Genomic DNA, 110,732 nt, shown 5'->3' on the forward strand with positions numbered 1-110,732 from the left:
GCGAACCGGTCACCTACGCCAACATCGCCGCCGCCGCCGGCGTCAGCCGCTCCTGGCTCTACACCCAGGCCGAGATCCGCGCGGCCATCGAAAGCCTCCGAGACCACAACAGCCGGTCGGCCGGCGTCTCGGTGCCAACCCGGCAGCGGACCTCTGCCGCGTCCCTGGTTCGCCGGCTGGAAGCTGCGCACCGGCGCAATCAAGACCTCAGCCGTGAAGTCGCCGAGCTGCGCGACCAGCTGGCCGCCGCTCACGCCGAACTGAGGGCAGCCCGGCGTCGACCGATCGACTCATCCGTGGTGGACCTATCTCAGCGCCGACGACAAGACGGCTAATCCCACCGTGAGCGTTCGACTTGCGGTCAATGACCACCCAGCCGCCGCACAATGCGGCCCGTCAGGACAGCCGCCTCGCAGAGGAGGGCGGGGCGGGCGAGTATCCGTCTGGCTCTGACAGTGCTCTGTGACGTCAGATCTCCGTGAATTCCGACGGCACCGGCTGGTTGGGCCGGAAGTTGTCAGCGAATTTTGACGTCACTGACGGGGTTGTGGTGGGAGGATCGTTGTGCTCGGTGAGGGGGCGCAGTCGATGCCGCCACGTCAGTCGAAGGTGGAGCTGTATGCCGCTCTGCGCCGTGACTCGCGGGCGGGTCTGTCGAACAGGGCTTTGGAGCGCACAGTTGAGGTGAGCATATTGCGGACCTGGAGAATGCGGATATGTGTTGTCGTCGCGATCGGAGTACTCTGCTCGGCCTGCGGCAACCAGGTCCCAGTGAGTCATTCGGCCGCGAAGGCGCCGGACTGCGTGATACTGGAACGTTTGAACGCTCCGGCCTACTCCCTCGCCTTCGACAAGGTGAAGGACGCGTTATGGTTCCCGGTCATGGAAATCGGAGGCAAATCGAGCCTCCATCGCTATGATCTCGCGACCGGACAACAGTTTCAGTATCCGCTGCCGGACTCCGGCTACAACGGTCCTGTCACGACCACCGTTATCACCAGCGATGGCGCGGTATGGGTCAATCTGCCGTACGCTGTCGCGCGCTGGGATCCAATCCGAGAAACGATAACCACAACGTCGATCCCTGCGGACGCCGAAGGTCAGCTTCCCGGAGCAGTTGACACGACCCGGCCCCTGGCTGGGACATGGATTTCAACCCTCATTGCGGACGGCGACGGGGTGCTGATCGGCCGCCTCAACGTTCCCTATCTCCAACGGGTGTCCAGCGACGGCACAACGTCGAGAGCCTTTGACTTGCCCAACGGGTACGACGGCACCAAGAAAATCGCTCGAATGGGTAGTACGCTGATCGTGGCACCAGGTTGGTTATCTAACGAGTCGGTGACAGACGTCCTAGCAATTGCGTCGAGCACGGCAAAGCACACGGACATTATCCCATTGAACGGTCTCTTCGATCTTGGCGAGACCATCGCCGCGCTGACTCAGAACGGTTTGGTAAAGGCCGACACTGGCGAACCCCTGTCGACGGCGCTCGTACCGGATCCCTCCGCGGATGCCTTGTTGGCACAGAACGGTGAAGCCGAGGTCGCGTACAGCCCATCCAGGCACACTCTGGAACGTGCCGTAGGAACCGAGGTCGCGACCCTTCAGTTGAACAGTCGCGAGGCACCTGCCGCTGGAGGAACTGGGACTTCAGTGAAAGCTTGGGAAGGCGTTACGGCGTTGGCACAAGCTGCTGATGCGACCGTGTTCGCCCTTCGCGCCAATGGGACCGAGCTGTGCGAATGGGGATCCGGGTAACGGCATTCCCGGCCGGTCGACCGACCGGCGAGAGTCCGGCCGAGGAGCACCCGGCGGAACCCGCGCCACTAAACCTCGCTTTGCAGTAAACGATGTGATCGCGGTGGTCGACACGCGGCCTGGGTATGGCGCGAAAATCAGGTCCGCAGGCACCGGCGTCGGATCGGACTGCACTGCGCCTCGGGCGCTTCCGACCCGGCTGTGAGTAGTGGACCCGACCGCGTTGGCCGCTGAAGCGCAAACCAGACCAGCCACGCTGTCGTGGACATGTCCACGACGCTCACCACCAAGCAATGCAGCACGACCCAGCAGCCAACTCAAGATAAACGGCGAGCTGGTGCTGCTGGTCGACGGCAGATTGTCCTTCGAGGGGCTTCAGCAACGCCTCGTCACCAGCCCCGCGAAGGCCCGCACCCGGGCGGCCGAGCTGCCCGCCGCGTATGTGGCATTCGACCTCCTGGCGATCGCCGGCGTCGAACTGCGCACCCAGCCGTGGATCTTACGGCGCGCACGGCGCGAGGAACTCGCCAAGGGCTGACCGTGCCGCTGCAGCTCACCCCAGTCACCGCCGACATCGAAGAAGCGCGGGAGTGGTTCGACGTACTACCCGTCGCGATGGGCATCGAAGGGCTGGTGGTGAAGGGCGCGAGATCCCGCTACGCGGCCGGTCGCTGCGAATGGCAGAAGGTGGGTCGACGGTGCCTGGTTGGTTCGCCCTCATCGACTCTTGCGAGGTCAGGGCGCGGATCGTTGCTGGACAGCGACGTGCGACAGGTGCCGCGGACAAGCATCCCGCGCAGGTCATGGCAGCACGAGTGCTGCCTCGTATCAGGCTCGTCCATAGGCCTGGAGGGATCGGGGTGACCGCGCGCCGCATACGAGTTCCTGGCTCGCGCCGGATGGCTGAACACCGACACAAGCAGCGCGCTGCCGTACCCCCGTGACAAGTCCCACCTCGTCCGCATCACCGGCTCAATCCTCCTGACCGGCGGTCGGTTCGTCGCGTGTGCCCGGAGTTCCGGACGGATCGCGGGCAACGGCCACTTCCGGCCTACCGGATCGAGTTCAAGGGCACCATGTTCCGGCCGGGGCACGCGCCGGATCCGAAGTCCGAGGGTGCTGGATTCCCGCCGATGCACGCGTTGGACCCGGAGGTGGAGACAACTACGTGGTGGCGGCCCGGACTTGAATCGTCCTATCGCGGCGGCCTGCGCCACCTTCCCCCCGCTGTTCTGATCGATGGCGGACGAACGGTCAGGGTGACGGTGAACGGGTCGCCGCCGGCCTACACCGACGTCAGGGTGGCCGCCGTAGTCGAATCCCGGACCGCCGTACTGCTCGTGATCCAGGAAACGCCCAGCCCAGGGGTCGAGGTGATTCCCCTGGTCGCGGTCGGACGGCTTGTCGTCGCCAGGCTGACCAAGCCGCTGGGTGCGCGAGTCCTGCTTCAGGAGGACGGCATCCCAATCGAGGTCCTGCCCGGAAAGTGGCGGCCGGGCGGACTCGCCCAACGGAAGCACCTCCAACGCGCCAGACCGAGCACTCCACATACGTGTCGCTGACATCTCCCACACATCCTGGAGTGCAACCGTCCGCGACACACTCAGAGAACCAAAGGATAAGGTGAAGCACCGCGAGACCCGGGAGGTGATCGTCGGTGGCGTCCTGGACCGATCACCCGGTCCGGGGTGTGATCGCCGGCCTGCTGAACCGCGACGGCGAACTGGTCATGATCGGTCGGACGGTCCCGCTCACCTCGACCCAGTCCGCCGAGCTGGCCGCCGCTCTCCCCGGCCGGGCCGGGCCACCCCGGCCCGACGAGATCTCGCCTCAGCGCTGGGGTGGCCGCGACTCCTTGAAACCGCTCACGAAAGTCACGCCAACCGTGGTGCCTGAGCTCAGCGCCGTCCTGAGCACGTCGACGGCCTCGCCCCGTTCTCGAACTCGGCCCACTCCTTGGAACAACTCGCCCTAGCTATCCGTCTATCTCTGCGTTCAGAGCAACTAGCAACTGTTGCTCTGGGCACCGAAAGAGTCACCCGGTCTTAGCGTGGAGGCCCATGCTGGCCATAGCATCAAGTGCGTAGACCGCATAGCCTCGTGCCCAGCCGCAGACGAACCCCGGACGCTTGTTCGCGTCGCAGAATGTTGCGCGTAGCCCGTAGGAGGCCGACATGAACCCGAAGACCTCCTTCTTACCGGCGCTGGTATAACGGAAGACGGGGGAACCTGAGTCACCTTGGGTGAACACACCGCCACAGCCACCGGTGCCACAGCCCTCGATACCTTCCATGAAGATAAAAGCAGGGCCGACTCTGGGCTGGGCACTCCCGAGCGAATAGTACCGGCCGAGGAACCTGATGTAGCGCTTGAAGACTGGCACCCCGGATATTCCTCCGCTTAGCCAGACCCGCATGTTTAGCACCGGCGCCGCGGCACGGTACACCGCTGATGCGGTGCCGCTATTCCAGGCACCGTCCCAGATGAAGTAGTTGCTGGACGTTCGAATGACTTGGATATCGTGGGCTGCGTTGCGCGCAGTCACCGCGCCAACAGTTGCCCGCGGTGAGTCATAATTGTAGAACGTCCCAGAACCGCAGTGATACGCGGTTGTGACGTAACTGTATGGGCCTGCATAAGCAGCGACTCCAGTCGTGCAGGTCTGGGGTCCTGTGATCAGACTCCCGCCAAACCATGGAGCGTAGTCGTTGTTGCGAGCCGCTGGTTCAGGTTCGTCGGCTCCAAGAGATGTGATTGGAGTCGTCGTGGCCGAACTCAACAGCGTCATCGTGTTGGCAGGCGCACTCGACTTCAGGGTGACGACCACACCCGACCAGTCCTGGTTCGGCCCAGCGGACGTAACCATGCCTGGAAGGTAGTCGATAAGCATCTGCGATGTCGCCGACAGTTCATTGTTCGAGTACGCGGCTGATCGGAAGGACACCGGCGCCGGCTGGGTCGTTGCAAGGCTTTCTAGATCGGGCGGGGCTGTTCCCTTCCAATAAACGTTGACCTTCGTAAGGTCGTCAGAGATCGCGACCCCACCTTTGCCGGCGGCAGACGGATGTTCCTCCAGCCAATCCGACAACGCCATCGCAGCTGTCTCTGCCGCCGTAGGCAGGAACTCTGCGGGAATCGGCGATTGCTCTGGGCTCGGATCTCCCAGTCGGATCGGCCCGGACGCGTTGGCTGTGGACGCGCACAGGACCGCGGCAACAGTGACCCCAGCGAAAAACAGCATCCTCGTTGCTCGAGACATTCCCCCACCTCCACGCCGAGGGTAGATCAGCGTAAGCTGCGCAGATAGAGCGAAGCGTTGCAGCTTCATGCAACTTTCCGGAATGGATTTGACGTGGTCGGCGCACCCCCTCCTCCAAGACCGGCTCGGAAGGCATCATCCGACCGACAGACAGTCGCGGAGTGGATCCAACACAACCCGGGCGCCCACGCCAGGCTCAGCGCTGTCGAAGACCTGGAAACCGGCCAGGAGCTCCTTGTCGTGAACGTCCCGGACCGAGAAGAGATGCATCGAGCTAAACGGGAATTACAGCAGCTCGTCCGCGCTCCCGAACGCTTACGCATTCGTCGCTGGCGACCACCAGTTGAGGAGATCGAGCGAATCATGGCCTGGGCACTTGACACCCTGCTGCCAATCGACGGCTCCAGCACTCCCGTTACATCCGTCGGCCCGGATCCCGAATCGGGTCTCGTCATGATCACCCTCAGCCGAGCCGACTCTTCCTACGCAGCTGACCTGGAGGCCACAACCGATGGGCTAGCATTCGTGGCTCCCGAACCAAATATCCCCGAAGCCCCAATCGGGCCGCCCAAGCCTTCCGCTTAGGCTGATGAACGGTCCGAAGGCGCGTTACGCGGCTGAAGGTTCGCCACACCACTCCAAGGGACGTTAACCGCGCGCCTCGCACGACGGCCTTCGGTCGCTGCCGCGGAGAGGCAGCAGTTTGTCGGCCACGGAATATGGCTGGCGGCCCTGGCCGACGACCTGCAGCGGATAGACCACGCTGCCGCCGACCGCATGGTGATCCACGGCGACTTCACCGCGCACAGCGTCGTGGCCTCCGGACAACCAGCACGGCCAACCGGAGTCATTGACTTCGCCCTCGCCTACGTTGGGGCCGCCCCGCCGATGTGGGCTTCGGGCTTTGGCGCAGCGGCCGACCCACCAGGACGCGATCGGCCTAGACCCCCAGCGGGTCCATGACCTTGTCTCCGGATACATGCGGGTCCAGCTGCTCGGGCTACCGCGGCAGACGCAATCACGGTCTACATCCGCGCTCGCGGCATCCAGCGAGCCATCAAGTCTCACACACACGAGGCCAGCCACCCCCACGAGATGGACGCATAACGAATCCGCTGGCTTTCCAGCCATCGCAGCACACTCGGCGCCGCGATCGCCGATGCGATCCAGACCTGACGATCGCCAAGAGGATCAGCGCAGAAAGCTGCGGCGGCAACCAGAGAAGCCACCCCGTCGTGGACATGTCCACGACGCTCATGGCCAAGCAGCACAGCGCACTCCATCTGCAGGCTAGAGATAAACGGCGAGTTGGTGGTGTGGACGGGGGACCGGCTCGATTTCGACGCTTTGCAGCAGCGGATGGTCAACACCGCGGCCACCGTGCGGCGGCGCCTCGCGCCGGGCCAGCCGGCGTCGTTCGTCGCGTTCGACGTCCTAGCCGTTGGCAGCGTCGATGTCCGATCCCCGCGGACGCCGACGAGGCCCGCGAGTGGCTGGACGCCTTCAAGTCCAGCGGTGTGGAGGGTCTCGTGGTGAAGGGGCGCCTCGACCAGGTATCAACCCGGCCGCCGCGACTGGGTGAAGGTCAATTTTGTTGGGGTGGACAGTGTTCGCGCGGCTCCGCGAGGACACGTCGTCCGAGGTCAAGCGGCGGTCTGGGTGTTGCCAGCGGTGCGCGACAGGTGTCGTGGACGTGTGGTGGTGGCTGACAGCAGAGCTTGGTCTAGGGCTCGTGGGGCCTGGTGGAGTTGAAGCTCGCCTTCGAGCGGCGACCAGGATGCTCCCCCGCGACAGTCGCCCGGGCTGTTGGCTGGTCTCCTGAGTAAACGCGGTGGCAGTCCCGGGCGGTGCCGTAGGCGGCGGCGAAAAGCGGTGGCCGAGGAAGCCCACCACCACGCTCTCGATCGCCGTCGGCGGTCTCGACGCCGTCGAGGCCTTGGGCGCAATGGCGACCGGGGACGGAGCCGGGGAGGGGAGGCCGCGGCCGAGTTCGCCGCGCGACGCTCACGAGTTGGCGCGCCGGTGCGCCGCGCGCCTCACCGTCGCCCGGGCCGCTGAACGGCTCGGCACTACCCAGGCGTGGACGAGCCGATTGTCGAGCTGTATCGACGGGTCGTTGTGGGTGTCACGATGTGCAGGACCATGTCACGGGACGGGAATGGCCCTGTGCGTCTGCGCTGATGCCCGCGGCGGTGTTGTTGTTGGTGGCCACCGTCGCAGACGTGGAGAAGGGGTAGCCGGCGGCGAGCGCGGGGAGCGGTTGCTCGTGGTCACCGACCCAGATCACCGCACCGAGGTCGGCGTCGAACCCGACCACCGTTCCGTGGTCGTTCACCGCGTTGGGCTGGGTCCCCGGCAGGGCACGGAGCCCGGTCGGTGCCCACACGACCGGGCCCCCCAGGTCCTCGGATCCTCCGGTCAGTACGGCAGAACCGACGATGTAGGGGCCTGCGGCGGCGCGTGCGACCGAGTTGGTGCCGGGCACGGGGCCGGGCAGCGTCGTCAGCCCTTCGCGGACCGTGCCCACGATGGCCTGCTGCCTGAACTCTTCGCCGACCGTCTCGGTCCACCCCACGACGGCGCCCTGCTGCGTGACGTCGGTGAGGTAGGCCGAGCCTGCCATCACGCCGAGATCCTGGATCGACTGCGGGGAGTCCGCGGACCAGGCGACGGCGTGGTTGGTCTCCCCGCCTGCCGCGTAGCCGACGATCAGGCCGGCGTCGTTGATCGCCGTCGGCACGGCGAAGCCGCCGCCGGGCAGTAACGGGAGGTCGATGACCTGGCCACCGCGCCAGAGGACTCCGTGGTTCGGGGTGTCCACATCTTGGGTGGCGCCGACCACGTCGCCGTGGCTGTTCACGTCCTGCGCGACCGCGCCCACGCCGCCCGGAGTGTCGAGCACGGTCACATCGCCGTCGTGCCACACCAACGGGCGCGTCCTGCCGTCCACATCGACGCCGTAGCCTGCAAACGAGTCGTGGCGGTCGCTGTTGTACACGTACCCGGCGCTCCACCCGGCCGGTAGCGGGAGCTCGTTGATCATCCAGGTACAGCCGACCGTCACATCCAGGGTGCTTAGCTGCGCCGCCGCCGCCGGAGGCGGCATCAGCATCACCGTCGCCGCGATACCCGCAACGAGACCGGCAAGCTGCGGCAAGCATCGAAAGCGACGCACTGAACACACCATTTGTCCCCACCTTTTCAACGACGGATGCGCCACTATAGAGGCCGGAACGGCTCAGATGCGGAAATGCGTGACCTGCCCTGGTGGCCGCACCGGAGGCGGCGGGCGTTAACGGGGCCCGACTTGTGTGAGCGGCAACGAGAGTCGATACGACGTCTATCCAGGTGTGCTCACCAGCCGTGGTCCTGCGCCACGTGTACGGAGGGCGATAACGACCGTTCCCGCGCACCGTCGCCGCCCACCGGTTCGCACAGCTTATGTCCCGGCGCGTCCAACCTAAGCATCCCACCAGCGGCCAGGTCCGCATCTCCATGTGGGTGTCGCGCACAGACTGCCGACCAGCTGATGACGCTCATCTGAATCTCCCCAGACCTGCTCACTGAAATTCCCCACCCCGTGTGGCTCCACCGGATGTGGTGGGGCCCCTTCGAGACTGGCGGTCTCTGACCACACGCCGGCTACTCGAAGGGGCCTTGCTGTCCATGCTGACACGGGAGGAAGACATCGACGCGCACGCATTGCGTCGCCAGGACTGGACGATCTCTGCGATCGCCCGGCACCTGGGCAGAGACCGTAAGACGATCCGTGCCTATCTGGCCGGCGAGCGGGTCGCCGGTGAGCGCAGACCTGCTGGGCCGGACCCGTTCGAGCCGTACGTCGATTACGTTCGCGCTCGGCTGCGCGAGGACCCGCATCTGTGGGTGCAGACCCTGTTCGACGAGGTCGTTGCCCTCGGCTACGACAAGGCGTACTCGACGTTTACCCGGCAGATCCGCACCCGGGGCCTGCGGCCGCACTGCGAGCCGTGCTCAGCCACCCGCGGCCGCGCGAGTGCGGTGATCGAGCACCCGCCGGGGGAGGAGACCCAGTGGGACTGGCTCGAGCTCCCGGACCCGCCCGAGCACTGGGGGTGGGGCACGACCGCGCACCTGCTGGTCGGCGCGCTCGCGCACTCCGGGAAGTGGCGCGCCACCCTGGCTGCGTTCTAGGAGCAGGCTCACCAGGTCCAGGCCCTGGACGCGACGATCCGCAAGCTCGGCGGGCTCACCAAGACATGGCGGTTCGACCGGATGGCCACCGTCTGCCACTCGGCGTCGGGAAAGGTGACCGCGTCGTTCGCGGCCGTGGCCAAGCACTACGGGGTGTCGGTGGCGATCTGCCTGCCGCGGCGTGGCAACCGCAAGGGCGTGGTGGAAAAGATCAACCACACCGCGGCGCAACGCTGGTGGCGCACGCTGAGCGACGACGTCACAGTGGAAGTGGCCCAGGCGTCGCTGGACAAGTTCTGCTCGCTGCGCGGTGACACCCGGCTGCGCCCGGCCGGCCCCGGCGGGAAAGCCAGCGTCGCCACGATTGCGAAGGCCGAGCCGCTGCGCCCAGCGCCACTCGACCCGTGCCCGGCCGCCATCACCGAGAGCCGCGTCGTGTCCGCGCAGGCGCTGGTGGCGTGGCGAGGCAACTTCTACTCGGTGCCACCCGAGCTCGCCCGCGCGGCCGTCGCCGTGTCGCAGCGGCTCGGCAGCCAGCACATCGACATCGCCACCGTCAGCGGGATCGTGATCGCCCGGCACGAACTGGCTGCCGACGGCGTCGGGGTGATGGTCCGCGACCACGGCCACGTCATCGCCCTCGAGGCCACCGTGCTGGCCGGCCACGACACCAGCGCACCACACCGCCGCAAGGTCTCCACCATGCGCTGATGAGCTGGATATCGGCAACGCCGCCTGTGCCGTCGATGAGTGCCCCGGCGGGACTTTGGAGTTTCGGTGCGGTCGGCAACCATTCAGCGACGGAGCGAAACGGTGGCGTGGATGAAGTCGAACCCCAACAGCGATGAGGAGTGGGCCGGCATACGACTTTCCCGGCCCTGTACAAGGCATCGCCCGGCTGGGCCCAAGATTTGCGGCGACCGTGCAGAGGGCCCGGGCAGCCATCAGTTGGACGGTGTCGGACCGTTCGACCGCTAGCCGCGTGGGTACCGGCTGGTCATGGACGAACCGAAACGTGCCGAGGGCAAATGCGGGTACCACGACGGGCGCCCGCTGGTCCGTGGCAACCTGGGGTTGCCCGAGGCACGGATTGACCTGGCCAAGGCGAAGTCATGACCGGCCGGCGAATTGAAGGAGGCGCGCGGACGTGGGTCCGACTGCGCGCACTCCTGCTGGTGAACTTGGCCCTGTTCGCCCTCTTCCTCGTCGGGGTACTGCTCACCGGGCACGCCCACGAGAACGACGATCTGAGCGACCACGATCAGCCCACTCAGACCTTGCTCCAGTACGCCGGTTCGTCGTCGTTCGGCGAGACCGTGTTCGAGAACTGGGAGTCGGAGTTCTTGCAGATGGGTATGTATGTGCTGCTCACGACGTTCCTGGTTCAGAAGGGATCCGCGGAGTCCCGCCCGCTCGATGAGGCGGCGCCGCGAGACCGGGATCCCCGTGACGACCCCGAAGCTCCCTGGCCGGTACGCCGAGGGTCGGAGCTGGTGCTGAGGTTGTACGAGAACTCGCTGGCAATCGCGTTCGGGATCGTCTTCGCCTTGTCTATCTGGCTGCACGCTGTGACCGGCGCCGGTGCCTACAGCGAGGAGCAGCAACTCCATGGCGGCGAGGCGGTCACCGCCTGGCAGTACGTCCGCACGTCGCAGTTCTGGTTCGAGTCGTTCCAGAACTGGCAGAGCGAGTTCCTCGCGGTCGCGGCGATCATCGGAGGCTCGGTCTATCTGCGGCAGCGGTCGTCATCGCAGTCGAAGCCCGTCCACGCCCCGAACGCCCAAACCGGCGACTGAGCGGGGCACGAGGCGAAGCGTGCGGGGGAGAGCCTGCCGGGTAGATCCGCGGTGAACTTTTCGGGTGGTACTGCCTGAGTGGCGCGGTTCGGTTGCATATGGCGCCGTGAACTCTGTGGATAACAGTGCGCGGGGGACGGAGGCCAGGCTGGCAGCAGCTGAGGTCCTCGACCCCAATGGCCTGCCGTCGGCGAAGGCGTTCGCGCGCCTGGCCAGCGAACTCCATGGCGTCGATGGTGTCGAGGAGACCGTCGACGCGGTCGTCCAGTTTGCGCCGCAGGCGTGGCTTGCTCCTACGCCTCGGTGGTGCTGATCACCCGCGGTCACAGACCGAGATCATAGCGGCCACGGATCCGCTCCTGGCCGGGTCGATCTGGCTGTCGCCTACATTCTCGCTCGGCACGCGTCGGTCGCCATCGCCGCCGCGACGAGGCGACGGGGTCACAAGGCGTGACGCGATGTCGCAAGCAGCAAACAGACTGCGCGATGACGCCGAGTGCGATTCACGACGCGGAGAGCTCCAATCCTGTGCATCCGTCGACTTTCGCTCACACGGCTTCCGAGGCTCGAGGTCACACGATCGCAGGAGTTCTCGCCCGGGTACATCGCGGCTTGAGCACAAGAGGATCCGTAGCCGACGGGCTGCCGCGGCGGCTCAGGGCTTCGAGTCTGTGCGGCGCTCCAGGGCTTCGATGACGGTCGGGCAGACATCGATCTCGTAGAGCCTTTCGACGCTCTGCATCCCGCCAGGGCTCTCCGCGTTGATCTCCACCACCTTGTCGCCGATCACGTCGATGCCGACGAAGCACATGCCGTCGGCCACGAGTTTCTCGCCCATCGCTTCGACGATGCCGTGTTCCACGTCACCGATCTCGAGAGGGGCCGAGCGTGCGCCGGCGCTGATGTTGGCCCGCGGGTCGTTACCCGTGGGCACCCGCCGGAAGGCGGCCGGCTTCCCGTCGCGCTCGAGGATCTGTCCCTCGAGCAGGAAGATCCGGGCATCACCTTGCTCGCCGCCGTCGACGAACTCTTGAACGATCGCGTAGCCGTCCTGTAGCACTGCCTCCGTCATCTGCGCGAGGTTCGCTTCGCCCTCGTCCTCGATCATGAACACGTTCCGACCCCTGGCTCCGTACAGGGGCTTGACGACGCAGTGGCCGACCTTGCGAGCGAACTGTTCGATCGCTTCCGGGTCGCGCGTCACCAGCGATCGGGGTCGGATCTTCTCGGGGAACTCCTCCAGGTAGAGCTTGCTCGATGCGCGGGTAAGGGACATCGGGTCGTTCACCACCGTTACACCTCGAGCCTTGAGCATCTGGCCGAAAACCACACCCAGTGGACTTGCCCACGGCCGCTTCTGCTGATCGTCGATCGATTCGTTGCGCAGGAACAAGGCATCGAGGTCGTCCATGACGATCCGTTCGGCGTCGCGCTGCTTGATACGCTCCATGAAGGTCTCGAGGGTGTCGTCTTTGTCGAACTCTGCGGCATGAGCGCGGGCCACCATCTGCTCGTTGCTTTCCCCGAGTTCGACGTCTTCGACCCCGACGTACCAAACCTCATGCCCGCCCTGGGCCGCGGCCCGCGCCAGCCGCGTAGTCGTGTACTCGTCTATCTCGGTCGCGACGTCGTTGACGAAGAACGCAAGCCTCATGCCGACACATCTCCTTCGTACAGGTCCGTGATTGACGCGCCCGCGCGCAGTCTGTCGAGGCGCTCCTGAGCGCCGGGCACGTCCAGCCAGCGTGGACGGACCCATGGTGCTTCGAGCACGTTGCGGTCGAGCAGGTCCTGGATCAACGGGATGTGGTCCAACGCGAGCTTGCCGACGAAGAGGACGTCGAGGCTGCTGCCCTCTACGAGGGCTTCGAGGATGCGCGTGATCCCACGCAGGTAGATCGCGTCCTTCACAGAACCGCCCGCGACGACGACCCGGATGGCGATGGACCAGGCGGTCCTCGTCGGTATCCGATGTTCTGACCGTAGCGATTCGAAGATCTCGAGGAATCCGGCGCCGTCGAGCATCTTGCCGATGGCAACGACCCTGGCCGCGAGCACGCGGAGGCGCCGCGGGTCCAATCCGCCGGTCAGGTACTCGGCGAGCACGGCAAGGCCCTCTTGGGTCTCGTCGTAGCCGGGCAGTCCGATCGTCAGCAGCGTCAGGGGTTGCCTGGCGCCGTTGTGGTAGGTGACGACATGGGTGCCGACCTCGTGGTGCAGCAACGGCTCGACGCGGTCCGCCCTGATGGTGGCGGTTTCGGGGATGAGCAGCCGACCGAACGACACCATCAGTTCGGAGATGTCGTCGCGCACCTCGATGTGCGCCGGGAAGTCGGGATACACGGCGCGGTATCGATCGAACTCCGCACGAGCCGCCGCCGCGAACGCGCCGGCTGTGACGCTCCGGGTGTTGGGAGCTTGGGCTGGGATGGTCTCGAGCAGCTCCTTCGCGGCGGACGCGAGAGGCTGGGCGATCCCGCCGTACAGTTGCAGCGACCCGTACACGAAGCGTGAAGTGTCGCGATCCTCCAGGGCTGTGATCTGTCGTGCTATCTCGTCTCGCTTCGCCCGGAAGAGTGTGTGCAGCGCAGGGTCGGTTACGTTCTCGATCTCGAGGCTGTAGAGGTCACGGCGCACCATGTCCGGCTCGAATTCCAGCGGTCTGAGCCGGAGAGTGGGGGCCGTCCCGAAGTCGCCCCGTTCGAAGTCAGTCCATGCCTCTGCCGCATTGACCGGCGTGATGTTGAGCAGCAGGTTCAAGCTGCGCTCGATCTCGGTGAGGCGCGTGTCGATATCGAGAGCGGGCGCAAGCTGCTGGGTCGGGGTGGTCACCTCACCGCGGTACCCACCAATCACCACAAACAACCTAAGCGTGTCTGGTTCGTCCAGAGCTGTACGGGCTCATCCGGGCTGTCGTCGGCCGACGCCTTGGAGCTGGATCTGCTGGACTGTGAGGACGTTGGGTCAACTCCACCAGCTGTGTGTCCAGGTCACGTGCGCCAGAGCGGCCTGGCCGGACAGGCTCGGGTGGAAGTAGTCGAGCTTGCTGATCTGGCTGCGGCTGAACTGGTTGACGGTCACGTCGTCGTCGTATGGGCACAGCGGGTACGCCGCCCACTCCTCACGAAGCACCGTGTTGAAGGCGATAGTGCGTCCACGCGTCCTCACGGTGGACAGGAGCAGGCAGAACTCGCAAGCGCGGATGTCGGGCTGATATTGCCCGGTTGGCGCGTGAGGCGGCGGGTACAGGGCGCGCACCAACGCTCGAGACACCGAGTGCGGTTACGAGCCGGCACGGGTGTCGAGAGTCCCCTGCTGGGCCATGGCCCACCGTCCGAAAGGCACACCGCCATGTCAATGAGCGCATTCGACCCGTGGAACTACCGCGACAAGTCCGGCTTCACCGAGGGCAAGGACGTCACCGGTTACAAGATCGCCGCCGTCGACGGCGACATCGGCAAGGTCGACGAAGCCACCAACGAGTCCGGTGCTGCGGGCCTGGTCGTCGACACCGGGCCGTGGATCTTCGGCCGCAAGGTGCTGCTCCCGCCCGGCGTCGTCGAGAGGGTCGACCACGACGACCAGAAGGTCTATGTCGACCGGAGCAAGGAACAAATCAAGGACGCCCCCGAGTTCGACCCGGACGCGGGAGTCGATGACGACTACCGCACGCGGCTCGGCAGTTACTACGACGAGACCTACCGCACCGGCCTGTAGCCGGTCGCGCGCACCTCGAACCCTAAGCGCGGATCCACCGCTAGCTGGGGTCGGGTGAGCGTGCCGTAGCGCGGATGCCCTTGCGGGCTGGGAGATTGGGATTTGCGACGATCTCGATCGATACCCAACCCGCAAGGGCACCTCTGAGCTCCAACTGGTTGGCGTCCGCGACTGTTGTCATGCTCCTGGACTGGATGAGAAGGGGCCTAGGGCAAGTTGTTCGACATTCCCAGTTCGCGACACGTTTCAACCGTCAAGTCACACCAGCCTCCTCAACCTGGGTGTACCTCGACCCTAATCGGCCGGGCGGATCGGTCAGGGTCGACGTCGATCTGTCTGCATCGTGACCGGTTAGGTGTCGAGCCCCCAGTAGCCTGGGAAGCTGTGACGACGAGTGTCGAGTTCACCGAGCTTACCGGGACGTACCGCCGCGAGTTGCTCGCGCATTGCTACCGCATGCTCGGTTCGATCGACGAGGCCGAGGATGTGGTGCAGGAGACCTACCTGCGGGCGTGGCGGTCGTACGACGGCTTCGAGGGCCGGTCATCGGCGCGGACGTGGCTGTATCGCATCGCCACGAACGCCTGCCTGACCGCGATCGGGCGCCGTGGCCGTCGGCCGCTGCCATCGGGTCTCGGCGCACCGAGCACCGACCCGGACGTGCCATTGGTGGCCGGACCGGAGGTGGCGTGGCTTCAGCCGTACCCGGACGTTGTCCTCGGTGACCTCCCGGACGACCCCGCGGCGGTGGCGATGTCGCGAGCGGGGATCCGGCTCGCGTTCGTCGCCGCGTTGCAACATCTCTCGGCCCGGTCCCGCGCCGTACTGATCCTGCGCGATGTCCTGCAGTGGTCGGCTGCCGAGGTTGCCGAGTTGCTGGGGACGACCCCGGCCGCCGTGCACAGCGCGCTGCGGCGGGCTCGTGCCGACATGGCCCGCTCGACGCCGGCCGTCGACGACGTCGCGGAGCCGGGCGAGGCGGAGCGTGGACTCGTCGAGCGGTTCGCGGCAGCGATCGAGCGCGCGGACGCCTCCGCGGTGGCCGAGCTGCTGCGCGTGGACGCCGTCCTGGAGATGCCGCCGCTGCTCACCTGGTTCGCCGGCCGCGATCCGGTGGCCCGCTTCCTCGGCGCCAACCTGCTGCTCGAGCCCGGTGGTCTGCGCACCGTCCGAACCCGGGCCAACGATCAGGACGCGCTGGGCGTGTACTCACGCGGTCCCGATGGCGTCCATCGCGCGCACGCGGTGATCGTGCTGACCGTCTCTCCCGCCGGCATCACGCGCATGGTCGCGTTCCAGGATCCCGGCCTGTTTCCGGCGTTCGGACTGCCGTCCGAATAGAACTTTCGCTTCGCGCGACGAATCGGCGGACCGGCGCGGGTCTGTCTGTGTAGGCCGTCCGACGGACGGGCGGCCGCACAGCAGACGGAGGACGCAATGCGCAAGCTCATCGCCGCCATGAAGATGTCGCTCGACGCGAAGGTGGAAGGCCCGGACGGTACTGCCGACTGGGTCGAGGCCTGGTCGGAGGACTACGGCCTGACGCCGCAGATCGACGCTTGCCTGCTCGGCGGAGGCATGTACCCCGGCTACGAGGCGTACTGGACCGGGATCCAGACCAAGCCGGAGACGCCGGCGTGGCTCACCAGCGAGCCGCCGACGCCGGCCGAGCGGGAGTGGGCCGACTTCATCAAGCAGACGCCCCACTACGTGCTGTCCAGCACCCTGGAGACCACGTCGTGGCCGAACACGACCTTCCTGCGTTCGATCGACGACGTGGCCGCACTCAAGCAGCAGCCGGGCAAGGACATCTACCTTGTCGGTGGAGCGCGCATCACCGCGTCCCTGATCGACGCCGGCCTGGTCGACGAGCTGCGGTTGATCACGTACCCGCTCGTCGCCGGCACGGACAGCACCGCGCTGTTCGCGACCTCACCACGACGCAGTGCCGAGCTGCTCGAGGTGCGGAAGCTCGACCGTGGCAAGGTCGCGCTGACCTACGGATTCGCCTCATGACAGGTCCGGACAACAGCCAGGTGGTCGCCGAGTTCCGCGCGAACAACGGCCGGCTGGGCGGGCCCCTGGCCGGAACGCCCGTCCTGCTCCTGCACCACGTCGGGGCGCGAACCGGCACGGGGCGGGTCACGCCCTTGGTGTACTCCTGCCATGCTGGCGACCGCGTGGTCGTCGTCGCGTCCAACGGAGGCGAGCCGAGCGATCCCGCCTGGCTGCACAATCTCCGCACTCATCCGGACGCCGCAGTCGAGATCGGCACCGACGTCGTTGCGGTGCACGCGGCAGAAGCGGGCGGGGTCGAGCGCGACGAGCTCTGGCAGGAGGTGGTGGCCCGCTATCCTGATGTCGGACGGTTCGGCTCGCGGACAGACCGACCGATCCCGCTGGTCGTCTTGCGGCGAATCCCAGCACCCGCCGCGGCGGATCTCGCGTAGTGGTCGGCGGTTGCCTTTGACAACGGTTGCGGAAGTTTGGTGACCGGTCTGGCCGTGCTGTTCCTGATCAAGGACAGTCCGTACGACGAGCCGCTGCGACGGCCCAAGCAAGTCGCTCGGTGAGGTGCGCAACCTGCGCAGAGCCTGGAAGGAGCCGGGCACCCGGCTGCGGCTGTCGACGCACCTCACCACGAGCTTCTCCGGCAGCACCTTCGGACTGCTCCGGGGGTACCCGTTCCTCGTCCGGGGACAAGGGTTGGCGCCGACGACCGCCGCGGCGATGCTGATCCTCCCGGTGCTGGCAGGGCTCTGTTACGGCCCGCTGGTCGGGCGGTACGCGACTCGCTTCCCGTTCTACCGGTCCTGGATCGTGCTGGCGGTGGTCGCAGGTTCAGTACTGATGTGGACCGTCGTACTGCTCTGGCCGGGGGCAGGCGCCGGCGGTACCCGCCCCGACCGGGCTGAGCTCCGCCAGCTGATCGGCTCGTCGATCTAGGTGCTTCACGCCGTCCGCGCGTGGCGGCAGGACTCAACTCGTGGCCATTCAATGGCTGGCCAGTTGGATCACCGTAGCCACCACGCCTCCTCCGCCGCCCGCACTAAGCCTCGATCCCTGGGGCCGCCTGGTTCAGCGGTCTGAGTTTCGGTGATTTGGGTGTTTCGGTGGGCGGGCAGCGTGGGTCTGCTGGTCTGCTGGTCTGCCCAGCCTTTCCACGTTGGGTTTTCCGGTTGGTGCCGTGTCTGGCGGGTGGTCGGTGGTCAGGCCGCGGTTGGTGGTCCGGTCGCGGGTCCGAACACTGTCGTCCAGAGGGTGGTCCATTGCTAGGCCCAGGGCCAGTGCGCGGGTAGGTGCAGGACTCGGCGGCGCTGGGGTCGGGCCAGCCGGGCTGGGACGGTGACGATGTGCCGGCAAAGCGTCGCCCCGCGGGCGACGGCGTCGGTCTTGCTGGTCAGGGTGCCGGCGGCTGGATCAGGGGTGGTCGGAGGACTAGGACGACCACGAGGGTCACCATTACGGCGGTCAGGTGTGACGGGGATCGACATGACCGGGCTCAAGAAGGAGGAGAATCTCTGCGACACGGAGAGTACTTCGCCGACGGATTGCTGTGCTCCCACCCGAAGACCGAGCTCAACGTCTCGGGGCGCAGCGCTCACGTCTTAGCTCACATGATTCAGCGGCAAACAGTGCGTGGTGCCGCGCGTCGTTGAAATGCCTGCCGCGGCATAAGCCCAGGTCATGGCAACCTTTGGGCGATGGCGGCAAGCGGTGACATGTCTGGGCTCAGAAAGCGGTTGTTAGGGGTTGGGCAACCGTGGTCGGAGCATCATTCCAGGCGGACTCTCCCAGCTTGGGCGCTTGGCCGCGGCGAGAAGATGCGGACGCCTCAGGGCAGGTCAGGGTCTTCGAAGGCTTGTTGGAGGGCTTGGGTGGCGGCGGGGTTGGGGGCTTTGCGGTCGAAGTAGCTGTCTTGGGTCATGGAGACGCGGGCGTGGCCTAGTTGGTCGGCGGCTCCGCGGGCTGTTTGGCCGGCGTCGTCGAGGGCTGTGGCTACGGCTTTGCGGAAGGCGTGGGAGGTGATCCAGGTGAGGGTGTCTGTGGGGACTGGCTCGGCGGCTTGGTCTACCTGGGTGAGGAGGGCTTCGGTGGCTTCTGGGGTGGGGCTGTAGGTCCGGAGGAGGGTGGTGGCCATGGTGCGGTCGACCTTGGTTCGGCCGGTTTCGATGAGTTCGATTTTGGTCTTGGGCCAGTTGAGGGTCTTGGTGACCTGTTCGCGGGTTAGGCCGGCTTCTCTGCGGGCGGCGCGGAGAGCCAGGCCTAGGTCGCGACGGGCGGTGCTTCCGACTGGGGAGAGGGCTGTGCGGAGCGATCGGCGGACGTTGGTGGGGTCGCGGTAGCCACCGAGGGTGTCGGCGAAGATCGGGTCGTCGAGGCGGATGCCCGCGGCTGATCTGGTGCGGAGGGTGGCGACTAGCCAGTTGGGGAGCCCGAGGGTGCGGTTGCCTGCGGCGGATTTGGTGGGTTTGCGGAGGAGGCCCTCGGCCTTGATGCGCACGATGGTGTGGGTGATGTCGACGGTGCCGGCTTCGAGGTCGACTTCGGACCAGTGGACGGCGAGGGCTTCTCCGATTCTGACGCCTGTGCCGAGCATGAAGGTGACAAGGTCGGGGAGATCGGCTCTGATGGCTGCTTTGTCGGCTTTCAGGTGCTTGCGGAGGAGCTTGATCTCATCGGCGCGGATGGCCCTTGCGGGCTTCTTGGCGGGGTGTTCGATGCTTTCGACTTCGCGGACCGGGTTGACGCTGATGGCGCCGTAGCGGACGGCGAGTTGCATCATGCCGGAGATGATGGCGCGGCAGGTTTTGGCGGTCGGGGCGCCGGTGTTCCTCTTGATTGTGGCGATGACCTTGTCGATGCGAGGCGTGTTCGCTTCTCCGATGCGGATCTCGCCGAGGGCGGGTCGTACGTGGTTCTTGATGGCACGTCGGTAGGTATCCAGGGACGTGGGGGAGCGTCGGCCGTCGGCGATCTGCTCCTCGAACTTCTCTTCCCAGAGGTCGAGGAGGTGGGTGAGCTTATGCATCGCGGTCAGGTCGCCGGACTGGCCGGTCTTGGCGCGGTCCTGAAGCTTCTTGAGTAGCGCCTGCCCGGCGGCCGTCTTGGTCTTGGCGTAGGCGGAGACCAGGCGGACATGGCCGTCGTGATCGCGGAACCTGGCCTGCGATTTGTACTTGGTGGGGTTGCCCTCATCGTCGGTTCCGGCGATCCAGGTCGAGATCTCTCCCCAGGATCCGATCGGCACCGGCGGTCGCGCCATTTCAAGCCTCCAACCTGATCGACGGTTGGTTGCTCAACGGCTGGTCCGGCAGAGACTCCGCAGTTGCGGGACCGATGCCAAACGATGTGAGGTGACGCACAGTAACGATCAGATAGAGGATGGAGTAGGCGTCCGATCATCCCCAGGGCAGGTCACTGGAGGACCTGAGTGTGGTCGCCGGCGACTCGACGAGTAGCGAGGTCCGGCAAAGCGATGCGTAAGCGGTGCGTAGACAACACGAAGGCCCAGGAGCAGATTGCGATGTCTGCCTGGGCCTTGGTGTTTGTGCGCCGCCAGGGACTCGAACCCCGAACCCGCTGATTAAGAGTCAGCTGCTCTGCCAATTGAGCTAGCGGCGCGTTCTGTTCGCTTGGTGTTGCCTGCGAACGAAGAGGATCGTAGCAGGGCTTGTCGGCAGATACGAAATCGGTTGTTGGAGCGGGGAAGTGGACCTGGTCAGGGGCGGAGTTCGAGGACGGCCATGGCGGCGTTGTGGCCCGCTATGCCGCTGACGGCGCCTCCTCGGCGGGCGCCGGAGCCGCAGATCATGAGGTTCGCCACATCGGTCTCGACGCCCCAGCGGCCGACCTCGGCCTCGTTGTCGACCCACGGCCACTGGAGGTCGCCGTGGAAGATGTGGCCGCCGGGCATGCCGACGGATTCCTCGATGTCGAGCGGGGTCTTCGCCTCCAGGCAGAGGTTGCCCTCGGCGTCACGGGCGATGCACGGTTCGAGCGGCTCGTCGAGGTACGACTCCAGCCCGGCCAGGATCCGGCGTACCGACTCGTCCCGGGCGGCATCGTTGTCGGAGGCAAACAAACGGGTGGGGAAGTGGACGCCGAACACGGTCAGCGTCTGGTGGCCCGACGCAACCAGGGACGGGCTGAGGATGGACGGGTCGGTGAGCGAGTGGCAGTACACCTCCGACGGCGCGACCGACGGTACTTCGCCCGCGGCGGCCTGGCGGTAGGCGGTTTCCAGCTGGCTGTAGTCCTCGTCGATGTGGAAGGTGCCGGCGAACGCCCGCCGCGGGTCGTCGCCGGACCGCAGCCGGGGGAGCCGCGACAGCAGCAGGTTGATTTTCAGTTGCGAGCCCTCGGGCCGGACGCCCGCAGGTTGCCCGCGCAGGGCGGCGAGGGTCGTCGGCGCGACATTGGCGAGGACGTACGAGCAGTCGACGGAGCGCTCCCCGTCGCCACCCATCCAGGTGACCGACGCGCGCGTGCCATCGGCCTCAACAGAGGTCACCGATGCGTTGACGACCAGTGCCGTACCGGCCCGGCGAGCAGCCGCAGCCAGGGCATCCGTGACGGCGCCCATCCCGCCGACTGGCACGCGCCATTCGCCTGTCCCGTTGCCGATCAGGTGGTAGAGGAAGCACCGGTTCTGGATCAGCGACTCGTCGTGCAACCCCGCGAAGGTGCCGATGACGGAGTCCGTCGCGACCACGCCACGCACCGTGTCGTCCGCGAACCGCTGCTCGACGACCTCCCCGAACGGCCGCTCCACCAGCGCGGCCCAGAGCGCGGGATCGACCTGATTGCGCAGCGAAGCGCCCGATACGAGCGGCTCGAGCAGCGTCGGCGCGACCACGCCCGCCAGTGCGCTGACGGACCCGTAGAAGGCCGACCAGGCGTCGTACTCCGAGTCGCCGCCGGTCAGCGCCGCGAACGACTCCCGGGTTGCCGCACCCTCGGGCCGCTCCACCATCAGGCCGAGGTCACGGCCGCCCCGGCGTACTGGCGTGTACGACGCGACGGAGCGCGAGCGGAGTTCCAGGGACAGCCCGAGGTCGGCCACGATCTTGTCGGGCAGCAGGCTGACCAGGTACGAGTACCGCGACAGGCGGGCGTCCACGCCGGGGAACACCTGCTCGCTGACCGCGGCACCACCGGTGTGGCGCTGCTGCTCCAGCACGAGGGTGCTCAGCCCCGCGCCGGCCAGGTACGCCGCCGCGACCAGGCCGTTGTGGCCGCCGCCGACGATCACGACGTCGTAGAAGTTCTTGCTCTCAGCAACCATGTCAGACCGGCCAATCGAGTCGGTGGTACGCGGCGTCCCAGAACATCCACTCGTAGCGCGAGGTGGCGGCGAAGTGCCGGTGGCACCGGGCGCGTTCGCCCGGGCCGACCTCGTCGCCGAGCCGGTCCGTCACCGCCAGGACTGACTCTACGACCGCGTCGAACTCCTCGGACCCGTACGCCTCGATCCATTTCGCGTACACCGGGTCCGGCGAGGACCGCTTGAGCAGTTCCCGCCCGACCTCGCGGTAGATCCAGTAGCAGGGCAGCACCGCAGCCACGGCCTCGGCGTACGTGCCGGTGGAGCAGACGGCGGTCAGATAGGCCATGTACGCCGTGGTGGTCGGCCCCGAGCCGGTCGCGTCGACGTCGGCGGAGGTGAGCCCGAGGGAGCCGAGCAGGTCCGTGTGCAGCTCCCGCTCGACCGCGATCGCGTCCGCGGCGTGCCGGGCGAACATGCTGACGGCGTCCTCGTCGACGGCCCGGGCGGCGACCAGCGCCAGCGCCCGGGAGTACGCCCGCAGGTAGTGGCTGTCCTGCACGATGAAGTACTTGAACGCTTCATGGTCGAGCGTCCCGTCGGTCAGCCCGGTGATGAACGGGTGCTCGACGATCCGGTCGTACACCGCGGCGGCGCCGGAGTCCCACAGCTCGGCGGAAAACGTCATCCTCAGCTCCTCACCCTCGACTGCGACGACCCTAGCCAGCCGCAGCCCGAAGACTACGAGACGAAAGTCACGATCGGCCTTACTCTGAGCCATGACCATCCAGGGGGAACGCACCACGCGTGAAGAGGCGGCCCCGATGCCTCCGGACACGCCGCTGCTGCGCCGGATCCGCGCGTCGGTGATCGGGGACGACCAGGTGATGCCGGGGCCGTACGGGCCGCGCCGGGTCACGTACGCCGACTACACCGCGTCCGGTCGGGCTCTGACCTTCCTGGAGGACTTCATCCGCGAGGAGGTGCTGCCGCGGTACGCGAACACGCACACCGAGTCCAGCGGCACCGGTCTGCAGACCACCCGGCTCCGCGAGGACGCCCGCAAGATCATCCACGACAGCGTCGGCGGTGACGACGAGACCGCGGTGATCTTCTGCGGCTCCGGCGCGACCGGCGCGATCGACAAGCTGATCGGCGTGCTCGGCCTGCGGATCCCGGCCCAGCTCGACGACGAGTACCACCTGACCGACGAGATCCCGCCGGAGCAGCGCCCGGTCGTCTTCATCGGGCCGTACGAGCACCACTCGAACGAGCTGCCCTGGCGCGAGTCGATCGCCGACGTGGTGGTAATCGGCCAGGACGCGGACGGCCACATCGACATCCCCCGGCTGGAGGAGGAGCTCGCGAAGTACGCCGATCGTCCGGTGAAGATCGGCTCGTTCTCCGCGGCGAGCAACGTCACGGGGATCGTCAGCAACACCCATCGGGTCTCCGCGTTGCTGCACCGGTACGGCGCGCTCTCCTTCTGGGACTGCGCCGCCGCCGCGCCTTACGTCGAGATCGACATGTACGGCGGTCGCGACGCCGACCCGCTCGCCTACAAGGACGCGATCTTCCTCAGCCCGCACAAGTTCATCGGCGGCCCGGGCACCCCCGGAGTACTGGTGGCCCGCCGTGAGCTGCTGCACAACCGCGTGCCCGACGTACCGGGTGGTGGCACGGTCGCCTACGTGAACCCGACCGAGCACCGGTACCTCGACGACCCGGTGCACCGCGAGGAGGGCGGTACGCCGAACATCATCGGGTCGATCCGCGCGGGCCTGGTGTTCCAGCTCAAGGAGGCCGTCGGGATCGAGGTGATCCGGGCCCACGAGGACGCGTACCTGCGCCGGGCGGTCGAGGCGTGGCGGGACGAGCCAGGCCTCCAGATCCTCGGCAACCTGGACTCCGAACGGCTGTCGATCGTGTCGTTCGTGGTGAAGGCGCCGTCCGGGAGGTACCTGCACCACAACTTCGTGGTCGCGGTGCTGAACGACCTGTTCGGGATCCAGTCCCGCGGCGGCTGTTCCTGTGCGGGGCCGTACGGTCACGCCCTGCTCGGGATCGACCTGGTCAGGTCGCACGAGTTCGCCGACGAGGTCGAGCACGGCTGCGAGGGGATCAAGCCGGGCTGGGTCCGGGTGAACTTCAACTACTTCATCTCCGAGGCGGTCTTCTCGTACGTCGTGGAGGCGGTCCGGCTGGTCGCCCAGCAGGGCTGGCGGCTGCTCGGGGACTACCGCTTCAACCCCACGAACGGGCTCTGGCGGCACCACCGCGGCCCGGTGGAACCACCGATGCGGCTGTCCCAGGCCGGCTACGACGCGGACGGCAAGCTCCGCTACCCGCGCCACGACGACAAAGCGCCGGAATCCGCGCTCGAGGGCTACTTGGCCGAGGCGCGGGGGCTACTGTCCGCCTGCCACAACGCGGATACCGACAGTCAGGCCAGCGTGAACCAGGAGTTCGACCACCTCAGGTGGTTCGACCTACCGTCCAGCTGCCTGTCGCCGGTTGTCCCCTGAGTCGGGCGTTAGCGCCGGCAGATAGGTCCCGCCGGCCGCGCTGAGCGTCCACGGCGACCCGTTGACGATCAGGGTCCGGTCGGCAATGGGCGCCTTGGCCGTAGCCAGCACCGGCTGCTGCACCCACCGGCAACCCGTGCGGAAGGTCCGCTGCGTCACCCGTACTGCGACTGCGCCCGGCCCCTCCGCGTAAGCAGCCGCCTGAAGCTTCTGCGCACACCCCGCCGGCGTAGCAACAACCAGCACGATCTGCTCAGGACTGGCCGCCACCGCCCGCACCTCCAACACCTTCGCCACGGTCGTCCGAATCACCCGCGGCGGCACCGTATGCCGAGCCTCCACCACCGGCGCCGGCTTCGCCTCCTCAGGCGACGCGCCTCCAAAGACCTTCGCCAGCACAAAAACACTGAACGCAACCACCCCGACAACAAAGGTCACCACCACAGCAACCCCATACACAAACCACACACTGCCGGACGACTTCACCCCCCGATCCTCCCAGCCCAACCACCCCCACCCCCGCAGGAAAACGCGGTCACCCCCAAGAGACCCGGACGACTACCTGAGCCACAGCGATAGCCCAACGACGACCTCAGCCACAGCGAAAGCCAGACGACGACCTCAGCCACGGCGAAAGCCAGACGACGACCTCAGCCACGGCGAAGGCCAGACGACGACCTCAGCCACGGCGAAGGCCAGACGACGACCTCAGCCACGGCGAAGGCCAGAGGACTACCTGAGCCACAGCGACAGCCGGATGACTACGTCAGCCACAGCAAAGGGGGGTGTGGGGTGGCGAAGCCCCCCGCCTGCGGAGCGAAGCGACGCACAAATCGGCGAAGGCGGCCCGCTCCACGCTCTCCGTGGACACAGACCGCCTCCGACTTCGCGGGTGAGTAACGGGACTTGAACCCGCGGCCCCCTGGACCACAACCAGGTGCTCTACCAGCTGAGCTATACCCACCATGTTGCTTACCGCACCGCCTGAATCACTGCGGCTGGGTAATCATAGCGACGATGGTCAGTTACCTGAAATCGGGTCGCTGACCAGGCTCGCGGCCGCCTTCGCGGTGTCGGTGTCGGGTCCGGGCTGGGGCACGAAAACGGTCTGCCGGTAGTAGCGGAGCTCGGCGATGCTCTCGGTGATGTCGGCCAGCGCGCGGTGGTTCCCGTTCTTGGCCGGCGTCGCGTAGTACACCCTCGGGTACCAGCGGCGGACAAGTTCCTTGATCGAGCTGACGTCGACGTTGCGGTAGTGCAGGTGCGCCTCGACCTTCGGCATGTCCCGGACCAGGAAGGTGCGGTCGGTGCCGACCGAGTTGCCCGCCAGCGCGGCCTTGCGCGGCTCCTTCACGTACCCGGAGATGAAGTCGAGCACCTGCTGCTCGGCCTCGCCCAGCGGGATCCCGTTCGGCAGTTCGGCGAGCAGGCCGGACGCGGTGTGCATGTCGCGGACGAAGTCGCCCATCTGTTCCAGCGCGGCCGGTGGGGGCGCGATCACCAGGTCGATTCCCTCGCCGAGCACGTTCAACTCGTAGTCGGTGACGAGAACCGCGACCTCGATCAGGGCGTCGTTCACCAGATCAAGCCCGGTCATCTCACAGTCGATCCACACCAGCCGGTCGTTCATGAGCACCCACCTTACGGCGGCGGGGTGCGACCGGCGCGCCCGGCAGCCTCAACGCCGGGCGTGGCGATCGATTCCGTACTCCGATCCGCCGCCGCGCGCGGGTGGTCAGCCGGGGGCGTGGCCGACGTGGATGCTGCGCACCGACAGCGCGGCGAGGTCCGTCCGGTGGCCCAGGTACTCCGGGCTGTCGGGGTCGAGCAGCTCCTTCCAGACAGCCAGATCCGCCGCCGGCAAGGCCAGCTCGGCCGGCAGCTCGGATCCGTGCCCATGACCATGTCCGTGTCCATGCCCATGACCGTGGTCAGTCTCGTAATCCCCAGCTCCAGGAGTCAGCCGTTCGATCCGGACCTGGAACTGGGTGACCACTCGCTCGCGATCCTCGTCGGACAGCGGCACCGGTTTCTCGGAGAGCACACTCCGAGTGGTCACCCCCGTCAGTCCCGCCTTCTGCAGGGCGTCCGTCCATCCATAAGGCATCGGCACGGTCCCCGGCAGCGCGTCCCGCATCGCCGCGAACCACCGATCCTGCGCCAGATCCAGCCGCAGCTCCAGGCCGGGCTCACCGATCCCCAGATCCCACGGCAGACTCCGCGCCGGCAGCCCGCCCTCGGCCAGCGCCAGCCGGCCACCCGGTGCCAGCAGCGAGGCGAGCGCGTCGATCGCGGCCTGCTGATCGGCCGCGTGGTGGACCGAGGCAGATGCCCAGATCAGATCCGCCGGCGCGCCGATTGCCGCACGCAACGGTTCCGGTCCGTCGTCCATCGACACCAGCTCGCACCGCACGGCGCTGCCTGCTGTGTGGGCGCGTGCCTCCTGCAACACGTCCGGGTCGGCGTCGACCGCGACCACGCTGCCACCGGCCGGCACTGCTGCCGCGAGCGCCTTCGCCATACCGCCACCACCGCAGCCGACATCCACGGCCAGCCGGTCGGTGGACCGAACCAGGCCCTCGGCAACCATCTCGTTCCACCCGGCTTCGTCGGTGGCGGTGGTCCGCAACCGCTCGGCCTGCGCCGCCCAATCGATCTCGATCATGCCGCCCAGTCTGCCTCGCTACCCGTCCAACCCAACAGCTTCGAGGTGGGCGCCAGCTGAACGCTTCCGGCGGTGGTCGGGGTGGGTGGGGGAGCGGGCTCGCGGAAGGGTTGGCTTCCCGGCGGGGCGGGAGAAGCTTCCCGATCGGGGCGGGCGGACCTCCCGGGGAGTTCAGGGGTAACACTGTTGCGTGCCGCTACCCACGGTGCTGTCCTGTCTAGGGGACACGGGAGGTGGGGCATGCCGGTCGACGGGGATCCAGCGTTGTACGGCGCTGTCATGCGCCCGCGGCTTGTCGCACTGCTGGACGAGGGGTCCCGGCGACGCCTGCTGACGGTGGTCGCGGACGCAGGGTTCGGGAAGTCGACCCTGCTCGGCTCCTGGGCCGCCGAGCGTCCCTGCGCCTGGTACACCGTCCGTGCCGAGGACCGGTCCCTCGCAGCGATGGTCACCGGGCTGGTGGAGTCGCTGCGCCGCCAGGTCCCCGCGCTGTCGGAGGTTCTGGCGGCAGAACTCCAAGGACCGCGCGGCCCCGACGCTGACGCCGAGCAGGAAACCAGAGCACTCGCGTACGCCGCGTTGCTGGCGGACGCGCTCGAGCAGCACCTCACCGGCGACCTGGTCCTCATCCTGGACGACCTGCACGAGCTCAACCCCGGTGATCCGGCGACCCGGTTGATCGAGGGCCTGGTCCGGATCGCCCCGCCGTCACTGCACCTCGTAGTGGCGTCCCGCACACCCATGCCGTTCGGGATCGACCGCCTGCGCGGCCGGGGTCAGGTGCTGGAGATCGACGCGACCGCCCTCGCCTTCACAGTGGCGGAGACCCGGGCCGTGCTGCACGTAGTACTGGGTGATGGGTCGGAGGAGCTTGCCGAGCCGCTGCAGGCCGCAGTACAGGGGTGGCCGGCGGCTGCGCGGTTGGCGGTGGAGGCATTGCGGACCGTGCCGGGCTCGGAAAGGCAGAGCAGGTTGCGGCGCGCACTGCGTTCCGACGGGCCTCTGTACGACTACCTGGCCGAGGAGGTCTTCGCTGCCGAACCACCGTCTGTACGGCGGTTGGTCGCGGCGGTTGCGGTGCTCCCCAGGTTCGGAACCGAGTTGTGCCAGGCGATAGGTCTCACAGACAGCGCAGAGCTGTTGCAGCAACTCCGTACCAGAGGCCTGCTCGTCTCGGCGGGAGATGAAGACCGCTACGAGCTCAACCCGTTGGTCCGGGACTTCGCCAACGACAGGTTGTCAGCGGACGAGGTTGGCACGGACACGCTGGTCCTGCAGGCAGGCGAGTGGTTCGAGTCCGTCGGGGATCACCGGGACGCGCTGGCCTGCTACCAAGCGGTGGAGCCGGCCTACGTGGCGAGGATGCTCACCGAGCGCGGGCATGCGATGGTCAGCGGCGGTCTGGCGGAGACGGTGGTCGGCGCGGTCAGCGCACTGCCCGAGGAGCTCCGGGACGCCGCGATGGACCAACTGGAAGGGGAAGCCCGGCAGGTGCTGGGTGACTGGCAGGGTGCGGAGGACTGCTTCGGCCGGATCATCGCACCCGAAGGTGAGATCCCCGTCGGCATCGCCTGGCGGCTCGGGCTGATCCACCATCTGCGCGGCCGGACGGACATCGCGGTCGCGACGTACCAGCGGGGCAGGATCGACGGACAGCAACCGACCGACGAGGCGCTCCTGCAGGCCTGGTGGGCGGGCGCGCACTGGCTGCGCGGGGAGTTCGACGAGTGCCGTCGGCTCATCGCCGCCGCGGAGGTGTCGGCCAAGGTCTCCGGCGACGACCGCGCCCTCGCGATCGTTCACACGGTGCTGGCGATGCTCGCGGCGGTCGACAGCGATCCGCGGGGGAACGCGTCGCACTACGTGAGAGCCCTGGAGCATGCGGAGCGCGCAGGGGATCTGTTGCAGTCCATCCGGATCCGGGTGAACCGCGCATCGCACCACATCGCCGAGGGCGACTACATGCTCGGCCTCGACGAGCTGGAACGCGCACTGGAGCTCGCGGACCGCGCCGGCTTCGCAGTGTTCCGTGCACTGGCTTTGAACAACCGCGGCGAGGCTTTGCTGAGGCTCGGCCGGCTGGACGAGGCCATAGGTGAACTCGAAGCTTCCAGAGCGCTGTACCAGAAGCTGGAGTCGAAACGAGTCGCGCAACCTCTTGCTGTGCTGGGAGAGGTCTACCGCGAGCGAGGCGACCGGGCGATGGCCCGAGCCTGCTACGAGGAGGCCATCGCCATGGCTGAGGACACCAAGGACATGCAGGCGCTGGTACCGTCGCTGGCCGGCTTGGCTCGAGTGCTTGCCGTCGAGGAGCCGGAGCGGGCCGCGGAGCTCGCCGAGATCGCACGGCAGGCTGTTGCCTACGGACCGGTCCCCGGCTTGTCGGGCGCGCTCGTCGCTCTTGGCTGGGTGACACTGCACGCCGGTAACAAGACGGAGGCCGCAGCCGCAGCGGAGGAGTCGGCCGCACTGTGCCGCAAGCGACGTGACCGGGCCGGCCTGGCCGATGCACTCGAGCTGTACGCGGCGGCCGACGGCGGCGAGGTGCTGCACGAAGTACTGAACATCCGCAACGAGTTGGGCGACCCGCTGGGCCAAGCACGAGCTGAGCTGATGCTGGCGAGGCGTACTACGGGAGCCGAGGGCCGCGAGCTGGCGTTGAGGGCGCACCAGCAGTTCCTGGCCGCAGGAGCGACCCGCTATGCGGCAGCCGCTCTTGCGGCCAGCGAGGAGACCGGCCCGGCTCCGGTACGCATCGAGTGCCTCGGCGGCTTCCGCGTACTCCGGAACGGCAAGGCCATCCAGCTGGGCGAGTGGCCGTCCAAGAAGGCCCGCGACCTGCTGAAGATCCTGGTGGCTCGTCGTTGTCGCCCGGTCGCCCGCGTACAACTCCTGGATCTGCTGTGGCCGGACCAAGGTGAATCAGTCGCTTCGCCCAGGTTGTCGGTCGCTCTGTCGACAGTGCGGTCCGTGCTCGACCCCACGAAGCAGTACTCGCCCGACACGTTCGTCGGTGCCGATCGCGCGACCATCTGGCTCGACGGCGACGAGACCGCGGTGGACGTCGAGGTCTTCCTCCACGACGCCCGAGCCGGCCTGGACGGCAACAGCCTTCCCCTGCTGCGCGGAGCGGAGGCGGCGTACAGCGGTGACTTCCTGGAAGAAGACGTGTACGCCGACTGGGCCGGTGGGATGCGCGAGGAGGCCCGGGCGCTCTACGTACGGGTTGCCCGCGTACTGGCCGAGCGGAGCAAAGGCGATCCCGACGCGGCCGCCGGGTACCTGCTCCGCATCCTCCAGCGCGACCAGTACGACGAACGCGCCCACCTCGGCCTGGTTTCGGCGTTCCAGGCGAGTGGTGCCCATGGCGAGGCCAGGCGGGCCTATCGCACGTACGTCCAGCGCATGGCGGAGCTCGAGGTGGAGCCCGCGCCCTATCCCGCGGTCCAGGCTCGGCCGGTCCGGCTCCAAGGGTCCGGCTTTAAGACTGTCTGAAGCCGCGGGCTCACTCTTTGGACATGGCAGCACCCGTGTACAACGCGGTGGTCACCTGCGACTTCGGGGTCGCGGGTCACCCAGGCCGTGACTATCGAGCAGGTGCCGGTACGCCGGTCCGGGCCACGCTGGCCGGGGTCGTCGTCCGAGTGGCAGCGGACCAGGTCGTCGTCGAGTCGAACGCGATCTGGCACCTCTACGACCATCTGGCCGAGCCGGAGGTGCGGCAGGGGGACACGGTCGAGACAGGGGATCGACTCGGCCTGGCGACCGGGCCACACCTGCACTACGAGGAGCGGGTCACGCCGTACCGGGCTGAGGACCGACGCAGCCCGCGCTTCGACCTCCACCCGAACACGAGGCTGCCTTCCTAGCGGTACTGCCTGGGGAGCGGGGGATGAGGTGGCGTCGGGCCGGCCGTGGAAGGGAGCGGTCGAGCCGCTCGGCGCTACCGTTTCCTGATGATCGCGACCAGGTTCGACACGGAGCGACTCGCCATGCTCCCGTTGAAGGTGGAGTACGCCGAGGAGATGGCGAAGGTGCTCGCCGACCACGGGCTCTATACGTTCACCGGTGGTGAGCCGCCGTCGGCGGAGGTGCTCGAAGGCCGCTACACGCGCCAGGTGGCGGGCTCGGGCGATCCCGGGGAGTCCTGGCTCAACTGGGTGATCAGTTCACTGCAGGACGACGAACTCGTCGGCTACGTCCAGGCGACCGCGACGGCCGACGAGGCCGAGATCGCCTGGGTGCTCGGCACGGCCTGGCAGGGCCGGGGCTACGCGAAGGAGGCGGCCATCGGTCTGGTCGCGTGGCTCCAGGCACAGGGCGCCCGGCGGATCATCGCGCATGTCCACCCGGACCATGCGGCCTCAGCGGCGGTAGCGGCAGCGGCTGGCCTCAGCCGAACCGACCAGCTCGACGATGGCGAATTTCTCTGGCTGCTGACCACTTGAAAGATCACGCAAAGCAGGCCCGGCCGAGAACGGCCGGGCCTGCTTCGGGAGTCGTTCAGACCGGGCGGACGTTCTCCGCCTGCGGGCCCTTCGGGCCCTGGGTCAGGTCGAACTCGACCTTCTGGTTCTCGTCCAGCGAACGGAAACCGTCCGTCGCGATCGCCGAGTAGTGCACGAACACGTCGGCGCCGCCGCCGTCCTGGGAAATGAAGCCGAAGCCCTTTTCACCGTTGAACCACTTCACTGTTCCGCTGGCCATGATTTTGCTCCTTCTGTGGGGCGGGTAACAGGGCCCGGCGGTCGCCGGTCCCCGGGTTGCCGAACGAGCCCTCCCAGTCGGACCAAGGCCCGGAAATGAGAAAACGCCCTGCGGATCACAAACTCCGCGGGCGTTTCAAAACGAACGTGGAACTGCAAAACTGCAACCGCCGGAAACGGTAGCACATCCCGGCCGGTGACACAGGCGAACAGCCGGAGAACAACGTGTCGCCACTCCCCGCCCCGCCGCGCCCGGCTACCAGGAGCCGCGGTGGTCCGGGACCAGGAAGGTGAAGGGGACGATCAGCAGCAGCACCGCGGCGAAGATGACGAAGACGTTCGCCTGGGAGGTGCCCGGGGTCGCGCTGTGCGCCAGCACCGTGGTGGTGACGGAGACCGCGATGATGCCGCCCGACTGCCGGAACATCCCGCGCAGCCCGGCGATCGCGGAGATCTGGTCCGGCGCGAGTTGCAGGCTCGCGTTGTTGGAGGCGGGGATCGACAACCCCATCCCGATCCCGGTCACGCCGGCCGCCACCGCGAGCCAGGCGTACGGCGTCAACCCGTGCGGGGCGATCGACATCAGCGTCATCCCGCCCGCCACCAGCAGGAACCCGCCGATCATCGGCGCCCGGTAACCCGTCCGCCGCAGCGCGAACACCGCCAACCCGGCCACGCAGATCATCCCGACGGCTCTTGCCGTCAGCAGCGTTCCCGCCTGCAGCGGCTGGATCCCGTATCGCGACTCGGCGTACAGCGGGACGAGCGCGCCGAACCCGAGCACGGCGGCGCCGTACAGCAGGTTGATCGCGTTCATCACGGCGAAGCCGCGGCCGCGCAGCAGGGTGATCGGGATGAACGGGTCCCTGGCCCGGTTGGTGTGCCGGACGAACAGGAAGCCGAAGACCAGTGCGAGCACCTCGGCCCCGATGAACAGCGGGTCGGTCGGCTCGGACCCGCGGCCGCCGAGCGAACTGATGCCGTACATCCCGGACAGGATCGTCAGTGCCAGTAGCAGCGCTCCGACGCCGTCGATCCGCGCGGCCGCCTTCGGTGCGCTGTGCGGGATGAACCGCCACGCGAGCAGGATCAGCAGTAACCCGGCCGGCACGTTGACGATGAAGATCTCCCGCCAGGACCAGTAGGTGACGATGATGCCGCCGACGATCGGGCCGAGGATGCCGCCGATCGGGAAGATGCTGGTGAACATGCCCACCGCGCGGTCGCGGTCCCGGCCGAACTGCTCGGCCACGATGCCGGTCGCGGTCGGCATGAAGGCGCCGCCGCCGATCGCCTGGAACGCGCGGAACATCACCAGCAGGTAGATGTTGTCGGCCAGGCTGCAGGCCAGCGAGGCGACCGTGAAGAGCACCGCGGCGGCGAGGAAGACCCGCTTGCGGCCGAACTGGTCGCCGAGCCGGCCGGCCAGCGGCATCACCAGGATCTGGCCGAGCGCGTAGATGGTGATCGTCCAGCCGCTCCAGTTCAGCTCCGCGTTCAGGTCGCTGCGGATGGCATTGAGCGCGGTCGCCACTATGGTCTGATCGATCGAGGCCATCAGGAGGGCGATCGAGACGATGCCGAAGACGATCCGCCGGTGGGCCTGCGGCTCGTCGGCGGCGGGTTCGGCGGTTCTCTCCACAAGCCTTGGCGGTTCCATCGATCGACAGACTACATTGCTTGCCAGCAGGCAATAAAGGGGTGACCATGACCGACACCGAGACGTTGAGCAAGCTCCGCGGCGTGATCTCCAAGCTCGCGCGCGAGCTCAACGCCACGGCCACCGGCGAGGGCCTGACACCGACCCAGGCGTCGGTGCTCGGCCTGATCGCGTTCCGCGGCCCGCTCGGCCTGACCGAACTGGCTCAGCTCGAGGGGCTCAACCCGACGATGCTGTCCCGCGTGGTCGGCAAGCTCACCGAGCTCGGCCTGATCCAGCGCGACCCGAACCCGGACGACCTCCGCGCGATCCAGGTCGAGGCCACCGACGCCGGCCGCCAGTTGCACGAGCGGGTCAAACTCCTCCGCACCGAGGCCATCGGCGCCTGCCTGGACCAACTCCCCAAGGACTCCGCCCAGACGATCATCGACGCCCTCCCCGCCCTGGAGGAACTAGCCCAGGCCATGAGAGCCACCCACTCCTAGCAGTGCCCGTCGGCGACGACCCGCCCAGTACTTCGTACGTCGCACTGGGCGGGCGTCGCTGACCAGCGCCCCATCGATCCACACCGTCCCCGGCCAGGTCATCCCGCCAGCCTGACAACTCCGGCACCTTGTGCACCACCCGAGCAGATCCCGGCGACCCAGACACTCCGCCGGAGCACAAAGTGCGGGTTCGGCGTCCGATAGCGGCTTGTCCGACCGCTGTCGCTCTACAAACCGCCAGCGCCCGAGCAATCCGCCAGCCGCGCCCCTCATCCCGCCGGCCGCCCCCACCATCACGGCGCCACTCGCCCAGCCTCGTCCGCGGGCAGGTACGTGGGGGTTACCTGCCGCTGTTGTGCCTTACCTGCCGATCCGCCAGAGGGACAACCCACAACAGCAGCAGGTAACCCCCTCGGTGAATCCGGACCCGCAGCCCAACCGCCAGAAGGTCGCCCACCCCGCCGAGAGGTCAGCATCAGTCGCCAGGCAAAAAACTTCGGGCGAGCGCTTTCCTGGGATTGGGTTGTTAGGCAAGGGCTATCAAGTCATCGGAAATGTGACCTTGGTCATGTCTTGACCGGTTCTGGGCGGCAGCCTACTGTATCCCGTATACCGAGCCCCTCCGGAAGGTGGGACCCATGGAGAGTGCGCCCAGGCTTCGCTATGCCGTCAACTGCTCGATCCTCTTCACCGAGCTACCGCTACTGGAAAGACCCGAGGCCGCCCGTTCCGCCGGATTCGACGCGGTGGAGTTCTGGTGGCCGTTCGACACCGGACTGCCCGGCGATGCCGAGGTCGACGCGTTCGAACGCGCGATCCGCGACGCCGGCGTCCAGCTGGCCGGACTGAACTTCGCCGCCGGCGACCTGCCCGGCGGGGATCGCGGCCTGGTGTCGTGGCCGCAACGATCGCTGGAGTTCCGCGACAACATCGCGGTGACACTGGGGATCGGCGAGCGGCTGGGCTGCCGCGCCTTCAACGCGTTGTACGGCAACCGCGTGGAGGGTGTCGCCCCGGCCGAGCAGGACGAGCTCGCCGCCGAGAACCTCGCGCTGGCCGCCACCGCGGCCGGCTCCTTCGGCGCGACGGTCCTCGTCGAACCCGTCAGCGGGGCCGACCGCTATCCCTTGCGGACGGCCGCCGACGCGGTGGACGTGATCACCCGGGTGGAACGCGAGTCCGGCGTCACCAGCCTCGGACTGCTCGCGGACCTGTACCACCTGACCGTCAACGGCGATGACGTCAGCAAGGCGATCACGACGTACGCCGAACGCATCGCGCACGTGCAGGTCGCCGACACGCCGGGCCGCAACGAGCCCGGTACCGGCGAGATCCCGATCGATCAGTACCTCGGTGAGTTGCGGGCGGCCGGCTACGACGGCTGGGTCGGGCTGGAGTACAAGCCGAGCGGCCCGAATGCCGGGAGCTTCGCCTGGCTGCATCGCAACTGACCTGGAGCGCACGGACTGAGAAGGAGCTGGCATGCCACGAATGACTGCCGCCCGCGCGGCGGTGGAGATCCTCCGTCGCGAAGGCATCACCAATCTGTTCGGCCTCCCCGGTGCGGCCATCAACCCGTTCTACAACGCAGTAAGGGCGCAGGGTGAGCTCAAGCATGTACTCGCCCGGCACGTCGAGGGCGCCTCGCACATGGCCGAGGGCTACACCCGTGCCAAGGCCGGCAACATCGGAGTCTGCGTCGGTACGTCGGGTCCGGCCGGCACCGACATGATCACCGGCCTGTACTCCGCGTCGGCCGACTCCATCCCCATCCTCTGCATCACCGGCCAGGCGCCGGTGGCCAAGCTGCACAAAGAGGACTTCCAGGCCGTCGACATCACCTCGATCGCCAAGCCCGTGACCAAATGGGCGGTCACCGTGCTCGAGGCCGCGCAGGTGCCCGGCGCCTTCCAGAAGGCGTTCCAGCTGATGCGCACCGGTCGTCCCGGGCCGGTGCTGATCGACCTGCCGATCGACGTCCAGCTGACCGAGATCGACTTCGACCCCGACCTGTACGCGCCGCTGCCGATCGCGACGCCGCGGGCCACCGTCGCCCAGGCCGAGAAGGTGCTGGAGCTGTTGGCGGAGTCGGAGCACCCGCTGATCGTGGCGGGTGGCGGCATCATCAACGCGGATGCGGCTGACCTGCTGGTGGAGTTCGCCGAGCTCACAGGCGTTCCCGTCGTGCCGACGCTGATGGGCTGGGGGACCATCCCCGACGACCACCGGTTGATGGCCGGCATGGTCGGGCTGCAGACCTCGCACCGCTACGGCAACGAGACCCTGCTGGCCTCCGACCTGGTGATCGGCATCGGCAACCGGTGGGCGAACCGGCACACGGGTGGGCTCGACACCTATCGCGCAGGCCGGAAGTTCGTGCACATCGACATCGAGCCGACCCAGCTCGGCCGGGTGTTCCCGCCGGACCTGGGCATCGTGTCCGACGCCAGGGCGGCGCTCGAAGTACTCATCCACGTCACCCGGGACAAGCTCGTAGACGGTCCCATGACCGACCGCTCGGAGTGGACCGCCGCTTGTCATGAGCGCAAGCGGACGCTGGTACGGCGTACCGACTTCGACAACGTGCCGGTGAAGCCGCAACGGGTCTACCAGGAGATGAACAACGCCTTCGGCCCGGACACCCGGTACGTCTCCACGATCGGGTTGTCGCAGATCCAGGCCGCCCAGATGCTGCACGTCTACCGGCCGCGCCACTGGATCAACGCCGGCCAGGCGGGTCCCCTCGGCTGGACCGGTCCGGCGGCGCTCGGCGTGGCGGTCGCGGATCCTGAGGCGACGGTCGTCGCGCTGTCGGGCGACTACGACTTCCAGTTCCTGATCGAGGAGCTCGCGGTGGGGGCGCAGTTCAACATTCCCTACATCCACGTGGTGGTGAACAACGCGTACCTCGGGCTGATCCGGCAGGCACAGCGCAACTTCGACATGGACTACTGCGTGCAGCTTGCCTTCGACAACATCAACACCCCCGAGCTGAACGGGTACGGCGTCGACCACGTCAAGGTCGCGGAAGGCCTTGGCTGTAAGGCGTTGCGGGTGTTCGAGCCGGATGGGATCCTGCCCGCGCTGGAGCAGGCCAAGAAGTTGATGGTCGAGCACCAGGTGCCGATCATGGTCGAGGTCATCCTCGAACGCATCACCAACGTCTCGATGGGCACGGAGCTGGACAACGTGGTCGAGTTCGACGAGGTTCGCCACCCTCGCCCGACCGTTTCCGGACCCAGGGACTAAGGGGGTATCGACGATGAGAGTTGCGGTTCTTGGCGCGGGTGCGATCGGCGCCTATGTCGGTGCGGCGCTGCACCGGGGCGGTACTGAGGTGCACTTGGTTGCCAGAGGCCCCCATCTGGAAGCGATCCGGAAGAACGGTGTGCAGGTACTCAGCCCGCGCGGCGACTGGCTGGCGAAGACGCCTGCCACCGACGACCCCGCGGAGATCGGCCCAGTGGACTACGTCTTCCTCGGCCTGAAGGCGAACTCGTACGCGTCCTGTGGCCCGTTGATCGAGCCGTTGCTGCACGACAAGACGGCCGTGGTGGCCGCGCAGAACGGCATCCCGTGGTGGTACTTCCACGGGCTGTCCGGTCCGTACGAGGGCAGGCGCATCGAGTCGGTGGACCCGGGCGGTGAGGTGACCCGGGTCCTCGCACTCGAGCGCGCGATCGGCTGCGTCGTCTACTGCTCGACCGAGTTGGAGGGGCCGGGCCTGGTCCGGCACCTCGAGGGCACCCGGTTCTCGATCGGTGAACCTGGCGGTGGCCGGTCAGACCGGTGCCTGGAGTTCAGCGAGGCGATGATCGCCGGCGGCCTGAAGTGCCCGGTCGAGTCCGACGTCCGCAACGACATCTGGATCAAGCTGCTCGGCAACGCGGCCTTCAACCCGATCAGCGCCCTGGCCCGCGCCACGATGGTGGAGATCGCCCAGCACTCGGGCACCCGCGCGATGATCCGGCTGATGATGGAGGAGACCCTCGAGATTGCCGCCGCCGTCGGCAGTCACCCGGACATCTCCGTCGACAAACGCATCGACGGCGCCGAACGGGTCGGCGAGCACAAGACGTCCATGCTCCAGGACCTGGAGAAGGACAAACCCCTCGAACTGGACGTCATCCTCGCCGCGGTCGTCGAACTCGCCGACCTCACCGACACCAAGGCCCCCACCCTCCGAGCCGTCCACGCGGTAGCCGACCTCCTCTCCACCAAGGTCGGCCTAAGCCCCATAGCCCACGCCCCGACAGCCGCCCCGGCCACAGCAGCCCCCGCCGCCATGGCCCCACCCGCCTCGTCCCCAAGGGCCTGAGCCAGGTGGGTCCGGAGTTGCGCGTGCCCTGCCAGGCCCCCTCCGGACCCATCTGTTCCACGTACGACCCTCAGACTTCGAGTGGTCCCAGCGCAGGGCCGCTCACGAAGAATGCGGCGGGGTCTGCCAGGGTGTCCAGTTCCAGGACGACGAGTTCGTTGTGGCCGGCTTGGACGACCGGGCCCGGAACGAAGAGGGTTTCCTGGGGGCCTCGGCGCCAGTAGCGGCCCAGGCAGAAACCGTTGACCCAGGCAAGGCCCTTGCCCCAGGCATCGGTTCGCAGGAAGTGATCCGCGGACCGGTCCGCCGTGAAGATGGCGCGCCAGGCCGTGGGTCCGGGACCCGGGTCGTCCGCGCTGACGGAGTCCCACAGCCGAGGGACGAGGTCCAGGTCGATCACGCAGACCGACCAGTCCGTCAACGACCGCGTGCCGAGGCGGACCGGCCCGACCAGCCCTTTGGACTCACCGATCCGCGGTCCGTAGTTGACCCGACCCTGGTCCTCGACGACGAGCTCGAGCCGGCCATGTCCACTCGGCAGCATGATCGCCCGATCATGATGCTCCCGATCGAGGACACCCACCGGGTCTCCGTCCAGGAACACCAGAGCCCGGTCCCGCACCTCTCCGACGCTGAGCACGGCTGGACCTTCGACATCGAGGTCCGTGCGGAAGAGAGCCAGCCGGGCTCCGAGGTCATCCAGCGACGGCAAGGATTCGTGGTCGCTCCAGCCGCCCCACGGTCCCGGATTCGCCAGCAGACGGACAGGTTCGCCGAGCGTCACGCAGTACTCCGGTGCCGGTGCGGCCGGGCTCGGAACAGTGTCCGGCACCGGCGCGTACCGGGAGATCACCTCCCGGAACGCGTGGTACTTCGCAGTCGGGTTGCCGGCCTCGTCGAGCGGGGCGTCGTAGTCGTACGAGGTGACCGTCGGACGGTAGACGCCCTTGTCGTTGGCTCCACTGGTGAGCCCGAAGTTCGTGCCGCCGTGGAACATGTAGACGTTGACCGATGCCCCCGAGGCCAGCAGAGCGTCGAGCTCGGCGGCGGTCTCCTCGATCCCGGTCGTGTGGTGCGGGCCGCCCCAGTGGTCGAACCACCCGTCCCAGAACTCCATGCACATCAGCGGTCCGGTCGGCTGATGGTCCCGCAGAGTGCGGAGCCGCTCGGCACTCCGCGACCCGAAGGAACCAGTCCGCAGTACGCCGTCCAGGCCGCCTGCTTCGAGCATGTCCGGCACGGGTTGATCCACGGTCACCAGCGGCACGGTGATGCCCGCACCGCTAATGACCTCGACCAGCGCCTTCAGGTAGGTCTGGTCGTCGCCGAACGCGCCGTACTCGTTCTCGACCTGGACGAGCAGCACCGACCCGCCCTGGTCCACCTGGAGCGGCCGCACGATCCGGAGTACCTGCTGGAGGTACTCCTCGACCGCTGCCAGGTAGCGCCGCTCGTACCGGCGGATGCCGACGCCTGGCTCCCGGAAGAGCCAGGCGGGCAGGCCGCCGTTGTCCCACTCCCCGCAGATGTAGGGACCCGGCCGGACGATGGCGTACATGCCGGCCTCGGCGACCTGCCGGAGGAACCGCCCGAGATCGAGCATCCCTTCGGTGTCGAACACGCCACGCTGCGGGCTGTGGGCGTTCCAGGGCACGTAGGTCTCGATGGTGTTGAGCCCCATCAGGCGGGCCTTCTCGATCCGGTCCGCCCAGGACTCAGGGTGCACCCGGAAGTAGTGCAGCGCACCGGACAGGATCCGGAACGGCTCGCCGTCGAGCAGGAACTCGGACTCACCGATCGTGAAGTCAGACATGCGTCTCTCTCTGCCGAACTGTGGATTTCCGCCGGGTAGGCGGCGTCAGCCGTTGGTCTGGAAGCCCTGCTGGTTCCCGTAGCTCACCAGCGCGTCCTGCCACGCCTTGAGCCCGGGATTCAGGTCAGACTTGGACTGGTAGGCCTTGCCGACGGTGTCACCGAAGATGCTGTTGGCGTAGAGTTGGAAGGGCAGGTAGCTCCAGTCCTTGACCACCGAACCGGCCGCGCCGGTGAGCACCTGGTTGATCTGCTGACCGCCGAAGTACGGGCTCTTCTTGTCGACGAACGCCGGGTCCTTGAGATCAGCGGTGGTCGACGGGAAGCCGCCGCTCTCCAGGAACGGCTTCACGCCGCCGTCGTGGTTCAGCCACCGGACGAATCCGGCCGCCAGCGCGGGGTTTGCGCTCTGCTTGAGGACGGACTGGGTGCTGCCGCCGTTCTCCGCGGTGGCCGGCTGCCCGTCGTACGTCGGCAGCGGCGCGACCCGCCACTTCCCGGTGCCGCCCTTGACTGACGACTCGAGCACGCCGGGCATCCAGGCGCCGATGGCGAGCGTGGCGATCGTGCCGTCGCCGAGTGCCTTGAACCACTCGTCTGACCAACCCGGGATGCTTGCCACCAGACCGCCGGTGACGAGCTGGTTCCAGACTCCGGTCCACTTCTGGGTGCCGGCGTCGGCGAGGTTGATGGTGACTGCCTTGCCGTTGGTGCTGAACGGCTTGCCGCCCGCCTGCCAGATCATGCTGGTGGCGAAGCCGGCGTCGCCGGTGTCGTTGGTGATGAACTTCTTCGGGTCGGCGGCGTGCAGCTTCTTCGCCGCGGCGACGTACTCGTCCCACGTCTTGGGGATCGCGATGCCGTACTTGTCGAAGACCTCCTTGTTGTAGAACAGCGCCATCGGGCCGGAGTCCTGCGGCAGGCCGAAGAGACCGTCGCCGGCGTGTACGGCGGTCCAGGTCGACGGCGTGTAGGCGGAGGCGAAGGTGTCGAAGCCGTACTGACGGAGGTCCACGAGCGAGCCGGGCAACGCGAACTGCGGCAGCGCCTGGTACTCGATCTGTGCGACGTCCGGCGCCCCGGAGCCTGCCTTGATGACGTTCTGCAGCTTGGTGTACTGGTCGTTGCCGGTGCCGGCGTTGACGTAGTTCACCTTGACGTTCGGGTACTCCTTCTCGAACGCCTTCACCTGGGCCTCGGCGGACGGGGTCCAGCTCCAGTAGGTGATCGTTCCGCCCTTCTCCAGGGCGGCGTTCACGGCGTCCGGCGAGGCCTGCGGCTGGTCGCCGCCGCCGGATTCATCGGAGCCTCCACACGCGGCGAGCAGGAGCGACGCGGCCGTGACGGCAGCCGTGGCGACGACGAGTCGCCTGAGGCCGCGCCGATGGGTGGTCTTCATGGGTGTTCCTTTCGCTGTTACGAATGTCTTCACGAGCGCAGCCACTGCTGGTTCGCCTGGCCGTTGCAGAACCAGACGTCGACGGCCGTTCCGTTTCCCGTGCCGGCCCCCGCGGCGTCGAGGCAGAGACCGGGATGGCCGACGCTGCTGACGGACTGGTCCTCGTTGAGTTCCCAGGCCTGGTTGGGTGCGCCGGTGCAGTCGGTGATGATCACCGGGCTGCCGGCGACGGCTCCGTCGCCGCCGATGGTCATGCACTTGTTGCTGTAGACCGTGAGTTGCTTGTCGGTCGTCCAGTTCCAGGACTGGTTGCCGCCGCTGTTGCAGTCCCAAAGATCCAGAGCCGTGCCGTTGGTAGTGGAGAACCCCGGTACGTCGACGCAACGGTTGCTCGCCGCTCCTCGCAGTACCTCTCCTGGCGGAGCCGGCGGCAGGTCGTTCACCGGCTCCTTCTTGAGCAGGCCCCAACCCCACTGCAGCTGGGCCAGACCGGACGAGCTGTTGACCTCGAGATCCCCGTCGCCGACCAGCGTCGTCATGGAGTACGCGTCGCCGGTGCGCAGGCCAGGCCAGTAGACGACACCCATGCCCTGCTCCCGGGCCACCTGGGTGAGAGCTCCGAAGTACGACGTGTAGACGTTGCCCTCGTGGTTGCCGTAGTTCAGCCCGGTGGTCATCGGCGCGCCGGCTTCGTCGATGATCGTGCGCCAGCCGTACGAACCGATCCGCGGCCGGAGGTTCGCCAGCCACTCCTGCTCGGTCGTCGCGTCGTCCCAGAAGCCGTAGAAGTGCAGCGACAGCAGGGTGCCCTCCAGTGCGGGGGCCGCGCCGACACCGGTGACGTTGTCGTTGTAGCCCGTGCCGGAGATGACCACCCGACCGCGCGGGACGTCCTTGTGCTGCGCCAACCACGACGACGTCAGAGACACCCATTCATCGAGCGAGTAGCCGAACGGTTCGTTCATTGGCTCGAAGTACACGTGCGGGTTGTTGCGGTAGGCACCGACCACGGTGTTCCACATGCTGTCGAAGGCGGCCTGGTCGTCGACCCGGCCGTCCTTGGCGTCGCCGGCCTCCCAGTAGCTGAGGATCACCTTGAACCCTTGCCGGGTGGCCGCGTCGATCGCGCCGCGGTACGACGTCCACCAGTCCGTGCCGACGCTCGACGGGTTGATCGGCATCCGGATCGTGTTCGCCCGCAGCTCGTTGCGGAACTCCTGCACGATGCCCGAGGCGCGGCGGTAGGTGGTCGCGTAGTCGTCGTCGGTGCTCAGCCCTGACGGCACGACCTCGTCCGACGCGTAGTTGTCCCGCGGGTCCGCCCAGTTCACCCCGCGGAAGTCGTTCGTGCCCGACGGGTGGGCCGGTGACGCGGTGGCGGGAAGGGCGGCCGCGCCGGTCACCAGGACGACCGCGGCCACGATGGTTCGCCAGACTGCAGTTCTCATCGGACTCCCTTTACTGTTCGACGGTGGCTTTTCACTGTTCTTCTCACTGCTTGACGCTGCCCGCGCTCAGGCCGGACTGCCAGAACCGCTGGAGCAGGAGGAAGGCGACGACGAGGGGCACGATGGTCAGCAGCGACCCCGTGATCACCAGGTTGTAGATCGGCCGGGCGCCGACACCGGTGGCCTGGTTGCTCCACTGGGTGAGCCCGACGGTGAGCGGGTAGAGATCCGGCTTGCTGAGCATGATCAGCGGCAGGAAGTAGTTGTTCCAGGTGGACACCACCGCGAACAGCAGCACTGTGACGATGCCTGGGGCAAGCAACCGCAGGGCGACGGTGAAGAAGATCCTGATCTCGCCGGCGCCGTCGATCCGGGCCGCCTCGAGCAGATCGTGCGGTATCGCGTCCGTCGCGTAGACCCACATCAGGTACAGGCCGAACGGGCTGACCAGCGACGGGATGATGATGGCCCAGACCGTGTTCGTCAGCCCGAGGTTGGAGAACATCAGGAACGTCGGCACGGCCAGCGCGGTCCCGGGCACCGCCACGGCTCCCAGCAGCACGGCGAAGACGGCCCGCCGGCCCGCGAACTTGTACTTCGCCAGCCCGTACCCCGCGGCGGTCGCCAGGAGCGTCGCTCCGCCGGCACCGACCACGACGTACAGCAGGGTGTTGCCGAGCCAGCGCAGGAAGATGCCGTCGTCGTACGTCAGGGTGTCGCTGATGTTGCCGAACAAGGCGAAGGACTTCCCGAACCACAGCCCGGGGCTCGACAGGAGATCGTCCTGCGTCTTGGTCGCGCTCAGGAACAACCAGAGCAACGGCACGAGCGTGTAGACCAGGTAGAGGAGCATCAACCCGGTCAGCAGCGGTGACCGCCGGGGCCGCAGCGGCGAGGTCGTCGTACTCACAGCGCCTCCCGCGAGCCACGCAGCTGGACGACGTACGCGATCACTGCCGTGATGACGCCCATCACGATGGCGACGGTGGCGGAGTAGTTGAACTGCTGGCCCGCGAAGGAGAGGTTGTAGGCGTACATGTTCGGCGTGAAGTACGTCGTGATCACGTTCGGCGCTAGCGTCCGCAGGATGTTCGGCTCGTTGAACAGCTGGAAGCTGCCGATGATCGAGAAGATGGTGGCGATCACGATCGCGCCGCGCAGGGCGGGCAACTTGACCGCCAGGATGGTCCGGACCGTTCCCGCGCCGTCGATCGCGGCGGCCTCGTACAGCTCCTCGGGCACGGTCCGCAGCGCCGAGTAGAAGATGAGCATGTTGTAGCCCACGAACTCCCAGGTCACGATGTTCGCGATCGAGGGCAGCATCCAGGACTTGCTGAGCGGCTGGATCGCGGTGCTCCCGAGCAGGTCGTTCAGGTCGGCCGCCAGCCCGAAGTTGTTGCCGTAGATGTAGCCCCACATCAAGACGGCGACGACCCCCGGGACGGCGTACGGCAGGAAGATCACGATCCGGAAGAAGCTCGAGGCGTGCAGCCGCGCGCTGTCGATCGCGAGGGCGGCCAGCAGGGCGAGCAGGAGCATGACCGGCACCTGGACGACCAGGAACAGCAGCACCCGCAGGAACGCCTCCCAGAACTTGGAGTCGCGCACCACCTCGGCGTAGTTGTCCAGCCCGACGAAGGTGTTGCCGCCGAAGAAGGCCTGCTCGCGGAACAGGCTGAGATAGATCGCGTACCCGATCGGCGCCAGGAAGGTCAGCGCGAACACGGCCAGGAACGGCCCGACGAAGATCCAGCCCTTCGTGTCGCGGTGCAACCAGCCACGCCGAGGGCGCAGTACAGCGGACTCGGCCATCTGCCCGTCGACCTCCGATGTTAACGTCAACATGATCGCCAGGACGCTAACGTGTTTACGTCAACATGTCTATAGTTCAGCGGAGACCCCTGGGGAGAGCCAATGACAGCGGAGCAAACGCCGGTACGGCGGCGGCGCGGGCCTTCGATGGCCGACGTGGCCCGGCTGGCCGGCGTCTCCGGGCAGACGGTGTCGCGGGTCGCGAACGGACGGCACAACGTGGACGCGGACACCCGCGAGCGGGTGCTGGCGGCGATGCGGGAGGTCGGCTACCGGCCGAACAGCGCCGCGCGGGCGTTGCGCAACGGGCGGTTCCGGAGTATCGGCGTGATCGTCTTCGAGCTGTCCAGCTTCGGCAACACGCGCACGCTCGACGCGATCGCGGCGGCGGCCACCACCCGCGGCTACGCCGTCAACCTGCTACCGGTGCTGGACGCCTCGCAGGAGGCCGTGTCGGGTGCCTTCAGCCGGCTGGGCGAACAGGCGGTGGACGGCGTCATCATCCTGATCGAGGCCCACACGCTCGACGACGCCGAGGTGCCGCTACCCGACGGGCTGCCGGTCGTCGTGGTCGACTCGAGCGCTCACTACGACTACCCGATCGTCGACACGGACCAGGCCCAGGGCGCGCGCCTGGCCACCGAGCACCTGCTGGATCTCGGGCATCAGACGGTCTGGCACCTCGGCGGCCCGCCGTCGTCCTTCGCCGCGGCACGGCGGCTCCGGTCCTGGCAGCAGACGCTGACCGATCGAGGTCGCCCGGTGCCGCCGGTACTGGTCGGGGACTGGTCGGCGGCGTCCGGGTACGAGGCAGGCCGGCAGTTGGCCGACAACCCCGATGTCAGTGCCGTGTTCGTGGCCAACGACCAGATGGCGCTCGGGCTCCTGCGCGCCCTCCACGAGCGAGGGCGCGCAGTACCGGAGGACGTCAGCGTGGTCGGCTTCGACGACCAGGAAGAGGCCGCGCAGTTCTGGCCGCCGCTGACGACCATCCGTCAGTCGTTCGCCGAGGTCGGCCGCCGGAGCGTGGATGCGCTCATCAACGAGATCCAGGCCGGCGAACACCACCACCAGCCCGTCTCCGTCGCCACCGAACTGGTGGTCCGCAGCAGCACCGCGCCGTCGCGCTGATCAGCGACCGGATAGTTGTTCCACGACCTTGAGCAGAGCTGAGTGGTCGAGGGAACCGTTGCCTTGGGCACGGGCCGCCGCCACCAACTGAGCGACTACGCCCGTCACAGGTAGGGCGACGCCGGCGGCTCGAGCGGAGGCCAGGGCTATGCCCATGTCCTTGTGGTGGAGGTCGATTCGGAAGCCTGGTTCGAACTGGCGGGCGAGCATCGAGGCGGACTTCAGGTCGAGGATGCGGTTGCCGGCCAGGCCGCCGGCCAGGACTTCCAGGCCTCGTTCGCCGTCGACGCCGGATGCCTCCAGGAGCACGATCGCCTCGCTGACCAGCGAGATGATGCCGGCGACCATCAACTGGTTCGCCGCCTTCACGGTCTGGCCGGCACCGTGTCCACCGACGTGGACGATCGTCCGCCCGAGATCCTCGAAGATCGGTCGAGCTGCTTCGAAGTCCACCGCTGAGCCGCCGACCATGATGGACAGCGACGCCTTGATCGCCCCTTGCTCGCCACCACTGACCGGCGCGTCCAGCACTCGTACTCCGCGCTCTGCGCCGGCCGCCGCGACGGCCAGGGAGGTCTCCGGCGCGATCGAACTCATGTCGATCAGCAGTACTCCGGCAGCAGCGGACTCCAGTACTCCGCCCGGCCCCACCACGACCTCCGACACCTGTGGGGAGTCAGGCAGCATCGTGATGATCACCTCCGCGCCGGATACAGCCGACGCGATATCCGGGCCCGGTTTGCCGCCGGCCTGGAGGAGCTTGTCGACGGAGGCGGGTACCACGTCGTACCCGGTGACGTGGTGGCCGGCTCGGACCAGGTTGGCGGCCATGTGCGAGCCCATGATGCCGAGCCCGATGAATCCGATCTTCTGCATGGTCGCGCCCTTCTCAGTGAACCAGGAGTTGTTCGAGCGCCTCGCGCATCAACCGCGCGGCCTCACTCGGCGTCTTGCCGACCTTCACCCCGACCGCCTCGAGGGCCTCCTGCTTGGCGGCCGCGGTACCGGACGAGCCGGACACGATCGCGCCCGCGTGGCCCATCGTCTTGCCTCCAGGCGCGGTGAAGCCGGCGACGTAGCCGACCACCGGCTTCGTCACGTGGTCCTTGATGAACGCGGCCGCGCGCTCCTCGGCGTCGCCGCCGATCTCGCCGATCATCACGATCGCGTCGGTGTCCGGGTCGTCCTGGAACGCCTGCAGCGCGTCGATGTGCGTCGTCCCGATGATCGGGTCGCCGCCGATCCCGATCGCCGTGGTGAAGCCGTATTCCCGCAGTTCGTACATCATCTGGTAGGTCAGCGTGCCCGACTTCGACACCAGGCCGATCCGGCCGGGCCCGGCGATGTCGGCCGGGATGATGCCGGCGTTGGCACGGCCCGGGCTGATCAGACCGGGGGAGTTGGGCCCGATGATCCGGGTGGTGCCGGAGGCCTGCGCGTGGGCGAAGAACGCGGCGGTGTCGTGCACCGGCACGCCCTCGGTGATCACCACCACCAGTGGGATGCCGGCGTCGATCGCCTCGATCACCGCGCCCTTGGTGAACCGCGGCGGTACGAAGACGACCGACACGTCGGCGCCGGTGGACTTCACCGCGTCGGCGCAGGAGCCGTAGACCGGGATCGACCGCTTGGCGAAGTCGACCGACTGGCCGCCCTTGCCCGGCGTCACGCCACCGACGATGTCGGTGCCGGCGGCAAGCATCCGGCTGGTGTGCTTCTGCCCCTCGGCGCCGGTCATGCCCTGCACGATGACTCTGCTCTTCTCGGTCAGGAAGATTGCCATATCCGTCTGCCTCCTCAGGCTTGTGCGGCCAGTTCGGCGGCGCGGTCAGCGGCGCCGTCCATGGTGTCGACCACCGTCACCAGCGGATGGTTCGCCCGGGCGAGGATCCGGCGGCCCTCGTCCACGTTGTTGCCGTCCAGCCGGACGACGAGCGGTTTGTTCGCCTGGTCGCCCAGCAGCGCCAGCGCCTGCACGATGCCGTTCGAGACCGCGTCGCAGGCGGTGATGCCGCCGAACACGTTCACGAACACGCTGCGCACCTGCGGATCGCCGAGGATGATGCTGAGCCCGTTGGCCATCACCTCGGCCGAGGCGCCGCCGCCGATGTCGAGGAAGTTCGCCGGCTTCACGCCGCCGTGCGCCTCACCGGCGTACGCGACCACGTCGAGGGTCGACATCACCAGCCCGGCGCCGTTCCCGATGATGCCCACCGAGCCGTCGAGCTTGACGTAGTTGAGGCCCTTCTCCTGAGCCGCCGCCTCCAGCGGATCCGCAGCGGCCTTGTCGTCGAAGGCCGCGTGGTCCGGGTGCCGGTACGCCGCGTTCTCGTCCAGTGTGACCTTGCCGTCCAGCGCCTCGAGCGAACCGTCGGCAAGTTTCACCAGGGGGTTCACCTCGACCAGCGACGCATCCTCGGCGATGAACACCGCCCAAAGCTTCTCTACGACGTACGCCGCCTCCGCCGGGAATCCCGCGGCCGCGACGATCTCGGCGGCCTTGGCCTCGTCCACCCCGGTGGCCGGGTCGATCGACACCTTCGCGATCGCGTCCGGGTTGGTGTGCGCGACCTCCTCGATCTCCACCCCGCCCTCGGTGCTCGCGATGCACAGGTAGTTGCGGTTGGCCCGGTCGACCAGGAAAGAGCAGTAGTACTCCTCGGCGATGTCCGCGGCGGGAGCGAGCAGGACCCGGCGGACCGTGTGGCCTTTGATGTCCATCCCGAGGATGTCGCGGGCCCGATCGGTGGTCTCAGCGGGGTTCGCGGCCAGCTTCACGCCGCCTGCCTTGCCACGCCCGCCGGCCTTCACCTGCGCCTTGACCACCACCCGGCCGCCCAGCGCCTCGGCGGCTCCGGCGGCATCCGCCGCGTCCTCCACCACCCGGCCGAGAGTGACCGGCACATCGTGCCGGGCGAAGAGTTCTTTGGCTTGGTACTCCATCAGATCCACGGGAAGTCCTCCTCGGACAGCTCGGACGCGAGAATGTGACGACTGTATGCTGTATGCACATTCCTTTACAAGATCACAGAGCTTCACAAGACCGCAGCGATCGGTGTCCGGGTCTGGACAAGGATTAGCGAGGAGGGGTACCAAAGTTCCATACGGTATGCAGTAGTCAGGAGGCGACCTCATGAAGGAAGCAACCACCAGCACGCCTCCACGGGACGTGCGCGACGTTTACGGCCGCCGGTATCGCATCGGCGAAGACGCCCGGGAGCTCACCGGCCACTCGAGACAATGGCAACTGTGGGCCACCTGGGCGTGCATGGTCGCGATCAGTCCACTCCAGTACTCCTTCGGCTCCGCGGCTCTCGGCCTGGAATCCAGCCGGGGTTGGGGAACCGTGCAGACCATGTGGCTGCTAGCCCTGTTCGTGGCGTGTCAGGCGCTGGTCGCGATCCCCGCCGCCTGGACCCAACGAGTACGTCGGACCTCGCCGACCCAACTCGTAGTACTGGGTGGGGTGTTCGCGGCGATCGGGCTTGCGACGCTGGCGCACTCGGGCAACTACGCTGCCGTGGTGCTCGGGTATGCGGTGGTCGGCGGCACCGGGGCAGGGCTGGTCTACGCGGCCTGCATCACGACCGCGGCCAGGTGGTTCCCCGACCGGCGGGTCGCGACGATCGGGTTCGTCACCGGCGGTTTCGCGGTGGGAGCGGTGCCGAGCATCGCGCTGCTCACCATCTTCGACTCGGCCGGAGGGCATCGACTCGTGTTCGACCTGATGGCCTGCGTAGCGCTGCTGATCGTCCTGACGGCCGGGGGAGTCCTCAAGGATCCGCCGCGACATTGGTGGCCGGCCGAGATCGACGCGCAGGTGTGGGCGGTTGACCGCAAGCTCAACCGCAGCATCCCGAACAACCTCCCCGCGGTCCGTCACTACCGTCCGGCTGAGGCGATGCGCACCGGCGCGCTGCCCCTGATGTGGCTGACGCTGGCACTGAGTACTGCGCTGTCGTTGTTCGGCATTGCGTTCGTTGTCAGCTACGCGATCGAGGCCGGCCTCGGGTTGGCGGTCGCCGGATTCGCCGCCGGATTGCTTGCCGCGGTCAACGGTCTCGGTCGGTCCTTCGCCGGTGACCTGTCCGAGCGGTTCGGCCGTCGCCGGGTGCTTGCGGCGGTGCTGATGATCGAGGGCTTCACCCACGTCGGACTGGTGCTGGCGGGCGAGTCCGGGGTGGGATGGGCATTCGTGCTCTGCGCGATGTTCGCCGGTCTCGGTGGTGGTGCTTTCTACGCGATCATGGCGAACCTGGTGCTCGAGTTCTTCGGCGAGAACAGCCTGCTGCAGAACCAGGCGATCCTCTACAGCGCCAAGGCTGTCGGCGGCCTGGTCGGTGTCGGCGTCACCGCGAGCCTGGTCGCGACGATCGGCTACCGACCGGTCTTCCTCGGCGCCGGCCTGCTGGGGCTGCTCACGGCACTCACCGTGCGCTTCCTCAAGCAACCTGGCCGCCCAGCTCTGCCAGTCCGACCTCAGTTGGGAACGCCGGTCGCCGGACCGGGCGAGTGAGCCGCACAGAAGCCGGGGCCTCGCTCAGCCCCGGCACTCCCACGGACCTGTACGCCGAGGGTGCCCCGGGCAATGCGTACTACGCCCGGGTGCCACGTTCCGAGCCCTGCGTGATGGAGCTCGTCTCGAAGCTGGCCAAGGAGCCTTGGACGGACAGGCCGTCGTCAGTGCACCCGGTCCTCGGCGCAGTGGCCCGGACAGTCCACGACTACAGCAGTCGCGCGGGGCAGCGGGCGTTGTTGCCTCTGGCACCTTCGTTCCTCGCGACCGCCCACGCCGGCTTCGAGAGTTCCGCCCGGCTGGTCGCTCTCTGTGTCTCCGCCGCACTCACGAGCCCGGACCAGGAGTGCATCACCAAGGATGAACGTGGACGGCTGGCCGGCGCTCAGGAGACCGCGCTGTATCTGCTGGCCTCACGTCCTGCTGACCAGAGACCGGGCGGACTCGCCCGCTGGTGGCTCCCCGTGCTGGACCACCTGAAGCTGAGCGAGGCGTTCTACCGGGGGTTCGTGGCCACCGAGCACGCCGCTGAGGCCGTAGCTGTGGCCGCCCGGGGATCGGGCGGCGACCGCGACGTACGGCTCAGGCGGCTACTGAAACAGTGCCTGGCAACGGCCTGACCGCCTCAGGGGGCAGGGGGTGTCTGACAGCCCCCTGCGTGCTGCGCGGCACTCGGCACGGCACCTCGGCGCACTGGAGCGAAGGCCACGATGGAAAAGCATCGAGGCCTTCACTCCAGCACGCCGAGCTACCGCACCGAGCACCTGCTCGCGACTGCAGGGGACTGTCAGACACCCCCTCGGCGGCCTGGTGCGCCGAGCCCTTCGTGGTCGACGTCGCCCGCGCCCCACAGACCGTGGTCGCGGTCGTCGTCCGGGATCACCACGAGCTCGTGCCGGCGGGGAGGTCCGACCTGCTCCTCCAGCCTGCGAAGGTCCGTCGAGCACCGGGACACGTCGTCGATCAGCCGCAGTACGTCGAGGTGCGGGCCGAGCTGGTTCCGCAACCCCGCAAGGGCTTTCTCGAGGTTCTGCAGTGCGCGGCGGGTCTGGCCGAGCTCGTCGTGGATCGTCATCGCAGCTCCCGGGTTCTCAAGGTGAATCGCCACTTGGTAGTGACAAGCATACGGGATACTGCATACAGTCGTCCTCAAGAATTCTGCCGGGTTCCGAGCTCTGGACAACGGGTTCGGCGGTGCGATATGACTACGACTACACCATACGGTATGCAATCTACGAAGTGTCGCTCCGTGAATCCAGACCGGCCTTCCTCGAGGAGATGACTGCACAGATGGCGCAAACAGTGTCCCCAGCTTCCCAGTCAGACGCTGCAGCAGCGGTTGCGGAAGTGACCGAGCCGGAACCGAGCACCGCCACGATCTCGGGCGGGCATCTGGTGGCCAAGGCCCTCAAGGCCGAGGGAATCGACGTGATCTTCACCCTCTGTGGCGGCCACATCATCGACATCTACGACGGTTGCGTCGACGAGGGCATCGCCGTCGTCGACGTCCGGCACGAGCAGGTCGCGGCACACGCCGCCGACGGCTACGCCCGGATGACCGGCAAGCCCGGCTGCGCGGTCGTCACCGCCGGCCCCGGCACCACCGACGCGGTGACCGGTGTCGCGAACGCCTTCCGGGCGGAGAGCCCGATGCTGCTGATCGGCGGCCAGGGTGCGCTGAACCAGCACAAGATGGGCTCGCTGCAGGACCTGCCGCACGTCGACATGATGACCCCGATCACCAAGTTCGCCGCCACGGTGCCGCACACCGCCCGGGTGGCCGACATGGTGTCGATGGCTTTCCGTGAGTGCTACAACGGCGCTCCCGGTCCGTCCTTCCTGGAGATCCCGCGCGACATCCTGGACAACTCCGTCCCGGTGGAGTCCGCGACCATTCCGGAGGCCGGCCGGTACCGGGCATCAACCAAGAGCATCGGCGACCCGGCGAACATCGAGGCGCTGGCCGACCTGCTGGCCCGGGCCGAGAAGCCCGTAGTACTGCTGGGCACCCAGGTGTGGACGTCGCGCGGCAGCGACGCGGCGATCGACTTCGTCCGCAAGCTGAACATCCCTGCCTACATGAACGGCTCGGCTCGCGGCACCCTGCCGCCCGGCGACCCGAACCACTTCCACCTGTCCCGGCGGTACGGGTTCAACAACGCCGACCTGATCCTGATCGTCGGCACCCCGTTCGACTTCCGGATGGGCTACGGCCGCCGGCTGCCGAAGGGCGCGACGGTGGTCCAGATCGACATGGACTACCGCACGGTCGGCAAGAACCGCGACATCGACCTCGGCCTGGTCGGCGACCCGGGCGCGATCCTGGCCGCGGTGACGCAGGCCTCTTCGGGCCGGATCCAGAAGGCCGGCGACCGCAAGGCGTGGTTCAGCGAGCTCCGCGCCGAAGAGGACGCGGCGTACCAGAAGCGGCTGCCGCGGCAGCTGTCGGACGCCAATCCGATCCACCCGCTGCGGCTGGCCCACGAGATCAACGAGTTCCTCACCGAGGACTCGATCTACATCGGCGACGGCGGCGACATCGTCACCTTCTCCGGTGGCGTGGTGCAACCGAAGTCACCCGGCCACTGGATGGACCCGGGACCGCTCGGCACCATCGGCGTCGGCATCCCGTTCGTGATGGCGGCCAAGTACGCCCGGCCGGACAAGGAGGTCGTCGCACTGTTCGGTGACGGCGCCTTCTCGCTCACTGGGTGGGACTTCGAGACGCTGGTCCGGTTCAACCTGCCGTTCGTCGGTGTCGTCGGCAACAACTCGTCGATGAACCAGATCCGCTACGGCCAGGAGGCGAAGTACGGCCACGCCCGCGGCCGGATCGGCAACACCCTCGGCGACGTGAAGTACGACGAGTTCGCCAAGATGCTCGGCGGCTACGGCGAGGAGGTCCGCGACCCCAAGGACATCGGGCCGGCCATGCAGCGGGCCCGCGAGTCGGGGCTGCCGTCGCTGATCAACGTGTGGGTGGACCCGGACGCGTACGCGCCCGGAACGATGAACCAGACCATGTACAAGTAGCGATCCCCGGCGGCGGCTCTCCCCTCCCGGTGAGCCGCCGCCCAGTACTGGAGGACCACTATGGGTAAGGCCCTTGAAGGTGTTCGCGTACTCGACATGACCCACGTGCAGTCCGGACCGTCCTGCACACAGATCCTGGCCTGGCTCGGCGCCGACGTCGTCAAGCTCGAGGCGCCGACGGGTGACATCACCCGCCAGCAGTTGCGCGACCTCCCGGACGTCGACAGCCTCTACTTCACCATGCTGAACTGCAACAAGCGCAGCATCACCTTGAACATGAAGTCCGAGCGGGGCAAGGAGATCTTCACCGACCTGGTGAAGAACTCCGACATCCTGGTGGAGAACTTCGCCCCCGGCGCGATCGACCGGATGGGCTTCACCTGGGACCGCCTCCAGCTGATCAACCCCGAACTGATCTACGCCTCGATCAAGGGCTTCGGCCCGGGCCGCTACGAGGACTTCAAGGCCTACGAGGTGGTCGCCCAGGCGATGGGCGGCGCGATGAGCACGACCGGCTTCGAGGACGGCCCGCCGACCGCCACCGGAGCTCAGATCGGTGACTCCGGCACGGGGATCCACCTGGTCGCCGGCATCCTGGCCGCGCTGTACCAGAGGGTTGCCACCGGCAAGGGTCAGCGCGTCTCCGTCGCTATGCAGGAGGCCGTTCTCAACCTCAGCCGGGTGAAGCTGCGCGACCAGCAGCGGCTCGCGCACGGCCCGCTGAAGGAGTACCCGAACGACAACTTCGGCGACGAGGTACCCCGCTCCGGCAACGCGTCCGGCGGCGGCCAGCCCGGCTGGGCGGTCCGGACGGCACCTGGCGGCCCGAACGACTACATCTACGTGATCGTCCAGCCTCCCGGCTGGGCGCCGATCGCAAACCTGATCGGCAAGCCCGAGCTGGCCGACGACCCGGACTGGAGTACGCCGGCCGCCCGGCTCGACAAGCTCGACAAGATGTTCGCGCTGATCGAGACCTGGACCGAGCAGCACACCAAGTTCGAGGTGATGGAGAAGCTGAACGCGCTGAACGTGCCGTGCGGCCCGATCCTGTCCACCCGGGAACTGATCGAGGACGAGACGCTGGCCGAGCTCGGCGCCGTCGTCGAGGTGAAGCACCCGCAGCGCGGCACCTTCAAGACCGTCGGCTGCCCGATCAAGCTGTCCGACTCGCCCGTCCAGGTGGAGACCTCGCCCTGCCTCGGTGAACACAACTCCGCGATCTATGGCGGGCTCGGCATCGACACCGCCGAGCTCGAAGAACTCAAGGCCGCCGGCGTCGTCTGACGTCCCGAACGTCCGAACGGACGAGGGTCAGGACCCTCGGTTCTTCGGACGCAAGCAGCAAACCACCACGCTTTTGAGGAGCTCCAGGCATGACATATGACAAGGCAGTCGTCCAGTCCATCCTCGACCAGGCTCTGGCGGAAGGCCGCACCTCGCTGAGCGCCCCCGAGGCCAAGCTGGTCGCGGACGCGTACGGCATCCCGACGCCGGGCGAAGGGCTGGCCACGACTGCCGAGGGAGCAGCCGGGCTCGCCGCCGAGATCGGTTTCCCGGTCGTGCTGAAGATCGTCTCGCCCGACATCCTGCACAAGACGGAGGCGGGCGGCGTGGTGGTCGGTGTGGACAGCGCCGAGGCCGCGGTCACGGCGTACCGGCAGATCGTCGCGAACGCGAAGGCCTACCAGGCCGACGCGGAGATCATCGGCGTGCAGGTGCAGAAGATGCTGGTCACCGGTGGTGACGTCCAGGAGGTGATCGTCGGCGCGGTGACCGACCAGACCTTCGGCAAGATCGTTGCCTTCGGCCTCGGTGGGGTGCTCGTCGAGGTGCTCAAGGACGTGACCTTCCGGCTGGCGCCGACAACGCCCGAAGAAGCCCGCTCGATGGTCGACGGGATCAGCGCGCACGAGATGCTGAACGGCGTCCGCGGCGCCAAGCCGGTCGACAAGGACGCCATCGCGGCGATCATCAGCAGGCTGTCGGACCTGGTCGAGGACTTCCCGCAGTTCGCCGAGGTCGACCTGAACCCGGTACTGGCCGGGCCGGACGGCGCCACCGCGGTGGACTTCCGGATCATCGTGGACGCCGAGGCCGGCAAGCCGGTGGATCGCTACAGCCAGGAAGAGATCCAGACCGCGATGACCCGGATCATGAAGCCGCGGGCGGTAGCTGTGATCGGAGCGTCGAACGAGGCCGGCAAGATCGGCAACTCGGTGATGAAGAACCTGGTCAACGGCGGATACCAGGGCGAGATCTACCCGATCAACCCCAAGGGTGGCGAGGTGCTCGGGCTGAAGGCGTTCCCGAGCATCACCGACGTGCCGGGCGACGTGGATGTCGCGGTGTTCGCCGTACCAGCCAAGTTCGTCGCCGGCGCGCTCGAGCAGTGCGGCCAGAAGGGTGTCGCCGGGGCGATCCTGATCCCGTCCGGGTTCGCCGAGACCGGTGAGCAGGAACTCCAGGACGAGGTCGTCGCGATCGCGAAGAAGCACAGCGTGCGGATTCTCGGGCCGAACATCTACGGCTACTACTACCTGCCGGAGAACCTCTGCGCGACGTTCTGCACGCCGTACGACGTGAAGGGCAGTGTCGCGCTCTCATCCCAGAGCGGAGGCATCGGGATGGCGATCCTGGGCTTCAGCCGGTCCAGCCGGATGGGCGTCTCCGCGATCGTTGGGGTAGGCAACAAGGCCGATATCGACGAAGATGACCTCCTGACGTTCTTCGAGACCGACGACAACACCAACCTGATCGCCATGCACCTGGAAGATCTCAAGGACGGCCGGGCGTTCGCCGAGACGGCGGCGCGGGTGTCGAAGAAGAAGCCGGTCGTCGTGCTGAAGGCAGGCCGGACCGACATGGGCGCCCGGGCCGCGAGCTCGCACACGGGCGCGCTGGCCGGCAACGACAAGGTCTACGACGACATCCTGCGGCAGAGCGGCGTGGTCCGCGCCCCTGGGCTGAACGAGATGCTCCAGTACGCCCGGGGCATCCCGTTGCTTCCGACGCCGAAGGGTGAGAACGTCGTCATCATCACCGGCGCGGGTGGCTCGGGCGTCCTGCTGTCGGACGCCTGCGTCGACAACGGCCTGCAGTTGATGTCGATGCCGGCCGACCTGGACGCCGCGTTCAAGAAGTTCATCCCGCCGTTCGGTGCCTCCGGCAACCCGGTGGACATCACCGGTGGCGAGCCGCCGTCGACGTACCGGAACACGGTGGCGCTCGGGCTCGAGGACGAGCGGATCCACGCGCTGATCCTGGGCTACTGGCACACGATCGTGACGCCGCCGATGGTGTTCGCGAAACTCGTCGCCGAGGTGGTCGAGGAGTACCGCGCCAAGGGCATCGACAAGCCGGTGGTCGCCTCGCTGTCCGGTGACGTCGAGGTCGAGGAGGCCAGCCAGTACCTGTTCGAGCACGGCGTGGTCGCCTACCCGTACACCACCGAGACACCGGTCCAGGTGCTCGGCGCGAAGTACCGATGGGCCCGGAACGCGGGGCCGCTCGGTTCCTAGTCGACCGCAAGACAACGACTCAGTCCCAGAGCTGGGTCCGATCAGGAGGCGGTGATGCGTTTGGTCCGCGGGGAGAGCACGGGGGAGCGATAAGTCTCGTCAGCTGGCGTCGATCTAAGGAGTCCGCCTTGGACGTCACAAGCAAGACCTCAGAAGTACCCGAAGAGCCCGCGTCAGCGGTCGGCACCGAACGGGTCTGGAAGGCAGGCCGACTCGAGCCGATGCCGATCCGCCCGCTGCCGCCGGCACCGCCCTCTCTGCACATCCTCGGTCCGACCGTCTTCCTGGTCGCGCTGGGCGTCGGCATGGGTGAGTCCTACATGTGGCCCCGGCTCGTCCTGGTGTTCGGTCCCGACATCCGCTGGCTGTTCATGGTCGGTGTCACCCTGCAGGCATTCGTGCTGCTGGAGATGGCCCGGTACGCGATGGCGACCGGTGAGAGCATCTTCTTCGGCGCCGCCCGGGTGTTCAAACCGTTGATGTGGTTCTTCTACGTCGCGGCGATCCTGATCTACATCTGGCCGGGGCACCTCTCGGCCGGCGCGGCCGCCTTCGAGGCGATAACCGGCATTCCATGGCAGGTGACAGCCTGCGTGGCGCTGGTCTTCGTCGGGGTGCTGTTCAGCATGCTGTCGGTGATCTACAACTTCCTGGAGAAGCTGCTCGGCCTGCTGATCGGCTTCCTGGTCGTCGGTACCTCGATCATCGCGGCGATCGTCGGCAGCTGGGACGACCTGGCCCAGACCATCTCCGGCATGTTCGCGTTTGGCTTCCTGCCGGACAAGGCGTTGTCGGAGGCCTGGTTCCCGATCCTGGTCGGATCGATCGCCTTCGCCGGCCCGTCCGGCATGCAGCAGATGTGGTACACCCTGCAACTGCGCGACAGCGGGGCCGGCATGGGTGCCCACATCCCGAAGATCCGCGGGCTGCGGTCGGCCGACGAGGCGGAGTCGATGCCGTCGCGGGGCTACATGTTCGACACCGAGGACCCCGCGGAGCTGCAGAAGTGGAAGGGGTGGCGCAAGTGGGTCACCTTCGACGCCCTGCTGCTCTTCTGGGGCATCACGATGCTCGTCACGATCTCGTTCACCGTGCTGGCCATGTCGGCGGCCCGGGAGAATCCGGATGTGGCCGGGCTGATCGAGGGAGGAGACCGAGAGGCCGCGCTGAAGGCCATGTCGGACGCCTTCGCCTCGGCCGGCAGCCCGATCCTCGGCACATTGTTCTTCGCCTTCATCGCGCTGATCGGCCTGAACGCCACCCTGGGGCTGTTCGACTCGTTCTCCCGGGGCCAGGCGGACATGACCTACTACTTCGTCCCGGGCGCCAAGCGGTTCTCGATGTCGAAGCTGTACGCCGGGTTCCTCTGGGGCGTGATCACGTTCGGCATCCTGATCCTGCTGTTCGGGCCGGCCGACGGTCCGGCGGGGATCCTGGACATCCTGGCGTTCCTGTCCACCTTCGCGATGGGCGCGTACTGCATCGTGTTGCTCCTGGTGAACAACAGGTTGCTGCCCAAACCGATCCGGCCGGGACCGGTGCGGAACCTGATCATCGGGTTCGGTGCGGTGTTCTACCTCGGGATGCTGTTCTACAGCCTGTTCCGCTTCGGTGTGGTCGTGAGCTGAGATGGACAAGGTGATGGACAACGACAAGGTTCGACAGCTCGCGGAGTTCTCCGTCCCCGCCGCCGTGGTGGGTGCGTCGACCGGTCTGGTAGCCGGAGGGTTGGCCGCGTTCGTCGGCCGGCCCCTCGGCTGGGCCCTGGTCACCGGGCTCGGTCTCGCGGTCCCGCTGATCCTGTTCGGCGCCGGGTACGCCGTACTGCTTGCGCTCGGCAAGCTCCCGGCCGGGGTGTTCGCACCGGCGGCGGTCTACTGGGTGATCGGGTTCCCCGTCGCCCTGCTGGTGCACTCCGTGGTGACCGAGTGGACGGTGACCGGTACGCCGGGGCTGCCGGCGGAGCCGTGGAAGTTCCTCGCGTTCCGGGCCCTGCTCAGCATGGGGTTCGCGATCGGGTTCCTGTGGATGCACGAGCAGCTCGGCCGGCACTGGTGGCCGAGGATCCTGGAGCACAACCTCTATGCCCGCCGGGTGGTCGAGCAGTACGTCGAGCTCGCCGCGTCCCTGGCGGAGCGCAAGGCGGCCACCGTGCGTGCCCGCAAGAAGGGGCGGGAACGGATCGCCTAGCACCTTGTGCCCTCTCGGCCGCCCGCGTCTGCCCAGACAGCCGCGGGCGGCCGCATATTCACCGGAGGAGCTCATGCACGTTTCGGCGTCGGGCTGACCCTGGGTCGCCGGCGGCGAGGCCGGCGGGGAGTTCTTCGCCGGCTCGTCGTGGATCACCTGTACTGCGGTACGCCGAAGTAAAGGTGGTTCACTCGGCGCTGCGGCGGCGCCGGGTGATCTTCTTCTCGACGATCGGCGCGGGCTCGGGCGTCGTCCCCGCCTGCAGGTCGTGGTACGCCTTACGCGTGTGCTCGGTGTGCTCGCGCATGATCTGTGCGGCCTTGTCCTCGTCGCCGTCGCTGATCGCCTTCACCAGCCGGTTGTGCTCGCGCCAGGAGGCCGCGCCGCGCACAGGCGCCACGGGCGTGTAGTACCAGCGGACGCGGCGGTCGACCTGGCCGGCGAAGTCGACCAGGAAGCGGTTCCCCGACATCTGGGTGATCAGGCCGTGCAGCTCGCCGTTGGTCCGGACCGCGCCGTCGATGTCGCCGGACTCCTGCAGGCTCGCGCCGATCTTGCAGAGGTCCTTCAGCTTCGCCACCGCGTCCTTGTCGGGGTTGCGGGCGGCGAGGCGCGCCGACTCCGACTCCAGGGCCGCGCGGGCCGCCAGCAGTTGGTCGACCTCGTCCTCGGCGGGCACGTGCACCATCGCGCCGAAACCGGGCCGCAGGTCCACCCAGCCCTCGTTGTTGAGCCGCTGGAGGGCCTCCCGGACGGGCTGCCGGGACACGCCCAGCATGCCGGCCAGCTCGACCTCGACGAGGTGCCGGCCGCGCTCCAGAGTGCCGTCGATGATCATCTCGGTGAGCGCCTCGTAGACCGACTCACGCAAGGGCGTCGGCCGCTTGACGTGCCGGACGCCGGGGGAGTCGGAGGTGGAGTCCGGGCCCGCGCTGATGGTGGTCATGAGGTCCTTCCCGAAAAACATGTCGGCACTTGGTAGACAGTCTACCAAGTGCCGAGGGCGATTCGCCTGTTTCCGGTGCTCCGGATCCCTGGAATTCCGTTCCGCGGGGAGTCCGCCGCCGTGGAGCCGGATTTCCTGGTGTCCCGTCGCTGCGACACCGTTGTCCGGAGCACCCGATCTGGCGAGGGTCAGGCGGCCGTCGTCTCGCGAGAGCGGTCGCCGTCGGTGGGCTTGTTGCCGTCCTTGTCGTGCTGCTTCAGGTCGACATCGATGCCCAGTTCCTGCTGCAGCTCCGGTGCATCCGGGAACTGCGGGCGAGCCGCCAGAGCGCCGAACCTACGGGTGAAGATCATCTCTCCCTCTCCGCTCCGGCTCTGTCACCGGAGACTTTCTGGAAATACTGGCTACTGCATACATTCAACCAGCAGTACCGACCGGTTATGCCCGCGTCTCACGTGATCCCGGTTACGTCCACCGTGATCCCGGTTACACGGCGATCTCCCTGGGCTATCTGGTGGAGTACGAGTGGGCGCCCGCGCCGGCCAGGCGGCCGCCGTCGACGATCAGGTACTCGTCGCGGATCGGCGTGCCGGCGAGCCAGGACTCGAGGATCTCCCGGGTGCCCGCGGCGTACCGGGTCTGGGCGGACAGGGACGAGCCGGAGATGTGCGGGGTCATGCCGTGGTGCGGCATCGTCCGCCACGGGTGGTCCGCGGGCGCCGGCTGCGGGTACCAGACGTCCCCGGCGTACCCGGCGAGGCGGCCGCTGCGCAGGGCGCGGTCGATCGCGTCCCGGTCGGCGATCTTGGCGCGGGCGGTGTTGATCAGGTAGGTGCCGCGCTTCATCGTGGCGAGCAGTTCGTCGCCGAGCAGTCCCTCGGTCTCCGGGTGCAGCGGCGCGTTGACGGTGACCACGTCGCAGTGCGGCACCGTGCTCGCGGTGTCCGGGTGGAAGGTGAGGTTGAGCTCGCGCTCGATCGACTCGGGCAGCCGGTGCCGGTCGGTGTAGTGCAGCTTCACGTCGAACGGCGCGAGCCGGTGCAGTACGGCCAGACCGATCCGGCCGGCCGCCAGGGTGCCGACGTGCATGCCCTCGAGGTCGTACGAGCGCGAGACGCAGTCGGCGACGTCCCAGCCGCCGTCGAGCACCACCTGGTGGGACGGCAGGTAGTTGCGGACCAGGCCGAGGATCATCATCACCACGTGCTCGGCCACGCTGATGCTGTTGCTGTAGGTGACCTCGGCAACGGTCAGCCCGTGCTTCGTGGCGGCGTCCAGGTCGACGTGGTCGGAGCCGATGCCGGCGGTGATCGCCAGCTTGAGGTTCGGCGCCTTCGCCATCCGCTCGGCGGTGATGTAGGCGGGCCAGAACGGCTGCGAGATCACCACGTCGGCGTCGGGCAACCGCGCGGTCTGGCCGCCCGGGTAGGACTCGATGGTGGGGATGTCGTCGCGGGCGTAGCTGGTGGGGTACCCGTCCTTGGGGTCGTCGTACAGCACACACAGGACCTTGGCCATGATGGGCAACTCCTCAACGTCTGAAGGGGTTTCGTCCCTTCCAACGGTGCTCGCCCCGCCGATGGCGGTCAAAGACTTGCTGGCTATCTCGGGATAGGGCCGCGCTATCAGTTGAACTGCGCGGAATAGCCGGAACCCATCAGATGGACGTCCAGCAACTCGTCCAGAGCGGTGTGTACTCCGGCCTGGCGGGCGACGTCCAGCAGTGCTCGGGCGAGTACTGGTTCGGGGCTTCTCGCGGCGATCACCAGGCCGACGCGAGGTCCGTGCGCAGGGCTCTTCAGCGGTACCACCCGCATGCCGGCCGGTACTCCGAACATGTGCAGCCACGCGTGCGAGATCACCGTCGACCAGTGGTTGCCGCGGAGGTGGCTGTACAGGCCGCTGACGGTGTCGCTCTCGATCGCGGGCGTGGCCGTCACGCCGTCGTCGGTGAAGTAGCCGTTCATGATCCGGCGGTTCCGCATCTGCGGTGACAGCAGGCAGAGGGGTTGTTCCGCCACCTGCGCCCACGTTGCCACCGGCAACTCCGCGAGGTCGCCGTCCTCCGGAGTCAGCAGCAGATAGCGCTCCTCGTACAAGGGGGTCTTACGGACCTGACCGAGGGTGTCGTCGTCGAGGTACGTCATCGCCACGTCGAGCTCGAACTCGGCCAGCTTCTGGGTGATGTCGCGGGACGAGAGCGACTCCAGGGTGACGCGTGCCTGGGTGTGGCGCTCGCAGAAGGGCGTGGTCAGCAGGGAGACGACCGGCATCGCGGTCGGGATCGCGCCGAGCCGCAGAGTGCCGGTGAGACCACCTCGCATCACCGACAGTTCGTGCCGGAGCGCGTCCCGCTCGGCGAGGATCCGCTGCGCCCACAGGAGCACCCGCTCACCTTCGGGGGTGAGGCCTTCGAACCGCCGGCCGCGCCGCACGATCGGTACGTCGAGCTCCTGCTCGAGCTTGCGGATCGCGGCGGACAACGACGGCTGGGAGACGTAGCAGGCGTCGGCCGCGCGGGCGAAGTGCCGCTCCCGGGCGAGCGAGACGAGGTACTCGAGCTGGCGCAGCAGCATGGCGGATCAGCCTCGCTTCCGCGACCGGACGCCGGCAGGAGCGCCTACGGCATACCGTTCGTCTGTATACATAATCCAACACTACGTGGCTTGGCGAGGCAGGGACAGATCTTGGGCGGGTCGCGGTTCGGTGTGACCCAAGTCACAGTGCGACCGGGTCGAGGTCGGGGGTGCTCGTTCGACGCGTTGGCAAGATCACCGCACTGACGGGAAGGCAATCATGGACAAGGTCAGTTCCAAGGACGGCACCTCGATCGCGTACGACACCTTCGGCAGCGGTCCCGGGCTGATCCTGATCGCCGGCGCCTTCACCGACCGCTCGTACTACGTACCGCTGGCGACCGCGCTGTCCCCGGACTTCACCGTGGTCACCTACGACCGGCGTGGTCGCGGCGACAGCACGGACGTCGCGCCGTATGCGGTCGAACGGGAGATCGAGGATCTTCAGGCTCTCCGCGAAGCGACCGGCGCCGTCTACGCGTCAGCCGACTCGTCGGGCGTGATGGTGCTCTTCCGGGCGGTCGCGGCAGGCGTCCCCTTCGACAAGTTGGCCGTGATGGAGCCGCCGTTCCGCGTCGACGGTGCACCGCCGGCCCCGGACCGCTACCTCGAGCGCCTCCAGGAGTTCATCGCCACCGGCAATCCGGGCGGCGCCGCCGAACTCTTCATGGTCGAGGCGGTCGGGCAGCCCCAGGAAATGGTCGACGGTTTCAAAGGCACGCCTCTGTGGACCGCCCTCGAAGCGATGGCGCCCACCCTCGTCTACGACGCCCTTCAGATGGGCGACAGTTCACTCCCGACGGACCTGCTGCGCAAGATCTCCACCGAGACCCTCGCCATCCACAGCACTGGCAGCCCCGCGTGGATGCAATCCGCGGTAGCAACCACTGCCGCCGCCCTTCCCAACGCCCACTTGGCCGCCCTGGACGGCCAGTTCCACCAGGTCTCCCAGGACGTGCTGGTCGAAGCCTTCAAGGACTTCTTCAGGTCAGGAAGCTGACGAGACTGGGCTTCTGCGGGTGAGTATGTGTTTGAGTCTGGGGCCGGCCGGTTGAGCGCCGGTTCGGCGGCCGCGGGTCAGCGGTCGTCGTAGGCGTCGCGGGCGGCCAGTACCTCGGGGATGTGCTCCTCCGCCCACCGGCAGAGCGCGGTCAGCGGACCGTGCAGCGTGCGGCCCAGGTCGGTGAGCTCGTACTCGACCCGCGGCGGGATCTCGGGGTACGACTGCCGGGTGATCATCCCGTCGCGTTCGAGGTCGCGCAGGGTGTCGGTCAGTACTTTGGCGCTGATGCCTTCGAGCGCGGACCGGATGTCGCCGAAGCGCAGCGGCCCGTCCTCGAGCACGGTGATCACCATCGCGGTCCACTTGTTCGCGATCCTCGCGAGCGACGTCCGCGAGGGACAACTGCCGGACAGCACGTTCCAGTTCGCGCCCGGCGGCGGGGAGTAGATTTTCTGCTGCGACATCGCGCCCCGTCCATTAGTTACGTTGAGGTAATTGGTCACCAATAGTAAGGATTGGCTTCCAGAAGGAACAATCCCAGCGGTGGAGGACAAATGACAGCCCCGGTCGCAGTGGTGCAGCAGTACTTCGACGCGCTGATGGCCAAGGACTTCGCCAAGGTCGGCAGCTTCCTGGCGACGGACATCGTCTGGCACCAGCCGGGCGCCAACCAGTTCTCCGGCACCCGGGAGGGCGCCGACGCGGTGAACGCGATGATCGGCGGGATGATGGCGGCCAGCGCCGGCACCTTCGAGCTGGAACTGATCGCGCCGCCCATGCTCAACGGCGACCTGGTGGCCGCCGCGATCCGTTTCGGCGCCCGCCGCGACGAGGTCGAGATGACGATGGACGGTGTCGACCTGCTCCGCGTCGCCGACGGCCAGATCGTCGAGGTCTGGCTCTTCTCCGGCGACCAGAAGGCCGAAGACGACTTCTGGGGAGCCTGAGGCCGCTGCTTACGAGAGCCCGGCCACCCAGTTGCGCAACTGAGCGTCGTCGACCTGGTCGGCAAGCGTGACGCGGGCCAGCGCGCCGATCGAGTTCACCATCGCGATCGCTACCGAGGTCTCGTAGCTCGGCTCGCTGGGCAGCATCTCCGGGATGCCGCCGGTCATCGAATATCCGGCGGCACCTTTGACATCGATGCCGACCGGTACGGCGAACCGCCCGGCGGTCTTGTCGACCGTGTCCACGAAGGCATTCTCGTCGGCAGCATTCAGCAGCGAACCCTTCCAGTCGCTGGGTGGGATCGCGATCAGCAGTCCGATCACCGCAGGCTTCTTGCCACCGGCCGTCATCGGCAACAGGCGAGCGATCTCCGCCCTGATCCCGTCGGCAGGTCCTGTCACCACGACAACAGGTTTGCCCCGATACGACGCGGCGTCGAGGTAGCCGCCACCGACCGCCCGAATCCGGAAACCTCCGAGCGCGCCTTCTGACGTCTGCTCTGCGCCTGGCGATGGTGTCGCCTCGACGCCCGGTGGAAGGCTGGTGGAGAAGGTGTCGGCCTTGATCGGCGGGCCGAACGTCACCTCGGTCGGGACGGACGGACCGTCCACCAGCAGCAGGCCGGTCTGCTCGTCCAACACGATCTCCCGGGCATCCATGGGTTCCTCGGGTGCCGTTGGTTCCGGCACGACCTTGTCGCAGGCGTACCGCACCGCGCTCCTGCCGAAGAGCGTCTTCGTGCCCAGCCGGCGGGCGTTCGGGCAGGTCTTCCGGAACTCCTCCGTCCCCTCGGTGTAGAAGAAGGTCGGCCTGGGGAACTCGCTCTCGCTCGGGTGCTCCTGTCGCTGGTACTGCGGGTCTTCGTGAAGGTTGTAGGACAGCATCGTCGCCCCGTCCCACACCTGGAAGGACCCGGCGTCCGGCCCGGTGTACGCCGTCATCCGGTACCGGCGGTTGCCGTCAGCAATGATCTCCAGCGCCCCGACGTCGGACTCGGTGATCCCCTCGTAGCGGAGGCGGACGAGATCCGGCGCCACGCCCGGCGTACTCGTCACCGATGAGGACGTGGATCCGGGGTCGGCCGAGTCCGGCTCGCTGCTGCAGCCGCTGACCGCGATCACGGCGATCACGGCGATCGCGGCCATGGTGGCGAGCAGTGGCCGGCGAGGCGACTCCTGCGTGCACAGAGTCATCGCTGTGCCTCCCTCTGGGTGATGCTCCGCCGACGGGTCGGCGTACTGCCGATCCGTCAGCGCTCTCCCCGTGGGTGGCCCGTCCTCAAGGGGCCCTGTCGGGCAGTCGCCACCTCCCCAGCGACGACTGCCCGAACTAGCTGGTGCGCAACCCGCAGTACAGCCGGGTTCTCAACTCAGTCTGCGCGCCGAACGGCCGGGACGCACCACCCTGCGGGCTACTGGCTGGGGATGGCGTCGAGGGTGGCTAGTTGGGCGGGGGAGAGCTGAATGTCGGCGGCGGCCACGTTCTCGGTCAAGTGGGCGGGGTTGCCGGTGCCGGGGATGGCCAGGACGTGCGATCCCTGGGCGAGGGTCCACGCGATCCGGATCTGGGCCGGCGTCGCTGCGTGCTCGCGGGCGATGGCGAGCACCGGGTCGGACTCGGCGACGCCGCCGGCCTCACGACCGGTCGCGGTGACGGCGAAGAACGGCACGAACGCGATGCCCTGCTCGCCGCAGACCCGGAGGATCTCGTCGTTCACCCGCCCGAACCCCACGCCGTACCGGTTCTGGACCGCGACCACCGGCGCGATCTCCTGAGCCTGCGCGAGGTGCTGCAGCCGGACGTTCGACAGCCCGAGGTGCCGGATCATCCCCTGGTCGCCGAGCGCGGCCAATACTGCGAAGTGCTCGGCGATCGAGTCGAGCCCGTGCTGGCGCAGGTAGACCACATCGAGGGTGTCGAGCTTCAGTTGGCGGAGGTTCTCCTCGACGAGTCCGCGGAGTTGGTCGGGCCGGGCGAGGCCACCCTCGAGCGGCCCTACCTTCGTGGCGATCACCAGGTCGTCCGGGTACGGCGCGAGCGCCTCCTGGATCACCTTGTTGGCCGTATTCAGGCCGGTGAAGTGATTGCTCGGCCCGTCCGGATTCAGCGGGCTGAAGTGATTGCCCGGCCGATCCTGCCGGAATGACGGATAGAACGCGGCCGTGTCGATGTGATTGACGCCGAGCTCCACCGCCCGCCGGAGCAGTCCGACCATCCGCTCCTGGTCCGCTGCCGACACCCGGCCGGCTCCAGTGCCCTCCTCCCCGCCTCCGCTGCTGTGTCCGCTTCCGCTGCTGTTTCCGCTTCCGGCGAGGCGCTTGGCGCCGAAGCCGAGCCGGTTCACCGACAGGTCGCCGATCCTGCAGCTTCCGGCCGAAGCGGCGGACTTGCGCTCCGAATTGTTTGATGCTACGTTTGAGAGGAGATCTGTGTTCAAGTCTGTTCTATGCATTTGGTCAGGATAAGCCTGACCCCTGGATCCGGTCTAGGTATCCGAGCGATTTTCTGCGCATCAGCCGAATTGCTGGTGCGCTTCTTCATTTCTCAGGGCTTAGGTTGTGCGCGGCGAAGTACCTACTCGGCGTACGAAGTCGCGAAGCAGGAGATTGACCTTCACCGGGTCGCGCGCCTGCGGGAGGTGGCCCGCGCCTTCGATGACGACTAGATCGCCGCCGGTCAGTTCGGCGACCTTGCGGCCGCGCTCGGGTGATTGGCAGTGGTCCTCGGATCCCGTGATGACCAGCACGGGACAGGTCACCTGCCGGCAGATGTCAGCGGCGTCGTACTGCGTACTGGCTGGGGCATCCGCCTCGGCCAGCATCGCGTCCACGGTTGTTCCGCAGGCCCACGCGACGCAGTCCTCCAACTGCTTGCTCGAGTGCGGCTCGGGGAACATCTCGCCGAAGAAGAAGCGGGCGAACCCGGGCCAGTCGCGCCGCCAGTAGTGACGGTTCAGCTTGTGCCACCCTTCGTCGCTGTCCAGTACCGCGTCGAAGTCGTGGGCGACCTTGAAGGGATGCGGCGGCGAGAGGGCCAGGCCAGGGTTGATCGCGCACACTCCGAGCACCCGGCTCGGGGCCTCCGCAGCCATCATCACGGCATGGCCGGCACCCGTGCACAGGCCGACCAGAACGGCCTGTTCTACCTCGATCCTGTCGAGCACTGCCCAGGCGTCATCGAGGAACTGGCGAGTGGTGAACAGTTCGGGACTGCCTGGCGAATCGGACTTGCCGTTGCCCCTGGGATCGATCACGACGACGCGGTAGTGCCTGGCCAGGAAGGGCACCTGAGCCTTCCAGGCTTGCGACTGCACGATGAGGTCCGGCATCAGCAGGAACACTGTGGGATCCCCGTCGCCGTACGACTCGTAGTACACGCTGATGCCGTCGCGCTCGACGTACCCGGTAGTCGAAGGGGCGAGCGCGCGCATCAGAACAGCTCCGCCAGCATCGCGGCCGCACGCGCCGCGCCATCGGTCTCGACCGGGCGGTAGTCCACCTCGCGACGCACTTCCTTGGCGATTGCCTCGGCGAACGCGTCGGGATCCCGGGCTTCGGCGTACGTCAGGCAACGGCCGGCGCCGTACCGGTCGAGCCTGTGACGAACGTGGAGGTTCTGCTCGAAGTGGTTCTGAAGAGGGATGTAGAGGAACGGTCTGCGGTTCGCGGCGAGCTCCATACAGGTCGTGAGACCGCCTTGTACTACGGCGAGGTCGCACGCGGCCAGGTGTCGGTAGAGCTCGGGCAGATATCCGCGCACCTTCACACCACGGCGGCTGGGCAGAGACCTGGGGTCGATCCGGGGTCCGCAAACGACCAGGAAATGGAGCTGCGGGACCAACCGGCGAGCCCGCGGTACGGCGTCCAGGACGCGGTGCAGGAGTGATGCTCCGACGCCGGAGCCACCGACGGTCACGAGGCAGACGAGATCGTCCTCCCGATAGCCGAGCCGGGACCGCAGCTGTGCGCGCTCTTCCTCAGCAGAGGGTTCGAAGCCGGTGACGTAGCCGGCGAAGTCGAAGTTCTGCTCGGTCCAGTCGCGGATCTTCGGGAGGCCGGGGCCGAAGTCGTGGTCGACGATGTCGTCCGGGTTGCCGACGAAGATCGAGCGGTCGCGCAGCCGCCGGTATCTCTTGCGCTGCGCGAGCATCTCCGCGTTGTAGTCGGCGGCCAACCGCTCCTCGGGTTCGCCGCCCGCGGGCATCGGCAACCAGCCGACGAAGTCCGTCATCCAGGCGAACCCGAAGCGCTTCAGCTCGGGGTTCTCGTGCAGGAAGTAGTCGACGTCCCAGGCCTCGTCGGCGACCACTAGGTCGTAGTACCGGTCCTCGACGACGTCGTTGAAGACCATGAAGTTGTTGACCAGGATCTCGTCCATCCGCCGGATCGCCTGGAACGCGTGCAGGTCGTGCTCGCCGGACTCCTCCTCGACGTGCGCCGACTCGTTGGCCAGCCAGGCCGATGCCGGATGCACGTTCTCCCTGGCGTCCTCGAGCACCTTGGTCACCGGATGCTGGGTGAGCCAGTCGATCCGCAGGTCGGGGTGGTGCCGGCGCAGTTCCCGCGCGATCGCGAGGTCGCGGCGCGCATGCCCGAGCCCGATGGGGGAGGACAGGTAGAGCACGCTCCTGGGCCGCTGCTGAGCCCGCACCCACGTCTGCGTTCGCGCTGAGGACTGGATCACGATGACCTCCAGGACGGGCCGTCGTACCAGTATGCTCCCGCGCCGGCTTGCCCTCGACGGGCATCGTCACAGCCAGTACTCTCGAAAATCCGGCTGCACGGGAGGCATCCATGAACCAGCGTCTGCTGAACTCGTTGACAGACGCTGAGCGTCTGCTCGTCGCGGAGACCGAACGCGACGCCCTGAAGGGCCTCGACGAAGACGAACTCCTGGACCTGCACCAACGGATCCGGCGCGCCCGCACGAAGTACATGAAGAACTACCGCCGAGGTGCCAGCGCCGCCGTCGCGGCCCGGGGCGGCCGCGGCTTCTCGTACCCGAAGAACCAGCGAGACCGCGACAAGGCCGAACTCTTCGAACTCTCCCTGGCCCGCGTGAGCCGCGAAGTAGCCGCTGCCGCCAACCGAGCCGCCGCCGAACTCAAAGCCGAACGCCTCGAAGCGGCCCGCTCGACCTCCGCCGCACCCAAGGCCACCACCCGCCCACCGCGCAGCTCTGTGACCAAGACCAGCAGCCCACCGCGCGCCACCAAAACCACCGGCGGCCTGAAGAAAGACGCCTCCACCCGAGCCGCCAACACCCGCCGCCAAGCCAAACGCGACGCTTCCTGACTCCGACGCTTCCTGACCTGTGGCGCCCGGACCAGTGCCGGGGCCAGGGCATGCCCGGGTGCGAAGTTCGCTCCGCGCGACGACAGTTGGTGATGACACGTTCAGAGGTCGCGCCTGCGACGTCATGTGAGAGGCGGCTATTCCATGCGTTCAGATATCACTCCCGGCGGAGTCTTTCCCGACTACGCGCTGCCCGACCATACGGAGACCGTCCGGACGCTCAGTGAGCTCCAGGGGGACGATCCGATGATCCTCACGCTGGCGCGCGGGCACTTCTGCCCCAAGGAGCACCAGCAGCACCTCGACCTGGCGGCGATCCAGCCGAAGCTCGCGGTGGCGTACACGCAGATCGTCACGATCTCGACGGACGGGCACCACACGCTGCAGGAGTTCCGCGCGTCGGTCGGCGCCTTCTGGCCCTTCCTGTCCGATCCCGGCCGGACGGTCCAGAAGGACCTCGACATCCAGGAGTACACCGACCCCGACAACGACCCGATGATCCCGTACACCTTCGTCCTCAAGCCGGGCCTGGTCATCCACAGCATCTACAACGGCTACTGGTTCTGGGGCCGCCCCTCCATCGACGACCTCTGGCGAGACCTCCGCGCCGCCTCCGCCGAAGTCCGCCCCGACTGGGACCTGGGCACCCCCGGCCTCCGCGAAGCCTGGGCCGCCGGCGACCACTCCCACTTCCACGGCTGGGACGGCCGAGCCAAAGAGCCCACCGCTACGACCTGACCGTCGCCTCGGCTCTCGAGCGGACGATCCCGTCGCGCAGCCCGACCCGACTCCGGCGGCCGGTGCCGTGGCGGAGAGGGCGAGCGGCTCCACAGCTGTTGACGTGACGAGGTGGCGTACGCCGGGGCTAGGGGCCCCGGCGTACGCCACCTCCCGTCAGGAATCGACCTGCGACCAACGGACTACTTCACGGTGATGGTTGCGGTCATTTCCGGGTGGATGGAGCAGTGGTAGGCCACTGTGCCGGCGGCGCTGAAGGTATGTGTGAAGGTCTGCCCGTTCGACATCGGCGACGACGCGAACGAGTTGTCATCGGCGGTGACGGTGTGCTGCGTCGAGTCGTCGAACTTCCAGGTCACCGTGGTACCGACCGCGACGGTCAAGGTCTGGGGCGTGAACATGAAGTTGTTGATCTCCACCATCGACCCACCGGCGGGAGCGGCTGAGCCGCTCGACGACGCTTGCGTCGCAGGTGCCGACGAAGCCGATCCACCACTGTCCGAGTCGGGGCTGCAGCCGGTTGCCAGGACGAGTACCGCTAGCAACGCGACGAGGCCGACCAGCAGGCGGCGAGGTCGTAGCGAAGAGTCGCACAAGATTTGAGTTCGCTTCATGATTGCCTCTGTCAGCGGAGACGCCGGGACGCGGGCCGCCTGACCAACGGCTTCAGCAAATGGAAACCCGCAGGGCCTAGGCGCGCGCCATGCTTGACACAGCTATCAGGGACGCTACGCCGGAGGTATCCGGTTGCAAAGGTCCCAGCCGCCAGATCAGGGTGGCGGTCGTGGGTCTGGGTAGCACAGGTTTGTTGCGCCTAGATTGGCCAGGTGGAGGAACGCCGGGTTGAAGAGATCGGGCTGAACCGTGAGTTATGGGCGCTGGTCAACGAGCGCTTGACCGGTCCGGCGGCGGAAGCGCTGTGGTCGACGCCGGACATGGTGTGGGGCCTGTTCGCGGTACCGGAACTGAGGCTCGGCGTACTCGGAGATGTCGCTGGGCTCGATGTGCTCGAGTTGGCCTGCGGTACGGCGTACTTCTCGGCCTGGCTGGCCAGAGCCGGCGGTCGTCCGGTGGCCGTCGACCTGTCGGTCGAACAGTTGCTGACGGCCCGAGACCAACAGCGCCGGACGGGTATCGGCTTCCCGCTGCTGCAGGCGGATGCGGAGGAGGTGCCGCTCGGTAGCGGCTCCTTCGACCTCGTGGTCAGCGAGCACGGTACTGCGGCGTGGTGCGACCCGGAGCGCTGGATCTCCGAGGCGGCACGGGTGTTGCGGCCCGGTGGGCGACTCGTGTTCTTGACCAACAGTTTGTTGTCGGCGCTCTGTGTCCCTGACGACGAGGGTGTCGCCACGGACCGGCTCCAACGCGGCCAGCGCGCGGCGTATCACGTGCGGTGGTCGGGCGGAGGGGCCGAGTTCCACCCGTCCCACGGCGACTGGATCCGGCTCCTGCGCCAATTCGGTTTCGTCGTCGAGGCACTGCACGAGCTCTACGCACCGCCCGACGCGGCGGACCATCCCATCTACGAGATCGTCTCGGCTGAGTGGGCCTCGAGCTGGCCGGCTGAGGAACTGTGGGTGGCCCGGCGGGCGCAGGGTGAAGTGGTCCGCGGCGGATGAGGCTCCCGCCGGCGATTCCCAGGAGAATCGGGGACAGGAGGGGATCAGTGTGTGGTACGTCTTCATGTTCGCCGGGTTGGCGATCCTTCTCGTGGTCGTGGTGCTGATCCGGAACGCGCGCGTCAAGGCCGATGGCGGCGGCGTTTCCAGGGCCCCGACGGGCACCGCTGACGCGTCTCGCACCGCGTCGGGCAGTGCCGCGCGGCGGGAGCGGAAGCGGCGGCGAGCGCAGTCGCGATCCGACCGCCGCAAGCGACAGTGACTTGCTGCTAACCGAACGCTAGCGCGCCGGCACGGCAGTCAGACGCGGCGTGCTTGCGTTTGCGCCGCGACTTCGGCGGCGATCTCGATGGCTCGTGTGGTGAGTGGGGACTGCGTACGCCCGGCTCGCCAGAGGAGGTAGATCTCGCGTCGTGGTGGCGCGGGCAGCAGCTCGTGAATGGACAAACCCTGATCGGCTTCTGCGCTGTTCAGGACGAGCCTTGGGAGTACGGCGGAGCCCAGTCCGGATCGGACCATCGCCAGCACGGCTTCGTTACCGGCGGCGCGGAACACGATCCGGGGTTGGACGTCGTTGCCGGCAAACATCTGCTCCACGCGGGGCTGGTCGCAGGTGGGCGGCCACGCCACCATGGGTGCGCCGTGAAGACTGGCGAGCTGGACCGGACCTTCCGGAAAGGCGCCGCGCGGGGCTACCAGGACGTACGGGTCGTCTAGCAGTTTGAGGTGTTCGATGTCGCCGTCAACGCGGCTGTCGAAGAACATCAGGTCCACCTGGTCGACCGGTGGGGGATCGGATTCATCCTCGAACAGCCGGATGTCGCAGCCGGGGTGCTCCTCGCGCAACTGGCGGACGACAAGGGGTAGGAGCACGTTGGAGACGCTTTGGAAGGTGCCGATATCGATGCGTCCCTCGCCGGCTCTGAACCGGTCGAGTGCGGCGGTCATGACCTCGCGCCTCTCCAGGAGGTCTCGACCGTGGGAGAGCACGACTGTGCCGAGCGGGGTGATCCGTACCGGCTTCGGTCCGCCGGGCCGGTCGAACACCGCACCGCCCACGACTTTCTCGAGCGCGGCGATGTGCTGGCTCACCGTCGATTGGGTGTACCCGAGCCGGGTGGCCGCCCGGCCGAATGAGCCCTCGTCGGCGACGGCAGCCATGGTGGCCACATGTCGCAGCTCAACCTCGGACATAGACTGAGGATAACCAAGTAGATCGTGGTTCGCGATGGATCCGATCGAGAACTATCGCTTTTCACCATGTACCGGCGAGCCTACTGTCGTGCCATGACCGCGGATCCCCAGAACCTGCCGTTCGACTATGACGCCGAGCTACGTCGCTATCACCAGCGGCTGCTGACGGCCATGGATGTCGGACCTGACGACAACGTCCTCGACATCGGCTGCGGTACCGGGCTCACTACCCGGGAGGCCGCCAGACGCGCTGTGTCCGGGAGTGCGGTCGGCGTCGACATCTCCGCCGGGATGGTGGCGACCGCCCGCCGGCTCAGCGAACAAGATGGCCTGCGCAACGTTCACTTCGAGCAGGCTGATGCCCAAGTCCATCCCTTTCCAGCGGAACGTTTCTCCCTGGGTATCAGCCGGTTCGGCACGATGTTCTTCACCGACCCAGACGCCGCGTTCACCAACATCGCCCGCGCGCTGCGTCCGGGGGCGCGGCTGGTGCAGTTGGTGTGGCAGGACAGCAGGCACCAGGAGTGGGCCACCGTGATCCGTCATGCCCTGGGCGACGGACGCACACCGCCCGTTCCCGCCGTTGGCAACGCGTTCTCCCTCGCCAACCCGGCAGACGCAGAACGCCTCCTGACCGCCGCCGGCTTCATCGACATACAAGTCACGGACGTCCGCGAGCCCGTCTACTACGGCTCGGACGCCGAAGCCGCCTTCAACGCCATCCGCAGCCTGGGGATGACACAAGACCTCCGAACTGACGTGGACCCAGCCCAAACCGAACACGCCCACCAGCGGCTGCTCGACACCCTCGCGGCTCACCACACCGCAGACGGCGTCTGGTTCGACTCACGCGCCTGGGTCATCACCGCCCAACGACGCTGACGCGGTCCGGTCCGAGTCCGCGAGCGCTCGGTGGTGGCCTCCCCACCTGGGCGGTCCGAAGTCACACTGAGGCCATGGACGGGGGATCCTGGCTCGAGTCGGCGCGCGTCAGGCCGGCCCGGGATTGGGCAAGGGAGTCTCACTGGCGCGAAGCGCCGGGCCGAGCGCGACGCTGAGTGGCGACCGATCCTTCCGCCGGCGCCCCGGCGCCGTCGTACCTACCCGGCAGGTGGAACATGTCCAACGAAAACGAAATCCGTCCCTTCCGGCTCGACACGCCGGAAGAAGCGCTCGCCGACCTGCATCGCCGGATCGCGGCCACGCGCTGGCCCACCCGAGAACTGGTCGCCGATCGCTCCCAGGGCGTGCAACTGGCGACCGTTCAGGAGCTGGCCCGCTACTGGACGACCGATCACGACTGGCGCGCGTTCGAGGCGAGGCTGAACGCCCTACCGCAGTACACGACTGAGATCGATGGCGTCGAGATCCACTTCATCCACGTGAGGTCGAAGCACGAGAACGCCCTGCCGCTGATCATGACGCACGGCTGGCCGGGCTCGGTCGTCGAGCTGCTCGGGGCCGTCGGCCCGCTCACGGACCCAACCGCTCACGGCGGCAACGCCGAGGACGCCTTCCACCTGGTGCTGCCGTCCTTGCCTGGCTACGGCTTCTCCGGCGAGCCGACCGAGCTCGGCTGGGAGTCCGGCCGCATGGCACAGGCGTGGGCGCAGCTGATGGACCGTCTCGGCTACACGCGCTACGTCGCCCAGGGCGGCGACGTGGGCGCCGCCGTCACGGACGCGATGGGCCGCCAAGGACCCGAGGGGCTGGTCGGCATCCACGTCAACTTGCTCGCGACGGCGTTGGGCATTGTCGATCAACTGCCGCGGGAGTCCGAGCAGGAACGCGCGGCGCACGCCGCACTCGCGACGTTCACGACGGACGGCTTCGCCTACTTCCTGGAGCAGTCCACCCGGCCGCAGACGATCGGCTACTCCCTGCTGGATTCACCCGTCGGGCTGGCGGCCTGGATGCTCGACCACGACACGGACAGCTACTACAAGATGTCCCAGGCGTTCGTCGACAAGCAGCCGACGGGCGGCCTTACCCGGGACAACATCGTCGACAACATCACGCTGTACTGGCTGACGGGGACCGGCGCCTCGGCCGCCCGGTGGTACTGGGAGTTCGGACGGTTCCTAGCTGCAGCCGGTGCGGCTGGCCAGGCTCCTCCGCCGGTCTCGGTTCCGGTCGGCTTCACGACATTCCCCGGCGAACTCTGGGCCGCCCCGCGCAGCTGGGTAGAGACGGTCTACCCCGGCCTCGCCTACTTCAACGAGGTCGACAGCGGCGGCCACTTCGCCGCCTGGGAGGATCCCGACCTATTCGCGACCGAGATCCGAGCCGCCTTCCGACCACTACAGAACTCCTGAGCCCCCGTAAATCCCACACCAGCACCAGGGCACATCCCCCAGGGGTTATGTGCCCTGGTCGTTTCCGGCGCCCCCGGCAGGCTTCGAACCTGCGACCAGCGGATCAGAAGGTGAACGGACGTCGTCGACCTCTCTAGCCGGCCAGGTCCGAGGCGATGCCGGTTCTGTCCCGGTCGGGCCGCCTTCGTCATCGCATCAGTTCGGCGGCTATGAGGTCTTTTCCTACGGCCCAGCAACTTGCGTTTTGATTGCAGTTGACACCGCGCAGGTCGGTTTGGTCGAACCGCTGCCAGGTACGCCCACCGTCGGTGGTGACGTCGCTGCCGGTGAAGCCAACAGCCACGGCGGTGTCACTGTTGTTCGTCGGTACTGAGGCCATGTTGGTGCGGAAGCCGGCCGCTGTTCCCACTTGTGACCAGGTCGTGCCCCCGTCGGCGGTCGCAGCAACCACGCTCGGGCTGTTGGTGAAAGGGTCACCACCCCCAAGGGCCAGGCCGTGCTGGGTGTCCCAGAAGGCCAGTGAGGCGATGCCGAAATCTGGGACACCGGGTATCGGGGTGGTGACCGCCCACCAAGTGTGACCACGATCGCGCGTGTGGAACACACGCGAATTAGGCCCGTCTACCCGGGTGCCGAACCAGGCGTCCTGAGGACCTTTGGTGACCAGACAGGTCCCGGTCGCTCTGGCAGTTTCTTTGCGCAGTGCGTCAGGCATTCCATTGCTGGGCGCAACTTGCCAGGTCTGGCCACCGTCGCCGGTGGTCAGGATGCGGAATTTGCCGTCGACAGGGTCGCTGAGGGCGATACCGTGGTCCCGGTCAAAGAACGCGATGCCGTCGTAGAACGCCTTTGGCTCCTGGCTTTCGAACACCAGATTCCAGGTGGCACCCCTGTCAGCGGTCCGATAGATCTTCGAGTCCTTGCCATCACCGACTGCCAGCGCGAGGGCATGGTTACGGTCGAGCGCCTCGATGTCATGAAAGGCCGAACGCTCCCCGCCGGGAGGGGTGACGTTCTGCCATGACTGGCCGCCGTCTTTCGTCCGGACCACGATTCCAGGACCGGGAGATTCTCCAGGGCCTTGGAAGCTACCGGAGGCCCACACAACCTCGCGGTCGACGACGTCGATCCCGATCAAGCTCGGTGTGACGGTTTGCATGAAACGCCAGGACGATGACATGGCTACTCCGAAATGATTAGACGGTGAGAGTCGTCGGCGGGATGTTGAATATTGCTTGACTCCGGAATGAACTGGCTGGCCGTCGAATCGTGAACAGCCGGAACGCGGGGCCGTGTGGTCAGCCTTCGACGGCGCCGGTGTAGTTGCCGCTGAGGTGGGCGCCCGCGAAGTGGCGGATCAGGCCTCCACCGCCGCACCCGAAGGGCCGCTGCTGCTGGCCCCTGATCTCGGCGCTGAAGTCGACGGTCTGCGCTGCGGCCGGGCGAGCCATAAATAAACTGACGGCCGACGAAACAAGTATCGCGAAGCAGGCCGCATTGCGGAGCCAAGGAAATTCGATCGAACCGGGATGCATGTTGCGCTCGCACTGTTTGATTACGGAAACCCACCCACTCATGACGCTCCCCCCTGCGTGCGGACAAAAAGTTGCCCGTTAGTTTGAGCGTGCGCGGCCGACTAGAGATCCGTCAATAGCACGCTTCCGAGATCTATTGCGAGCCAGGACAAGCTTGGTGCTGCTGTGACGCCTTTACCTGTGCTAATTGATTAATTCAATAATCCGTTTGGGTGTCTGCGATGTGCACCGGCCGACCAGGCGACGTCGCGAGCCGTTCTCGAGCTGGGCGACCTCTGGCGGCTATAAACTCCTGGCCGTGACCCTCCAAGACGACCAGGGGCGCCCGGAGCCTCCGCTCGCATCCGGCGAGGCCGAGACACTCGTCGGCTTCCTGGAGTACCAGCGCGCGACGTTCGCCTGGAAGTGCTCCGGCCTGGACGTGGCCGGTCTGAACGCGACCGTGGGCGCCTCGACGATGACGCTGGGTGGGATGCTCAAGCACCTGGCCTACTACGAGGACCACTGGTTCTCCCACCGCATGCGGGGGAACAAGCGCCAGGCGATGTGGAACGACGACTACTGGGACGCCGACCCTGACTGGGAGTGGAACTCGGCCGCCCAGGATTCCCCCGAGGACCTGCACGCCCTCTGGCACGAGGCGGTGTCCCGCTCTCGCGATCTGCTCTCCGAGACCCTGGTGGATGGCGGCTTGGACCAGCCGGCACGGCGCAGCTTTCCGGATGGTCGCATGCCCAGCGTGCGGTGGATCGTGGTTCACATGATCGAGGAGTACGCCCGGCACAACGGGCACGCCGACCTCATCCGGGAGTCAGTGGACGGCCTCGTCGGCGAGTGACGGGCAAGCGGTTGAGGCACAACCGTTGGCGACGTGCTGCGGTGCCACATTCCGCCGCCCCGCATCAACCGTCACCGCCGGAGGGTGCTTGGTCCCCGCGGTCAGGGTGCGCCGGGTATTGAAGCGCGGTGAGCAACTGACTGTGCAGACTGGCGTTGGAGTACAGGCCACCGCCTTGATCGCCCGCATGTCCTCCGGCTCGATCTGTGAAACGGCCGCCCGCTTCCTCGACGAGAAGAATCCATGGCGCGTGATCCCAGATGTGGTAGCGCTCGACCAAGAAGGCGTCGATTTCGCCACGAACAAGCTCGACGAGCGGGAGGGGGCTTGCCGGTGCGCGGGCCGCACTCGGTGGGAGACGGGCTCTGGACGCGTCATCCAGAGCAGCGAGCCGAGCATCATCCAACCTCGAAGTGGTGCTGACTTCGAGGCGCTTCGATTCAGCCTCCTCGCGTGGCCAGGACGACTCGAAAGTACCGCCGCCTCGGGTCGCCCACCAGCAGCGTCGCAGCGCAGGAGCGGTGACGACCGCGATCTCGATGCTCCCGGCAACCTCCAGCGCAATTTGAACTCGCCAGTTCGGGTCACGCCGACTGAAGAACGACGTACCGTCAACCGGGTCGATGATCCAGACCCGATCGGACTCACCGAGTTGACCAAGTTCCTCGCCGAGGAGCGCATCTTTCGGCCTCGCCGCAGACAACGTCTCGCGAAACAGTCGCTCGACTGCCCGATCGGCTTCCGTGACTGGTGTGCCGTCGGCCTTCAGCGTTGCCGAAACGCCAGACTCGAAGTAGGCGAGCGCGAGGTCCGACGCCAGATCCGAGGTGTCGAACGCGAGTTGCAAGTCATCAGCGCTGTCCACGACCGAAGACGCTATCAGCCCAGGCCCGCCTCCCGTGATGGCCTGGCATCTGCGCACGACCCTCAGCGATGCATTGTGGCGCAGCGAGGCAGGCGTCCCGCTGCTGGATCACCGAACACCGCCAGCCTGGGTCGATGACCTCGCCAAGCGATTTGCCGCACTGGGCATCGACCCTGACGCGCCAACACCCACCGAGGCCAGGAAGCAACTGTGATGACGAGCTCTGCAGAGCAGATCGTGGTCGAGGCGAGATCGCCCGCCATAAATAATGCAAAGGCTCGCTGTCGACAGCTTGGTATGGTGCCCAGGTTGTACCGCTTGGAGCGATTCGACGGCTCTCAAAAGGAGAGGGGCAAGGCGAGCTATGCAGGCGACAGAGGCCCAGCGTGCGGTGGCTGCGGCCATGTCGATCGCCTCATCACTCGGACTGCCAGTCGACGAAGCGATCGTTCTCAATGACTCGAACAAGCTCACTCTGCGTCTCCTGCCTTGTGAGGTCCTGGCTCGGGTGGCACCTGTGGCCCAGCAGGTCGCACTGTTCGAGATTGAGCTTGCACAACGCCTCGCCGAGTCCGGGAGCCCTGTGGCTGCTCTCGAGCCTCGAGTGGAACCGCGTGTCTATGAGCATGATGGCTTCGTGGTCACGCTGTGGACCTACTACGAACCCGTCAGACCTGAAGTGGTCTCACCAGCCGACTACGCCCATGCGCTCGAGCAGCTGCATGCCGGCATGCGCAAGATCGATGTCCCGACGCCGCACCTCACAGATCGAGTTGAGAGTGCCCAACAACTCGTGGCAAGCCGCGATCTCACCCCAGAGCTCGCCGACGCGGACCGGGATCTCCTCAGTAACACGTTGCGACGTCTGAGACGAGCTATCGACGAGCGCGGCCCCGCCGAGCAGCTCCTGCACGGCGAGCCGCATCCAGGCAACGTGCTCAACACCAAGAACGGGCTGCTGTTCATTGACCTTGAAACGTGCTGCCACGGGCCTGTCGAATTCGACCTCGCCCATGCACCCGACGAGGTCAGCGAGCACTATCCAGATGTCGATCAAGAGCTGCTACGCGACTGCCGGATCCTCGTGCTGGCGATGATCACAACGTGGCGCTGGGATCGAGGCGACCGACTCCCGAACGGGCGCCTACTGGGCACAGAATGGCTAGGCCAGATCCGAGCGACGCTCGGTCGCGAGGCGCCGGATACCCACAGCTGAGGACGGTACCGAATCGCCGTTAGCATCGACGCGTGTCCTACGTTGAGAACAAGACGTTTGCCGCCTCGGAGCGCGAGGCTTTGGAAAGCTTCCTCGACGCCCAGCGCGAGGGGCTGATCCGGAAGATAGAAGGAGTCGACGACGCCACGGCGCGGAAGGCACCGACTGCGAGTTCGTTGTCGCTGCTGGGTCTGGTGAAGCACTCCGCGATCTGGGAGCGCCGCTGGTTCCAAGTCGTCATGGGCGGACGCGAGTTTCCCGACGAGTGGCCCACCGTCAAAACCGAACCCCGAGACGCCGACCTGATGGTGGGTGAGAACGACACAGTGGACCACTGGGTCGCGTATTACCGGGAGCAGATCGAGCAGTCCCGCGCTGTCGCGGCTTCGATGGATCTTGACAGTCCATGCGCGCGGCCAGACCTCATCGAGTGCAATGTGCGATACGTCCTGTTCCATATGATCGAGGAGACTGCGCGCCATGCCGGCCACGCGGACATCATCCGCGAGACCCTCGACGGCTCACGCGGAATGTGAGCCATATCCGACGCAGCCCGGCCCCTCCGCTCGTACCGAAGGGGCCACCGCGGCCCGCGACGCCTGCAGGCTTCACCAGGAAATGCTCCTCGTCCTGGAGGGCTAAGCCGATCCACCTGTGTCGCAGGGCACTTCCGCATGGCCGAGACGACGATCGAGAAAGTTGTTAGCGAACGAGCGAGGCTAGTCCGGGTTTGTCGGCGGATGCCACAAGATCGCGACGCGCTTGAGGTATCCGTGTGCCCGCCGGTGGAGTGACACTGTGGCCGTGGGCAACTTGTCACTCGAACTCGAAAGCCCGGTGCAGCTAGACCGGGATCCCGACCATAGGGTGAAATCGCGGCCTCTTCGTGTATTAGGGAGTGAACAGCTTCCAGTGGCCCTCGGAGATGACTTCGACGGAGCCGTCGGTCACCTTGATGGCGGTCTCATCGTCGATCGCGTACGTCGGCGCAGGAATCCGTGCCGCCCACTTCTCTGCGTTGGCCAAGGAAGCGTCGGGGTGGTCCGCGTGGTCCAGGTGCGGGATCATCGCGAAGTCAACGAGTCCCGCTCCCTGTCCCGTGACCAGGGTTCTGTCGATGTCACCCTGGGGCGTGGCGAAGACGATGTCCTCCGATTTCAGCGGTTCGGCGTTCCCGCGGGGCGGTTCGCGATAGGTCTCGACAAAGGTGGAGCTAGCAGCCATGCTCCCGGCGCTCGCCCCGACGTAGACCGCCTCGGAGCGCAGCGTCGGCAGGAGAGCGGTCAACCCGGAGCGCTGCATCCAGTTGGCGAGAAACATAGGGTCGCCGCCCCATACCAGCAGTGCGTCGGCGTCGCGGACCGTTGGCACCCAAGCAGCCTCCTCGATGCTCGGCAGCACCGACAACTCCAGGATCCCCATCGACTTCCACCCCAGCTCAGACATCGGCGATGGAGCCTTGCCGCTGATCGCTCGCCACGCCATGCCGGGCCCGCCGGGGAAGGGATAGATGGCGGTGGGGATGAAGAGGGCGTTGGACTCGGCGATCGGTTTGCCCAGGAGGTCGACCAGCGCGTCGTGGATGCTCGCGTTCTTGATGCCAGCGGAAGTGAGTAGAAGCCTCATGGCGCCTTTCCTTGGTTGTAGGGCGAGTACGACGACGCCGAGCCGTTCTCAGACGTCACACCGTGCTCGCAGTCTGTCAGTACGATGGAGCGAGCGCCCTCATGTGCGGTCGCTCAACCCTGCAACGAACAGCTCTGCCCCGATCCGACACCCGCCTCCCGGATTTTCTGTTCAGCCAGCCGACTAGGTTGCACACGACTAGCGTGGCGCAGCCGAGGCTGCACGATGCCCAGCGAACAGCAGTGCTCAAGGACGATGGAGGTTTGACGTGGCCAAGCTGATCTACTCTGCTATCGCATCCCTGGACGGCTATGTCGAGGACAAGAGCGGCAGTTTCGAGTGGGCGGCCCCCGATGAGGAACTGTTCGCGTTCGTCAATGACTTCGAGCGGCCGATGGGCACCTACCTTTACGGGGGTTGCCCACATTGGCTTCAGTCGGTTGCATACTGCGGGCGCCCGGCGGGCCGGTAGACCTGGATCGCTACGCCCTTCGAATCGGTTCGCGAGTCGACCAGGTCTAGCGCAAGGTCCGGGCCGGTGTCGGGGAACAGCCGCATGCCCTGGCCGAGGACCACTGGGACGACGAGCAGGGTGATCTCGTCGACCCGGTCGTTTTCGAGCAGCCATCGGACCAGGGCACCGCTGCCGTGCGCCTGCAGCTCGCCTCCCGGCTTGGCTTTCAGCTCACCGATTGCCGCCGCGAGGTCACGGGAGAGGACGGTCGTGTTCGCCCAGCGAGCTTCGGTGAGCGTCTTCGATGCAACGTACTTGGGCTTTGTGTTCAAGGGCGCTGCGATGGGGTTGCCCGGATCTGTTATCGCTCCCCAGTGGGCGGCGAAGATCTCGTAGGTCCGCCGGCCGAACAGAAACGCGTCGGCGCGCTGGTAGGTCTGGTTGATGAACGTCATGGTCTCGTTGTCGCCCACCCCCAGGGCCCATCCACCGCGCTCGAATCCGTTCCTGCGGTCCTCTTCCGACGCGCCGCCGTTTCCCTGCATCACTCCATCGACGGTGACTTGCGTCATGGTCGTCAGTTTCATGATCGCTGTTCCCTTCTCCGTGGGGGCGCCCGTCATGGGCGGCCTCTCACCTCCGCTACGAACGCCTTTGCCCCGATTCGACACCGCCTCCCGGATTCGTTCGAGGACTTTCTGGTACGCCGGTTGTCAGCGATCCGACAGCGCGAAGGTTTCGGGGCGCTCAGGCTGGTGGAGTAATTCAATTGCTGATCGGTCACGCCCGCCGGACGATGCGGGCATGACCATCACGCAGCTCGATCCGGCCGACTCCGTGGCGATGGGCCAGTGGTACGACCTGATGGTCGCGGTCACCCGCCACGACCTGCCCGACTTCCCCACGCCCAGCCGACAGGAACACACGGCCCGGTTCGAGCACCCGTGGCCCGCATTGACCGAAGAAGCGCTGCTGGCCTGGTACGGCGACCGGGTGGTCGGTGCCGCGTCGTACCTGCTGCCCCAGGCGGAGAACCTGAGCATGGTCTACCTAGAGCTGATCGTGCACCCGCAGTACCGGCGCCGCGGCATCGGCACCAGGCTGCTGGAGGAGGTTTACGCGGCCGCCCGACGGCACCACCGGAGCGTGATCGAGATCGAGACGGTTCGGGCACTGCCTGGCGGCGTTGCCCGCGACGAGGCCGGCTACCGCTACCTCACCAACCGCGCTCAGCTGCCCGGCGTGACCAGCATCAGGTCCCGATGCCAGATCGCCGACCATTCGGGGGGCGACGAGGCGACACTCGCCGAGGCGTGGACCCACGCGGACGGGTACTCGCTGGTGCAGTGGCGCGACGCGGCACCCGAAGAGATCATCGAGGACGTCGCCGCGCTGCAGAGCCGGCTCATGCTCGACGCCCCCACCGGTGACCTGGTGGTCGAGCAGGAGTTGTACGACGCCGCCCGGGTCCGCGGCCAGGAGGCGACCGAACTGGGTCGCGGCCACCGCTCCTACTCGACGGCGGCCCGGCACGACGCGAGCGGCCAGATCGTCGCCCGCACCAAGCTGTCGTTCGAGGCGAACGACGACACTCACGCGCGGCAGCGGGTCACGATCGTCGAGCCGGCCCACCGAGGTCGGCGTCTCGGTCTGATCGTGAAGTCGGCCAACCATGCGTACACACGGGCACACGAGCCGGCGCTGCGCGTCATCGACGCGTGGAACGCCGAAGAGAACACGCACATGCGGGCGGTCAACGCAATGCTCGGCTTCCAGCCGGTGGACGGCTGGTCGGTCTTCCAACTGTCGGTGCCGGCCACATAACCACAACCCGGCGAGGCGGACTCTGATGCCGAGGGCATCGAAGGCCGAGCAGCGACGCACCGTAGACGAGCGCGCCGACGCCGACCCCCGTGAACAGTGTCAGCCACACCCCGCCCGCGATACCCCACGCTTTGAAAGTCAGTAGAAGGGCTGGTGGCGGGTGTCTATTCGTCGATGTCGTCCGGCCAGGGTGCGGGGTGGCCGTTGTCGTCCCATAAGCCGGTTTCACCACCGACGGCGAACAGGGCGGCGTCGACCGCTGAAAGTAGCGGCACCTATCGGCCGCCAGTCCAGACCCAGATATCCGAGCCTGGCTGCTCGGGTCGGTACCCGAGTGCCCAGCCGCGGACGTCGTCTGGTGATCTGCCCATGCGTTCGGCGGCGCGGCGGCGTTCTTCCCAGTCGTCGATGTAGAAGACCTGGCCGTTGCCGGGTCCTCCGGACAGTCTGACTGTCTGCTGATTCCGTGCCATCAGCGTCGCCGCCAATCACCCTCGCGATGCTTCGATGATCACCGGCGCCGCCGACAGAAACCACACGGCTGCGTCCAGCGGTCAGCCGGTGTGGGTCGGGCTCCCAGGTGTGGCGTTGTCGAACTCTTGCGGCGCCTCGAGCCGTCGGACGGTGGCCGTCGCCGCAGGTTCGGCGGAAATGCCTAGTGGGGCATATCCGCAGGTCAAGGGTGGCGCGCCCGGCAGGATTCGAACCTGCGACCAACGGATTAGAAGTCCGACGCTCTATCCAGCTGAGCTACGGGCGCTCGGCCGGGGTGGGCCCGGCACGGATCAGAGTCTCTCAGATGGCGGGGTGATCGTGCTCGTGGGTTCCTGGGCGCGTCCCCGGGGCGTACGGCGTACGGGTTCTGGCTACCGGTAAGTACGAGGTTGTCGTTCCATCCCTGTAACGCTGCGTGGGCTGTCCTGTGACGGTGGGAGGGGTACAACTAGGCTGCGGGCATGAGTTACCCCTCTCCAGGCCCGACCGAGTCGCCGCAACCGGTGGCTGGGTCGGCTTACACGGCCGGCGGCCCGCCCCAGCAGCCGAACACGTTCGGCACGCACCCGGTGCCGGGGCAGCGGCGCAACCAGGGGATCCTGATCGGTGTCGGCATCGCTGTGGTGTTCGCGATCGCCGGGCTGGCGATCTTCGCGATCGTGGCCAAGTCGACCGGCGCGGGCGGCTTCACGTGGGGACTCATCTTCGCTTTCATCCCAGTCATCCCGGTGATCGCGCTTTATCTCTGGCTGGACCGTTACGAACCGGAGCCGGCCAAGTACATCCTGGTAGCGCTGTGCTGGGGTGCCTTCATCGCGACCCTGGCGGCCATCTTCATCAACACCCAGGTGTCGGAGTGGATGCATGAGACCGGGAGCGGCGGCAACCGGTCCGCGGTGTTCGTGGCACCGCCGGTGGAGGAGTTCGCGAAGGGCTCGATCATCCTGCTGCTGGCGCTGCTGCGCCGCAAGGAGTTCGACGGGATCATCGACGCGCTCGTGTACGCCGGCATGGTGGGCGTCGGCTTCGCCTTCACCGAGAACATCCTGTACTACGGCCGCATCTTCAACCAGCTCTCCGAGGAGGCCGGCAGCGACGCCGGACTCCGGGGCGCGTTCGTGCTGTTCGTGATCCGCGGGCTGATCTCCCCGTTTGCGCATCCACTCTTCACGTCGTTCACCGCGATCGGGATAGGTATCGCAGTACGGCACCGCAGTACGGCCGTGCGCTTCCTGGCCCCGGTCGTCGGCTATCTCGCCGCGGTGCTCGCCCACGGGCTGTGGAACGGCGGTGCGAGCTGGGCCGGTGGCGGCGGCTTCATCACCGTGTACCTGTTCCTGATGGTGCCGATCTTCATCGGCATGGTCGTGTTCGCCCTGGTGATGCGGTCCCGCGAGGGGCAGATGATCGCGTCGCGGCTGTACGACTACGTGCGCTTCGGCTGGCTGGTCCCGCAGGACGTGCCGCTGATCGCCACCCTGCGCGGCCGCAAGGCGCTCCGCCAGAACGCCAAGCGGTACGGCGTACAGGCTGAGGCCGCGGCCAAGGCGTTCCAGCAGAACGCGACGGAGCTCGCCTATCTGCGGGACAAGATCGTCCGCCAGGTGATCGGGCCGGAGGCGCTGGTGACGGAGAAGCAGTTGCTCGACGAGCTTCGCGCCCGCCGCCCGAGCGTCCCGTTCCCGCCGATGCCCGCGTTCGCCCAGGCCGGACCACCCCAGGTACCGCTCACCCAGCCGCAGTTCGAGGCCGGACCGCCGGCGGGTGGGTATCCACAGGGGGGTTATCCACAGCCTCAGCCTGGGTACCCGAACGGGCAACAACCCGCGTATCAACCGGGCCAGCCCGGCTACCCAGCGGCCCAGCCCGGCTACCCGCCGGGACCCCCTGGACCGCAAGGACCGCCGGGAGGATACGGTCCCTATCCACCGTCGCAGTGACTGCCACCCGTCCACGCCGCCAAACGGGGATGAAGATGACTTTGCTTCTGCGCTGTCCTACCGGGCACTCTGTGCTCGTGGGCGGTAGCCGTGGCTGACACCAGGTCAGCAGCTGGTGAGGGTTCGGAGCGTTCGGGAGAGCCGAAGGTTCCGGCCCAGGATCAGGCTGCCCAGGACCTCGCGAAGCTGATCACCGAAACCGATGCCAAAGGCAAAGGATTCTGGCGCCGCCGCAAACGCAAGGCGGCCAGTACTGCGGACGCCCCCGCCCCGGTCGGTACCCCGGACGCCACGCCGGCCGGTACTGCGGCCGCGGCTGCGGGTGGCTCGGTCGAGCCGTCTGGCGAGGTGGCTGCTGCTGATGCCCCGAAGGCGGTTGCTGAAGACACTGCTGCTGGTGCCCAGGACAAGAAGGTCGAGTCCGGGGACGATGCAGCCGAGGTGAAGGACGGTGCCGAGGGGAAGCCTGACGCGGAGTCCGACGCATCGAGCGCTAAGGCTGCGAGCGCTGAAGCTGGCGCCAAGCCAGTTGACGCGGCAGAGGAAGATGCGGACAAGAAGGACGAGGCGGCTGAGGATGTGGCCGCTGACGAGCCCGACGAGACTGCTGTTGCCGAGCCTGCGGATTCTGAAGCTGCCGACTCCGAGGCTGTTGCTGAGGAGCAGGTCGAGGCAGAGCCGCGGCCGAGGGTCGGGGTTGTGTACGAGCCTGATGAGTCGCCGGACGGATTCCCGATGGAGTACGGCGAGATCATCATCGGCCTCCCCAAGCAGCCGGCCTCGAAGAAGAAGTCCGCGAAGTCGACCGAGGAATCGTCCGACGATCCTGCAGTCGACGATCCGGCAGTCGAGCAGCCGACGGTGGACGCTGCTGACGAGCCTGTCGTGGAGCAGGCCGACGCGGTTGACGAGACGCCTGAGCCGAAGGTCGAACAGGCTGAGGACGCGGGTGATGCGGCCGGCGAGGCTGTGCCCGCTGACGAGGCATCGGCCGAGGAGCCTGTGGGCGAGCCTGTAGGTGAGGGTTCCGGGGATGCAGCCGACGAGGCGCCCGCCGACGAGGCTGGGGGCGACGCTGCGGCCGAGGGATCCGAGGCTGCGCCCGACGAAGCTGCGTCCGTTGAGGATGCTGCTGACGAAGGTGCTGCGGAGCAGACCGACGCGGTTGACGGAGGGTCTGAGTCGGAGGTCGAACAGGCTGAGGATGCTGGTGATGCGGCCGATGAGGCTGTGCCCGCCGACGAGGCACCGGCCGAGGAGGTTGTCGGCGAGCAATCTGCCGACGATGCGGCCGCTGAGCATGCTGCCGAGGACGCGTCTACCGACGACAACCCTGAGTCGAAGACCGACCAGGCCGAGGCCGGTGCTGATGCATCCGGCGAGGCCGTGCCTGCTGACAAGACATCGGCCGATGCGGGTATTGGCGAGCAGGCTGCCGATGATGCACCGCCGGCTGAGGGGTCCGACGACGTGCCTGCCGGGCAGGCGGACGACGCGCCTGCCGATGAAAACGAAGCAGCTGCGCAGGCCGCCGTCGACGTAGTACAGGTCCAGGACGAGCCCGGAGCCGAGAGCGAGTCTGCAGGCGATGACAAGTCTGCAGGCGAGGGCGGCGCCGATGGTGAGGCTGCGGCCGAGAGCGACTCTGCAAGCGGCGACGAGCCTGCAGTTGACGGGGAGTCGGGCGATGGTCAGCCTGACGCCGAGCACGGTGACGGCGACGTGGAGCAGGCTGACGGCGACGCCGCGCAGGCTGAGGGGCAGCCAGCGGCTGGGGCGGCTGGGAAGGCTCAGGGGCAGGCTGCAAAGGAGCTTGTGGAGGAGCCGGCTGCGAAGTCGGTGGAGGAGGTCGCCGCCGAGCAAGCGGCCATGGCGTTGATTACGGCGCTGATGCGGCTTCGGGGTGCTCTGGCCAGTAGCAGGTTGCCGCTGGATGTTGTCGGCGCTGATGAGGCCCGGCAGCAGCAGAAGGAGATGCTCGATCAGCTCGACGACTACGTCCTGCCGCGGTTGGTTCAGCTCGAGGCTCCGGTGCTCGCCGTCGTCGGTGGTTCGACCGGCGCCGGCAAGTCGACCTTGGTGAACTCCCTGATCGGCGAGGTCGTCAGCGAGCCCGGCGTACTCCGGCCGACCACGCGGTCGCCTGTCCTCATCCACAACTCGGCCGACGCCGAATGGTTCGCCGGGGACCGCGTGCTGCCCGGCATGGCACGGTCCAGCGGTGACAGCCCGGGCGGGATGGAGGACCCTGGGCAGATCCGTTTGGTTGCCTCCGACACCGTTCCGCAGGGTCTGGCGATTCTCGATGCCCCCGACATCGACTCGGTGGTCGAGGCGAACCGGGATCTCGCCACCCAGCTCCTGGCCGCGGCGGATCTCTGGTTGTTCGTGACCACCGCCGCGCGGTACGCCGATGCCGTGCCGTGGGACTTCCTGCAGAGCGCGTCGGACCGGAGTACGGCGGTCGCGGTGGTGCTCGACCGGGCGCCGGCCGACACGATCGACGACATCACCGGGCACCTCGCGCAGATGCTGCTCGAACGCGGCCTCGGTGACTCGCCGCTGTTCAGCATCAAGGAAACAGTGGTCGACGGCAACGGAATGCTGCCGTCCGAGGTGGTTGCCTCGATCAAGGACTGGCTGATCGACCTGGCAGCGGACGCCGATGCCCGGTCGGCCGTCGTACGGCGGACCCTGCACGGCGCGGTCACCGCGATGACGAAGAAGGCCCCCGCGTTCGCCAAGGCCGTTCGGGCTCAGGCGGACACCGCGGCGGATCTCCGGCAGACCGCGGAGACGGCGTACGAGCGAGCGGCCAAGGACATCGCCACGGCGACCCAGGACGGCACCATGCTGCGCGGTGAGGTGCTCGCGCGCTGGCAGGAGTTCGTCGGCACGGGTGAACTGCTGAAGGGCCTGCAGACCAACGTCGGCCGGATGCGCGACAAGGTCCGTACCTCGGTCGTGGGCAAGCCGCCGCCGACGCGGGACCTCAACGACGCGGTGGAATCCGGGCTGGAGTCCCTGCTGCGGGAGCATGCCGAGGCGGCAGCAGAGCGCGCGGAGGAGTCGTGGCAGTCGACGGCCGCCGGACGCCAGTTGCTGGCAGCGGGCGACCGCGACATGGGCCGGATGTCGAAGGAGTTCCCTGCCGAGGCAGGCCGCCTGGTCCGTGAGTGGCAGGGCTACGTGCTCGACCTGGTGCGCAAGGAAGGCGCCGACAAGCGTTCCACCGCGCGCATCCTGGCGTACGGCGTGAACGGGCTCGGACTGTCGCTGATGATCGTCATCTTCGCCAGTACTGCGGGGATCCCCACCGGCGCCGAGGTGGGCGCCGGACTCGGAACCGCGGTGGTCGGGCAGAAGCTGCTGGAGGCCGTGTTTGGCGACCAGGCGGTTCGTACCCTGGCTGCCAAGGCCCGCGACGACCTTGACGGTAAGGTTCATGCCCTGATGGATGCCGAATTCGCCCGCTATCTGGCTGTGCTCGACCAACATCCGGTCGATCCCGACACACCCAGGCAACTGACGGAGGCCGCGCGCGCGGTGGAGGACTGCACGTGACGGGATTAGTGGATACGGTCAAGGGCCTGGTGAGGGGCTCTACCGATGTCCTGACGAAGATCGAGGCGCTCGAGGACGCCACCGAGGCCGGACGGGGACGGCTGGACCAGGTGGTTCTGAGCGAGGCCTCGCAGATCGTGGACCGGGCAGGGCAACGGCTCCGGATGTCCGGCGACCTGACTGTGGTGGCGCTGGCCGGTGCGACCGGCTCGGGCAAGTCGTCGCTGTTCAATTCGCTGACGGGACTGGACCTGGCCGCGATCGGTACTCGCCGCCCGACCAGCTCGATGCCGCTGGCCTGTGTGTGGGGCGAGGAGCCCGCCGGTGAACTCCTGAACTGGCTGGGGATCCCGCGCCGTCACCAGGTGCAGCACCGCAGCTCGCTGGAGGAAGCACAGTCGGAGGACTTGGACGGGTTGGTTCTGCTGGACCTGCCCGACCACGACTCGACCGAGGTGGAGCACCGGCTGATCGTGGATCGCCTGGTGGAGCTTGTCGACGTACTGATCTGGGTGGTCGACCCGCAGAAGTACGCCGACGCCGCGCTGCACAACCGCTACATCAAGCCGTTCGCGTCGCACTCGTCGATCATGGCGTTCGCGCTCAACCACGCCGACAGGCTGACCGAAGAGCAGCGCAAGAGCTGCGTGGCCGACCTGACCCGGCTGCTGAAGTCGGACGGCCTGAAGAGCCCGACGATCGTTGCCACGTCAGCGGTAAGTGGTGCCGGGCTGGACGACCTGCGGACGCTGCTGGTCAAGCGGGTCAACGCCAAGCGGGCCGCACGCGAGCGCCTGGCCGCGGACGCCGACCGGGTCTCGGACCGGATGGCGAGTCAGTGTGGCAACGCCAAGACTCCTGAGATCGCCCAGTCCGACATCACCGAGCTGGTGGACGCGCTGGCTGACGCGAGTGGCGTCCCGGTCGTAGTCGAGGCCGTACGCCGGTCGTACCTGCAGCGGGCAAGTGCAGCGACCGGTTGGCCAGTCACGAAGTGGCTCGGTCGCTTCCGGCCCGATCCGCTGCGCCGGTTGCACCTGGACCAGGTGCCGAGACAGCAGAGCAAGGCGCTGCGGAAGTCGGCGTCCAACGAGGTCTCGATCGCGCGGTCGTCGTTGCCCGCGGCAACACCCGTGCAGCGGGCCCGGATGGATACGGCCGTCCGCAACATCACCAACAAGGCCGCAGCCGGGTTGTCCCGCCCCTGGGCCGACTCGGTCCGTACTGCGATCCGCAAGCGCGAGGAGTCCCTCGGAGACGAGTTGGACCAGGCAGTGGCGCGTACTGACCTCGGGGCCAACAACAACCCCAGCTGGTGGGCTGCGGCGCGCTTCCTGCAGTGGCTGCTCTTCCTGGTCGCGCTGGGTGGAGCCGTGTGGTTGCTGTTGTCCGCCTTCCTGCAGGTGGACGATTACGCGCTGCCGAAGTGGCAGGGGATTCCGTACGCCACGATCATGCTGATCGGCGGAGCACTGTTGGGTGTCGCGGTATCGGCCGCCTGCCGGTTGTTCGCCTCCACCGGTGCCAGCCGTCGCGCCCGCCTGATCGCGAAGGCCCTCCGCGGCGAGCTGGAGAAGGTTGCCGACAGCCACGTCATCGCCCCGGCCCGCGAAGAGCTCGACGCCTACACGATCTGCCGCGACAAACTGGCGATCGCCCGATCCTGACCCGTACTGCGGAACGCTGGCGCGGCGCGTTCCGCAGTACAGGCAGCTCCTGCTTAGGTTGTCCCGGCCCAGTCGGGCAGTGGCTCGCAGGCTGCGCGCCAGCGTTGGGGTAGTCCCTCTAGGCCGACCTGTGCAGCGACGATCCCGCCGACGATGGCGCAGGTGGTGTCGACGTCCCCGCCCGCGCCGGCCGTCGTCCAGAAGGCCTGCTCGTAGTCGGTGAGGTTGCGGGCGGCCGCCCAGAGCGCGAAGGGCACGGTGTCGCGAGCACTTGTGTGGCGACCGTTGCCCAACTCGTACGCCGCGAACTCGGCGGACGGCATGTTCGCCATGCCCCGGGCCGCGCGGATCCCTTCGTACACACGCCCGGGCGGCACGTGCTCCAGAACCTGGTCCAGGAAGTCGCGCGGCTCCGGCGATGTCTGCCCAGCCGCGATCGCTGCAGCCACGGCAACTGCGACCGCACCCGCCACACCTTCAGGGTGCGCATGAGTGACCTCAGCCGACAGCGCAGCCTCCTGCGCCGCCTCATACGGATCGTGAGCGAACCACGCGCCAAGCGGCGCGACCCGCATGGCAGCGCCGTTCCCCCAAGAGCCCTGCCCATCGAACAACTCGACAGCAAGCTCCCGCCACGCCCCACCCTGCCGAACCAACCGCAGCATCCGGTTCATACCCGGTCCATAACCGCGATCGAAGTCATGGTGATCAGCGAAGCTCGTCGCCAGCTCGTCCTGGTCGATGCCCCCGGTCCGTTGTAGCGCAGCGAAGATCGAGCAAGCCATCTCGGCATCATCGGTCCATTGCCAAGGACCGGGCGGAAGGTCTTGCTGCTCGAGGAAGTGGTAGTTGGCGGGGACGAAGAACTGGGAACCCAGTGCGTCGCCGAGGGCCAATCCGTGTAGGGAGTTCAGCGCTTTCGTTCGGCGGTCGATGGTCATCGCCGACCATCATCGCAGGGCCTCGAACCCGCCAGTGATCCCGACCAGTCGCCTCCGCTCTGTACCCGTACTGCGGAACCGCCAGGCGTCGGCGGGTCCGCAGTACGGGCGCGGGTTACTTGGCCGGGTCTTCCAGGTTGTCGATGTCTTCTACTGAAGTGCCCGGGGTGAACTGGGCGACTGAGGCTTCGGCGGCTGCTTGGACTTCCTCGTCGCTGATCAGGCCTGATTCGCGGACGACCTTGAGCCAGGCGCGGATCGAGTACTTGCCGAACTCGATGACCTCGGGGGAGTTGGCCATCTCGGTCGGGTCGATGTCCTCGGTGATCTTCCCGTCGAGGTAGAGCGCGAGGCCCATCAGGCCGCCGTCCCAGCCGGGACCGACGTACAGAGCGCCACCGGCACCGCCGAAGTCCGCGGGCACCGAGTGGTCCATCTGGAGGTTGGTCGTCTCGCCCGGTCCCGGCGTCAGCTCGATCTCGACGATGCTCGTGGGCCCGCCAAAGGAGACCTTGAACCGTTCCGGCGGCTCGCACTCGAGGATCTCGCCGCCGGCGTTGCCCTCGAGCTGGTAGCTGCCGCCGACCTTCAGTTCGCCGCTGATCGGCATGAACCAGCGGCGCATCCGCTCGGGATCGGTGAGCGCGTCCCAGACCTCCTCGACCTCTGCGGAGTAGGTGCGCTGGAGCACCACGCGGACCTCCTCGCCGGTCTGACTGACCTGGCGATGGATCGCGTTGATCTGGTCGAGGATGTCTATCACTGTCTTCCCTCTCGTCGGACGGCACTCGCCTGCGGACGCCTCAGTGCCGGGCGGTCCGGGTACATGGCCTGATGGGCCAAGACTGCCGGGTCCCACTTATATAAGTCAAGGCTGAGATAGCGAGTTGTCCCCAGGTTGCGAAGTCGGAGCGTGAATCTGGGTGCGAGACGTGCATCTTCTCTGGTGTCAGCACAGAAGAGACCGAAGGGAAGGTGCACGACATGAGCGTCGGTGAGACCTATCTGAGCCTGCAGGGCCGGGTCGGCAGCGACATCAAGTTCAAGGAGGTTTCGGGCAGGGTGGCACTGGCCTCCTTCCGGCTCGGAACCACCCCACGCCAGTACGACCGAACCAAACAGGCCTGGGTCGACCGGCCGACCACCTGGTTCACCGTGGAGTGCTGGCGGACCCTCGCCGAGAACGTCAACGAATCCCTGCGGCGAGGCCACCCGGTCGTCGTCACCGGCCGCCTCAAGACCACGGAGTGGCTCGAGGAGGGCCAGATGAAGAGCCGCACGGTCCTCGACGCGTTCTCCGTCGGCCACGATCTCACTCGCGGCACGGCCACCTTCACCAAGAACCCACCCCAGACCCAGCTCCCCGAAGCCCCCAGCACCCTCGATACCGAGATGCGAGACCTCTCCACCCGAGCCGAAGCCGACCATCACCAGGACGAACCACACCCCTTCCCCGCAGAAGAAATAGCCGCGGCCTCCCTCCCGCCCCAGGAACAGGAGGCCGCCTGACGACGCGCGTACCGCCTGCAGCTTCGATCAGCGGCGCCGTCTCGGCCGGCATCAGCACCACCGTGTACCGCGCTGTACCGGCAACGGCGGCGACGCACGTGATGGCCGACCGCACTCCACACGGCCGGGCACACGTCGTGGTGCCCCGGTTCATGAGGTGTGAGCCGGGTCACCGTGGGCTGGGTGTGTGGAGGTGGTGGTGACTTGTTCTGTGGGTGGGCGAACTGGTGCGGGTGAGCGCGTGGACGGGCGGTTGGGGTTGGGAGGGGGCGAGCGCATAGGCTCTGGGGCATGGCGGAATTCATTTACACGCTTCGCAATGTCCGGAAGGCGCACGGCGACAAGGTCGTTCTCGACAACGTCACGCTGAACTTCCTGACCGGCGCGAAGATCGGGGTCGTCGGGCCGAACGGCACCGGCAAGTCCTCGCTGTTCAAGATCATGGCGGGGCTGGATCAGCCCTCGAACGGTGAGGGGCGGCTGGCCGAGGGTGCGACGGTAGGGATCCTGCTGCAGGAACCTCCGCTGACCGAGGGCAAGACGGTGCTGGAGAACGTCGAGGAAGGAGTCGGCGACACCAAGAAGAAGCTCGACCGCTTCAACGAGATCTCCGCCGAGCTGGCCGATCCGGACGCGGACTACGACACGCTGCTGGGCGAGATGGGTGACCTGCAGACGGAGCTCGACCACCGCAACGCGTGGGACGTCGATGCTCAGCTCGAGCAGGCGATGGACGCGTTGCGCTGCCCGCCGCCGGACGTGCTGGTGGACACCCTGTCCGGTGGTGAGCGTCGCCGGGTGGCCCTGTGCAAGTTGCTCCTGCAGCAGCCTGACCTGCTGCTCCTGGACGAGCCCACCAACCACCTGGACGCCGAGTCCGTGCTGTGGCTCGAGCAGCACCTGCAGAAGTACCCGGGCGCCGTCCTGGCGATCACCCACGACCGGTACTTCCTGGACAACGTCGCCGAGTGGATCCTCGAGCTCGACCGCGGCCGCACCTACGGGTACGAGGGCAACTACTCGAAGTACCTGGAGACCAAGCAGGAGCGGCTCGTCGTCGAGGGCCGCAAGGACGCGAAGCGGCAGAAGATCCTGGAGCGCGAGCTCGAGTGGGTCCGGTCGAACGCGAAGGCCCGGCAGACCAAGAGCAAGTCCCGCCTCGCCCGGTACGAGGAGCTCGCGGCCGAGGCCGAGCGCTCCAAGAAGCTGGACATCGACGAGATCAACATCCCGGCGGGTCCGAGGCTGGGCAGCACGGTGCTGGAGGCGAACAAGCTGGAGAAGGGCTTCGGCGATCGCAAGCTGATCGACGGCCTGAACTTCTCGCTGCCCCGCGCCGGCATCGTCGGCGTCGTCGGTCCGAACGGCGTCGGCAAGTCGACCCTGTTCCGGATGATCGTCGGCGAGGAGACCCCGGACGCGGGCTCGCTGAAGCTCGGCGACACCGTCCGGATCTCGTACGTCGACCAGTCGCGGGGTGGGCTGGACCCGAAGAAGACGGTCTGGCAGCAGGTGTCCGACGAGCTCGACTACATCAAGGTCGCGAACTTCGAGATGCCGAGCCGCGCGTACGTGGCGTCGTTCGGGTTCAAGGGGCCGGACCAGCAGAAGCCGACCGGCGTGCTGTCGGGTGGCGAGCGGAACCGGCTGAACCTGGCCCTGACGCTGAAGATGGGCGGCAACCTGCTGCTGCTCGACGAGCCGACCAACGACCTGGACGTCGAGACGCTGCAGTCGCTCGAGGACGCGCTGCTGGAGTTCCCGGGCTGTGCCGTGGTGATCTCCCACGACCGGTGGTTCCTGGACCGCGTCGCGACCCACATCCTGGCCTGGGAAGGCACCGACGAGGACCCGTCCAAGTGGTTCTGGTTCGAGGGCAACTTCGCCGCCTACGAAGCCAACAAGATCGAACGCCTGGGCGCCGAGGCGGCCCGCCCCCACCGAGTCACCTACCGCAAACTCACTCGCGACTGACCAGCGACGGTCTCTCGCGCCGAAGAGCCCACGCCGACTTCTGCCGGTCGTGGGCTCTTTGTATTCATTCGCTGCGGTGTCGCGGTCGGGTGGGGATTAGGTGAAGAGGCAGAAGGGGTGGCCGGAGGGGTCGAAGAGGACTCGGACTGCTTCTTGGGGTTGGTAGGGGGCGAGGGTGGCGCCGGCGTAGATGGCGTGGGTGGTGGCGGCTTCCAGATCGGAGACGTGGATGTCGAGGTGCTGGGTGACGTGTTGGGTGCCGGGTTTGCTGGGCCAGATCGGGGTGGTCCACACCCGTTCGTATTCGAAGTTGAGGGTGGGGCCTGAGGTGTTGCGGATCTGGGCCCAGCCGTCGGTCTCGGGCGCGCCTGGGCGGGGGCCTTCTTCGCTGGTGATCGGGAGGTCGAGGAGGCGGGAGTAGAAGGCCGCCAGCGCTCGTGGGTCCGGGGTCGCGATGGTTATCGACGTCACTTCGATCTTCAGACCATCCATCTCCTGACGCTACCGCCACCCCCGCGTCAGCTCCACACGAGCCGCGTCGGCCCGAGGTGCCGCCCCCAGCACTCCGCGCTAGCGATCCGCGGGGCCTGCCGTCCGCGCTAGCGATCCGCGGGGCCTGCCGTCCGCGGTGGCGATCCGCGGGGTGTGCAGTCCGCGCTGGCGATCCGCGGGGTGTGCAGTCCGCGCTGGCGATCCGCCTCAGGCGAGAAAGGCGGTCAGATGTCGTTGGGGGGTTGGGCGGCGGTTACGGCGTCGGCCAGGAAGGTGGAGATTGTGCGGAGTTCTTCGTCGGTTCGGGTGGAGAGCATGGAGTGCATGCGGGCGCCTTGTTCGGCGTACAGAGGGGCGAGCTTCTCCTGGATGGCCTCGTAGGACGGGGTGACCAGGACCTTGCGGCGGTCGGTGGGGTCTGGCCGGCGAGTGATCAGGCCGAGGGACTCCAGGCGGTCGACGACGCCGGTGACTGTGCCTGAGGTGAGTCCGGTGTGTTCGGAGAGTTGCCGGGGCGTCAGGGGGCCGTAGGACTGCAGGAGCGTCATGAACTGGGAATCGCTCGCGCCCAGGCCGACCTTCGCCGAGACGGCGTGGTTGAACAGGATCACGTCGGCGATGAAGCGGATCATCCGCTCCTGTAGTTCGGCGCTGAGTTCTTCTCTGGTGCTCATCACAACCTCCACGTTCACGGCAGCCACGACCACGACCACCCAGACACGACGGTCTTGCTTTTCTCTCGGATCTCCAAGATACTCGGATTGACAAGATACTTGAATGACCGAGAGAACTGATCTTAGTGGAGGGCGGAACGATGAAGGTGCTGGTGATCGGTGGAGGGACCGGGGGACTCGCGCTGGCGCACGGGCTGAAGCGGGCGGGCATCGAGGTGGCCGTGTTCGAGCGGGACGCGCTGCGCACCGACGGCCTGCACGGCTACCGCGTCGGGATCGACCCCGACGGGAGTCGCGCGCTCAACGCGTTGCTGCCGAAGCACCTCTACGACACGTTCGTAGCCACCCGCGCCCGCGACCCGAAGTACTTCAACATGCTGACCGACGACTTCAAGGAGGTCCTCTCGCTCGACATCCCGCCCTCGATCGATCCGGTGGAGAGTGAGAAGTCGATCAGCCGGATGACGCTTCGCCAGGTGCTCCTCACCGGCCTCGACGACGTGGTCCAGTTCGGCAAGGATTTCGTCCGCTACGAGCAGCACGCGGACGGCCACGGAGTCACGGCGTACTTCGCGGACGGTACGACAGCCACGGGTGATCTGCTGGTCGCCGCGGACGGGTCGGGCTCGCGCGTACGGCGGCAATACCTGCCGCAGGCGAAGACCGAGGAGACCGGGATCATCGCCCTTGCCGGCAAGCTGGCACTCACCGAGGAGAGCGCGAAACTCGTTCCCCCGAAGGTGTTCGAGGGCATCTCGATAGTGAACGCGCCGCACGGGCTGGCCTGCATCCTGCACGTGATGGAGTTCCAGTGGGACCGCGACGGCAACGTGAAGCAGGGCATCGGCGGCAACACAGAGGAGCTGATCCGGCAGTGGCCCGGCCTGCAGTTCGATAACACCCGCGACTACATCAACTGGGGTCTGTCGGCGACGGCTGACAAGCTGCCGGCCGACGTGATGGACCTGCGCGGCCAGGAGTTGGTCGACCTCGCACTGAAGATCACGCCGGACTGGCACCCGAACCTGCGCAGGCTGTTCGAGCTGACCGATCCGGGCACCTGCTTCCCGGTGAACATCTGGACCTCGGTGCCGCTCGACCCGTGGCAGACGACGAACGTCACCTTGCTCGGCGACGCGATCCACACGATGACGCCCGGCCGAGGTGTCGGTGCGAACACCGCCCTCCGCGACGCGATGCTCCTGTGCCGCAAGCTGATCGAGGTACGGGACGGTCGCACGCAGTTGCTCCAGGCGCTCGGTGAGTACGAGGCGAAGATGATCGAGTACGGCTTCGACGCGGTGATCAAGTCGAAGGCGCAGATGAGCGCGAGCGACCCGATGCACAAGCCAGTGGTCGGCCGGGTCGTGCTGGCCGGGATGCGCACAGCGATGCGGACCGTCAATCACCTGCCGCCGGTCAAGCGCCGGATGCGCGACTCGATGCTCGCCTACCGCGGCGCTGATCGCGACGAGACCGCGTTCGAGATCACCCCGCCGCTGGCGAACTGACCCGTACCGCGTATCACCCCGCGGCTGGCGACTCGGCCCGTACTGCGTTACGCCGTACCGGCGGTGACCGCGGAGATCCAGGTGTCCGCCAGGATCCGCTGGCCGGCGTACGTCGGGTGGACGCCGTCCCAGATCCAGTACGACGCCGGAGCTCGCAGGGCGGCAGCGTCCATCGCCTGCTGGTACGGCACGAACGCGGCGTCGTGCGAGTCGGCAAGCGCCCGCACGATCGCGGCCCGAGCGTGGACATGCGCGGCCCAGGTCGCTCGCAGATCCGGCCTCGGGCTCGTCGGCAGATAGAACGGCTCACCCAGCACAAGCCGCACGCCAGGCAGCGCCGCTCGCGTCCGCGTCAGCAGTTCGTCGTACTGCGCACCGAAGCGCGACCCGTCCAGGTCCTCCGACAGACCGTCCATGATCGCGCCGACATCGTTGACGCCGATCAGGATGCTCAGGAGATCGGGTCGCAGGTCGAGGACGTCCGGCTGCCAGCGGGCTGTCATCGCGGCGAGGGTGTCACCGCTGATCCCCTGGTTCACGAAGCGCCGGCCGAGGTCCGGGTGGGTCGCACCCGCCTCGGCGGCGATCAGGAACGGGTAGGAGTGCCCGAGGATGTGGTTCGGATCCTTGGTCTCCCCGCGCCCACCGTGCGTGATCGAGTCTCCCTGGAACACGACCAGCTCACCCATCCCGAGCAACTCCCGCCCTAGCCTGTCCTCGATGGGCAGGTTCGAGCGCCCGCCGGCCTCAGCCGCGGGAATGGGGTCGTCAGCGCTCAGCGTTGACCGATGTGTTCGGAGACGGCGTCGAAGACCCGGCCGATGGCGGCGAAGTCCTCGGGCGAGGCCAGGTTGACCAGATTCTCCCGGACGCCGTCCACGTGGTACGGCGCCGCCTGCTCGAGCAGGGAGAAGCCGGCGTCGGTGAGCTCGGCCCAGACACCCCGCTTGTCGCTCTTGCAGGAGGTCCGTCGGACCAGTTCCGCGGCCTCGAGCCGGCCAACCGTGTGGGTCAGCCGGGAGCGGCTCTGGTGCAGCCGGTCGGCGAGCTCGGCCATCCGGAGGCGGCGTTCGGGCGCCTCGGACAGCCGGACCAGGATCTCGTAGTCGTTGATGCCCAGGCCGAACTGACGGAGGTCGTCGTCGAGTTTCGCCATCAGGCGCGCAGTGCCCAGCAGGTACGCGCGCCACGCCACCTGCTGCTCGGAGTCAAGCCACCGGGTCCCAGTCGTCATCGTCACGGGGACAGTGTACCGGGAATGTAATTGACTTTTAAACAGTTACTGTCTACTGTCGTGGTCAGACGGTTGAAATTTGAACTTCTTTCGAAAGACCGCGTCGCCCCCATCTGCTTCACTTCCGAGAGGACCCCATGAGCGAGACCGCAACCACCACCATTCCCGGCCTGGTGGCCGGCACCTACGCCCTCGATGTCGCGCACACCGAGATCGGCTTCACCGTCCGTCACCTGATGACCAAGGTCCGCGGCACCTTCCCGGAGTTCAGCGGCGAGATCGTCGTCAAGGACTCGATCGAGGAGTCGACTGCCAACGTCACCGTCGAGCTCGCATCCGTGCACACCCGCAACGAGCAGCGCGACGGTCACCTGCGCTCCGGTGACTTCTTCGACGCCGAGAACAGCCCGAAGATGACCTTTGTCAGCACCGGGATCAAGCCGGAGGGTGACGATTACATCCTGTCCGGCGAGCTGACCATCAAGGACGTCACCAAGCCGATCGAGTTCGCCTTCGAGTTCCTCGGCGCCCAGCAGAACGCATACGGCCAGGCCATCATCGGCTTCGAGGCGTCCGCCTCGATCAGCCGCAAGGACTGGGGCATCGACTTCAACGTGCCGCTGGAGGGTGGCAAGCTGCTGATCGGTGACAAGGTCGACATCCACCTCGACGTCCAGGCCGCCCTGCAGGCCTGATCCGTCCGCCGGTTCGCCGGCGAGAAATCTGACCCCGTACGCCGGTCCGCCGGCGACAGGTCGACTCGTACGCCGGTCCGCCGGCGCCGAGCAGATCCGAAAAAGGCCCCGTGCCTCCCCTTTCGAGGGGAAGTGCGGGGCCTTCGGCATGTCCGAGGGCTACGACTGGACCATCCGGAGCGCGAGGTCGGCGTACAGGACGCCGAGGCTGCCCGGGTCGCGGCGGGCGGGGGAGTACCAGCGGGCGACGTCGATCGACAGCGACAGGATCGCCAGTGTCGTGCCGGGCAGATCCTCGACCGCGAACGATCCGTCGGCGATGCCATCGGTGAGAGCCTGCTCGATCTGGGTGGAGATCGCTCGCCGGATCGTCGCCACCTCGGCCAGGTGCTCCGGCGTCAGCGCGGCCAGTTCGTACTGAACCACTCGGGCGATCGTGTGGTGCTCGGCGTGCCAGGTGGTGAACGCCGACACCATCCCCGCCAGCCGGTCCCGCGGCGAATCACCCACGTCGGCGTCCCGCAGTACGTCGAGCGCGGCGCGGTGGCCGTACAGGCTGATCTCGAACAGCAGGCGTTCCTTCGAGGGGTAGTGCACGTAGAGCGCGGCCGGGCTCATCCCGGCGCGGGAGGCGATGTCCCGTGTGGTCGTGGCCTGGAAGCCGCGCTCGGCGAAGGCGTCGATGGCGCCGGTGAGCAGCCGCCGGGCGGCGGCCGGCTGGACATGCTCCCAGACGAGGGGACTGGTGACTGCGGACACGTTGACACCTTGCCCTAGATTCGGGAAGCTAAGCAAGCGCTTAGCCAAGCGATAAGATCAACACACTGGGTGATTCGTCTCAACTCGGGAGGCCCAAGGATGCAGCGCATCATCTTCAACGAGGACCACGATGCTTTCCGGGCCAGCGCGAAGGAGTACGCCGACCGCTCGCTGGTGCCGCGGATGGAGCAGTTCCTCGAGGAGAAGACGATCGACCGGGCAGCCTGGCTCGAAGCCGGCAAGCAGGGTTTCCTCGGGCTCGACGTCCCGGAGGAGTACGGCGGGTCCAGCGTCGGGGACTACCGCTTCAACGCGGTGTTCGCCGAGGAGGTCTCGAAGGTCTCCGCCTCGCTGTCGAGCTGCTTCGGCATCCACTTCGACTGCGCCGCGCCGTACCTGGTCGATCTGGGCACGGAGGAGCAGAAGCAGCGCTGGCTGCCGAAGTTCTGCTCCGGTGAACTGGTCGCCGCGATCGGGATGACCGAGCCGTCCGGCGGGTCCGACCTGGCCGCGCTGAAGACGACCGCGAAGAAGGCCGACGGCGGTTGGGTGCTGAACGGCTCCAAGACCTTCATCACCAACGGCGACATGGCCGACCTCGTCATCACCGCGGCCCGGACCGACCCGAGCAAGGGCGCGAAGGGCATCACGCTGTTCGCGATCGAGGAGGGCATGGAGGGCTTCGCCCGCGGCCGCAAGTTGGACAAGGTCGGCCAGACCGAGTCCGGTACGTCGGAACTCTTCTTCGAGGACGTCTTCGTGCCCGACGAGAACGTGCTCGGCGAGGTCGACCGCGGCTTCATCCACATGATGGAGCGGCTGGCCCAGGAGCGGGTCGGCGCGGCGGTGTCGAACATCGCGCACGCGATCCAGATCCTGGACGAGACCGTCGACTATGTGAAGCAGCGCAAGGCCTTCGGGCAGTCGGTCGGCTCGTTCCAGTACAACAAGTTCCTGATCGCCGAGCTCGTCACCAAGGCCGAGGTGACCCAGGCCTACGTCGACAACGCGATCGTCGCGCACGACGAGGACCGGCTGTCGGCGGTCGACGCCGCGAAGGCGAAGTGGTGGAGCGCGCACGTGCAGAACGAGATCCTGGACGCGTGCGTCCAGTTGCACGGCGGCTACGGCTACATGAACGAGTACCGCGTCGCGCGGGCCTGGCGGGACGCCCGGGTGACCAAGATCTGGGCCGGATCGAACGAGATCATGAAGGAACTCATCGGCCGCGATCTGGGCCTGTAGAAGGGAAGAGCTGTGCCTGAAGCAGTCATCGTCTCCACCGCGCGGTCGCCGATCGGCCGGGCCTACAAGGGTTCGCTGAAGGACATCCGGCCGGACGACCTGGCCGTGCAGATGATCCGGGCCGCGATCGAGAAGGCCGGTCTCACCGGTGACCAGATCGAGGACCTGATGGTCGGCTGCGCCGAGCCGCACGACGAGCACGGCGGCAACATGGCCCGCCGGATCGCGGTACAGCTCGGCTGGGACAACACGCCGGCCACCACGGTCAACCGGTTCTGCGCGTCGTCGACCCAGACCGCGCGGATGGCGTACCACGCGATCAAGTCCGGTGAGGGCGACATCTTCGTCAGCTCCGGCGTCGAGTGCGTCTCGCGGTACAAGAACTTCGGGTCGGCCGGCGTCGGCGACCCGAGCTCGTTCAACACCGTCTTCGCGGACGCGGTCCAGCGCACCGAGAAGTACGCCGAGACCAACGACACCTGGCACGACCCGCGCGAGGACGGCCAGATCCCGGACGTCTACATCGCGATGGGCCAGACCGCGGAGAACGTGGCGACGCTCAAGGGGATCACCCGGGCCGACCAGGACGCGTTCGGCGTCCGCTCGCAGAACCTGGCCGAGCAGGCGATCAACAACGGCTTCTTCGAGCGTGAGATCACCCCGGTGACGCTGCCGGACGGCACTGTCGTCAGCAAGGACGACGGCCCGCGGGCGGGCACCACGCTGGAGAAGGTCAGCCAGTTGCAGCCGGTCTTCCGGCCCGACGGCACCGTCACCGCCGGCAACTGCTGCCCGCTGAACGACGGCGCCGCGGCCGTGGTGATCATGAGCGACACCAAGGCTCGCGAACTCGGCCTGACCCCGCTGGCGCGGATCGTCTCGACCGGCGTCAGCGGCCTGTCGCCGGAGATCATGGGCCTCGGCCCGATCGAGGCCAGCAAGCAGGCACTGGCTCGCGCCGGGATGAGCATCAACGACATCGACCTGGTCGAGATCAACGAGGCCTTCGCGGTCCAGGTGATCGGCTCGGCCCGCGAGCTGGGCATCCAGGAGGACCGGCTGAACGTGCACGGCGGCGCGATCGCGCTCGGGCACCCGTTCGGCTCCACCGGCGCCCGGATCATGACCACGCTGGTGAACGGCTTGCAGTTCGAGGACAAGCAGTTCGGCCTCGAGACGATGTGCGTCGGTGGTGGACAGGGTATGGCGGTCGTCCTCGAGCGCCTCAGCTGATGAGCCTCAAGGACCGTACGGCGATCGTCACCGGCGCCTCCCGGGGGATCGGGCTGGCGATCGCCAAGCGTCTCGTGGCCGATGGCGCTCGCGTGGTGATCACCGGTCGCACCCAGGAGACGTTGGACGAGGCAGTGGAGTCCCTGGGCGGCCGGGAGTACGCGATGGCCGTTCAGGGCAAGGCTGCCGACCCTGAGCACCGGGCGAGTGTCGTAGCCGCCGCAGTGGCGACGTACGGGTCTGTCGATCTGCTGGTGAACAACACAGGCATCAACCCGATCTACGGCTCGCTCCTCGACGTCGACAGTGCGGTGGCGGCCAAGATGGTCGACACGAACGTGCTGGCGACCATCGCCTGGGTGAAGGCATGCCGGGACGCCTGGATGGGCGTGCACGGCGGTGCTGTGGTCAACCTGTCGTCCGTGGCCGGCCTGTCGCCGTCACCGGGCATCGGCTGGTACGGCGCGACCAAGGCGATGCTGTCCCGGGTGACCATCGAGCTCGCCGTGGAACTGGCACCGGCGATCCGGATCAACGCGGTCGCGCCCGCGGTGGTGAAGACCAAGTTCGCCGGTGCTCTGTACGAAGGACGCGAGGAGAAGGTGGCGTCGACGTACCCGCTGAAGCGGCTAGGCCGGCCCGAGGACGTCGCGTCGCTCGTCTGGTTCCTGCTGTCCGACGAAGCCTCCTGGATCACGGGTCAGACCATCACCATCGATGGCGGCCTGACCCTCAACGGAGGCATGGTCACCTAGCACCTAGGGCTTACGCCCCTCCCAGGCGACCAAGCGGTCGTACGCCGGTGCGTCGTCCGCGACCTGTACTACGGGCCCGAAGGGGACGTGGCCGCCTCGAGGCTCGGCCGGGATGAACTGCTGGACCAGCGGCAGGCAGTACTTGGCTAGCGAGTCGTCCAGCAGGTCGGTGCGGCCGGTCGCCTTGGCAAGGTCCCAAGAGTGCGTGGTGAGCTCCCCGGTGTAAGCGGCGATGGCGGCGACCCCCGGCAGGGTTCCCCAGGGCAGCTTGCAGGCGCGGCCGAGCACTGACCCGTTCGACAGCGTCTCGTCGAGAGTCGCGCGTCGCTCCTTCCACGTGGCCGGGAAGTCCGTCACGCCAGGCGTCACCGTCGGGATCGACAGCGGGTCGTTCCCGGTCAGCGCCAGGTCGATCCGGCGGACCACAGTCATCAGGTGGCCCAGCAAGGCGCGGACGTCGTACTCCGGGCACGGCGTCGGCAGGTCCAGGTCGTCGGCGCCGATGGTGTCGATCATGGCCTGGGTCTGGTCCAGGGCGAGTACGAGCATCGGGCGTGGGTCCGTCACGATTCCTCCAGTAGTAGGTGTCGGAACCACTCTCGCGCCCTATATACGACATCTTCTGTCGGGTATTCCTGGCATCATCGTCGGCATGAGAGCCGACCGGTTGCTGCAGATCATCCTGTTGCTGCAACGGCATCCCCGGCTGAGCGCTCGTGAGCTGGCCGAGCGGCTCGAGGTTTCCACGCGCACGGTGATGCGCGACATGGAGGCGTTGTCGGCCGCTGGCGTCCCGGTCTACACAGAGCGCGGGCGCAACGGTGGCTGCGTGCTCCTGCCGGGCTACCGGGCTGACGTGAGCGGGCTGACCCCGCGCGAGGCTCAGGCGTTGTTCGCGTGGTCCGGCCGGGCCTCATTGTCGGAGGAGCTCGGGCTGCGGGATGCGCTGCAATCCGCGATGGGCAAGCTGTCGTCCACCTTGCCGCTGCAACTGCAGGGCGATGCCGAGGCGTTGTCGGACGCGATCGTGGTGGACCGGCGACGGTGGTTCGCCGATGCCGAGGAGGTCGGCGCACTGCCCGCCCTCCGGAAGGCCGTGGTGACCCGCCGGCGGGTGTCCCTGCGGTATGCCTCAGCGACCGCGGGACGCCCTGTACGTCGTACCGTCGACCCCTGGGGGCTCGTGGAGCAGGCGGGGCGGTGGTATCTGGTGGCCGCGCATCGAGGGGTGGCCCGGATGTACCGGGTGTCGCGGATCCAGCAGGTCGACGCACGGGCGGAGCCAGCGGTCAGGCCGGCCGACCTGGACCTGCAGGAGGAGTGGCAACGCCTCCGGTCCGGACTCGAGCGAAGCCTGCCGGCCGGGGTCGACGTTGTCATCCGAGTCCGCCCGGAGCGAGCCGAACTGGTCAGACGCGTAGCAACCCCGATGCTGGCCAAGGGTGAACAAGCCCGCGACGTCCCTGCTCCCGACGACGTCTGGCCCCACGTGGCACTGCGCTTTCGCGTCCGAGAAGCAGCTTGCGGGGTGCTCCTGGGCTTGGGTGGAGACGTCGAGGTTCTGGAGCCGCCAGACCTGCGCGCCGAGCTCCTCCGCCTCGCGACAGCCGCCGTCGAGGTCTACAGCTGAGAGCGGGTGGCGGTGAAGCGCTGGCGGACGGTGATGATGCCGTTGGCGTCTTCGTCTTCGTTGCGCCAGTGGAAGCTGGTGGGGGTGATGTCGGTGAAGATCCAGCGGGTCTTGGCGGACTTGGGTTCGCGAGCCTCCAGGGTGATGGAGTCGGCGCCCCGGTGACCGATGAAGGTCATCACCATCGCGTGCTTGGGACCCATCCAGGTCGAGCGGAAGGCGCCGAGCTCGGGGTCATGGAGCCGGATGGTGAGCCCCCACTCTCCGTCTCCGTCGATCGCGCGCTGCGCACGGCTCGGCGTGATCCAGATGTCCGCGACCGCCCGTCCGTCCAGGGCCCAGGCGAAGTGCCACTCGCCCTTGGTTTCGCGCACCACCTCGCCGGCGTCGTCGTACCACGTGACCTCGAGATCCCAGCTGCCGATCAGTGTCGCGAACGGAGCAAACGCCTCGGCGAACTCCTCCCGCGGCCCGTCCGACACCATCAGTCCGGCCAACCTCTCGGCCGGTGAAGTCCTGGCTACCTCAGTCATGGTGACAGCATACCTCTCATTTGACAGTGTGCTGTCAATCGAAGGAGCGGAGACCTGCTGCTGATGGCTGTTGGTATCTGGTCAGGAACGCAGAGGCGCCAACCGCGGCTCCCCAGAGCACGGCCGCCCAGGACCAGGTCGTGCTGAAGCCGCCCGGGGTGCCCTGGTGCGCCGCCGAGACGATGCCCAGATACATCCCGGACACCGCCACTCCGATCGCGGCGAGCAGGAACCGATGCGGCCACCACGCCGCCAACGCGGTCAGGGCGACCAGGGCCAGCGCCAGCGCGCCCTGGATGGAGTAGTGGTCCACGCCGTTGGTGTAGTCGCCATCCGGGCGATTCTCGCGATCCGCGGCGAACATCTCGAAGGCATAGGCGACCCAGGGGCCGATGCTGACGAGCGCGAGCACGGCCAGCGGTACTGAGAGACGTGAAGGTCCGAGGCCGCGCCAAGCGCGAGGAGAAGCGATCAGGACGATGGAGAGGATCTGCACGGCCAGGACACCGTCGAGAACTGCCGCCTGCCAGGCCAGCGACACAGCCGCCGCCAGGGCGATCACGAGGCAGACGACGGTCAACTGGACGATCGCGGCGGTGTTGAAAGGGGTATGGACGAGGGCAATCAGAGGCGCGGCGATCAAGGCGCCGAACATGAGGCCCCAACCAGCCTCCAGCATCACCGGCCAGGACGAACTCCACGTGACGGTCAGGTCGATGATGGCAAAGCCCGGCAGAAGCCATACCAGCGCATAGAAGACGGCGAGCGCCCGCACACTGGTCTGCCGCCAGTTGCCCACCACGCCAGCATGCGCACTGCCGGCCAACCCCAGCAAGACGCTGGTGGAGGTTATTCGGAGGTGGACAGCACCAGCGAGCGGAGGCGGGTGATGGCCAAAGTCAGGCCGACAACGGTGACTGCTACCAGGAGGATCACAGCGATCGGAAGTTTGACCGCGGACTCGATGTGGGGAGCGTCGGAGAGCTTCTGGATGACCGCGAGGGACCACTGCTGGACCGAAAGAGCCTTGGCGCCGTCCACGTACTGTCCCATGACGCTTTCCCAGAGCAACGAGTAGAGCAGACCGATGGTGACCGCGTTGGCGGAGATCACCGAGATGGCGGTGAAGATCGCGGTGTAGGCGATGCCGGCGACCAGGGCGCCGATGCCGAAGGCAAGGGCCGTCCGGAGGTCGGACGGATCGAGGATGATGCCGGCCAGCGTCATCGGGATCGCGCCGAGGGCGAAGATGACGCAGAGAGCGACGCCTGCCTTGGTGAGGATGATCGTGTAGCGCTTGATCGGCTTGGCCAGCAGGTAGACGATCGAGCCGTCGTCGATCTCTGTCGAGATCGCGCCGGTGGCCGCGATCAGGGCGACCAGCGGCAGGATCACCGCGAGCCCGAACTGCTGGAGCAACGCGGCACTGAAGTCGGCGGTGTCGTCCACCGTCAGAGCGAGCAGCACGCAGAGCGCGAGCAGCACCGCGGGCAGAATGAACAGCAGCAACCCGCGCCGGTGGCCGAAGAGCGTGGCCAGCGTGAGCCGGGCGATCGTGGCGACCATCAGCGCCTCCCGACGAGATAGGAGAAGACGCTCTCGAGGGACTCGTCCGTCGGCGCGACCTCGAGCAGCCGGATACCCAGCTCCCGCGCCAGCGTGGGAACCAGCCGGCTGAAGCGCTCGAAGTCGAGCACCTGCACCTGCAGAGACGATTCGTCCAGGTCGGCGCCCGACGTACAGGGGTCGGCGATCAGGGCGGAGGCCAGCCGGCGGTTGTCAGACGAGCGCAGCCGGTAGAGCACCGGGCGGTCCGTCATCAGCGTGCGGATGGCACGGTAGTCACCCGAGGCCGCGTGCCGGCCGGACACGACGACCTCGATGTGGGTCGCGACCTGCTGCACCTCCTCCAGGATGTGCGAGCTGAACAGCACCGTGCGCCCGTCCGCGCCCATCTTGCGGAGCAGGTCCATCAGGTGCAGCCGCTGCCGCGGGTCCATCCCGTTGAACGGCTCGTCGAGCAGCAGCACCGACGGTTCGTGCACCAGCGCGGCCGCCATCTTGATCCGCTGCTTCATGCCCTTCGAGTACGTCGAGATGCGCCGCCCGGCCGCATCCTCCATGGCGACGGTGGTGATCGCCTCGGCCGCGGCGGCACCGGGATTCGGCAAACCCTGGAGCTGCGCGTTCGCGACCACGAACTGCGAGCCGGTCAAGGTGTCGTAGACGGCCTCGGTCTCGGGGACCAGGCCGATGTGCCGGTATGCGCCCTCGTTGCGCCACACCTCGGCGCCGTCCAGCGTGACCGTGCCGGTCGAGGGTGGCAGGAATCCCGCCATCATCGTGATCAGCGTCGACTTGCCCGCGCCGTTCGGGCCGAGCAGACCGGTGACGCCCGGGCCGATCGTCATGGTGACGTCGTTGATCGCCACCACGTTGCCGTACCAGCGGGAGACCTTCTCGATCCGGATCACGCTCATCCGCGGGCCACCTTCGCGTACCGCGCGTTGACGCCCCAGACGCAGGCTGCGACGAGCAGCACGTAGACCGCGGTGAACACCAGCCCCTGCTGGGTGGTCGGCATCCAGCTGCCGTCGCGGTTGTTGCGCAGGAACCACGTCTGCAGGGCCTCGGTGAGATTGAACGGCGACACCAGACTCGCGTACCGCGCGGCCGTGCTCGACATGTCGCCCTTCTGGTCCACGATCGCCATCGTCGTGGTCGCCGCAGTGAAGGACACGATCAGTACGGCGATGATCGCGGCGACGGCGAATCCCCGGCGCGGGGTGGCCGCCGCGATCAGACCACCGATCGCGGCGAGCAGGATCGACAGCAGCAACGCCCCGGCCAGCCCGGCCACGAACTGCTTGCTCATCTGCAGGAAGTTGTACTTGGCCAGCAACGCCCCGGCGTACAGGACGACGAGGGGGATGCAGATCAGGATCATCTGGGCGGCGACCAGAGCGGTCAGCTTCGCCAGCGCGTAGTCGGTGCGGCGGGGTGGCCGGGCCAGGTACAGCACGATCGAGCGGTAGCGGAGGTCGCGCGAGAACAGCTGGGGAGCCTGAGAGGCGAGATACAACGCGATCACGGGCTGCAGCAGGTAGATGTAGTCGACCGGCTCGACCGGCGGCTTGTCGAACTGCAGGCCGTTCTCTATGCCGACCACGATCGCCGCCGGCACCACCATCACCGCGAGCAGGAAGATCGGCATCACCTTGGACTTGCCTGACCGGCCGAGTCCGTAGGCGTGCCGGAGGCTGCTGACCATCAGGGCCTGCGTGATCGCCCACCGGCCGAGCCGTGGTCCGTCGTAGTGCCGGTAGCCGATGTCGTGGATGACGCCCGTGCGGTCAGACACTGAAGACCTCTTCCAGCCGGTGCCGGTGCTGTTCGACCCGGACCAGGCCTAGGCCCAGCTCGGCGACCGTGTCGCGGACGATGTCGTACGTCTCCTCGCCGCTGATCTCCACCAGCACCAGCGGCCCTTCGGCCCTCGCTCTCGCGCCGGCCCGTTCCAGCGCCGCACCGAGCCGGTCGCGCCCGCTGAGGTCGCGGACCTCGACAGCCAGTACTCCGGTCTCGCCGGTCAGGGCCGCCTTCGACTCCGACCGGAGCAACCGGCCGCCGTCCAGCACGACGATGTGGTCGCAGACGTGCTCGAGCTCGCCGAGCAGGTGCGAGGTGATCAGCACG

General features: G+C 67.3%; 108 protein-coding genes, 3 tRNA genes and 2 pseudogenes (1 of these 113 running past the window's edge). 55 read left to right on the forward strand and 58 right to left on the reverse strand.

What is annotated here, in order from left to right; all coding sequences use genetic code 11:
* The 5 genes from ACFPJ1_RS16975 to ACFPJ1_RS16995 form a co-directional block, all read left to right on the forward strand.
* On the forward strand, window positions 1-335 hold a 335-nt coding region (locus ACFPJ1_RS16975; protein WP_380104883.1), incomplete at its 5' end, for a DUF6262 family protein.
* A 229-nt stretch (window positions 336-564) separates the two neighbouring features.
* Entirely contained in the window at window positions 565-1,761 is a 1,197-nt protein-coding gene (locus ACFPJ1_RS16980; protein WP_380104885.1) for a hypothetical protein, read from the forward strand.
* A 337-nt stretch (window positions 1,762-2,098) separates the two neighbouring features.
* Window positions 2,099-2,299, forward strand: coding sequence for a DNA ligase-like domain-containing protein (locus ACFPJ1_RS16985; RefSeq protein WP_380104887.1), 201 nt, complete (start codon window positions 2,099-2,101; stop codon window positions 2,297-2,299).
* A 466-nt stretch (window positions 2,300-2,765) separates the two neighbouring features.
* Complete coding sequence (locus tag ACFPJ1_RS16990) at window positions 2,766-3,323, forward strand: hypothetical protein (RefSeq protein ID WP_380104889.1); 558 nt, start codon at window positions 2,766-2,768, stop codon at window positions 3,321-3,323.
* A 95-nt stretch (window positions 3,324-3,418) separates the two neighbouring features.
* Window positions 3,419-3,736 (forward strand): hypothetical protein, encoded by a 318-nt coding sequence (locus ACFPJ1_RS16995; RefSeq protein WP_380104891.1) that lies wholly within the window; start codon window positions 3,419-3,421, stop codon window positions 3,734-3,736.
* A gap of 60 nt (window positions 3,737-3,796) precedes the next feature.
* Here the strand turns inward: ACFPJ1_RS16995 and ACFPJ1_RS17000 are convergent, their stop codons facing one another.
* Window positions 3,797-5,020 carry a hypothetical protein gene (locus ACFPJ1_RS17000; RefSeq protein ID WP_380104893.1) on the reverse strand — a complete coding sequence of 408 codons (1,224 nt, stop codon included), beginning with the start codon at window positions 5,018-5,020 and terminating at the stop codon, window positions 3,797-3,799.
* Between the two features lie 684 nt (window positions 5,021-5,704).
* Here ACFPJ1_RS17000 and ACFPJ1_RS17005 point away from each other — a divergent pair.
* Window positions 5,705-5,983 (forward strand): annotated as a pseudogene (locus ACFPJ1_RS17005) (phosphotransferase); the annotation flags it as partial.
* Window positions 5,984-6,084: 101 nt separating this feature from the next.
* Here the strand turns inward: ACFPJ1_RS17005 and ACFPJ1_RS17010 are convergent.
* Window positions 6,085-6,390 carry a hypothetical protein gene (locus ACFPJ1_RS17010; protein WP_380104895.1) on the reverse strand — a complete coding sequence of 102 codons (306 nt, stop codon included), beginning with the start codon at window positions 6,388-6,390 and terminating at the stop codon, window positions 6,085-6,087.
* Between the two features lie 755 nt (window positions 6,391-7,145).
* Window positions 7,146-8,177 (reverse strand): hypothetical protein, encoded by a 1,032-nt coding sequence (locus tag ACFPJ1_RS17015; protein WP_380104897.1) that lies wholly within the window; start codon window positions 8,175-8,177, stop codon window positions 7,146-7,148.
* Between the two features lie 509 nt (window positions 8,178-8,686).
* Between ACFPJ1_RS17015 and ACFPJ1_RS17020 the strand changes: the two genes are divergently transcribed.
* The 4 genes from ACFPJ1_RS17020 to ACFPJ1_RS17035 all read left to right on the forward strand — a co-directional run bounded on the left by ACFPJ1_RS17020 (window position 8,687) and on the right by ACFPJ1_RS17035 (window position 11,302).
* Entirely contained in the window at window positions 8,687-9,193 is a 507-nt protein-coding gene (locus ACFPJ1_RS17020) for a hypothetical protein (RefSeq protein WP_380104899.1), read from the forward strand.
* 81 nt (window positions 9,194-9,274) lie between these two features.
* A complete protein-coding gene (locus ACFPJ1_RS17025; RefSeq protein WP_380104901.1) occupies window positions 9,275-9,904 on the forward strand; it encodes a Mu transposase domain-containing protein in 630 nt (209 codons plus the stop codon).
* A 401-nt stretch (window positions 9,905-10,305) separates the two neighbouring features.
* Window positions 10,306-10,989 carry a DUF6766 family protein gene (locus ACFPJ1_RS17030; protein ID WP_380104903.1) on the forward strand — a complete coding sequence of 228 codons (684 nt, stop codon included), beginning with the start codon at window positions 10,306-10,308 and terminating at the stop codon, window positions 10,987-10,989.
* A 106-nt stretch (window positions 10,990-11,095) separates the two neighbouring features.
* Entirely contained in the window at window positions 11,096-11,302 is a 207-nt protein-coding gene (locus ACFPJ1_RS17035; RefSeq protein ID WP_380104905.1) for a hypothetical protein, read from the forward strand.
* 342 nt (window positions 11,303-11,644) lie between these two features.
* Here the strand turns inward: ACFPJ1_RS17035 and ACFPJ1_RS17040 are convergent, their stop codons facing one another.
* The 3 genes from ACFPJ1_RS17040 to ACFPJ1_RS17050 form a co-directional block, all read right to left on the reverse strand.
* The gene (locus ACFPJ1_RS17040) at window positions 11,645-12,643 is read right to left on the reverse strand and encodes an ATP-grasp domain-containing protein (RefSeq protein WP_380104906.1); all 999 of its coding nucleotides are present in this window, start codon (window positions 12,641-12,643) and stop codon (window positions 11,645-11,647) included.
* On the reverse strand, window positions 12,640-13,845 hold the full coding sequence (locus ACFPJ1_RS17045; protein ID WP_380104907.1) for a flavohemoglobin expression-modulating QEGLA motif protein: 1,206 nt from the start codon (window positions 13,843-13,845) through the stop codon (window positions 12,640-12,642). Before ACFPJ1_RS17045 ends, ACFPJ1_RS17040 begins: the two co-directional genes overlap by 4 nt.
* A gap of 108 nt (window positions 13,846-13,953) precedes the next feature.
* Window positions 13,954-14,157 carry a hypothetical protein gene (locus ACFPJ1_RS17050; RefSeq protein WP_380104909.1) on the reverse strand — a complete coding sequence of 68 codons (204 nt, stop codon included), beginning with the start codon at window positions 14,155-14,157 and terminating at the stop codon, window positions 13,954-13,956.
* Between the two features lie 189 nt (window positions 14,158-14,346).
* On the opposite strand from ACFPJ1_RS17050, the gene ACFPJ1_RS17055 reads away from it, so the two are divergent.
* From ACFPJ1_RS17055 to ACFPJ1_RS17075, 5 genes are all read left to right on the forward strand, one after another.
* Entirely contained in the window at window positions 14,347-14,706 is a 360-nt protein-coding gene (locus ACFPJ1_RS17055) for a PRC-barrel domain-containing protein (protein WP_380104911.1), read from the forward strand.
* A 384-nt stretch (window positions 14,707-15,090) separates the two neighbouring features.
* Window positions 15,091-16,047: a sigma-70 family RNA polymerase sigma factor gene (locus ACFPJ1_RS17060; protein ID WP_380104913.1), complete on the forward strand. Its 957-nt coding sequence runs from the start codon at window positions 15,091-15,093 to the stop codon at window positions 16,045-16,047.
* Between the two features lie 96 nt (window positions 16,048-16,143).
* Window positions 16,144-16,722, forward strand: a complete 579-nt coding sequence (locus ACFPJ1_RS17065) for a dihydrofolate reductase family protein (protein ID WP_380104915.1) — start codon at window positions 16,144-16,146, stop codon at window positions 16,720-16,722.
* Window positions 16,719-17,156, forward strand: coding sequence for a nitroreductase family deazaflavin-dependent oxidoreductase (locus ACFPJ1_RS17070; protein WP_380104917.1), 438 nt, complete (start codon window positions 16,719-16,721; stop codon window positions 17,154-17,156). Before ACFPJ1_RS17065 ends, ACFPJ1_RS17070 begins: the two co-directional genes overlap by 4 nt.
* A gap of 124 nt (window positions 17,157-17,280) precedes the next feature.
* Window positions 17,281-17,652 carry a hypothetical protein gene (locus tag ACFPJ1_RS17075; RefSeq protein WP_380104919.1) on the forward strand — a complete coding sequence of 124 codons (372 nt, stop codon included), beginning with the start codon at window positions 17,281-17,283 and terminating at the stop codon, window positions 17,650-17,652.
* A gap of 263 nt (window positions 17,653-17,915) precedes the next feature.
* Here the strand turns inward: ACFPJ1_RS17075 and ACFPJ1_RS17080 are convergent.
* From ACFPJ1_RS17080 to tenA, 5 genes and pseudogenes are all read right to left on the reverse strand, one after another.
* Window positions 17,916-18,122 (reverse strand): annotated as a pseudogene (locus ACFPJ1_RS17080) (IS1380 family transposase); the annotation flags it as partial.
* Between the two features lie 419 nt (window positions 18,123-18,541).
* Window positions 18,542-19,972 carry a helix-turn-helix domain-containing protein gene (locus ACFPJ1_RS17085; protein ID WP_380104921.1) on the reverse strand — a complete coding sequence of 477 codons (1,431 nt, stop codon included), beginning with the start codon at window positions 19,970-19,972 and terminating at the stop codon, window positions 18,542-18,544.
* Window positions 19,973-20,258: 286 nt separating this feature from the next.
* A tRNA-Lys gene (locus ACFPJ1_RS17090) sits at window positions 20,259-20,331 on the reverse strand.
* 97 nt (window positions 20,332-20,428) lie between these two features.
* Entirely contained in the window at window positions 20,429-21,994 is a 1,566-nt protein-coding gene (locus ACFPJ1_RS17095; RefSeq protein WP_380104923.1) for a phytoene desaturase family protein, read from the reverse strand.
* 1 nt (window position 21,995) lies between these two features.
* A complete protein-coding gene (tenA, locus tag ACFPJ1_RS17100) occupies window positions 21,996-22,661 on the reverse strand; it encodes a thiaminase II (protein ID WP_380104925.1) in 666 nt (221 codons plus the stop codon).
* A 91-nt stretch (window positions 22,662-22,752) separates the two neighbouring features.
* Between tenA and ACFPJ1_RS17105 the strand changes: the two genes are divergently transcribed.
* Window positions 22,753-24,498 (forward strand): aminotransferase class V-fold PLP-dependent enzyme, encoded by a 1,746-nt coding sequence (locus tag ACFPJ1_RS17105; protein WP_380104927.1) that lies wholly within the window; start codon window positions 22,753-22,755, stop codon window positions 24,496-24,498.
* Here ACFPJ1_RS17105 and ACFPJ1_RS17110 read toward each other — a convergent pair.
* From ACFPJ1_RS17110 to ACFPJ1_RS17125, 4 genes are all read right to left on the reverse strand, one after another.
* On the reverse strand, window positions 24,463-24,939 hold the full coding sequence (locus tag ACFPJ1_RS17110) for a hypothetical protein (RefSeq protein WP_380104929.1): 477 nt from the start codon (window positions 24,937-24,939) through the stop codon (window positions 24,463-24,465). The genes ACFPJ1_RS17105 and ACFPJ1_RS17110 overlap by 36 nt on opposite strands.
* Window positions 24,940-25,389: 450 nt before the next feature.
* Window positions 25,390-25,462: transfer RNA gene (locus ACFPJ1_RS17115), tRNA-His, on the reverse strand.
* A 57-nt stretch (window positions 25,463-25,519) separates the two neighbouring features.
* Entirely contained in the window at window positions 25,520-26,128 is a 609-nt protein-coding gene (gene orn, locus ACFPJ1_RS17120) for an oligoribonuclease (protein WP_132192525.1), read from the reverse strand.
* A 105-nt stretch (window positions 26,129-26,233) separates the two neighbouring features.
* Window positions 26,234-27,163, reverse strand: a complete 930-nt coding sequence (locus tag ACFPJ1_RS17125; protein WP_380104932.1) for a class I SAM-dependent methyltransferase — start codon at window positions 27,161-27,163, stop codon at window positions 26,234-26,236.
* Window positions 27,164-27,403: 240 nt separating this feature from the next.
* Here ACFPJ1_RS17125 and ACFPJ1_RS17130 point away from each other — a divergent pair, with 240 nt between their 5' ends.
* The 3 genes from ACFPJ1_RS17130 (at window position 27,404) to ACFPJ1_RS17140 (ending at window position 31,611) form a co-directional block, all read left to right on the forward strand.
* On the forward strand, window positions 27,404-30,658 hold the full coding sequence (locus ACFPJ1_RS17130; RefSeq protein ID WP_380104934.1) for a tetratricopeptide repeat protein: 3,255 nt from the start codon (window positions 27,404-27,406) through the stop codon (window positions 30,656-30,658).
* A 23-nt stretch (window positions 30,659-30,681) separates the two neighbouring features.
* A complete protein-coding gene (locus tag ACFPJ1_RS17135) occupies window positions 30,682-31,032 on the forward strand; it encodes a M23 family metallopeptidase (protein ID WP_380104936.1) in 351 nt (116 codons plus the stop codon).
* Window positions 31,033-31,119: 87 nt separating this feature from the next.
* Window positions 31,120-31,611 carry a GNAT family N-acetyltransferase gene (locus tag ACFPJ1_RS17140; RefSeq protein ID WP_380104938.1) on the forward strand — a complete coding sequence of 164 codons (492 nt, stop codon included), beginning with the start codon at window positions 31,120-31,122 and terminating at the stop codon, window positions 31,609-31,611.
* Between the two features lie 55 nt (window positions 31,612-31,666).
* Here ACFPJ1_RS17140 and ACFPJ1_RS17145 read toward each other — a convergent pair whose 3' ends face one another.
* Together ACFPJ1_RS17145 and ACFPJ1_RS17150 are read right to left on the reverse strand one after the other, a co-directional pair.
* A complete protein-coding gene (locus ACFPJ1_RS17145) occupies window positions 31,667-31,870 on the reverse strand; it encodes a cold-shock protein (protein ID WP_132192535.1) in 204 nt (67 codons plus the stop codon).
* A gap of 255 nt (window positions 31,871-32,125) precedes the next feature.
* Window positions 32,126-33,529, reverse strand: coding sequence for an MFS transporter (locus ACFPJ1_RS17150; protein WP_380104939.1), 1,404 nt, complete (start codon window positions 33,527-33,529; stop codon window positions 32,126-32,128).
* A 47-nt stretch (window positions 33,530-33,576) separates the two neighbouring features.
* Here ACFPJ1_RS17150 and ACFPJ1_RS17155 point away from each other — a divergent pair, with 47 nt between their 5' ends.
* The 4 genes from ACFPJ1_RS17155 to ACFPJ1_RS17170 all read left to right on the forward strand — a co-directional run bounded on the left by ACFPJ1_RS17155 (window position 33,577) and on the right by ACFPJ1_RS17170 (window position 38,332).
* The gene (locus tag ACFPJ1_RS17155) at window positions 33,577-34,014 is read left to right on the forward strand and encodes a MarR family winged helix-turn-helix transcriptional regulator (RefSeq protein ID WP_380104940.1); all 438 of its coding nucleotides are present in this window, start codon (window positions 33,577-33,579) and stop codon (window positions 34,012-34,014) included.
* Between the two features lie 638 nt (window positions 34,015-34,652).
* Window positions 34,653-35,465 (forward strand): hydroxypyruvate isomerase family protein, encoded by an 813-nt coding sequence (locus tag ACFPJ1_RS17160; protein WP_380104942.1) that lies wholly within the window; start codon window positions 34,653-34,655, stop codon window positions 35,463-35,465.
* 31 nt (window positions 35,466-35,496) lie between these two features.
* Entirely contained in the window at window positions 35,497-37,263 is a 1,767-nt protein-coding gene (gcl, locus tag ACFPJ1_RS17165) for a glyoxylate carboligase (RefSeq protein WP_380104944.1), read from the forward strand.
* Between the two features lie 13 nt (window positions 37,264-37,276).
* On the forward strand, window positions 37,277-38,332 hold the full coding sequence (locus ACFPJ1_RS17170; RefSeq protein WP_380104946.1) for a 2-dehydropantoate 2-reductase: 1,056 nt from the start codon (window positions 37,277-37,279) through the stop codon (window positions 38,330-38,332).
* Between the two features lie 70 nt (window positions 38,333-38,402).
* Here the strand turns inward: ACFPJ1_RS17170 and ACFPJ1_RS17175 are convergent, their stop codons facing one another.
* Genes ACFPJ1_RS17175 through ACFPJ1_RS17195 form a run of 5 tightly spaced genes read right to left on the reverse strand, consistent with a single transcriptional unit; the run spans window position 38,403 to window position 44,836 of the window.
* The gene (locus tag ACFPJ1_RS17175; RefSeq protein ID WP_380104948.1) at window positions 38,403-40,145 is read right to left on the reverse strand and encodes a glycoside hydrolase family 35 protein; all 1,743 of its coding nucleotides are present in this window, start codon (window positions 40,143-40,145) and stop codon (window positions 38,403-38,405) included.
* 45 nt (window positions 40,146-40,190) lie between these two features.
* The gene (locus ACFPJ1_RS17180; RefSeq protein WP_380104950.1) at window positions 40,191-41,543 is read right to left on the reverse strand and encodes an ABC transporter substrate-binding protein; all 1,353 of its coding nucleotides are present in this window, start codon (window positions 41,541-41,543) and stop codon (window positions 40,191-40,193) included.
* Between the two features lie 29 nt (window positions 41,544-41,572).
* The gene (locus ACFPJ1_RS17185; RefSeq protein ID WP_380104952.1) at window positions 41,573-42,991 is read right to left on the reverse strand and encodes a ricin-type beta-trefoil lectin domain protein; all 1,419 of its coding nucleotides are present in this window, start codon (window positions 42,989-42,991) and stop codon (window positions 41,573-41,575) included.
* A 43-nt stretch (window positions 42,992-43,034) separates the two neighbouring features.
* A complete protein-coding gene (locus ACFPJ1_RS17190; RefSeq protein WP_380104953.1) occupies window positions 43,035-43,901 on the reverse strand; it encodes a carbohydrate ABC transporter permease in 867 nt (288 codons plus the stop codon).
* The gene (locus ACFPJ1_RS17195; RefSeq protein ID WP_380104954.1) at window positions 43,898-44,836 is read right to left on the reverse strand and encodes a carbohydrate ABC transporter permease; all 939 of its coding nucleotides are present in this window, start codon (window positions 44,834-44,836) and stop codon (window positions 43,898-43,900) included. The genes ACFPJ1_RS17190 and ACFPJ1_RS17195 overlap by 4 nt, the downstream gene beginning before the upstream one ends.
* Window positions 44,837-44,905: 69 nt before the next feature.
* On the opposite strand from ACFPJ1_RS17195, the gene ACFPJ1_RS17200 reads away from it, so the two are divergent.
* Complete coding sequence (locus tag ACFPJ1_RS17200; RefSeq protein WP_380104956.1) at window positions 44,906-45,934, forward strand: LacI family DNA-binding transcriptional regulator; 1,029 nt, start codon at window positions 44,906-44,908, stop codon at window positions 45,932-45,934.
* Here the strand turns inward: ACFPJ1_RS17200 and ACFPJ1_RS17205 are convergent, their stop codons facing one another.
* Genes ACFPJ1_RS17205 through sucC form a run of 3 tightly spaced genes read right to left on the reverse strand, consistent with a single transcriptional unit; the run spans window position 45,935 to window position 48,886 of the window.
* Entirely contained in the window at window positions 45,935-46,810 is an 876-nt protein-coding gene (locus tag ACFPJ1_RS17205; RefSeq protein ID WP_380104958.1) for a 2-hydroxy-3-oxopropionate reductase, read from the reverse strand. It lies immediately after the preceding gene.
* A 13-nt stretch (window positions 46,811-46,823) separates the two neighbouring features.
* Window positions 46,824-47,717, reverse strand: a complete 894-nt coding sequence (gene sucD, locus ACFPJ1_RS17210) for a succinate--CoA ligase subunit alpha (protein ID WP_380104959.1) — start codon at window positions 47,715-47,717, stop codon at window positions 46,824-46,826.
* A 14-nt stretch (window positions 47,718-47,731) separates the two neighbouring features.
* Window positions 47,732-48,886, reverse strand: coding sequence for an ADP-forming succinate--CoA ligase subunit beta (gene sucC / locus ACFPJ1_RS17215; protein WP_380104961.1), 1,155 nt, complete (start codon window positions 48,884-48,886; stop codon window positions 47,732-47,734).
* Window positions 48,887-49,067: 181 nt separating this feature from the next.
* Here sucC and ACFPJ1_RS17220 point away from each other — a divergent pair, with 181 nt between their 5' ends.
* Complete coding sequence (locus ACFPJ1_RS17220) at window positions 49,068-50,450, forward strand: OFA family MFS transporter (protein WP_380104963.1); 1,383 nt, start codon at window positions 49,068-49,070, stop codon at window positions 50,448-50,450.
* A complete protein-coding gene (locus ACFPJ1_RS17225) occupies window positions 50,447-51,070 on the forward strand; it encodes a hypothetical protein (RefSeq protein WP_380104965.1) in 624 nt (207 codons plus the stop codon). Before ACFPJ1_RS17220 ends, ACFPJ1_RS17225 begins: the two co-directional genes overlap by 4 nt.
* Before the next feature lie 167 nt (window positions 51,071-51,237).
* On the opposite strand, the gene ACFPJ1_RS17230 is transcribed toward ACFPJ1_RS17225, so the two are convergent.
* Window positions 51,238-51,525: a hypothetical protein gene (locus ACFPJ1_RS17230; RefSeq protein WP_380104967.1), complete on the reverse strand. Its 288-nt coding sequence runs from the start codon at window positions 51,523-51,525 to the stop codon at window positions 51,238-51,240.
* A 272-nt stretch (window positions 51,526-51,797) separates the two neighbouring features.
* Between ACFPJ1_RS17230 and ACFPJ1_RS17235 the strand changes: the two genes are divergently transcribed.
* From ACFPJ1_RS17235 to ACFPJ1_RS17255, 5 genes are all read left to right on the forward strand, one after another.
* Window positions 51,798-53,483, forward strand: coding sequence for a thiamine pyrophosphate-binding protein (locus ACFPJ1_RS17235; protein WP_380104968.1), 1,686 nt, complete (start codon window positions 51,798-51,800; stop codon window positions 53,481-53,483).
* A 60-nt stretch (window positions 53,484-53,543) separates the two neighbouring features.
* A complete protein-coding gene (gene frc, locus ACFPJ1_RS17240; RefSeq protein ID WP_380104970.1) occupies window positions 53,544-54,770 on the forward strand; it encodes a formyl-CoA transferase in 1,227 nt (408 codons plus the stop codon).
* 89 nt (window positions 54,771-54,859) lie between these two features.
* On the forward strand, window positions 54,860-57,004 hold the full coding sequence (locus ACFPJ1_RS17245; RefSeq protein ID WP_380104971.1) for an acetate--CoA ligase family protein: 2,145 nt from the start codon (window positions 54,860-54,862) through the stop codon (window positions 57,002-57,004).
* A 128-nt stretch (window positions 57,005-57,132) separates the two neighbouring features.
* Window positions 57,133-58,632, forward strand: a complete 1,500-nt coding sequence (locus ACFPJ1_RS17250) for an Nramp family divalent metal transporter (RefSeq protein WP_380104973.1) — start codon at window positions 57,133-57,135, stop codon at window positions 58,630-58,632.
* A gap of 1 nt (window position 58,633) precedes the next feature.
* Window positions 58,634-59,194 carry a hypothetical protein gene (locus ACFPJ1_RS17255; protein WP_380104975.1) on the forward strand — a complete coding sequence of 187 codons (561 nt, stop codon included), beginning with the start codon at window positions 58,634-58,636 and terminating at the stop codon, window positions 59,192-59,194.
* A 187-nt stretch (window positions 59,195-59,381) separates the two neighbouring features.
* Here the strand turns inward: ACFPJ1_RS17255 and ACFPJ1_RS17260 are convergent, their stop codons facing one another.
* From ACFPJ1_RS17260 to ACFPJ1_RS17275, 4 genes are all read right to left on the reverse strand, one after another.
* Entirely contained in the window at window positions 59,382-60,140 is a 759-nt protein-coding gene (locus tag ACFPJ1_RS17260) for a GntR family transcriptional regulator (RefSeq protein WP_380104976.1), read from the reverse strand.
* Between the two features lie 188 nt (window positions 60,141-60,328).
* On the reverse strand, window positions 60,329-60,493 hold the full coding sequence (locus tag ACFPJ1_RS17265; protein ID WP_380104977.1) for a hypothetical protein: 165 nt from the start codon (window positions 60,491-60,493) through the stop codon (window positions 60,329-60,331).
* 154 nt (window positions 60,494-60,647) lie between these two features.
* Complete coding sequence (locus ACFPJ1_RS17270) at window positions 60,648-61,658, reverse strand: NAD-dependent formate dehydrogenase (protein ID WP_380104979.1); 1,011 nt, start codon at window positions 61,656-61,658, stop codon at window positions 60,648-60,650.
* Between the two features lie 107 nt (window positions 61,659-61,765).
* Window positions 61,766-62,716 carry a LysR family transcriptional regulator gene (locus tag ACFPJ1_RS17275; RefSeq protein ID WP_380104980.1) on the reverse strand — a complete coding sequence of 317 codons (951 nt, stop codon included), beginning with the start codon at window positions 62,714-62,716 and terminating at the stop codon, window positions 61,766-61,768.
* A gap of 220 nt (window positions 62,717-62,936) precedes the next feature.
* On the opposite strand from ACFPJ1_RS17275, the gene ACFPJ1_RS17280 reads away from it, so the two are divergent.
* The gene (locus ACFPJ1_RS17280; RefSeq protein ID WP_380104982.1) at window positions 62,937-63,716 is read left to right on the forward strand and encodes an alpha/beta fold hydrolase; all 780 of its coding nucleotides are present in this window, start codon (window positions 62,937-62,939) and stop codon (window positions 63,714-63,716) included.
* 77 nt (window positions 63,717-63,793) lie between these two features.
* Here ACFPJ1_RS17280 and ACFPJ1_RS17285 read toward each other — a convergent pair whose 3' ends face one another.
* A complete protein-coding gene (locus tag ACFPJ1_RS17285; RefSeq protein ID WP_380104983.1) occupies window positions 63,794-64,183 on the reverse strand; it encodes a winged helix-turn-helix transcriptional regulator in 390 nt (129 codons plus the stop codon).
* Between the two features lie 90 nt (window positions 64,184-64,273).
* Between ACFPJ1_RS17285 and ACFPJ1_RS17290 the strand changes: the two genes are divergently transcribed.
* Window positions 64,274-64,666: a nuclear transport factor 2 family protein gene (locus ACFPJ1_RS17290; RefSeq protein ID WP_380104985.1), complete on the forward strand. Its 393-nt coding sequence runs from the start codon at window positions 64,274-64,276 to the stop codon at window positions 64,664-64,666.
* Between the two features lie 9 nt (window positions 64,667-64,675).
* Here the strand turns inward: ACFPJ1_RS17290 and ACFPJ1_RS17295 are convergent, their stop codons facing one another.
* The 4 genes from ACFPJ1_RS17295 to ACFPJ1_RS17310 all read right to left on the reverse strand — a co-directional run bounded on the left by ACFPJ1_RS17295 (window position 64,676) and on the right by ACFPJ1_RS17310 (window position 69,350).
* Window positions 64,676-65,860, reverse strand: coding sequence for a hypothetical protein (locus ACFPJ1_RS17295; RefSeq protein ID WP_380104986.1), 1,185 nt, complete (start codon window positions 65,858-65,860; stop codon window positions 64,676-64,678).
* A gap of 218 nt (window positions 65,861-66,078) precedes the next feature.
* A complete protein-coding gene (locus ACFPJ1_RS17300; protein WP_380104987.1) occupies window positions 66,079-67,119 on the reverse strand; it encodes an aldo/keto reductase in 1,041 nt (346 codons plus the stop codon).
* Between the two features lie 99 nt (window positions 67,120-67,218).
* The gene (locus ACFPJ1_RS17305) at window positions 67,219-68,097 is read right to left on the reverse strand and encodes an alpha/beta fold hydrolase (RefSeq protein ID WP_380104989.1); all 879 of its coding nucleotides are present in this window, start codon (window positions 68,095-68,097) and stop codon (window positions 67,219-67,221) included.
* Window positions 68,097-69,350 (reverse strand): glycosyltransferase, encoded by a 1,254-nt coding sequence (locus ACFPJ1_RS17310; protein WP_380104992.1) that lies wholly within the window; start codon window positions 69,348-69,350, stop codon window positions 68,097-68,099. Before ACFPJ1_RS17310 ends, ACFPJ1_RS17305 begins: the two co-directional genes overlap by 1 nt.
* Before the next feature lie 110 nt (window positions 69,351-69,460).
* On the opposite strand from ACFPJ1_RS17310, the gene ACFPJ1_RS17315 reads away from it, so the two are divergent.
* On the forward strand, window positions 69,461-69,961 hold the full coding sequence (locus tag ACFPJ1_RS17315; RefSeq protein ID WP_380104994.1) for a hypothetical protein: 501 nt from the start codon (window positions 69,461-69,463) through the stop codon (window positions 69,959-69,961).
* Window positions 69,962-70,105: 144 nt separating this feature from the next.
* Entirely contained in the window at window positions 70,106-70,699 is a 594-nt protein-coding gene (locus ACFPJ1_RS17320; RefSeq protein WP_380104995.1) for a redoxin domain-containing protein, read from the forward strand.
* A gap of 182 nt (window positions 70,700-70,881) precedes the next feature.
* Here the strand turns inward: ACFPJ1_RS17320 and ACFPJ1_RS17325 are convergent, their stop codons facing one another.
* Window positions 70,882-71,313, reverse strand: a complete 432-nt coding sequence (locus tag ACFPJ1_RS17325) for a cupredoxin domain-containing protein (protein ID WP_380104997.1) — start codon at window positions 71,311-71,313, stop codon at window positions 70,882-70,884.
* A 213-nt stretch (window positions 71,314-71,526) separates the two neighbouring features.
* On the opposite strand from ACFPJ1_RS17325, the gene ACFPJ1_RS17330 reads away from it, so the two are divergent.
* Entirely contained in the window at window positions 71,527-72,318 is a 792-nt protein-coding gene (locus ACFPJ1_RS17330; RefSeq protein ID WP_380104999.1) for a class I SAM-dependent methyltransferase, read from the forward strand.
* A 300-nt stretch (window positions 72,319-72,618) separates the two neighbouring features.
* On the opposite strand, the gene ACFPJ1_RS17335 is transcribed toward ACFPJ1_RS17330, so the two are convergent.
* Window positions 72,619-73,512: a LysR family transcriptional regulator gene (locus ACFPJ1_RS17335; RefSeq protein WP_380105001.1), complete on the reverse strand. Its 894-nt coding sequence runs from the start codon at window positions 73,510-73,512 to the stop codon at window positions 72,619-72,621.
* Between the two features lie 93 nt (window positions 73,513-73,605).
* On the opposite strand from ACFPJ1_RS17335, the gene ACFPJ1_RS17340 reads away from it, so the two are divergent.
* On the forward strand, window positions 73,606-74,394 hold the full coding sequence (locus ACFPJ1_RS17340) for a class I SAM-dependent methyltransferase (RefSeq protein ID WP_380105003.1): 789 nt from the start codon (window positions 73,606-73,608) through the stop codon (window positions 74,392-74,394).
* A gap of 236 nt (window positions 74,395-74,630) precedes the next feature.
* The gene (locus ACFPJ1_RS17345) at window positions 74,631-75,827 is read left to right on the forward strand and encodes an epoxide hydrolase family protein (RefSeq protein WP_380105004.1); all 1,197 of its coding nucleotides are present in this window, start codon (window positions 74,631-74,633) and stop codon (window positions 75,825-75,827) included.
* Window positions 75,828-76,014: 187 nt separating this feature from the next.
* On the opposite strand, the gene ACFPJ1_RS17350 is transcribed toward ACFPJ1_RS17345, so the two are convergent.
* Together ACFPJ1_RS17350 and ACFPJ1_RS17355 are read right to left on the reverse strand one after the other, a co-directional pair.
* Window positions 76,015-77,007: a WD40/YVTN/BNR-like repeat-containing protein gene (locus ACFPJ1_RS17350; RefSeq protein ID WP_380105006.1), complete on the reverse strand. Its 993-nt coding sequence runs from the start codon at window positions 77,005-77,007 to the stop codon at window positions 76,015-76,017.
* A 118-nt stretch (window positions 77,008-77,125) separates the two neighbouring features.
* Window positions 77,126-77,278 carry a hypothetical protein gene (locus tag ACFPJ1_RS17355; protein ID WP_380105007.1) on the reverse strand — a complete coding sequence of 51 codons (153 nt, stop codon included), beginning with the start codon at window positions 77,276-77,278 and terminating at the stop codon, window positions 77,126-77,128.
* 382 nt (window positions 77,279-77,660) lie between these two features.
* Here ACFPJ1_RS17355 and ACFPJ1_RS17360 point away from each other — a divergent pair, with 382 nt between their 5' ends.
* Entirely contained in the window at window positions 77,661-78,200 is a 540-nt protein-coding gene (locus ACFPJ1_RS17360; protein WP_380105010.1) for a DinB family protein, read from the forward strand.
* Window positions 78,201-78,264: 64 nt separating this feature from the next.
* Here ACFPJ1_RS17360 and ACFPJ1_RS17365 read toward each other — a convergent pair whose 3' ends face one another.
* Complete coding sequence (locus ACFPJ1_RS17365) at window positions 78,265-79,065, reverse strand: inositol monophosphatase family protein (RefSeq protein ID WP_380105011.1); 801 nt, start codon at window positions 79,063-79,065, stop codon at window positions 78,265-78,267.
* A gap of 37 nt (window positions 79,066-79,102) precedes the next feature.
* On the opposite strand from ACFPJ1_RS17365, the gene ACFPJ1_RS17370 reads away from it, so the two are divergent.
* The 3 genes from ACFPJ1_RS17370 to ACFPJ1_RS17380 all read left to right on the forward strand — a co-directional run bounded on the left by ACFPJ1_RS17370 (window position 79,103) and on the right by ACFPJ1_RS17380 (window position 80,817).
* Window positions 79,103-79,279, forward strand: coding sequence for a hypothetical protein (locus tag ACFPJ1_RS17370; protein ID WP_380105012.1), 177 nt, complete (start codon window positions 79,103-79,105; stop codon window positions 79,277-79,279).
* Window positions 79,280-79,429: 150 nt separating this feature from the next.
* Entirely contained in the window at window positions 79,430-80,281 is an 852-nt protein-coding gene (locus ACFPJ1_RS17375) for a phosphotransferase enzyme family protein (RefSeq protein WP_380105014.1), read from the forward strand.
* 32 nt (window positions 80,282-80,313) lie between these two features.
* On the forward strand, window positions 80,314-80,817 hold the full coding sequence (locus tag ACFPJ1_RS17380; RefSeq protein ID WP_380105015.1) for a DinB family protein: 504 nt from the start codon (window positions 80,314-80,316) through the stop codon (window positions 80,815-80,817).
* A gap of 355 nt (window positions 80,818-81,172) precedes the next feature.
* Here ACFPJ1_RS17380 and ACFPJ1_RS17385 read toward each other — a convergent pair whose 3' ends face one another.
* Window positions 81,173-81,907 carry a Type 1 glutamine amidotransferase-like domain-containing protein gene (locus ACFPJ1_RS17385; RefSeq protein WP_380105017.1) on the reverse strand — a complete coding sequence of 245 codons (735 nt, stop codon included), beginning with the start codon at window positions 81,905-81,907 and terminating at the stop codon, window positions 81,173-81,175.
* A gap of 268 nt (window positions 81,908-82,175) precedes the next feature.
* Here ACFPJ1_RS17385 and ACFPJ1_RS17390 point away from each other — a divergent pair, with 268 nt between their 5' ends.
* Entirely contained in the window at window positions 82,176-82,379 is a 204-nt protein-coding gene (locus ACFPJ1_RS17390) for a hypothetical protein (RefSeq protein ID WP_380105019.1), read from the forward strand.
* Here the strand turns inward: ACFPJ1_RS17390 and ACFPJ1_RS17395 are convergent.
* The gene (locus tag ACFPJ1_RS17395) at window positions 82,340-82,984 is read right to left on the reverse strand and encodes a dihydrofolate reductase family protein (RefSeq protein WP_380105021.1); all 645 of its coding nucleotides are present in this window, start codon (window positions 82,982-82,984) and stop codon (window positions 82,340-82,342) included. The genes ACFPJ1_RS17390 and ACFPJ1_RS17395 overlap by 40 nt on opposite strands.
* A 181-nt stretch (window positions 82,985-83,165) precedes the next feature.
* On the opposite strand from ACFPJ1_RS17395, the gene ACFPJ1_RS17400 reads away from it, so the two are divergent.
* Window positions 83,166-84,185 (forward strand): GNAT family N-acetyltransferase, encoded by a 1,020-nt coding sequence (locus ACFPJ1_RS17400; RefSeq protein ID WP_380105023.1) that lies wholly within the window; start codon window positions 83,166-83,168, stop codon window positions 84,183-84,185.
* Window positions 84,186-84,460: 275 nt separating this feature from the next.
* On the opposite strand, the gene ACFPJ1_RS17405 is transcribed toward ACFPJ1_RS17400, so the two are convergent.
* The gene (locus ACFPJ1_RS17405) at window positions 84,461-84,658 is read right to left on the reverse strand and encodes a hypothetical protein (protein ID WP_380105025.1); all 198 of its coding nucleotides are present in this window, start codon (window positions 84,656-84,658) and stop codon (window positions 84,461-84,463) included.
* Window positions 84,659-84,868: 210 nt separating this feature from the next.
* Window positions 84,869-84,945, reverse strand: a tRNA-Arg gene (locus tag ACFPJ1_RS17410).
* 196 nt (window positions 84,946-85,141) lie between these two features.
* Between ACFPJ1_RS17410 and ACFPJ1_RS17415 the strand changes: the two genes are divergently transcribed.
* The 3 genes from ACFPJ1_RS17415 to ACFPJ1_RS17425 all read left to right on the forward strand — a co-directional run bounded on the left by ACFPJ1_RS17415 (window position 85,142) and on the right by ACFPJ1_RS17425 (window position 91,851).
* Window positions 85,142-86,620, forward strand: a complete 1,479-nt coding sequence (locus ACFPJ1_RS17415) for a PrsW family intramembrane metalloprotease (protein WP_380105027.1) — start codon at window positions 85,142-85,144, stop codon at window positions 86,618-86,620.
* A 90-nt stretch (window positions 86,621-86,710) separates the two neighbouring features.
* On the forward strand, window positions 86,711-90,184 hold the full coding sequence (locus tag ACFPJ1_RS17420; RefSeq protein WP_380105029.1) for an AAA family ATPase: 3,474 nt from the start codon (window positions 86,711-86,713) through the stop codon (window positions 90,182-90,184).
* Window positions 90,181-91,851 carry a GTPase gene (locus tag ACFPJ1_RS17425; protein WP_380105030.1) on the forward strand — a complete coding sequence of 557 codons (1,671 nt, stop codon included), beginning with the start codon at window positions 90,181-90,183 and terminating at the stop codon, window positions 91,849-91,851. The genes ACFPJ1_RS17420 and ACFPJ1_RS17425 overlap by 4 nt, the downstream gene beginning before the upstream one ends.
* Window positions 91,852-91,904: 53 nt before the next feature.
* Here the strand turns inward: ACFPJ1_RS17425 and ACFPJ1_RS17430 are convergent, their stop codons facing one another.
* Window positions 91,905-92,792 carry an ADP-ribosylglycohydrolase family protein gene (locus tag ACFPJ1_RS17430; protein ID WP_380105032.1) on the reverse strand — a complete coding sequence of 296 codons (888 nt, stop codon included), beginning with the start codon at window positions 92,790-92,792 and terminating at the stop codon, window positions 91,905-91,907.
* Between the two features lie 115 nt (window positions 92,793-92,907).
* Entirely contained in the window at window positions 92,908-93,555 is a 648-nt protein-coding gene (locus ACFPJ1_RS17435; protein ID WP_380105033.1) for an SRPBCC family protein, read from the reverse strand.
* A 221-nt stretch (window positions 93,556-93,776) separates the two neighbouring features.
* Here ACFPJ1_RS17435 and ACFPJ1_RS17440 point away from each other — a divergent pair, with 221 nt between their 5' ends.
* Window positions 93,777-94,301 (forward strand): single-stranded DNA-binding protein, encoded by a 525-nt coding sequence (locus tag ACFPJ1_RS17440; RefSeq protein WP_380105035.1) that lies wholly within the window; start codon window positions 93,777-93,779, stop codon window positions 94,299-94,301.
* Between the two features lie 291 nt (window positions 94,302-94,592).
* Window positions 94,593-96,275, forward strand: coding sequence for an energy-dependent translational throttle protein EttA (ettA, locus tag ACFPJ1_RS17445; RefSeq protein WP_380105037.1), 1,683 nt, complete (start codon window positions 94,593-94,595; stop codon window positions 96,273-96,275).
* Between the two features lie 96 nt (window positions 96,276-96,371).
* Here the strand turns inward: ettA and ACFPJ1_RS17450 are convergent, their stop codons facing one another.
* On the reverse strand, window positions 96,372-96,767 hold the full coding sequence (locus ACFPJ1_RS17450) for a VOC family protein (protein ID WP_380105039.1): 396 nt from the start codon (window positions 96,765-96,767) through the stop codon (window positions 96,372-96,374).
* A gap of 224 nt (window positions 96,768-96,991) precedes the next feature.
* Window positions 96,992-97,441 (reverse strand): MarR family winged helix-turn-helix transcriptional regulator, encoded by a 450-nt coding sequence (locus tag ACFPJ1_RS17455; RefSeq protein ID WP_380105041.1) that lies wholly within the window; start codon window positions 97,439-97,441, stop codon window positions 96,992-96,994.
* 140 nt (window positions 97,442-97,581) lie between these two features.
* On the opposite strand from ACFPJ1_RS17455, the gene ACFPJ1_RS17460 reads away from it, so the two are divergent.
* A complete protein-coding gene (locus ACFPJ1_RS17460; RefSeq protein WP_380105042.1) occupies window positions 97,582-98,952 on the forward strand; it encodes an FAD-dependent oxidoreductase in 1,371 nt (456 codons plus the stop codon).
* 47 nt (window positions 98,953-98,999) lie between these two features.
* Here ACFPJ1_RS17460 and ACFPJ1_RS17465 read toward each other — a convergent pair whose 3' ends face one another.
* Together ACFPJ1_RS17465 and ACFPJ1_RS17470 are read right to left on the reverse strand one after the other, a co-directional pair.
* Window positions 99,000-99,641, reverse strand: a complete 642-nt coding sequence (locus ACFPJ1_RS17465) for an SGNH/GDSL hydrolase family protein (protein WP_380105043.1) — start codon at window positions 99,639-99,641, stop codon at window positions 99,000-99,002.
* An 86-nt stretch (window positions 99,642-99,727) separates the two neighbouring features.
* Window positions 99,728-100,186, reverse strand: a complete 459-nt coding sequence (locus ACFPJ1_RS17470; RefSeq protein WP_380105327.1) for a MarR family winged helix-turn-helix transcriptional regulator — start codon at window positions 100,184-100,186, stop codon at window positions 99,728-99,730.
* A gap of 137 nt (window positions 100,187-100,323) precedes the next feature.
* Here ACFPJ1_RS17470 and ACFPJ1_RS17475 point away from each other — a divergent pair, with 137 nt between their 5' ends.
* A complete protein-coding gene (locus tag ACFPJ1_RS17475) occupies window positions 100,324-100,881 on the forward strand; it encodes a YceI family protein (RefSeq protein ID WP_380105045.1) in 558 nt (185 codons plus the stop codon).
* 159 nt (window positions 100,882-101,040) lie between these two features.
* Here the strand turns inward: ACFPJ1_RS17475 and ACFPJ1_RS17480 are convergent, their stop codons facing one another.
* Window positions 101,041-101,640 (reverse strand): TetR/AcrR family transcriptional regulator, encoded by a 600-nt coding sequence (locus tag ACFPJ1_RS17480; protein ID WP_380105046.1) that lies wholly within the window; start codon window positions 101,638-101,640, stop codon window positions 101,041-101,043.
* A gap of 99 nt (window positions 101,641-101,739) precedes the next feature.
* Here ACFPJ1_RS17480 and ACFPJ1_RS17485 point away from each other — a divergent pair, with 99 nt between their 5' ends.
* Genes ACFPJ1_RS17485 through ACFPJ1_RS17495 form a run of 3 tightly spaced genes read left to right on the forward strand, consistent with a single transcriptional unit; the run spans window position 101,740 to window position 104,873 of the window.
* On the forward strand, window positions 101,740-102,885 hold the full coding sequence (locus ACFPJ1_RS17485; RefSeq protein ID WP_380105047.1) for an acyl-CoA dehydrogenase family protein: 1,146 nt from the start codon (window positions 101,740-101,742) through the stop codon (window positions 102,883-102,885).
* A 12-nt stretch (window positions 102,886-102,897) separates the two neighbouring features.
* Window positions 102,898-104,118 (forward strand): acetyl-CoA C-acetyltransferase, encoded by a 1,221-nt coding sequence (locus tag ACFPJ1_RS17490; RefSeq protein ID WP_380105049.1) that lies wholly within the window; start codon window positions 102,898-102,900, stop codon window positions 104,116-104,118.
* Window positions 104,118-104,873 (forward strand): SDR family oxidoreductase, encoded by a 756-nt coding sequence (locus ACFPJ1_RS17495; RefSeq protein WP_380105051.1) that lies wholly within the window; start codon window positions 104,118-104,120, stop codon window positions 104,871-104,873. Before ACFPJ1_RS17490 ends, ACFPJ1_RS17495 begins: the two co-directional genes overlap by 1 nt.
* Window positions 104,874-104,876: 3 nt before the next feature.
* Here the strand turns inward: ACFPJ1_RS17495 and ACFPJ1_RS17500 are convergent, their stop codons facing one another.
* Window positions 104,877-105,440: a TIGR03086 family metal-binding protein gene (locus tag ACFPJ1_RS17500; protein ID WP_380105053.1), complete on the reverse strand. Its 564-nt coding sequence runs from the start codon at window positions 105,438-105,440 to the stop codon at window positions 104,877-104,879.
* An 85-nt stretch (window positions 105,441-105,525) separates the two neighbouring features.
* Here ACFPJ1_RS17500 and ACFPJ1_RS17505 point away from each other — a divergent pair, with 85 nt between their 5' ends.
* Window positions 105,526-106,503, forward strand: a complete 978-nt coding sequence (locus ACFPJ1_RS17505) for a helix-turn-helix transcriptional regulator (RefSeq protein ID WP_380105055.1) — start codon at window positions 105,526-105,528, stop codon at window positions 106,501-106,503.
* On the opposite strand, the gene ACFPJ1_RS17510 is transcribed toward ACFPJ1_RS17505, so the two are convergent.
* The 6 genes in view from ACFPJ1_RS17510 to ACFPJ1_RS17535 are tightly spaced (at most 50 nt apart) and all read right to left on the reverse strand, a layout consistent with a single transcriptional unit that may run on beyond the window.
* Window positions 106,494-107,036: a hypothetical protein gene (locus ACFPJ1_RS17510; protein ID WP_380105057.1), complete on the reverse strand. Its 543-nt coding sequence runs from the start codon at window positions 107,034-107,036 to the stop codon at window positions 106,494-106,496. The genes ACFPJ1_RS17505 and ACFPJ1_RS17510 overlap by 10 nt on opposite strands.
* Window positions 107,037-107,070: 34 nt before the next feature.
* The gene (locus ACFPJ1_RS17515) at window positions 107,071-107,835 is read right to left on the reverse strand and encodes a hypothetical protein (RefSeq protein ID WP_380105059.1); all 765 of its coding nucleotides are present in this window, start codon (window positions 107,833-107,835) and stop codon (window positions 107,071-107,073) included.
* 50 nt (window positions 107,836-107,885) lie between these two features.
* A complete protein-coding gene (locus ACFPJ1_RS17520) occupies window positions 107,886-108,602 on the reverse strand; it encodes an ABC transporter permease (protein ID WP_380105061.1) in 717 nt (238 codons plus the stop codon).
* Window positions 108,602-109,516 carry an ABC transporter ATP-binding protein gene (locus tag ACFPJ1_RS17525; protein WP_380105063.1) on the reverse strand — a complete coding sequence of 305 codons (915 nt, stop codon included), beginning with the start codon at window positions 109,514-109,516 and terminating at the stop codon, window positions 108,602-108,604. Before ACFPJ1_RS17525 ends, ACFPJ1_RS17520 begins: the two co-directional genes overlap by 1 nt.
* Complete coding sequence (locus ACFPJ1_RS17530) at window positions 109,513-110,397, reverse strand: ABC transporter permease (RefSeq protein WP_380105065.1); 885 nt, start codon at window positions 110,395-110,397, stop codon at window positions 109,513-109,515. Before ACFPJ1_RS17530 ends, ACFPJ1_RS17525 begins: the two co-directional genes overlap by 4 nt.
* On the reverse strand, window positions 110,390-110,732 hold the 3' end of the coding sequence (locus ACFPJ1_RS17535) for an ABC transporter ATP-binding protein (protein WP_380105067.1). It continues 557 nt past the right edge of the window; only the last 343 of its 900 coding nucleotides appear in the window; its start codon lies beyond the right edge, outside the window; the stop codon is at window positions 110,390-110,392. Before ACFPJ1_RS17535 ends, ACFPJ1_RS17530 begins: the two co-directional genes overlap by 8 nt.

The organism is Kribbella qitaiheensis (genome assembly GCF_042657745.1).
Lineage (GTDB): Bacteria > Actinomycetota > Actinomycetes > Propionibacteriales > Kribbellaceae > Kribbella > Kribbella qitaiheensis.

Bases quoted from the DNA above. Each gene is read 5' to 3' on its own strand.
- ACFPJ1_RS17000 (WP_380104893.1), bottom strand. From the start codon at position 5,020: ATGTCTCGAGCAACGAGGATGCTGTTTTTCGCTGGGGTCACTGTTGCC.
- ACFPJ1_RS17020 (WP_380104899.1), top strand. From the start codon at position 8,687: ATGCTGACACGGGAGGAAGACATCGACGCGCACGCATTGCGTCGCCAG.
- ACFPJ1_RS17025 (WP_380104901.1), top strand. From the start codon at position 9,275: ATGGCCACCGTCTGCCACTCGGCGTCGGGAAAGGTGACCGCGTCGTTC.
- ACFPJ1_RS17030 (WP_380104903.1), top strand. From the start codon at position 10,306: ATGACCGGCCGGCGAATTGAAGGAGGCGCGCGGACGTGGGTCCGACTG.
- ACFPJ1_RS17040 (WP_380104906.1), bottom strand. From the start codon at position 12,643: ATGAGGCTTGCGTTCTTCGTCAACGACGTCGCGACCGAGATAGACGAG.
- ACFPJ1_RS17055 (WP_380104911.1), top strand. From the start codon at position 14,347: ATGAGCGCATTCGACCCGTGGAACTACCGCGACAAGTCCGGCTTCACC.
- ACFPJ1_RS17065 (WP_380104915.1), top strand. From the start codon at position 16,144: ATGCGCAAGCTCATCGCCGCCATGAAGATGTCGCTCGACGCGAAGGTG.
- ACFPJ1_RS17070 (WP_380104917.1), top strand. From the start codon at position 16,719: ATGACAGGTCCGGACAACAGCCAGGTGGTCGCCGAGTTCCGCGCGAAC.
- ACFPJ1_RS17085 (WP_380104921.1), bottom strand. From the start codon at position 19,972: ATGGCGCGACCGCCGGTGCCGATCGGATCCTGGGGAGAGATCTCGACC.
- ACFPJ1_RS17095 (WP_380104923.1), bottom strand. From the start codon at position 21,994: ATGGTTGCTGAGAGCAAGAACTTCTACGACGTCGTGATCGTCGGCGGC.
- tenA (WP_380104925.1), bottom strand. From the start codon at position 22,661: ATGACGTTTTCCGCCGAGCTGTGGGACTCCGGCGCCGCCGCGGTGTAC.
- ACFPJ1_RS17105 (WP_380104927.1), top strand. From the start codon at position 22,753: ATGACCATCCAGGGGGAACGCACCACGCGTGAAGAGGCGGCCCCGATG.
- orn (WP_132192525.1), bottom strand. From the start codon at position 26,128: ATGAACGACCGGCTGGTGTGGATCGACTGTGAGATGACCGGGCTTGAT.
- ACFPJ1_RS17125 (WP_380104932.1), bottom strand. From the start codon at position 27,163: ATGATCGAGATCGATTGGGCGGCGCAGGCCGAGCGGTTGCGGACCACC.
- ACFPJ1_RS17130 (WP_380104934.1), top strand. From the start codon at position 27,404: ATGCCGGTCGACGGGGATCCAGCGTTGTACGGCGCTGTCATGCGCCCG.
- ACFPJ1_RS17135 (WP_380104936.1), top strand. From the start codon at position 30,682: ATGGCAGCACCCGTGTACAACGCGGTGGTCACCTGCGACTTCGGGGTC.
- ACFPJ1_RS17140 (WP_380104938.1), top strand. From the start codon at position 31,120: ATGATCGCGACCAGGTTCGACACGGAGCGACTCGCCATGCTCCCGTTG.
- ACFPJ1_RS17145 (WP_132192535.1), bottom strand. From the start codon at position 31,870: ATGGCCAGCGGAACAGTGAAGTGGTTCAACGGTGAAAAGGGCTTCGGC.
- ACFPJ1_RS17150 (WP_380104939.1), bottom strand. From the start codon at position 33,529: ATGGAACCGCCAAGGCTTGTGGAGAGAACCGCCGAACCCGCCGCCGAC.
- ACFPJ1_RS17155 (WP_380104940.1), top strand. From the start codon at position 33,577: ATGACCGACACCGAGACGTTGAGCAAGCTCCGCGGCGTGATCTCCAAG.
- ACFPJ1_RS17160 (WP_380104942.1), top strand. From the start codon at position 34,653: ATGGAGAGTGCGCCCAGGCTTCGCTATGCCGTCAACTGCTCGATCCTC.
- gcl (WP_380104944.1), top strand. From the start codon at position 35,497: ATGCCACGAATGACTGCCGCCCGCGCGGCGGTGGAGATCCTCCGTCGC.
- ACFPJ1_RS17170 (WP_380104946.1), top strand. From the start codon at position 37,277: ATGAGAGTTGCGGTTCTTGGCGCGGGTGCGATCGGCGCCTATGTCGGT.
- ACFPJ1_RS17175 (WP_380104948.1), bottom strand. From the start codon at position 40,145: ATGTCTGACTTCACGATCGGTGAGTCCGAGTTCCTGCTCGACGGCGAG.
- ACFPJ1_RS17180 (WP_380104950.1), bottom strand. From the start codon at position 41,543: ATGAAGACCACCCATCGGCGCGGCCTCAGGCGACTCGTCGTCGCCACG.
- ACFPJ1_RS17185 (WP_380104952.1), bottom strand. From the start codon at position 42,991: ATGAGAACTGCAGTCTGGCGAACCATCGTGGCCGCGGTCGTCCTGGTG.
- ACFPJ1_RS17195 (WP_380104954.1), bottom strand. From the start codon at position 44,836: ATGTTGACGTTAACATCGGAGGTCGACGGGCAGATGGCCGAGTCCGCT.
- ACFPJ1_RS17200 (WP_380104956.1), top strand. From the start codon at position 44,906: ATGACAGCGGAGCAAACGCCGGTACGGCGGCGGCGCGGGCCTTCGATG.
- ACFPJ1_RS17205 (WP_380104958.1), bottom strand. From the start codon at position 46,810: ATGCAGAAGATCGGATTCATCGGGCTCGGCATCATGGGCTCGCACATG.
- sucD (WP_380104959.1), bottom strand. From the start codon at position 47,717: ATGGCAATCTTCCTGACCGAGAAGAGCAGAGTCATCGTGCAGGGCATG.
- ACFPJ1_RS17220 (WP_380104963.1), top strand. From the start codon at position 49,068: ATGAAGGAAGCAACCACCAGCACGCCTCCACGGGACGTGCGCGACGTT.
- ACFPJ1_RS17230 (WP_380104967.1), bottom strand. From the start codon at position 51,525: ATGACGATCCACGACGAGCTCGGCCAGACCCGCCGCGCACTGCAGAAC.
- frc (WP_380104970.1), top strand. From the start codon at position 53,544: ATGGGTAAGGCCCTTGAAGGTGTTCGCGTACTCGACATGACCCACGTG.
- ACFPJ1_RS17245 (WP_380104971.1), top strand. From the start codon at position 54,860: ATGACATATGACAAGGCAGTCGTCCAGTCCATCCTCGACCAGGCTCTG.
- ACFPJ1_RS17255 (WP_380104975.1), top strand. From the start codon at position 58,634: ATGGACAAGGTGATGGACAACGACAAGGTTCGACAGCTCGCGGAGTTC.
- ACFPJ1_RS17260 (WP_380104976.1), bottom strand. From the start codon at position 60,140: ATGACCACCATCAGCGCGGGCCCGGACTCCACCTCCGACTCCCCCGGC.
- ACFPJ1_RS17265 (WP_380104977.1), bottom strand. From the start codon at position 60,493: ATGATCTTCACCCGTAGGTTCGGCGCTCTGGCGGCTCGCCCGCAGTTC.
- ACFPJ1_RS17270 (WP_380104979.1), bottom strand. From the start codon at position 61,658: ATGGCCAAGGTCCTGTGTGTGCTGTACGACGACCCCAAGGACGGGTAC.
- ACFPJ1_RS17275 (WP_380104980.1), bottom strand. From the start codon at position 62,716: ATGCTGCTGCGCCAGCTCGAGTACCTCGTCTCGCTCGCCCGGGAGCGG.
- ACFPJ1_RS17280 (WP_380104982.1), top strand. From the start codon at position 62,937: ATGGACAAGGTCAGTTCCAAGGACGGCACCTCGATCGCGTACGACACC.
- ACFPJ1_RS17285 (WP_380104983.1), bottom strand. From the start codon at position 64,183: ATGTCGCAGCAGAAAATCTACTCCCCGCCGCCGGGCGCGAACTGGAAC.
- ACFPJ1_RS17290 (WP_380104985.1), top strand. From the start codon at position 64,274: ATGACAGCCCCGGTCGCAGTGGTGCAGCAGTACTTCGACGCGCTGATG.
- ACFPJ1_RS17295 (WP_380104986.1), bottom strand. From the start codon at position 65,860: ATGACTCTGTGCACGCAGGAGTCGCCTCGCCGGCCACTGCTCGCCACC.
- ACFPJ1_RS17300 (WP_380104987.1), bottom strand. From the start codon at position 67,119: ATGCATAGAACAGACTTGAACACAGATCTCCTCTCAAACGTAGCATCA.
- ACFPJ1_RS17305 (WP_380104989.1), bottom strand. From the start codon at position 68,097: ATGCGCGCGCTCGCCCCTTCGACTACCGGGTACGTCGAGCGCGACGGC.
- ACFPJ1_RS17315 (WP_380104994.1), top strand. From the start codon at position 69,461: ATGAACCAGCGTCTGCTGAACTCGTTGACAGACGCTGAGCGTCTGCTC.
- ACFPJ1_RS17320 (WP_380104995.1), top strand. From the start codon at position 70,106: ATGCGTTCAGATATCACTCCCGGCGGAGTCTTTCCCGACTACGCGCTG.
- ACFPJ1_RS17325 (WP_380104997.1), bottom strand. From the start codon at position 71,313: ATGAAGCGAACTCAAATCTTGTGCGACTCTTCGCTACGACCTCGCCGC.
- ACFPJ1_RS17335 (WP_380105001.1), bottom strand. From the start codon at position 73,512: ATGTCCGAGGTTGAGCTGCGACATGTGGCCACCATGGCTGCCGTCGCC.
- ACFPJ1_RS17340 (WP_380105003.1), top strand. From the start codon at position 73,606: ATGACCGCGGATCCCCAGAACCTGCCGTTCGACTATGACGCCGAGCTA.
- ACFPJ1_RS17345 (WP_380105004.1), top strand. From the start codon at position 74,631: ATGTCCAACGAAAACGAAATCCGTCCCTTCCGGCTCGACACGCCGGAA.
- ACFPJ1_RS17350 (WP_380105006.1), bottom strand. From the start codon at position 77,007: ATGTCATCGTCCTGGCGTTTCATGCAAACCGTCACACCGAGCTTGATC.
- ACFPJ1_RS17355 (WP_380105007.1), bottom strand. From the start codon at position 77,278: ATGGCTCGCCCGGCCGCAGCGCAGACCGTCGACTTCAGCGCCGAGATC.
- ACFPJ1_RS17370 (WP_380105012.1), top strand. From the start codon at position 79,103: ATGGCCTGGCATCTGCGCACGACCCTCAGCGATGCATTGTGGCGCAGC.
- ACFPJ1_RS17375 (WP_380105014.1), top strand. From the start codon at position 79,430: ATGCAGGCGACAGAGGCCCAGCGTGCGGTGGCTGCGGCCATGTCGATC.
- ACFPJ1_RS17385 (WP_380105017.1), bottom strand. From the start codon at position 81,907: ATGAGGCTTCTACTCACTTCCGCTGGCATCAAGAACGCGAGCATCCAC.
- ACFPJ1_RS17395 (WP_380105021.1), bottom strand. From the start codon at position 82,984: ATGACGGGCGCCCCCACGGAGAAGGGAACAGCGATCATGAAACTGACG.
- ACFPJ1_RS17400 (WP_380105023.1), top strand. From the start codon at position 83,166: ATGACCATCACGCAGCTCGATCCGGCCGACTCCGTGGCGATGGGCCAG.
- ACFPJ1_RS17405 (WP_380105025.1), bottom strand. From the start codon at position 84,658: ATGGCACGGAATCAGCAGACAGTCAGACTGTCCGGAGGACCCGGCAAC.
- ACFPJ1_RS17415 (WP_380105027.1), top strand. From the start codon at position 85,142: ATGAGTTACCCCTCTCCAGGCCCGACCGAGTCGCCGCAACCGGTGGCT.
- ACFPJ1_RS17430 (WP_380105032.1), bottom strand. From the start codon at position 92,792: ATGACCATCGACCGCCGAACGAAAGCGCTGAACTCCCTACACGGATTG.
- ACFPJ1_RS17440 (WP_380105035.1), top strand. From the start codon at position 93,777: ATGAGCGTCGGTGAGACCTATCTGAGCCTGCAGGGCCGGGTCGGCAGC.
- ettA (WP_380105037.1), top strand. From the start codon at position 94,593: ATGGCGGAATTCATTTACACGCTTCGCAATGTCCGGAAGGCGCACGGC.
- ACFPJ1_RS17450 (WP_380105039.1), bottom strand. From the start codon at position 96,767: ATGGATGGTCTGAAGATCGAAGTGACGTCGATAACCATCGCGACCCCG.
- ACFPJ1_RS17455 (WP_380105041.1), bottom strand. From the start codon at position 97,441: ATGAGCACCAGAGAAGAACTCAGCGCCGAACTACAGGAGCGGATGATC.
- ACFPJ1_RS17460 (WP_380105042.1), top strand. From the start codon at position 97,582: ATGAAGGTGCTGGTGATCGGTGGAGGGACCGGGGGACTCGCGCTGGCG.
- ACFPJ1_RS17465 (WP_380105043.1), bottom strand. From the start codon at position 99,641: ATGGGTGAGCTGGTCGTGTTCCAGGGAGACTCGATCACGCACGGTGGG.
- ACFPJ1_RS17470 (WP_380105327.1), bottom strand. From the start codon at position 100,186: ATGACGACTGGGACCCGGTGGCTTGACTCCGAGCAGCAGGTGGCGTGG.
- ACFPJ1_RS17475 (WP_380105045.1), top strand. From the start codon at position 100,324: ATGAGCGAGACCGCAACCACCACCATTCCCGGCCTGGTGGCCGGCACC.
- ACFPJ1_RS17485 (WP_380105047.1), top strand. From the start codon at position 101,740: ATGCAGCGCATCATCTTCAACGAGGACCACGATGCTTTCCGGGCCAGC.
- ACFPJ1_RS17495 (WP_380105051.1), top strand. From the start codon at position 104,118: ATGAGCCTCAAGGACCGTACGGCGATCGTCACCGGCGCCTCCCGGGGG.
- ACFPJ1_RS17505 (WP_380105055.1), top strand. From the start codon at position 105,526: ATGAGAGCCGACCGGTTGCTGCAGATCATCCTGTTGCTGCAACGGCAT.
- ACFPJ1_RS17510 (WP_380105057.1), bottom strand. From the start codon at position 107,036: ATGACTGAGGTAGCCAGGACTTCACCGGCCGAGAGGTTGGCCGGACTG.
- ACFPJ1_RS17520 (WP_380105061.1), bottom strand. From the start codon at position 108,602: ATGGTCGCCACGATCGCCCGGCTCACGCTGGCCACGCTCTTCGGCCAC.
- ACFPJ1_RS17525 (WP_380105063.1), bottom strand. From the start codon at position 109,516: ATGAGCGTGATCCGGATCGAGAAGGTCTCCCGCTGGTACGGCAACGTG.